Source organism: Delftia sp. 60 (assembly GCF_002754395.1).
Classification (GTDB): Bacteria; Pseudomonadota; Gammaproteobacteria; order Burkholderiales; family Burkholderiaceae_C; genus Comamonas; species Comamonas acidovorans.
The window spans coordinates 4,856,566-4,971,908 of the sequence record NZ_PEFD01000001.1 but is presented as its reverse complement, the minus strand read 5'-3'; the positions used below and the strand labels follow the sequence as shown (position 1 = coordinate 4,971,908).

The 115,343-nt window shown below is 67.9% G+C and carries 71 protein-coding genes, 11 tRNA genes and 2 pseudogenes (2 of these 84 only partly in view); 58 read left to right on the top strand and 26 right to left on the bottom strand.

Annotated features, from left to right (window positions below; genetic code table 11):
* The 3 genes from CLV01_RS22455 to CLV01_RS22445 form a co-directional block, all read left to right on the top strand.
* Nucleotides 1-924, top strand: the 3' portion of a protein-coding gene (locus CLV01_RS22455) for an ABC transporter permease (RefSeq protein ID WP_034395921.1). The gene continues 816 nt to the left of window position 1, outside the view; only the last 924 of its 1,740 coding nucleotides appear in the window; the start codon falls outside the window, past its left edge; it ends in the stop codon at nt 922-924.
* A gap of 6 nt (nt 925-930) precedes the next feature.
* Complete coding sequence (locus CLV01_RS22450) at nt 931-2,022, top strand: ABC transporter ATP-binding protein (protein WP_012206598.1); 1,092 nt, start codon at nt 931-933, stop codon at nt 2,020-2,022.
* An 83-nt stretch (nt 2,023-2,105) separates the two neighbouring features.
* A complete protein-coding gene (locus tag CLV01_RS22445; RefSeq protein ID WP_099733168.1) occupies nt 2,106-3,020 on the top strand; it encodes a LysR family transcriptional regulator in 915 nt (304 codons plus the stop codon).
* On the opposite strand, the gene CLV01_RS22440 is transcribed toward CLV01_RS22445, so the two are convergent.
* Nucleotides 2,990-3,640 (bottom strand): TetR/AcrR family transcriptional regulator, encoded by a 651-nt coding sequence (locus tag CLV01_RS22440; protein ID WP_099733169.1) that lies wholly within the window; start codon nt 3,638-3,640, stop codon nt 2,990-2,992. The two genes, CLV01_RS22445 and CLV01_RS22440, sit on opposite strands and share 31 nt — an antisense overlap.
* 320 nt (nt 3,641-3,960) lie before the next feature.
* On the opposite strand from CLV01_RS22440, the gene CLV01_RS22435 reads away from it, so the two are divergent.
* The 3 genes from CLV01_RS22435 (at nt 3,961) to CLV01_RS22425 (ending at nt 7,667) form a co-directional block, all read left to right on the top strand.
* Nucleotides 3,961-5,385, top strand: coding sequence for an amino acid permease (locus tag CLV01_RS22435; protein WP_099733170.1), 1,425 nt, complete (start codon nt 3,961-3,963; stop codon nt 5,383-5,385).
* A gap of 21 nt (nt 5,386-5,406) precedes the next feature.
* The gene (gene hppD, locus CLV01_RS22430; RefSeq protein ID WP_063325866.1) at nt 5,407-6,501 is read left to right on the top strand and encodes a 4-hydroxyphenylpyruvate dioxygenase; all 1,095 of its coding nucleotides are present in this window, start codon (nt 5,407-5,409) and stop codon (nt 6,499-6,501) included.
* A gap of 104 nt (nt 6,502-6,605) precedes the next feature.
* Nucleotides 6,606-7,667, top strand: coding sequence for an aldo/keto reductase (locus tag CLV01_RS22425; RefSeq protein ID WP_026062059.1), 1,062 nt, complete (start codon nt 6,606-6,608; stop codon nt 7,665-7,667).
* Between the two features lie 17 nt (nt 7,668-7,684).
* Here the strand turns inward: CLV01_RS22425 and CLV01_RS22420 are convergent, their stop codons facing one another.
* From CLV01_RS22420 to CLV01_RS22410, 3 genes are read right to left on the bottom strand one after another with little or no spacing between them, the layout of a single operon-like run.
* Nucleotides 7,685-8,338, bottom strand: coding sequence for a hypothetical protein (locus CLV01_RS22420; RefSeq protein WP_099733171.1), 654 nt, complete (start codon nt 8,336-8,338; stop codon nt 7,685-7,687).
* The gene (locus CLV01_RS22415) at nt 8,335-8,550 is read right to left on the bottom strand and encodes a helix-turn-helix domain-containing protein (protein ID WP_013801570.1); all 216 of its coding nucleotides are present in this window, start codon (nt 8,548-8,550) and stop codon (nt 8,335-8,337) included. The genes CLV01_RS22420 and CLV01_RS22415 overlap by 4 nt, the downstream gene beginning before the upstream one ends.
* Nucleotides 8,551-8,552: 2 nt before the next feature.
* A complete protein-coding gene (locus tag CLV01_RS22410) occupies nt 8,553-9,101 on the bottom strand; it encodes a DUF2975 domain-containing protein (protein ID WP_013801571.1) in 549 nt (182 codons plus the stop codon).
* 56 nt (nt 9,102-9,157) lie between these two features.
* Here CLV01_RS22410 and ybaK point away from each other — a divergent pair, with 56 nt between their 5' ends.
* The 7 genes from ybaK to CLV01_RS22375 all read left to right on the top strand — a co-directional run bounded on the left by ybaK (nt 9,158) and on the right by CLV01_RS22375 (nt 18,087).
* Nucleotides 9,158-9,652 carry a Cys-tRNA(Pro) deacylase gene (gene ybaK, locus CLV01_RS22405; RefSeq protein ID WP_012206589.1) on the top strand — a complete coding sequence of 165 codons (495 nt, stop codon included), beginning with the start codon at nt 9,158-9,160 and terminating at the stop codon, nt 9,650-9,652.
* A gap of 167 nt (nt 9,653-9,819) precedes the next feature.
* On the top strand, nt 9,820-10,500 hold the full coding sequence (plsY, locus tag CLV01_RS22400; protein WP_013801572.1) for a glycerol-3-phosphate 1-O-acyltransferase PlsY: 681 nt from the start codon (nt 9,820-9,822) through the stop codon (nt 10,498-10,500).
* 98 nt (nt 10,501-10,598) lie between these two features.
* A complete protein-coding gene (locus CLV01_RS22395) occupies nt 10,599-12,131 on the top strand; it encodes a DUF4178 domain-containing protein (protein WP_099733172.1) in 1,533 nt (510 codons plus the stop codon).
* Between the two features lie 18 nt (nt 12,132-12,149).
* Nucleotides 12,150-12,368, top strand: a complete 219-nt coding sequence (locus CLV01_RS22390) for a DUF350 domain-containing protein (protein WP_013801574.1) — start codon at nt 12,150-12,152, stop codon at nt 12,366-12,368.
* Between the two features lie 188 nt (nt 12,369-12,556).
* Nucleotides 12,557-14,710 (top strand): TonB-dependent receptor, encoded by a 2,154-nt coding sequence (locus CLV01_RS22385; protein ID WP_099733173.1) that lies wholly within the window; start codon nt 12,557-12,559, stop codon nt 14,708-14,710.
* Nucleotides 14,711-14,797: 87 nt separating this feature from the next.
* Nucleotides 14,798-16,342, top strand: coding sequence for a polyamine aminopropyltransferase (locus CLV01_RS22380; RefSeq protein WP_034395892.1), 1,545 nt, complete (start codon nt 14,798-14,800; stop codon nt 16,340-16,342).
* Nucleotides 16,321-18,087 (top strand): FAD-dependent oxidoreductase, encoded by a 1,767-nt coding sequence (locus CLV01_RS22375; RefSeq protein WP_099733174.1) that lies wholly within the window; start codon nt 16,321-16,323, stop codon nt 18,085-18,087. The genes CLV01_RS22380 and CLV01_RS22375 overlap by 22 nt, the downstream gene beginning before the upstream one ends.
* Nucleotides 18,088-18,124: 37 nt before the next feature.
* Here CLV01_RS22375 and CLV01_RS22370 read toward each other — a convergent pair whose 3' ends face one another.
* Genes CLV01_RS22370 through CLV01_RS22360 form a run of 3 tightly spaced genes read right to left on the bottom strand, consistent with a single transcriptional unit; the run spans nt 18,125 to nt 20,339 of the window.
* Entirely contained in the window at nt 18,125-19,114 is a 990-nt protein-coding gene (locus CLV01_RS22370) for an HD-GYP domain-containing protein (RefSeq protein ID WP_099733175.1), read from the bottom strand.
* Between the two features lie 40 nt (nt 19,115-19,154).
* A complete protein-coding gene (locus CLV01_RS22365; RefSeq protein ID WP_013801579.1) occupies nt 19,155-19,820 on the bottom strand; it encodes a retropepsin-like aspartic protease family protein in 666 nt (221 codons plus the stop codon).
* A 33-nt stretch (nt 19,821-19,853) separates the two neighbouring features.
* Entirely contained in the window at nt 19,854-20,339 is a 486-nt protein-coding gene (locus CLV01_RS22360; RefSeq protein ID WP_012206580.1) for a YajQ family cyclic di-GMP-binding protein, read from the bottom strand.
* 104 nt (nt 20,340-20,443) lie between these two features.
* Between CLV01_RS22360 and murB the strand changes: the two genes are divergently transcribed.
* A complete protein-coding gene (gene murB, locus CLV01_RS22355) occupies nt 20,444-21,544 on the top strand; it encodes a UDP-N-acetylmuramate dehydrogenase (RefSeq protein WP_099733176.1) in 1,101 nt (366 codons plus the stop codon).
* A gap of 96 nt (nt 21,545-21,640) precedes the next feature.
* Here the strand turns inward: murB and CLV01_RS22350 are convergent, their stop codons facing one another.
* Together CLV01_RS22350 and CLV01_RS22345 are read right to left on the bottom strand one after the other, a co-directional pair.
* Complete coding sequence (locus tag CLV01_RS22350) at nt 21,641-22,006, bottom strand: SPW repeat protein (RefSeq protein WP_034395872.1); 366 nt, start codon at nt 22,004-22,006, stop codon at nt 21,641-21,643.
* 98 nt (nt 22,007-22,104) lie between these two features.
* A complete protein-coding gene (locus tag CLV01_RS22345; RefSeq protein WP_099733177.1) occupies nt 22,105-22,974 on the bottom strand; it encodes an MBL fold metallo-hydrolase in 870 nt (289 codons plus the stop codon).
* A gap of 138 nt (nt 22,975-23,112) precedes the next feature.
* Between CLV01_RS22345 and CLV01_RS22340 the strand changes: the two genes are divergently transcribed.
* Entirely contained in the window at nt 23,113-24,012 is a 900-nt protein-coding gene (locus CLV01_RS22340) for a LysR family transcriptional regulator (RefSeq protein WP_012206576.1), read from the top strand.
* 201 nt (nt 24,013-24,213) lie between these two features.
* Here CLV01_RS22340 and argG read toward each other — a convergent pair whose 3' ends face one another.
* The 4 genes from argG to CLV01_RS22320 form a co-directional block, all read right to left on the bottom strand.
* A complete protein-coding gene (gene argG / locus CLV01_RS22335; RefSeq protein ID WP_013801583.1) occupies nt 24,214-25,548 on the bottom strand; it encodes an argininosuccinate synthase in 1,335 nt (444 codons plus the stop codon).
* 110 nt (nt 25,549-25,658) lie between these two features.
* Nucleotides 25,659-25,976: a pyrimidine/purine nucleoside phosphorylase gene (gene ppnP / locus CLV01_RS22330; protein ID WP_012206574.1), complete on the bottom strand. Its 318-nt coding sequence runs from the start codon at nt 25,974-25,976 to the stop codon at nt 25,659-25,661.
* Between the two features lie 127 nt (nt 25,977-26,103).
* Nucleotides 26,104-26,847: a glycine zipper 2TM domain-containing protein gene (locus CLV01_RS22325; protein WP_013801584.1), complete on the bottom strand. Its 744-nt coding sequence runs from the start codon at nt 26,845-26,847 to the stop codon at nt 26,104-26,106.
* A gap of 127 nt (nt 26,848-26,974) precedes the next feature.
* Nucleotides 26,975-27,352, bottom strand: a complete 378-nt coding sequence (locus CLV01_RS22320; protein WP_099733178.1) for an ArsC family reductase — start codon at nt 27,350-27,352, stop codon at nt 26,975-26,977.
* A gap of 79 nt (nt 27,353-27,431) precedes the next feature.
* Between CLV01_RS22320 and folC the strand changes: the two genes are divergently transcribed.
* The 35 genes and pseudogenes from folC to CLV01_RS29735 all read left to right on the top strand — a co-directional run bounded on the left by folC (nt 27,432) and on the right by CLV01_RS29735 (nt 91,899).
* Nucleotides 27,432-28,754, top strand: coding sequence for a bifunctional tetrahydrofolate synthase/dihydrofolate synthase (gene folC, locus CLV01_RS22315; RefSeq protein WP_013801586.1), 1,323 nt, complete (start codon nt 27,432-27,434; stop codon nt 28,752-28,754).
* 70 nt (nt 28,755-28,824) lie between these two features.
* Nucleotides 28,825-29,751: an SPOR domain-containing protein gene (locus tag CLV01_RS22310; RefSeq protein WP_099733179.1), complete on the top strand. Its 927-nt coding sequence runs from the start codon at nt 28,825-28,827 to the stop codon at nt 29,749-29,751.
* Nucleotides 29,752-29,800: 49 nt separating this feature from the next.
* Complete coding sequence (locus tag CLV01_RS22305; protein WP_099733180.1) at nt 29,801-30,292, top strand: CvpA family protein; 492 nt, start codon at nt 29,801-29,803, stop codon at nt 30,290-30,292.
* Between the two features lie 133 nt (nt 30,293-30,425).
* The gene (gene purF, locus CLV01_RS22300) at nt 30,426-31,934 is read left to right on the top strand and encodes an amidophosphoribosyltransferase (protein ID WP_012206568.1); all 1,509 of its coding nucleotides are present in this window, start codon (nt 30,426-30,428) and stop codon (nt 31,932-31,934) included.
* 213 nt (nt 31,935-32,147) lie between these two features.
* Nucleotides 32,148-33,362, top strand: a complete 1,215-nt coding sequence (locus CLV01_RS22295) for an O-succinylhomoserine sulfhydrylase (protein ID WP_099733181.1) — start codon at nt 32,148-32,150, stop codon at nt 33,360-33,362.
* Nucleotides 33,359-34,765: a glutamate--tRNA ligase gene (gltX, locus tag CLV01_RS22290; protein WP_099733182.1), complete on the top strand. Its 1,407-nt coding sequence runs from the start codon at nt 33,359-33,361 to the stop codon at nt 34,763-34,765. The genes CLV01_RS22295 and gltX overlap by 4 nt, the downstream gene beginning before the upstream one ends.
* A gap of 70 nt (nt 34,766-34,835) precedes the next feature.
* A tRNA-Ala gene (locus CLV01_RS22285) sits at nt 34,836-34,911 on the top strand.
* A gap of 38 nt (nt 34,912-34,949) precedes the next feature.
* Nucleotides 34,950-35,025 (top strand) — tRNA-Glu (locus CLV01_RS22280).
* A 44-nt stretch (nt 35,026-35,069) separates the two neighbouring features.
* Nucleotides 35,070-35,146: transfer RNA gene (locus tag CLV01_RS22275), tRNA-Asp, on the top strand.
* Nucleotides 35,147-35,217: 71 nt separating this feature from the next.
* Nucleotides 35,218-35,293: transfer RNA gene (locus tag CLV01_RS22270), tRNA-Glu, on the top strand.
* A 44-nt stretch (nt 35,294-35,337) separates the two neighbouring features.
* Nucleotides 35,338-35,414, top strand: a tRNA-Asp gene (locus tag CLV01_RS22265).
* Between the two features lie 13 nt (nt 35,415-35,427).
* Nucleotides 35,428-35,503 (top strand) — tRNA-Ala (locus CLV01_RS22260).
* Between the two features lie 37 nt (nt 35,504-35,540).
* A tRNA-Glu gene (locus tag CLV01_RS22255) sits at nt 35,541-35,616 on the top strand.
* A 44-nt stretch (nt 35,617-35,660) separates the two neighbouring features.
* Nucleotides 35,661-35,737: transfer RNA gene (locus tag CLV01_RS22250), tRNA-Asp, on the top strand.
* 284 nt (nt 35,738-36,021) lie between these two features.
* Nucleotides 36,022-36,390, top strand: a complete 369-nt coding sequence (locus CLV01_RS22245; protein WP_224986538.1) for a hypothetical protein — start codon at nt 36,022-36,024, stop codon at nt 36,388-36,390.
* A gap of 217 nt (nt 36,391-36,607) precedes the next feature.
* Nucleotides 36,608-38,038, top strand: coding sequence for a TolC family protein (locus CLV01_RS22240; protein WP_099735073.1), 1,431 nt, complete (start codon nt 36,608-36,610; stop codon nt 38,036-38,038).
* Nucleotides 38,039-38,079: 41 nt separating this feature from the next.
* Entirely contained in the window at nt 38,080-39,297 is a 1,218-nt protein-coding gene (locus tag CLV01_RS22235; RefSeq protein ID WP_097201767.1) for an efflux RND transporter periplasmic adaptor subunit, read from the top strand.
* A 4-nt stretch (nt 39,298-39,301) separates the two neighbouring features.
* Nucleotides 39,302-42,391 carry an efflux RND transporter permease subunit gene (locus CLV01_RS22230; RefSeq protein ID WP_013801592.1) on the top strand — a complete coding sequence of 1,030 codons (3,090 nt, stop codon included), beginning with the start codon at nt 39,302-39,304 and terminating at the stop codon, nt 42,389-42,391.
* Nucleotides 42,392-42,407: 16 nt separating this feature from the next.
* Nucleotides 42,408-42,743, top strand: coding sequence for a P-II family nitrogen regulator (locus tag CLV01_RS22225; protein ID WP_016450797.1), 336 nt, complete (start codon nt 42,408-42,410; stop codon nt 42,741-42,743).
* 126 nt (nt 42,744-42,869) lie between these two features.
* Nucleotides 42,870-42,945 (top strand) — tRNA-Ala (locus CLV01_RS22220).
* Between the two features lie 38 nt (nt 42,946-42,983).
* Nucleotides 42,984-43,059 (top strand) — tRNA-Glu (locus CLV01_RS22215).
* A gap of 44 nt (nt 43,060-43,103) precedes the next feature.
* Nucleotides 43,104-43,180, top strand: a tRNA-Asp gene (locus tag CLV01_RS22210).
* 706 nt (nt 43,181-43,886) lie between these two features.
* A complete protein-coding gene (locus tag CLV01_RS22205; protein WP_043824402.1) occupies nt 43,887-44,411 on the top strand; it encodes a sigma-70 family RNA polymerase sigma factor in 525 nt (174 codons plus the stop codon).
* A 151-nt stretch (nt 44,412-44,562) separates the two neighbouring features.
* On the top strand, nt 44,563-44,847 hold the full coding sequence (locus CLV01_RS22200) for an MbtH family protein (RefSeq protein WP_034395838.1): 285 nt from the start codon (nt 44,563-44,565) through the stop codon (nt 44,845-44,847).
* A 5-nt stretch (nt 44,848-44,852) separates the two neighbouring features.
* Nucleotides 44,853-45,596 (top strand): thioesterase II family protein, encoded by a 744-nt coding sequence (locus CLV01_RS22195; protein ID WP_099733183.1) that lies wholly within the window; start codon nt 44,853-44,855, stop codon nt 45,594-45,596.
* Entirely contained in the window at nt 45,574-46,263 is a 690-nt protein-coding gene (locus CLV01_RS22190) for a 4'-phosphopantetheinyl transferase family protein (RefSeq protein WP_088164190.1), read from the top strand. Before CLV01_RS22195 ends, CLV01_RS22190 begins: the two co-directional genes overlap by 23 nt.
* Nucleotides 46,260-47,249 carry a TauD/TfdA family dioxygenase gene (locus CLV01_RS22185; RefSeq protein ID WP_099733184.1) on the top strand — a complete coding sequence of 330 codons (990 nt, stop codon included), beginning with the start codon at nt 46,260-46,262 and terminating at the stop codon, nt 47,247-47,249. The genes CLV01_RS22190 and CLV01_RS22185 overlap by 4 nt, the downstream gene beginning before the upstream one ends.
* Before the next feature lie 20 nt (nt 47,250-47,269).
* Nucleotides 47,270-52,606, top strand: a complete 5,337-nt coding sequence (locus tag CLV01_RS22180; RefSeq protein ID WP_099733185.1) for a non-ribosomal peptide synthetase — start codon at nt 47,270-47,272, stop codon at nt 52,604-52,606.
* Nucleotides 52,606-57,276, top strand: coding sequence for a type I polyketide synthase (locus CLV01_RS22175; RefSeq protein WP_099733186.1), 4,671 nt, complete (start codon nt 52,606-52,608; stop codon nt 57,274-57,276). The genes CLV01_RS22180 and CLV01_RS22175 overlap by 1 nt, the downstream gene beginning before the upstream one ends.
* Before the next feature lie 8 nt (nt 57,277-57,284).
* The gene (locus tag CLV01_RS22170) at nt 57,285-65,150 is read left to right on the top strand and encodes a non-ribosomal peptide synthetase (RefSeq protein ID WP_099735074.1); all 7,866 of its coding nucleotides are present in this window, start codon (nt 57,285-57,287) and stop codon (nt 65,148-65,150) included.
* Nucleotides 65,147-69,559, top strand: coding sequence for a non-ribosomal peptide synthetase (locus CLV01_RS22165; protein WP_099735326.1), 4,413 nt, complete (start codon nt 65,147-65,149; stop codon nt 69,557-69,559). The genes CLV01_RS22170 and CLV01_RS22165 overlap by 4 nt, the downstream gene beginning before the upstream one ends.
* Nucleotides 69,560-69,654: 95 nt before the next feature.
* Nucleotides 69,655-72,090 (top strand): annotated as a pseudogene (locus CLV01_RS29260) (amino acid adenylation domain-containing protein); the annotation flags it as partial.
* A gap of 134 nt (nt 72,091-72,224) precedes the next feature.
* Entirely contained in the window at nt 72,225-78,095 is a 5,871-nt protein-coding gene (locus CLV01_RS22155) for a non-ribosomal peptide synthetase (RefSeq protein WP_257221455.1), read from the top strand.
* Nucleotides 78,092-79,225: pseudogene (locus tag CLV01_RS29740) on the top strand (condensation domain-containing protein); the annotation flags it as partial. The gene CLV01_RS22155 and the pseudogene CLV01_RS29740, both read left to right, overlap by 4 nt.
* Nucleotides 79,226-79,287: 62 nt before the next feature.
* Complete coding sequence (locus CLV01_RS29735; RefSeq protein ID WP_306563462.1) at nt 79,288-91,899, top strand: non-ribosomal peptide synthetase; 12,612 nt, start codon at nt 79,288-79,290, stop codon at nt 91,897-91,899.
* A gap of 401 nt (nt 91,900-92,300) precedes the next feature.
* Here the strand turns inward: CLV01_RS29735 and CLV01_RS22140 are convergent, their stop codons facing one another.
* The 6 genes from CLV01_RS22140 to CLV01_RS22115 all read right to left on the bottom strand — a co-directional run bounded on the left by CLV01_RS22140 (nt 92,301) and on the right by CLV01_RS22115 (nt 100,292).
* Nucleotides 92,301-94,709, bottom strand: a complete 2,409-nt coding sequence (locus CLV01_RS22140) for a TonB-dependent siderophore receptor (protein ID WP_099733190.1) — start codon at nt 94,707-94,709, stop codon at nt 92,301-92,303.
* A gap of 175 nt (nt 94,710-94,884) precedes the next feature.
* The gene (locus tag CLV01_RS22135; RefSeq protein WP_099733191.1) at nt 94,885-95,919 is read right to left on the bottom strand and encodes a FecR family protein; all 1,035 of its coding nucleotides are present in this window, start codon (nt 95,917-95,919) and stop codon (nt 94,885-94,887) included.
* A 12-nt stretch (nt 95,920-95,931) separates the two neighbouring features.
* On the bottom strand, nt 95,932-96,531 hold the full coding sequence (locus CLV01_RS22130; RefSeq protein ID WP_099733192.1) for an RNA polymerase sigma factor: 600 nt from the start codon (nt 96,529-96,531) through the stop codon (nt 95,932-95,934).
* A gap of 214 nt (nt 96,532-96,745) precedes the next feature.
* Entirely contained in the window at nt 96,746-98,044 is a 1,299-nt protein-coding gene (locus tag CLV01_RS22125; RefSeq protein WP_099733193.1) for a lysine N(6)-hydroxylase/L-ornithine N(5)-oxygenase family protein, read from the bottom strand.
* Nucleotides 98,045-98,055: 11 nt separating this feature from the next.
* Complete coding sequence (locus CLV01_RS22120; protein WP_099733194.1) at nt 98,056-99,168, bottom strand: GNAT family N-acetyltransferase; 1,113 nt, start codon at nt 99,166-99,168, stop codon at nt 98,056-98,058.
* 158 nt (nt 99,169-99,326) lie between these two features.
* On the bottom strand, nt 99,327-100,292 hold the full coding sequence (locus CLV01_RS22115) for an alpha/beta hydrolase (RefSeq protein WP_063325840.1): 966 nt from the start codon (nt 100,290-100,292) through the stop codon (nt 99,327-99,329).
* 245 nt (nt 100,293-100,537) lie between these two features.
* Between CLV01_RS22115 and CLV01_RS22110 the strand changes: the two genes are divergently transcribed.
* Both CLV01_RS22110 and CLV01_RS22105 read left to right on the top strand, forming a co-directional pair.
* A complete protein-coding gene (locus tag CLV01_RS22110) occupies nt 100,538-102,253 on the top strand; it encodes a cyclic peptide export ABC transporter (protein WP_099733195.1) in 1,716 nt (571 codons plus the stop codon).
* A gap of 21 nt (nt 102,254-102,274) precedes the next feature.
* Nucleotides 102,275-103,117, top strand: coding sequence for a N(5)-hydroxyornithine transformylase PvdF (locus CLV01_RS22105; RefSeq protein WP_099733196.1), 843 nt, complete (start codon nt 102,275-102,277; stop codon nt 103,115-103,117).
* Nucleotides 103,118-103,270: 153 nt separating this feature from the next.
* On the opposite strand, the gene CLV01_RS22100 is transcribed toward CLV01_RS22105, so the two are convergent.
* The 3 genes from CLV01_RS22100 to CLV01_RS22090 all read right to left on the bottom strand — a co-directional run bounded on the left by CLV01_RS22100 (nt 103,271) and on the right by CLV01_RS22090 (nt 106,057).
* Nucleotides 103,271-104,029, bottom strand: a complete 759-nt coding sequence (locus tag CLV01_RS22100; protein ID WP_099733197.1) for a 3-hydroxyacyl-CoA dehydrogenase — start codon at nt 104,027-104,029, stop codon at nt 103,271-103,273.
* Nucleotides 104,030-104,160: 131 nt separating this feature from the next.
* Nucleotides 104,161-105,207, bottom strand: a complete 1,047-nt coding sequence (locus CLV01_RS22095; RefSeq protein ID WP_012206542.1) for a Fe(3+) ABC transporter substrate-binding protein — start codon at nt 105,205-105,207, stop codon at nt 104,161-104,163.
* Nucleotides 105,208-105,508: 301 nt separating this feature from the next.
* Nucleotides 105,509-106,057 (bottom strand): phasin family protein, encoded by a 549-nt coding sequence (locus tag CLV01_RS22090; RefSeq protein WP_013801612.1) that lies wholly within the window; start codon nt 106,055-106,057, stop codon nt 105,509-105,511.
* A 323-nt stretch (nt 106,058-106,380) separates the two neighbouring features.
* On the opposite strand from CLV01_RS22090, the gene CLV01_RS22085 reads away from it, so the two are divergent.
* From CLV01_RS22085 to CLV01_RS22060, 6 genes are all read left to right on the top strand, one after another.
* Nucleotides 106,381-106,842, top strand: a complete 462-nt coding sequence (locus CLV01_RS22085; RefSeq protein ID WP_099733198.1) for an acyl-CoA thioesterase — start codon at nt 106,381-106,383, stop codon at nt 106,840-106,842.
* A gap of 115 nt (nt 106,843-106,957) precedes the next feature.
* Nucleotides 106,958-108,178 (top strand): nicotinate phosphoribosyltransferase, encoded by a 1,221-nt coding sequence (pncB, locus tag CLV01_RS22080; RefSeq protein ID WP_012206539.1) that lies wholly within the window; start codon nt 106,958-106,960, stop codon nt 108,176-108,178.
* Between the two features lie 61 nt (nt 108,179-108,239).
* A complete protein-coding gene (locus tag CLV01_RS22075) occupies nt 108,240-109,667 on the top strand; it encodes a sodium:proton antiporter (protein WP_013801615.1) in 1,428 nt (475 codons plus the stop codon).
* 37 nt (nt 109,668-109,704) lie between these two features.
* Entirely contained in the window at nt 109,705-110,712 is a 1,008-nt protein-coding gene (locus tag CLV01_RS22070) for a 2-hydroxyacid dehydrogenase (protein ID WP_099733199.1), read from the top strand.
* 110 nt (nt 110,713-110,822) lie between these two features.
* A complete protein-coding gene (rmuC, locus tag CLV01_RS22065; RefSeq protein WP_099735075.1) occupies nt 110,823-112,313 on the top strand; it encodes a DNA recombination protein RmuC in 1,491 nt (496 codons plus the stop codon).
* A gap of 1 nt (nt 112,314) precedes the next feature.
* Nucleotides 112,315-113,496, top strand: coding sequence for an MFS transporter (locus tag CLV01_RS22060; protein WP_013801618.1), 1,182 nt, complete (start codon nt 112,315-112,317; stop codon nt 113,494-113,496).
* A 69-nt stretch (nt 113,497-113,565) separates the two neighbouring features.
* On the opposite strand, the gene CLV01_RS22055 is transcribed toward CLV01_RS22060, so the two are convergent.
* The 4 genes from CLV01_RS22055 to CLV01_RS22040 all read right to left on the bottom strand — a co-directional run.
* Nucleotides 113,566-114,435 carry an LOG family protein gene (locus tag CLV01_RS22055; RefSeq protein WP_013801619.1) on the bottom strand — a complete coding sequence of 290 codons (870 nt, stop codon included), beginning with the start codon at nt 114,433-114,435 and terminating at the stop codon, nt 113,566-113,568.
* A gap of 242 nt (nt 114,436-114,677) precedes the next feature.
* A complete protein-coding gene (locus CLV01_RS22050) occupies nt 114,678-115,061 on the bottom strand; it encodes a monovalent cation/H(+) antiporter subunit G (RefSeq protein ID WP_012206533.1) in 384 nt (127 codons plus the stop codon).
* A complete protein-coding gene (locus CLV01_RS22045) occupies nt 115,058-115,336 on the bottom strand; it encodes a K+/H+ antiporter subunit F (RefSeq protein WP_012206532.1) in 279 nt (92 codons plus the stop codon). Before CLV01_RS22045 ends, CLV01_RS22050 begins: the two co-directional genes overlap by 4 nt.
* A protein-coding gene (locus CLV01_RS22040) for a Na+/H+ antiporter subunit E (RefSeq protein WP_013801620.1) crosses the window boundary here: on the bottom strand, nt 115,333-115,343 show its final stretch. The gene runs 481 nt beyond the window's last position; only the last 11 of its 492 coding nucleotides appear in the window; the start codon falls outside the window, past its right edge — the gene reads right to left on this strand; it ends in the stop codon at nt 115,333-115,335. The genes CLV01_RS22045 and CLV01_RS22040 overlap by 4 nt, the downstream gene beginning before the upstream one ends.

Below are 115,343 nucleotides of genomic sequence, written 5' to 3'. Positions count from 1 at the left end.
GCGTTCTCCATCGTCGCCCTGTGGCTGGCCGCGCGGGTGATGAAGGGCAAGGACTACGCCACCTTGCAAAAGGGCGGCAGCGCGCTGCAAAAGCGCCGGCTGTCGGCCTGGGAGGCGCTGCTGGCCTATGGCTGGATCGCCCTGGTGCTGCTGGTGGTGCTGGCGCCGCACATCGGCATCTTGCTGATGTCGTTCTCCAAGGTCTGGAGCTTCTCGGTGCTGCCCGACAGCTACACGCTGGAGCACTACGCCACGGTGTTCACCGACTCGGGCTACATGATCGGCAACACGCTGCTGTACTGCCTGATGGCGGCGGGCATCGACGTGGTGATCGGCACCGCCATCGCCTACCTGATCCTGCGCACCCGGTTGCCTGCCCGGCAGTGGCTGGACTACCTGGCCTCGGTGGCGCTGGCGATTCCGGGGCTGGTGCTGGCCATCGGCTACCTGCGGCTGTTCAAGGGCGTGAACCTGCCCTTCACCGATACGCCCATCGTCACGACCTGGGTGCTGATCATGCTGGCCTATGCGGTGCGGCGGCTGCCGTATGCGCTGCGCTCGTGCATGGCGGCGCTGCAGCAGGTGCACATCTCGCTGGAGGAGGCCGCGCAAAGCCTGGGCGCGGGTCGCACCAGCGTGATACGGCGCGTGATGGTGCCGCTGATGGCCGGCGGCATCCTGGCCGGCTTCGTCACCAGCTTCATCACGGCGGCGGTGGAGCTGTCGGCCACCATCATGCTGGCCTCGGCCCAGAGCCAGGCGCCCATGAGCTACGGCATCTACCTGTACATGCAAAGCATTTCGGGGCGCGGACCCGGTGCGGCATTGGGCGTGCTAGCCGTGGTCGTGGTCGGCCTGGGCACGTATTTCTCGCACCGCTTCGTGGAGCGCTCGCGCGCCACCGTGCAATCGACTTCGGAGTGAACCGCCATGCACCTGGACCCTGTCTCCCTCGAATGCAGGCACATCAGCCTGAGCTACGGCAGCAACGAAGTGCTGCGCGACGTCAACCTCAAGATCGAGCCCGGCGAGTTCTTCGCGCTGCTGGGGCCTTCGGGCTCGGGCAAGTCCACGCTGCTGCGGCTGATCGCGGGCTTCAACCGGCACCAGCGCGGCGAGCTGCTGGTGGGCGGGCAGGACATCACGGGCGTGCCGCCGCATGCGCGCAACATCGGCATGGTGTTCCAGAACTATGCGCTGTGGCCGCACATGACGGTGTACGACAACGTGGCCTTCGGCCTGGTCGAGCGCCGCGAAAGCCGCGACACCATCCGCCGCAAGGTGGGCGAGGTGCTGGAGCTGGTGGGCCTGTCGCAGTACGCGCAGCGCCGCCCGGGCCAGTTGTCGGGCGGGCAGCAGCAGCGCGTGGCGCTGGCGCGCACCGTGGTGATCGCGCCCAAGCTGCTGCTGCTGGACGAGCCGCTGTCCAACCTCGACAAGCAGCTGCGCGTGCAGATGCGCGAGGAACTGCGCAGCCTGCAGCGCAAGCTGGGCCTGACCACCATCTTCGTCACCCACGACCAGGAAGAGGCCATGACCACGGCCGACCGCATGGCCGTGCTGGACAAGGGAGTGCTGCAGCAGGTGGGCTCGGCGGCGGGGCTGTACGACTATCCGGCCAACCGCTTCGTGGCGGGCTTTGTCGGCACGGCCAATGTGCTGGAGGGCGAGGTGCTGCCGACGATAGGTGAGTCGCTGGTCTTCAAGGTGCCGGGCCTGGGCACGCTGACCCTGCCGCGCCCGGCCCAGCCGCCCGTGCCGGGGCGCGCAGCGCTGGCCTTCCGGCCGCACCAGGTGCAGATTGCGGTGCGCGACGATGCGGGCGATGCCTCGCGCGTCTGGGTGGAAGGGCAGATCGAAAGCGCCGAGTTCCTGGGCGAGTTCTCGCGCTACCGCGTGCGCGTGGGCGAGGTGGCCGTGGTCGCCGACCAGGCGCACTACGCGGGCATTGCCATGTTCCCCATGGGCATGCCGGTGCGCCTGGGCATCGAGCCCACGCAGCTGCGCTACCTCGATGAGTGAACGATGAGACGGCTAGGGATGTTCCCTGACACCCGGGCCTGCCCGGGCCGCAGGCCCTGGCGCCTGCGCTAGGCTGGCCGCCCATGGAGATGTATCAGCTGCGCGCCTACGTCACGGCGGCCACGTTGGGCAGCGTCACGCGCACGGCCGAGGCCCTGCACCTGACGCAGCCCGCCATCACGGCCCAGATCAAGGCGCTGGAAGAAGAGCTGGGCGTGGCGCTGTTCGACCGGCGCCCGGGCCGCATCAGCCTCACGCGGGCCGGCGAGGCCCTGATGGAGCCCGCCCGGCAGGTGCTGGATGCGGCAGGACGCCTGCAGGGCCAGGCCCGCGAGCTGCAGGGCGAGATCACCGGCCAGCTGCTGCTGGGCACGGTGGCCGACCCCGAGGCGCTGCGCCTGGGCTCGCTGCTGCACGGCCTGGTGGAGGCGCTGCCGCTGCTGGACATCAAGACACGCCAGGGCTGGGCCGAGGAGTTGCGCGCGCAGGTCGCGGCCGGCGGCCTGCAGGGCGCGTTCTACATCGGCGCCCACATGCCGCGCGACCTGGGCGCCCTGGTGCTGCAGACACTGCACTACCGCGTGGCGGCGCCGCCCGCGCTGCGCGAGCGCGTCCTGCAATCGGGCTGGAAGGACCTGGCGCAACTGCCCTGGATCGGCGCGCCCGCGCAGCACCATGAGCAGGCCCTGCTGCTGGCGCTGTTCGCTCGCCAGGGGCTGAGCCCCAATCAGATCGTGGAAAGCGATGCCGCCGCCGCGCCCGAGAGCCTGGTGCGCGCCGGCCTGGGCCTGGCGCTGCTGCGCGAAGACCGCGCCCTGGCCGCGGCCGAGCATGGCTCCGTGGCCATCTGGCCGCATGCGCGCGTGTCGGCGCAGCTGGGCTTCATCCACCCGCGCGAGGCCGAGCACGACCCGGCCCTGGTGGCCACGCTGTCGCAGCTGCGCAGGGTCTGGGGGCTGACCGAGGTTCAGGCGGCGGCGGCGCCGCCGCCGGCCTGAGGGGTGCCTGCCTGGACGATGGCCTCGACCAGCGCATCAAGGCTGCCCTGGCGTTCCTGCTCGCCCACCTCGAACAGCTCCAGCACGCCGGTGCCGCGCAGGATGGCGAAGGCCATGGCCGCAAAGCCCTGGGGGCGGGGATGGTGGGCCGCGATCTCGGGGAAGACGTCCAGGAAGCGGGTGTAGAACACGCTGTCCACATGTACCCGGCGCGCGTCCACGCGGTCGAACAGCGAGGGGGAGGCCTTGCAGCCGAAGAACATGCTCCAGGCCGCCTGGTAGTTGGCCGCGCCGAAGATGTTGTCCCAGGCCAGGGTGACGAAGGTCTGTGCACGCTCGCGCAGGGGCAGGGCCTTGTCGGGCCAGACCGTGCCCTGGTCGCTCAGCGGCTCCATGACCTCGATGACCAGCCGCTCCATCAGCGCGTCGCGGCTCTCGAAGTGGTGCTGCAGCGCGCCCAGCGACACATCGGCGCCGCGCGCGATGGCCTGCAGCGTGGCGCTCTTGAAGCCGCCCTCGCGCAGCAGCGCCAGGGCGGAGTCGATGATCTTGCGTTGCGTTGTCTCCACACGCTCGGTCTGCGGCGTGCGTGCGCGCCGCTGCGTGGCGGACGTCGTCATGTTCTGGGCTCCAGAGGGCAAAAAAATAATAGTAGATTGTTTTTGTTTGTTGCGGGCGTTCAACCGTTGCCGGAGTGCGGCATGGCGGGCGGCAATGTGTCGATCGCCTTCGCTACTCCTTCTTCTTGGGCTTGTCCATAGGGATAAATTACAAGAAATAATAATTTATTGTTTTTTATAGTTGATACCCATCAACAAGGGGCGCACAACGCCCCGCATTCCAACAGGCACCCCACGAGGAGACATTGCCGTGAAGACCACCGAAGTGTTCCAACCCCTGCGCCGCCGCGCGCCTTGCTGAGAGCCGGAGCACCCCCTTGATGCACAGTTCTTCTTCGCAGGGCCATCTGGAGCGCAGGCTCAAGAACCGCCATATCCAGCTCATCGCGCTGGGCGGCACCATCGGCACGGGCCTGTTCCTGGGCTCGGCCGGCATCATCGAGCTGGCCGGCCCGTCCGTGCTGCTCGGCTACGCCATTGGCGGGCTGATCATCTTTTTCATCATGCGTTTTCTGGGCGAGATGCTGGTCGAGGAGCCCAACGCGGGCTCGTTCAGCTATTTCGCCAACCGCTACCTGGGCCGCTTCGCGGGCTTTCTGGCGGGCTGGAACTGTGTGGCGCTGTATGTGCTCGTGGGCATGCTGGAGCTGACGGCCGCAGGCAAGTTCATCCAGTTCTGGTGGCCCGGCATACCCACCTGGGTGACGGCGGCGGTGTTCTTCGTGCTGATCAACGGCGTGAACTTCATCAACGTCAAGGCCTATGGCGAGTTCGAGTTCTGGTTCGCGCTGATCAAGATCGCGGCCGTGCTGGCCATGATCGCTGCGGGCGTGTATCTGCTGGCCAACGCCGACCGGCCCGAGCAGACCGTGCGCAACCTGTGGACGCACGGCGGCTTCTTCCCCAACGGCTTCTCAGGCCTGGTGATGGCCTTCGCCTTCATCATGTTCGCCTTCGGCGGCGTGGAGATGCTGGGCTTCGCGGCGGCCGAGACCGACCAGCCGCGCACTGTCATCCCCAAGGCCGTGAACCAGCTCATCTACCGCGTGCTGGTGTTCTACATCGGCTCCATGGCCGTGCTGATGTCGCTGATGCCCTGGACCGACCTGCTGGGCCAGCTCAAGGCCGGCGGCGACACCTACAGCAGCAGCCCCTTCGTGCTGGTGTTCTCGGGCCTGGGCGAGAACACGGCCGCCCATCTGCTGAACTTCGTGATCCTCACGGCCACGCTGTCGGTCTACAACAGCATGGTCTACAGCAACAGCCGCCTGCTGTACGGCATGGCCAGCGAAGGCAATGCGCCGCGCTCGCTGATGCAGGTCAACCGCCGCGGCGTGCCGGTGCGGGCCATCGTCTATCCGGCCATCTTCACGGCGCTGGCCATCGTGCTGAACTATGTGGCGCCGGCCGGCGTGCTCGAGTTGCTGATGTCGCTGATCGTGGCGGCCCTGGTGATCACCTGGACCATCATCATCGTGGCGCACTGGCGCTTTCGCCGGGCGCATGTGGCGCGCAAGACCGTGCTGGGCTTTCCCGCACCGGCTGCGCCGATGACCAACGCCATCTGCCTGGCCGCCATGGCCCTGGTGGTGGGCGTGATGCTGCTGACACCGTCGGTGCGGTCCTCCGCGCTGGCCATTCCGATCTGGGTCCTGGTGGTCTACGGGGCCTATCGCCTCGTGTTCCGCCAACGTCCCACGCCTGTGCTGGAATCCGTACTGGAACCCGCGCACATCCCCCGTTGAAACCTTCAAGGAGAACCAACCATGGCAGACCTGTTCGACAACCCGATGGGCCTGATGGGCTTCGAATTCGTGGAATTCGCGTCGCCCGCGCCCGGCGTGCTGGAGCCGCTGTTCGAGAAGCTGGGCTTCACCCTGGTGGCCAAGCACCGTTCCAAGAACGTGCTGCTGTACCGCCAGGGAGGCATCAACTTCATCATCAACAATGAGCCGGGGCAGGCCGCCTATTTCGCGGCCGAGCATGGCGCCTCGGCCTGCGGCCTGGCCTTCCGCGTCAAGGATGCGCACCAGGCCTACAAGCGTGCGCTGGAGCTGGGCGCGCAGCCGGTGGAGATCCCCACGGGTCCCATGGAGCTGCGCCTGCCGGCCATCAAGGGCATCGGCGGCGCGCCGCTGTACCTGATCGACCGCTTCGACGAAGGCAAGTCCATCTACGACATCGACTTCGAGTTCCTGCCCGGAGTGGACCGCAACCCCAAGGGCCACGGCTTCCATGTGGTGGACCATCTGACGCACAACGTCTACCGCGGCCGCATGACCTACTGGGCGGACTTCTACAGCAAGCTGTTCAATTTCCGCGAGATCCGCTACTTCGACATCTCGGGCGAGTACACCGGCCTGGCCTCCAAGGCCATGACCGCGCCCGACGGCCTGATCCGCATTCCGCTGAACGAGGAATCGCGCCAGGGCGGCGGCCAGATCGAGGAGTTCCTCATGCAGTTCAACGGCGAGGGAATCCAGCACATCGCGCTGCTGACGGACAACCTGCTGGACTCCATCGACCAGCTGCAGATGGCCGGCATTCCGCTGCTGACCGCGCCCAACGACATCTACTACCAGAACCTGGAAGGCCGCCTGCCCGGCCACGGCCAGCCCGTGGGCGAGCTGCAGGCACGCGGCATCCTGCTGGACGGCACAACCGAGGGCGGCCAGCCGCGCCTGCTGCTGCAGATCTTCTCCCAGCCCATGCTGGGCCCCGTGTTCTTCGAGTTCATCGAGCGCAAGGGCAACTACCGCGAGGGCTTCGGCGAAGGCAATTTCAAGGCCCTGTTCGAGTCCATGGAGCGCGACCAGATCAACCGCGGCGTGCTGCAGGCCGAGGCACCGCAGGGCGCCTGATCCCGACGGACGCAGCGCGCCCGCCCGGCCCTGGCCGGGTGGGCGCGCTGCCGTCAGGGTAAACACGGGCGGCCCTACACTCGGTGCCCATGAATTCCCCCTCCATGCAACCGGTGGCGCTCGGTCAAAGCGCATTGCAAGTCAGCCCCATCTGCCTGGGCACCATGACGTTCGGCGAGCAGGTCGGCGAGGCCGAGGCCTTTGCCATCATGGACCGCGCGCTGGAGCGCGGCGTGGACTTCTTCGACACGGCCGAGATGTATGCCGTGCCCGCACGCGCCGAAACCTGCGGCGCCACCGAGACCATCATCGGCCGCTGGTTCGCCCAGCGCCCCGGCGCGCGCGCCAAGGTCGTGCTGGCCACCAAGGTGGCCGGTCCTTCGCGGGGCATGCCCTGGGTGCGCGAGGGCAAGGGCATGACGGCGGCCGACATCGCTGCCTCCTGCGAAGGCAGCCTGCGCCGCCTGGGCACGGACGTGATCGACCTCTACCAGATCCACTGGCCCGAGCGCAATGTGCCGGCTTTCGGCCAGCTGTACTACGACCCGTCCAAGGAAAGCTCGCAGACCGGCATCCACGAGCAGCTCGAGGCGCTGGGCCGCCTGGTCCGTGAAGGCAAGGTGCGCCACATCGGCCTGTCCAACGAAACGCCCTGGGGCGTGCACGAATTCGTGCGCCTGGCCGAGCAGCACGGCCTGCCGCGCGTGGCCTCGGTGCAGAACGCCTATTGCCTGCTCAACCGCAGCTGGGAAAACGGCATGGACGAAAGCTGCCACCGCCTGGGTGTCTCGCTGCTGGCCTATTCGCCGCTGGCCTTCGGCCTGCTCACGGGCAAGTTCGACGTGCATGCGCCCACCGATCCCGCTGCGCCGCAGGCCGCACGCATTGCGCGCTACGAATCGGTGCGCAAGCAGCGCTGGGGCCGGCCCGAAGCCCTGGCCGCCGCGCGCCGCTACAACGCGCTGGCGCGCGAGCACGGCATGACGCCCACGCAGCTGGCGCTGGCGTTTTGCTACACCAAGTGGCAGGTGGCCAGCACCATCATCGGCGTGACCTCGGTGGCCCAGCTCGATGAGGACCTGAACGCCTGGGGCACGCAACTGTCGCCTGAACTGCTGTCGGCCATCGACGCCATCCGCTGGGAAGTGCGCGACCCTGCGCAATAGGCCTAGGCTCCGCGCCTTCAGCGGCTGCACTCGCCCTTGAGCGCAGCGGCCGCCAGCATGGGCAGGCTCAGCAGGCCCATGCCGCCGCCCTTGAACTCGCCCTTCATGCAATCGCCCTGGGCGGCCTCGCGCATGCCGCTGGCCAGCGGGTCCTCGCGCTGCGCATGGATCTGGGGCCTGACCAGGCCCTGCCGGGCCGCCGACTGCACGGCCTCGCGGCCTGCGGCCGAGTCCAGCAGGCGGCCCATGGCCCTGGCGCTGCGCGCGGTGTCCGGGACGGCCTCGGTGTCGACGGGCACAGGCGCTTGCGGCGCGGCGGCTGTTGCGGCCTGCTCCGTGGCCTTTGCAGCCCCTGCGCTTTGCCTTGAAGGCGGTGCGACGGCGGCGGTGTCCGGCCGCCGCGCAGGCTTGGGCCTGGGCGCGGGACTGGGCCTGGGCGCGGGACTGGGCGCGGGCGCCGGTCCGGGCCGGGCAGCCGCTGGAGCAGGAGCAGGAGAGGGGGCCGGCGTCGGCATCGGCGTCTCGACCCAGACCACCTGAAGGCGGTGCGCCTCGGCCTGCCCGGTGCCGGGCCGCGCATTGTCCGGGGCCAGACCCTGCCACAGCAGCGCCCCGTGCAGCAGCAGCGACAGCAGCAGGCCCGCGATCAGCCGCAGCCGTCCGCTGCTCAAGCCTCGGGCCCTGCCACCCATTCCAGCAGGTCACCGGGCTGGCACTGGAGCGCCTCGCAGATGCGCTCCAGCGTGTCGAATCGCACGCCGCGCACCTTGCCGCTCTTGAGCAGGGAAATATTCTGTTCGGTGATGCCGACCATCTCGGCCAGTTCGCGCGAACGCATCTTGCGGCGCGCCAGCATCACATCGAGGTGGACGATGATGGGCATGCTCAGACGAATCCCGCGTTCTCGTCGGCGATGCGCCGCGCCTGCAGCATCACATGGGCGATGGAGACCAGCACCACGCCGAGCAGAACCAGCAGGCCATCGTGCCAGTACAGGCCCAGCGTGACGAAGCGCTGCCCTGGCGGATTGCCCATGCTGGCCGCCACCGACATCAGCGCGCGCGTGAAGGGCAGGGCCAGCGCGCCCGCCAGCACCGTCCAGGCAAAGCGCATCAGGGCGTGCTGCGCCTGCTGGCCGAAGACACGGCCCTGCAGATACTCGCCGAACAGTGTCCACAACTGGCGCAGCGCATACAGGCCGCAGCCCACGGGCAGCAGGCTGACCAGTGCGGTGCGCCAGCGCGCAGCCATGTCCAGCGGCTGGCCGGGCGGCATGCCCAGCAGGCCTTCCGCCTGGCCCGAAAGATCTTGCGGCGACAGCAGGGCGGCTGCCGGCAGGGCCAGCAGCGCGACGGCACCGAGCGCAATCAGGATGCGCGCCGCCTGGGAGTGGCGCCTCAGGGCGTTGCCCGCGGCGTGGGGCGTATAGTTCATGGCACAGCCTTGTATTGATGAATCGATAAAAATTATTGTAAAACGATAAAAAATTCATGTCCAAGAAAAACTCTCATGTCAGCGAGACACCGGCCACGCAGCTGCTGCGCGCCCACAAGGTGGAGTTCACCGAGCACCCCTATGAGTACCTGGAACACGGCGGCACCGAGCACAGCGCGGCCAGCCTGGGCCTGGACGAGCACATGGTGGTCAAGACCCTGGTGATGCAGGACCAGGACGCCAGGCCGCTGATCGTGCTCATGCACGGCGACTGCAAGGTCTCCACCAAGAACCTGGCACGGCAGATCGGCGCCAAGAGCGTGGAGCCCTGCAAGCCCGAAGTCGCCAACCGCCACAGCGGCTACCTGGTCGGCGGCACCTCGCCCTTCGGCACGCGCCGCGACATGCCGGTCTATATCGAAGAGAGCATCCTGGCGCTGCCGCGCATCGCCATCAACGGCGGGCGCCGGGGCTTTCTGGTGCAGCTGGACCCGCAGGTCTGCGTGCAGCTGCTGGATGCACGGCCCGTGCACTGCGCGCTGGCAGAATAGATGCCCTGAAGAAATGAACATGACTTGCGCACACGGGAAGGCGGCCACCGCCTCCATCGGGTCGCGCAGGTCCTGATGAAAAACATGTGTCGGCGATCAGGGAGGGCGGGCCATCATGGCCGGCCGGATCGCGCGCCGGCGCTCCACAGACCGGCCAAGGACTTCAATTGAACGCGCTCTACCCCCTTCTCGCCACCGTGGCGGCCTACCTGATCGGCTCGCTGTCGTTCGCCGTCATCGTCAGCCGGGCCATGGGCCTGAATGATCCGCGCACCTATGGCAGCGGCAACCCCGGCGCCACCAATGTGCTGCGTTCCGGCAGCAAGGCGGCCGCAGCCGTGACCCTGCTGCTGGACGCCGCCAAGGGCTGGCTGCCCGTGGCCCTGGTGCAATGGTTCGGCAGCCGCTTCGGCCTGGGCGACGGCACGGTGGCCATGGTGGCGCTGGCCGCCTTCCTGGGCCACCTGTACCCGGTGTTCTTCCGCTTCAAGGGCGGCAAGGGCGTGGCCACGGCCCTGGGCGTGCTGCTGGGCATCAGCGTCTGGCTGGGCCTGGCGGTGGCGCTGACCTGGCTGATCATTGCCGTGTTCTTCCGCTATTCCTCGCTGGCGGCCCTGGTGGCCTCCGTGTTCGCCCCCGTCTACTACCTGCTGTGCAGTGGCGTGGTCTGGTATGCCGAGACGCCGATTGCCGCCGCCATCGTCGCCATGGCGGCCCTGCTGATCTGGCGCCACCGCGAGAACATCCAGCGCCTGATGGCCGGCAAGGAATCCAGGCTGGGCAGCAAGAAGGCCGACCCGGCAGCCGCCGCGGCCAAGCCCGGCACGGCCAAAGGCAAGCCGCATTGACCGCCGCCACCGCGCTGCGCTCCACGGGCGCAGCTTGCGTGAATGGCGTGGCCGGCCAGCCGCGCTCCAGGCCCTCTCACCACTGACGACCTTCCCACATGGCATCGAGTCCATCGCAGCGCGTCTATCGCGCACCTTGCCCCGGCTGCGGCGCGCCCGTGGAATTTTCCAGCGCCCAGGCCAGCTACGCCGTCTGCGAGTTCTGCCGCAGCACCGTGGTGCGCCAGGGCGATGTGCTGCAGCGCCGCGGCTCCATGGCCGAGGTCTTCGAGGACTACAGCCCCCTGCGCATCGGCGCCACGGGCCAGATGCTGCGCAACGGCAAGCCCGAGCACTTCACCCTGGTCGGGCGGCTGCAGCTCAAGAGCGAGGCGGGCGCCTGGAGCGAATGGGTGGCCGCGTTCAGCGATGGTGCGCTGGGCTTTCTGAGCGAGGACAACGGCCAGTTCGTCTGGTCCTGGCCCTGGGAGGCCGAGGCCCTGCGCAACGGGCCGTTCAAGGCCTCCGACTGGCTGCTGGGCTCGCACCGCGTGCTGGGCGGCAAGAGCTTCACGGTCAGCAGCGTGCAGAACGCGCGGCTGGTATCTGCCCAGGGCGAACTGGCGCAGCTGCCCGAGCCCGGCACGCCGTACCGGCTGGTGGAGCTGCGCAGCGAGCAGGGCCAGGTCCTGTCCGTGGACTTCTCGTCCCAGCCGCCTGCGCTGAGCCTGGGCGAACGCGTGGTGCTGGACGACCTCAGGCTGCAGGGCCTGCGCGACGGCGCCTCGCTCAAGGGCGAGCAGGGCAGGCACTTCAACTGCCCCAAGTGCGGCGCCGTGGTGCCTGTGCGCTTTTCCACCACCAAGAGCCTGAGCTGCCCCAGTTGCGGATCGCTGGTGGACCTGAGCCAGGGCATTGGCAAGGAACTGTCCTATGCCGAACAGAACGAGCCCGTGCGCCCCGCCATCCCCCTGGGCAGCAAGGGCGCATTGGAAGGCCTGCAGTGGCAGGTGGTGGGCTTTCAGCACCGCATGGGCGAGGAGGCCGGCGACGACGAGAGCTTTGGCTGGGAGGAATACCTGCTGTTCAGCCAGAAGGCCGGCTTCGCCTTCCTGGTCGATTCCTCCGATGGCTGGAGCATGGCCCGCGTGACCACGGGCGTGCCCAAGCTCTCCAAGAACCGCAGCACGGCCAAGTACATGGGCCGGCAGTACCAGCTTGAATCGCGCTACACGGCCGAGACCACCTATGCGCTGGGCGAGTTCTACTGGCCCGTGCAGCGCGGCCAGACCACGCGCAATGTGGACTATGTGAGCGCAGGCGCGCAGAACAAGGCCTTTCTGGCCAGCGAGACCGAGAACGGCGAGACCACCTGGTCGCATGGCAGCGCCGTCTCGGCCACCACGCTGGCCACGGCCTTCGGCCTCAAGCAGCTGCGGGACCGCTCGCAGGTCGGCGTGATGTCGGGCAGCCGCTTCGGCCTGTGGACCATCGTCATCGGCGTGGTCATCCTGTGGCTGGTGTTCGTCATGCTGCGCGGCTGCATGTCGCGCCCGAACTGCAACCCGAACACCGATCCCAACTGCAACAGCTACACCCGCAGCAGCGGCGGCTCCTGGGGTGGCTACACCTCGGGCGGCAGCCACAAGTAAACAACGGAGAAACTGATCATGAACTTCGACTGGTTCAACCCCGCCGCCTTCTTCGGCTCGATCCTCTATGCGCTGGTGGGCGTGGTGGTGTTCTGGCTGTGCTTCATCATCATCGACAAGATCACGCCCGTGGACATGTGGGCCGAGATCGTCGAGAAGCACAACAAGGCGCTGGCCATGGTGGTGGCCGCCATGTGCCTGGGCATCAGCATCATCGTCGCTGCCGCCATCCACTGAACGGGGCCGCCTGGCCCCCCGCACTCCCCATCTCCCGCCGACACGCAGCCCGCCTGAAAAGGTGCGGCTGCGCTGCGCATGGCGGCGTTGTTGCGTGGCAACAAATTCCTTGTTGATAGTGAGTTTGCAAATGATATTCGTTTGCATTCTAAATAGAATCGCCCCCTTCATTCGAAGAGAGGGTTTCCATGACAGACCATCAAGCCGCCCGCAGGGCAAGGCTTTCAGCGGGTGTGACCGCTGGCATCATCACCACCGCGCTGGCGGGCGCGGTCCATGCCCAGGAGGCCGCTCCAGCCGTTCCAACCGATCCGGCCCAGGCACAGACGCAGACGCGGCCTCAACAGGCCCACACCCTGCCCACGCTGCAGGTCAACGCCTCCCAGTACGACCCTGACGACGTGCGCCCTGAAGGCGTGACCACGGCGACCAAGACCTATCTGGCGCCCAAGGACATCCCGCAGACCATCGATACGCTGGAGGTCAACAAGTACAAGAGCTACGGCATCAACGACCTGGCCACCATGCTGGACGGCGTGCCGGGCGTGAACACCAGCTACGACATGCGTGGCGAGGGCGTGTACATCCGCGGCTTCAAGGCCGACGAGAGCGACATCTACCGCGACGGCGTGCGCGAAAGCGGCCAGGTGCGCCGCAGCACGGCCAATGTGGAGCGCATCGAGATCCTCAAGGGCCCGGCCTCGGTGCTCTACGGCCGCAGCGCGGGCGGCGGCGTGGTCAACATGGTGAGCAAGCAGGCGCGCTTCGACGCCAAGAGCAGCATCACGCTGCGCGGCGGCTCCTGGGACAACGTGGGCGGCACCATCGACATCAACCGCGTGCTCAACGAGAACGTGGCCGTGCGCCTGACGGCCGACCGCGAGCAGGCCCACAGCTTCCGCGAAGGCATACGCAACCGCAACGAGATGGTCTCGCCCAGCATCCTGGTGGACACCCGCACGGGATGGCGCTGGACCGGCCAGTACACCTATGACAACGTCTGGCGCGTGCCCGATCGCGGCCCGGTCTATGACCAGTTGCCAGCCGGCGTTTCCATCCGCAAGGGCTTCGCGGCGCCGGGCGACTACGTGGAAGATCGCCTGCGCGTGCTGCGCTCCGACCTGTCCTACGACTTCAACAACCGCTGGAGTCTGCGCTGGGTGGCCAGCAAGCGCGAGGCCAGCCAGGACTTCGACCACTATTTCGCCGGTACCTACCGCGCCGCGACCGGCAAGATCACGCCCAACTACGCTTGGCAGCAGACCCGCAACACCACGCTGTCCAACACGCTGGACCTGACGGGCAAGTTCAGCACGGGCAGCATCAAGCACGACCTGCTGGTGGGCCTGGAGGCCAGTGAGGAAGAGCGCGCGCCGCGCGTCGGCCAGCCCGGCAGCACCTTCTCCTACGATCCGTTCCAGCCCATCGTCTGGCCCAGCCGTCCGGTGCAGGGCAATCCGACCCAGGACAACTATCACAAGGGCAAGGGCCAGGCGCTGTACATGCAGGACCTGGTCAGCCTGACCGAGCAGTGGAAGTTGCTGCTGGGCCTGCGCTACGACAGCTACGACTTCCAGAGCACCAACAAGATCGCCAACCTCACGCGCAAGACCGACGGCAACGGCTTCAGCCCGCGCGTGGGCGTGGTGTGGCAGCCGGTGCGTGAGCACAGCTTCTATGCGTCCTGGAACAAGAGCTACTCGCCCTATGGCGGGCGCGGCATCCTGACCGTGGAAACCGCCGTGGGCGCGGTGCCGGACGACGAGCCCCAGTACTCGCGCCAGTCCGAGGTCGGCGTCAAGAGCGACTGGCTGGGCGGCGCGCTGTCCACCCAGGTCTCCGTCTACCAGCTGGAGAAGTACAACATCCGCTACCGCCCCGATCCCGAGAACGATCCCTACACCTGGGCCATCCGGGGCAAGGACCGTTCGCGCGGCATCGAGTTCAGCGCGGCCGGCCGCGTGGCCAGTTCCTGGTATGTGCGCGGCGGCGTGGCCTTCATGGAGGCCAAGGTGGCTGAAGACGCGCAAAACCCCGCCAACGTGGGCCTGTACCTGCGTGACACGGCCAAGCGCAACGGCAACCTGTTCCTGCGCTATGCGCCCAAGGGACCCTGGTACGGCGAAGTCGGCGTGACCTACACGGGCAGCCGCTTCACCAACGCCGCCAACACGGCCATCCTGCCCGGCTACTCGCGCTGGGATGCGCTGGTGGGCTGGCGCCAGGACGCCTGGACCGTGACCGTGGCGCTGTCCAACCTGTTCGACAAGCAGTACTGGCGCTCCAGCTCCATGCCAGGCGCACCGCGCAGCGTTCTGGTCAGCGCCAACTACCAGTTCTGACGGCGGCGCCCGAGGCGCTGCGCTCCTTCCCGCTTTGCACGGTGTCCGTTGCACGCGGGAAGGGGCGCATCGCGCACAATACCGGCCGTGCAAACCTCAGCCCCTCTTGCCGGCGCGCAGCCGGCGCGTCCCATCGACATCGCCCTGCTGGTCAGCGTCTTCGTGATCGCGGCCTGCGGCCTGCTTTACGAACTGGCTGCGGGTGCGCTGGCTTCCTATCTGCTGGGCGACTCGGTCCTGCAGTTCTCCACCATCATCGGCAGCTACCTGTTCGCCATGGGCATCGGCTCATGGCTGTCGCGCTATTTCGAGGACCATCTGCCCGCGCACTTTCTGCGCATCGAGCTGATGGTGGCCCTGGTCGGCGGCGCGCTGCCGGCCACGCTGTTCATTGCCAATGCCTACGCGCCCGGCGCGTTCCGGTTCCTGCTGTACGGCATGGTGCTGGTGGTGGGCACCCTGGTGGGGCTGGAGATTCCGCTGGTGATGCGCATCCTCAAGCGCAATGTGACGCTCAAGGACCTGGTGTCCCAGGTGCTGACCTTCGACTACCTGGGCGCGCTGGCCGTGTCGCTGGCATTTCCGCTGCTGCTGGTGCCCAAGCTGGGCCTGGTGCGCACGGGGCTGCTGTTCGGCTTCATGAATGCGGCGGTGGCGGTCTGGGCACTGCTGCTGTTTCGCCATGAACTGCGGCGACCGCGCGCCCATGCCCTGGCCTGCGCGGCCGTGCTGGCCCTGCTGGGCACGGGCATCTGGGGCGCCGACCATCTGACGCGCCTGGCCGACGACCATTTCTACCAGGACCGCATCGTGCTCTCCAGCAGCTCGCCCTACCAGCGCATCGTGGTGACGCAGGGGCGCCAGGGCGCGCGGCTGTACCTCAACGGCAACCTGCAGTTCGCCCAAAGCGACGAGTACCGCTACCACGAGGCCCTGGTCCACCCCGTGATGGCCGCGCATGGCGCGCCCAAGCGCGTGGCCGTGCTGGGCGGCGGCGACGGCATGGCCGTGCGCGAGGTGCTCAAGTACCCCTCGGTGGAGTCGGTCACCCTGGTGGAGCTGGACCCGGCCATGACCGACCTGTTCAAGGACAACGCCATGCTGCGCCGGCTCAACGGCGAAGCGCTCAGCGATGCGCGCGTGCACATCCTCAATACCGATGCCTTCCACTGGCTGCAGCAGGGCGGCGATACCTTCGACGTGGTCATCGTCGATTTCCCCGACCCGACCAATTTCGCCATCGGCAAGCTGTTCACCAACAGCTTCTATGCCTTGCTGGACAAGCGCCTGGCGGCCAGCGGCTACGCCGTGGTGCAGACCACCTCGCCCCTGATCGCACGCAAGAGCTACTGGACCGTGGTGCAGACCATCGAATCCATCGGCCTGCAGGCCACGCCCTACCACGCCCATGTGCCCAGCTTTGGCGAATGGGGCTTCGTCATCGCCAGCCACCGCCCTTGGCGCGAGCCCGATGCCCTGCCTGCGGGCCTGCGCTTTCTGAGCGCGCAGACCATGGCGCTGATGTTCGACTTCCCGCTGGACATGGCGCGTGTGCCGGCCGAGGTCAACCGCCTGTCCAACCAGGTGCTGGTCAACACCTACGAGCGCGAATGGGGCAGGGTGGAGCGTTGAGCACCGGCCTCTTGCCCCTGTGGAGCCGGCGCCAATGGCTGCAGGGCCTGGCCGGCGGTGCAGCCCTGGGCCTGGGCCTGTCCGGCTGCACGCCAACGCCACCGCGGCTTGAAGACCTGCCCGGCGGATTCAGCGGCGTGGCGCTGGAGCGCGGCCATGCCTTGCGCGCGTTCTGGCAGCGGCTGGCCCAGGGCCTGGCGCTGCCGGCGCCGGCCGTGGTGCACCGTGCCAAGGTGGTGATTGCCGGCGGCGGCATGGCAGGACTGGCCGCCGCGCGCGCACTGGAGCTGGCGGGTGTGCAGGGCGTGGCCCTGCTGGACACGCAGCAGGCCATGGGCGGCAACAGCCAGGGCGGCAGCATTGCGGGCCTGCCCTGTCCGCTGGGTGCCCACTATCTGCCCCTGCCCGGCGACGATGCGGCCGAGGTGCAGGACTGGCTGGAGGCCCTGGGCCTGCGCCAGCGCCGCGCAGGCCGCTGGCAGTACGACGAGCGCCATCTGTGCCACAGCCCGCAGGAGCGCCTGTTCTGGCAGGGCGCCTGGCATGAGGGCCTGCTGCCCGTCGATGGCGTGGCGCCGCGCACGCTGGAGCAGTACGAACTCTTTGCGCGTAGCGTGGCCCAGGAGATGGACAGGGCGGCCTTTGCCATGCCGTCCATCCGTGTCTGGCAGCGCGAGGGCCGGCTGCCCGCCGCCCATGCCGCGCTGGACGGCCAGACCATGCAGGCCTGGCTGACCAGCCAGGGCATCGATGATGCGCAGCTGATCTGGTATCTGGAGTACTGCTGCCGCGACGACTTTGGCGCGGGCCTGGCGCGCGTATCGGCCTGGGCAGGCATTCACTATTTCGCCAGCCGCCATGGCTTCTCGGCCCCGCGCCGCCAGGACGAGCGAACGGCAGAAGAGGCCGGCGACGCCGTGCTGACCTGGCCCCAGGGCAACGGCTGGCTGTCGCAGCAACTGGTGGCCGGGCTGGGCTCTACCGACCTGCAGACGGATTGCAGCGTGCTATCCATCGTCGAAGGTGCCGACGGTGTGGAGATCGACGTCTACCACCATGGCCGCCAGCAGCACGAGCGCTGGCTGGCCGCGCGCTGCGTCGTGGCCCTGCCCAGCTTCATCGCGGCACGCGTGGTGCGCGATGCGCCGGACTTCCTGCGCGCGGTGGCCGGCCGGCTGGACTGGGCGCCCTGGCTGGTGGCCAACATCCATCTGCAGCGGCCGCTGGCCGACCGGCCCGGCGCCGATCCGGCCTGGGACAACGTGCTGTTTGCCGATCCGAATGCGGGCGGTCTGGGCTACGTGGACGCGGGCCACCAGGGCCTGGACCGGCTCACGCCCCGGCCCACGGTGCTCAGTTACTACCAGGCGCTCGGCGACTGGCCTGAAGGGCGCGCGCAACTGCTGGGCCAGCCCTTCGGCTTCTGGCGAGACCGCATCGTCGGCAGCCTGCTCGTCCCCCATCCCGACCTGCTGCACAAGGCCACGCGCATGGAGATCACGCGCTACGGCCACGCCATGGCCATTCCCCGGCCTGGCGACCAGCAACTGCTCAGCCAGGTGGCGCTGCAGTCGCTCCACCGGGGCCGCAGCGCGCAGTGCGCCGGCGAGCGCGTGGCCCTGCTGCCCACGCCGGGCACGAGACGCCTGTGGTTCGCGCATTCCGACTGGGCCGGCTACTCGGTGCTGGAAGAGGCCTTCACGCGCGGCCACCATGCGGGCTTGTGGGCCGGCGCGCGGACCTGAGGCTGTTCGCGGTGGCCACATGCGCGTGGCAGGCGCTTCAGATGTTGCCCGGCACCTGCACCATGCGGTACAGCGACTGGCTGCCGCGTGCGGCCAGCACGCCCAGCTGCGCCAGCGTGCGCGGGTCCAGCTCCAGCGTGATGGCGGCGCGCGCCAGTGCCGAGCGGATGCGGGGGCCGTCCTCGCCTTCGTGGATGACGGGCGGGTAGAGGCTGGCGCCATCGGCGCCGATCACGCTGGCCACCAGCGGCGGCTGCGGCGGCTCGCCACGGCGCAGCACCACGGCGATGTCGCCGTTGTCCAGCCGCACATAGGTGCCGGGCGGGCACAGGCCCACGGCGCGCACCAGCGCAAAGCCCACCTCGTCGGAGTAGCGCTGCTGCTGGGTGAGTGCGCGCAGCGACTCGGCGGCGCTGCGGCCTTCGCGTGACTTGCGCGGGCTGATCAGGGCCGCGTAGCGGTCCACCGTGCCCAGGATGCGCACCAGGCGCTGCACCGGGGGCAGTGTGGTCAAGGGCTGCTGGGGTACGGCTTCATGGTGGCGGGCCACCAGTTCCAGCCACAGCGCGTCGTTGACGAACAGACGCGCCAGCAGGGCCTGGCTTTGCAGCGGATGGCGCTGCACGGCCTGCTGCTGGGCGGGGGTCAGCGGCTCGCGCTGCAGCGCCAGTTCATCCTGCAGCGCGTTCATGCCGATGTTCATGGTCAGCGCGCCGCGTACCAGGGTGCGGTGCTCGGTCTCGTTCAGGCGCAGCTCGCGCGCCAGCACATGGCACAGGCAGGCGCAGACCAGGGCATGGGAGGCGCTGTAGCCCACGGTGGAGGAGCAGGCGCGCTGGAACATCAGGTACAGCGCGGCATCGCTGTCGTGCGCGATCAACTCCTGCAGCCACAGGTCGATCTGCTGCAGCTTGACCAGGAAGCCCTGCACCTGCAGCGGCGCGGACAGCAGCACGGACAGCGCGGCCTCCAGGTCGGACCACAGGCCCAGCAGGTCTTCGTAGGAATCGTCGGGGCGTCGGCTCATCGGTGGCGGGGTGCGGAAAGCGGGGCGCGTGCAGGCCGCATCAGCGCCGCTCCAGCACCATCTCGCTGCCCTGGCGGGTCATCTGGACGTGGGCCAGAAAGCTGTTCCCCAGCAGCACATAGGGCATGGCAAGAGGGGCGACCACGGCGTCCACGCCAAAGACCTCGACATCGCCCACGCGCACCGAGTCCAGCCGCAGGCTCCAGCCCTGGGCGTCGCCGTTGGCGGTGCGCATCATCACGGGCTGGCCCTTGAGAAAGGGAAGGCCCATGCGTTCGGCGTCGGACCGGCCTATGGCGACCGAGCTGGCGCCCGTGTCCACCATGTAGACCATGGTCTTGCCATTGATCTGGCCGCGTTCGATGAAATGGCCCCGGTTGTCGGCCTTGAGCACCACGCGCCGGCCAAGCGCGGGATCGCCCGCTGCCGCGCCCCGGCCGCCCAGGCTGATGGGCGCTTCGCCCAGGCGCAATGTCTGGCGGCGGCCCTTGATTTCCACCTCGGCCGTGTCGCCCGATACCTGCAGCACGCGCACGTCCTGCAGGCTGTCGCCGGCCGCCAGAGCGCGTGGCGTGCCGCCGTCGATGACCAGCAGGGCCTTGCTGCCCAGCACGCCGCGAAGTGCCACGGACTGCGCTGTCGCCGGTGGCGGAGCCAGCACGGCCACGCCGGCCAGGCTCAGAAGTACGGCACGCAGGTGGCGCATGGGGCTTGTGGTGCAGGGGCGGATGCCGGGCGATCAGTCGCGGAAGTTGTTGAAGGACAGGGGATGGTCGGCCAGGTCCTTGCGGATCAGGGCCATGGCGGCCTGCAGGTCGTCGCGCTTGGCGCCGGTGACGCGCACGGCGTCGCCCTGGATGGCGGCCTGCACCTTGAGCTTGCTGTCCTTGATCAGCTTTTGCAGCTTCTTGCCCAGCTCGGCCTCGATGCCGTTCTTGACCTTGATGGTCTGCTTGAGCTTGTCGCCGCCGATCTTCTGGGCCTTCTGGATGTCCAGGAAGCGCACGTCCACGCTGCGCTTGGTCAGCTTGTTGCGCAGGATGTCCTCGACCTGCTGCAGCTGGAAGTCGGCATCGCCGAACAGCGTGATTTCCTTGTCCTTGAGTTCGATGGCGGCCGAGGTGCCCTTGAAGTCGAAGCGCGTGCCGATTTCCTTGGCGGTGTTCTCCACGGCGTTCTTCACTTCGACGAAGTCGGCTTCGCACACGGTGTCAAAAGAAGGCATGGCAAATATTTCCTGTAAATGTTCTGAAAAAGTATCGCAGCGCGGGACCGGGCGATGCGGGCGCGGTGCCGGAGGCGTGGGGACGCGGTGCGACAATCCGGCTGATGTTAGTCGAGAAAAATGTTCCGCTGCAGCATTGCAACAGCTTCGGCATCGCCGCCCGTGCCCACACCCTGGTGCGTGTGCGCAGCGATGAGGATATTCGCCATTTCCTGGCCGATCCGCTGTGGGGCCGCCAGCCCGTGTTCGTGCTGGGCGGCGGCAGCAACGTGGTGATCACGGGCGATGTCGATCCCGTGGTCCTCAAGATGGAGATAGCGGGCATGCGCCTGCTGCGCGAGACCGATCGCCACTGGATCGTCGAGGCCGGTGCCGGCGAGCGCTGGCACGACCTGGTGGCCTGGACCCTGTCGCAGGGCTATGGCGGCCTGGAGAACATGGCGCTGATTCCCGGCACCGTGGGCGCATCGCCGGTGCAGAACATCGGCGCCTACGGGCTGGAGCTGCAGGACCGCTTCGAGTCGCTGGATGCCATCGACCTGGCCACGGGTGAATCCTTCACGCTGGATGCCGCGCAATGCGCCTTCGGCTACCGCGACTCGGTGTTCAAGCACGCCCCGGCCGAGCCCACGCCCGTGGCGCGGGCGCGCATGAGCGGCGTGCCGCCGCGCGGCATGGGTCTCAAGGGCCGCGCCGTGATCACGCGCGTGCGCCTGGCCCTGCCCAAGGACTGGAAGCCCGGCCTGGGCTACCTGGACCTGCAGCGCCGCCAGGCCGAGGTCGGCGTGGCCGAGCCCACGGCCCGCCAGATCTTCGACTGGGTCTGCGAGATCCGCCGCGCCAAGCTGCCGGACCCGGATCAGATCGGCAACGCCGGCAGCTTCTTCAAGAACCCGACGGTGACGCCCGAGCAGTGCGCCGACATCATTGCGCGCGAGCCCAAGATCGTGCACTACCCCATGGACGACGGCTCCATCAAGCTGGCCGCCGGCTGGCTGATCGATGCCTGCGGCTGGAAGGGCAAATCCATGGGCCGCGCCGGGGTGTATGACAAGCAGGCCCTGGTGCTGGTCAATCGGGGCGACCGGCACAGCGTGGACCGCAGCGTCACCGGCGGCGAGGTCATGACGCTGGCCGGCGCGATACAGACCAGCGTCTACGAGCGATTCGGCATCCGCCTGGAGCCCGAGCCCGTCGTGGTCTGATCGATCGACGGCCTCAAGAAAACAGCGGCCCGCAGACCATGGAGGCCTGCGGGCCGCTTTGCTTGCTTTGTATCAGCGCTTCAGTGCTTCAGCGCATCAGTGGGCGGAGTGGCTGCTGCGCCAGCTCATGTAGTCCTTGTCGGTCATCAGCACCCACAGCGCCAGCACCATGACCACCACGCCAGACACCACGGCATTGCGCATGGCATCCATCTGGCCCGCATAGCCCAGCACCCAGGGCGAGATCACCATCCACAGTCCCAGCAGGCCTTCGGTCCATTCCTCCCACGCGCGGGGCATGAAGATGGCCCCCAGCGCAGCGGCAATCAGCGCCAGGCCGATGACCACGCCATTGGCCGTGGGCGCCATCTGGTCCTGGAACCCGAGCACCCAGGGCGAGACCGCCAACCAGGCTCCCAGCAGGACATTGATCGGGTCCTGCCAATGCTTCATGTATTTCATGGCTGCACCTCCTGCCGCCACGACGAATGAGGGCGGCAACTCGTTGGATCAAGGCCGCAGCATGCAGGTTCCATGAGGATTTTTGTGAAAGTGCCTGCTTACCAGGGCATCTCGCCCTTGTTCACCTTGGCACCAATGTCCAGCGACAGCGCCATGCCGGCCTGCGGGTAGGCCTGCTTCATGGCGCCGATCAGCTCGGCACTGTTTGCGGCCTTGGCTGCGGCGGCCTCGAAACGCTGGAGATAGTCGCGTGTATAGGCGATGGCGCTGGCGTCCATGGCGGTGCCGGCCTGCATGTGGCCGGGCACGACGACGGCGGGCTTGAGGGCCTGCATCTCGTCCAGCTGCGCCAGCCAGGCCTTGCGCTCGGCGCTCTTTTGCGTGTCCGCCGTCCAGACATGCAGGTTGCCGAACACGCCCACGTTGCCGACGACGGCCTGCAGCGCAGGCACCCAGACATAGGGGCGGTGGGCCAGCGGGCCGGTGGTGCCGCGCAGCTCCAGCGTCTGGCCGTCCACGGTCACCGTATTGCCCTGCAGGGCCTCGGGCAGCACGTGATGGCTGGGGGCGTTGGCGCCCATCTTGGGGCCCCAGAAGGCCAGCTTGCCCTGCAGCTTGGACTCGATCTTCTCGCGCACGGCGGGCGTGGCCACGACCTTGGCCTGCGGGAACAGGTTCTTGAGCACCTCGGCGCCGAAGTAGTAGTCGGGGTCGGCATTGCTGATGAGGATGGTGGTCAACTGCTTGCCGCTGTCGAGCACATTGGCGGCAATGCGCAGGCCGTCGGCGCGGGTGAAGCCGCTGTCCACGACCACGGCCTCCTTGGCGCCGGTGATCAGGGTGGAGGTCACGGCAAAGCTGTGTTCGTCGGCCTGGTAGACCTTCATCTGCAGCGGGGCGGGCGCCTGGGCATGGGACAGGCCGGCCGACAGGGCCAGGGTGAGCGAAAGCACGGTGGTGCGAAGCATGTCGATTTCCTTTGAAAAAAGCACAAGACAGAAAACGGGTGGCAGCGCCGTGCTGCCATGGGTGGTACTTTAGTTTTTGAAATCGAGCAGATAAACCGCAGAATATGCGCTTGTTTGTTGCAGAAATCGAGCAGATCCATGGACCGATTGCTGGCGATGCAGGTGTTTGCCACGGTGGCCGAATGCGGCAGCTTCACGGCGGCGGCCGAGCGGCTGGACCTGTCGCGTGCCATGGCCACGCGGCATGTGGAGTCGCTGGAGCAGTGGCTGGGCGCGCGCCTGCTGCACCGCACCACGCGCCGCGTCTCGCTCACCGATGCCGGTGCACAGTGCCTGCGCTACAGCCAGCAGATGCTGGCCCTGGCCGATGAGGTGCAAGGCGAGATGCGCGCCGGCGACAGCCAGTTGCGCGGCCTGCTGCGCGTGACCTGCAGCATGTCCTTCGGCCATGCGCAGATGGCGCCGGCCATTGCGCAGTTCATGCGGCTGCACCCGCACCTCAAGATCGACCTGCTGGTGGACGACGGCGCGCTGGACCTGGTGCAGCAGCGCATCGACCTGGCCATACGCATCAGCGCCGATCCGGGCGCCGCACTCATCGGCCGGCCGCTGGCCGTGTGCGAATCGGTGCTGGTGGCTTCGCCTGCCTACCTGGACGCGGCAGGGCGGCCGCAGACACCGGCCCAGTTGCAGGCCCACCGCTGCCTGGGCCATATGCGCGTGGGCCGCAATGTCTGGCAATTGGCGCGGCGTGACGACGAAAGCGATGAGCAGCAGATCGCCGTCACCACCTGGTTCAACGCCAACGAAGCCACCGTGCTGGCCGCCGCTGCCGTCGAGGGTGCGGGCATCGCCTTCCAGCCCACCTACCTGGTCCAGCCCATGCTGCAGGCCGGCCAGCTGGAGCTGGTGCTGCCGGACTGGCGCCCGCAGCCGCTGACCGTGCATGCGCTGTACAGCTCCCGCCGCCACCTGCCGGTGGCCGTGCGCGCGCTGCTGGATTTTCTCGTGCAGCGCTTCGAGGGCGCGCGCTGGTAGCAGGGGCGTAAAAAAGCCGCCTTGCGGCGGCTTGTGGGATGCAAGTGTGCGATTTTCTGGCCCATGGCGTCGCGTGCTTGGCGGGCGCGTCCCATGCCAGGGACGCCGAGCAAGGGCCGCCCCGCAGCGAGGGCGTCGTCCCCCTCCCTCGCGAAGCGAGTAGAGAGGGGGAAGCGGCGTCAGCCGCTCAGGGGGTGTAGGTCATTCCTTGCCGCCCAATTGGGGCAGGGCGGTGCTGGTGCCCAGCGACAGCAGGCCGGCCTTGGAGTAGATGGCCAGCTTGTCGCGCGTGTCCATCAGGTCCAGGTTGCGCATGGTCAGCTGGCCAATGCGGTCGGCGGGGCTGAAGGGCGCGTCCTCGACCTTTTCCATCGACAGGCGCTCGGGAGCGTAGGTCAGGTTGGGCGATTCGGTGTTCAGGATGGAGTAGTCGTTGCCGCGGCGCAGTTCCAGCGTCACGGTGCCGGTCACGGCGCGGGCCACCCAGCGCTGGGCGGTTTCGCGCAGCATGATGGCCTGCGGGTCGAACCAGCGGCCCTGGTACAGCAGGCGGCCCAGGCGCAGGCCGTTGATGCGGTACTGCTCGATGGTGTCCTCGTTGTGGATGCCGGTCACCAGGCGCTCGTAGGCGATGTGCAGCAGGGCCATGCCGGGGGCTTCGTAGATGCCGCGGCTCTTGGCTTCGATGATGCGGTTCTCGATCTGGTCGCTCATGCCCAGGCCGTGGCGGCCACCGATGCGGTTGGCTTCCAGGAACAGCTCCACGGGGTCGGCGATTTCCTTGCCGTTGATGGCCACGGGGCGGCCTTCGTCAAAGGTCACCGACACTTCCTCGGCCTTGACCTCGACTTCGGGCTTCCAGAACGCCACGCCCATGATGGGGTTGACGATGCGGATGCCGCTGTTCAGGAACTCCAGGTCCTTGGCCTCGTGCGTGGCGCCCAGCATGTTGCTGTCGGTCGAGTAGGCCTTCTCGGCGCTCATCTTGTAGCCGAAGCCTTCCTTGGTCATGAAGGCCGACATCTCGGCGCGACCGCCGAGCTCGTCGATGAAGGTCTGGTCCAGCCAGGGCTTGTAGATCTTCAGCGCGGGGTTGGTCAGCAGGCCGTAGCGGTAGAAGCGCTCGATGTCGTTGCCCTTGAAGGTCGAGCCGTCACCCCAGATGTTGACGTCGTCTTCCTTCATGGCGGCCACCAGCATGGTGCCGGTCACGGCACGGCCCAGGGGCGTGGTGTTGAAGTAGGTGATGCCGCCCGTGGAGATGTGGAAGGCGCCGGCCTGGATGGCGGCAATGCCTTCGCCGGCCAGCTGCGAGCGGCAGTCGATCAGGCGGGCCTGCTCGGCGCCGTACTCCATGGCCTTGCGGGGGATTTCGTCGTAGTCGGCCTCGTCGGGCTGGCCCAGGTTGGCCGTGTAGGCGTAGGGCAGGGCGCCCTTGTTCTTCATCCAGCGCAGGGCAGCGCTGGTGTCCAGGCCGCCCGAGAAGGCGATGCCGACCTTCTGGCCGACGGGAACGTTTTGCAGGATGGTTTCCATACGATGCTTCTCTCAATAACGATGGCGGCTGGCGTGCGGGACGCGGCTGCCGGAAAACACGGAAGGCGCCTGGGCGCCGTCAGGTCGAATGCGTCGGTCTGCTCAGGCGCTCAGGCGTAGTGGCAGATGTAGTGGTAGGCCTCGGTCACGCGGATGTCGAACTTGGAGTTCGCAGGCACCTGGAAGGACTCGCCGGCCTTGGAGGTCAGCCACTGGTCCGAACCGTCGAGCTTGTACTCGCAGGAGCCGGCCACGCATTCCATGATCTCGGCAGCGGCCGTACCGAAGGTCAGCTGGCTGGGCAGCACCACGCCGGCAGACTTCTTCGTGCCATCGGCCAGCGTGAAGCCGTGGCTGATGCATTTGCCGTCGAAATAGACATTGGCCTTGGTGGTCAGGGTGATGCCAGAGATGGTTTCGGTGGTCATGGAAGCTGGGCAGAGGGTGGACTAAACCGCCCATTTTAGGCCAGCACCCGGCCGCTGCCCGTACGTGCTGGCCGCCGCCATGCAAAAAGCCCCTTGTCGGGGCTTGCGGGGCGAGCGCATGGTGGCCTCAGCGGCGCCAGCCATGGCGGTAGCCGCCGCGCCAGCCGTGATAGCTGGGGCGCGAGGCGTAGTACACGCCGGCAGCAAGGGCTGCACCAATCACCACGGGCGCCACATAGTCACCGGCCGAATACACCGGTTGCACCGGCTGGGCCGGGTAGTAACCACCGTCGTAGTAATTGTTTTCATAGACCACGGGCGGCGGCACGGGCGTGGTGGAGTACGCGGCCTGGGGCGGCTGGTTGGTGCTGTAGTAGCCATTGCTGCCGTAGGCGCCGCTGTTGGCTGCGGGCTGCACGCTCAGTGCAATCCAGTCGCCAGGCGGGGTGGCGGTCCGCGTCGTGTAGTTGCGGCCCGCGTATTCATAGACCACGTCGTAGGCCACGGCGCGGTTCTGGTAGTAGGTCTGGGTGGTGCAGTTGCGCACCGTCTGGTATTGGGGCTGCTGTCCCGAGGCTTCAGCCTGGTTGCCCAGCATGGCGCCGCCAATCACGCCGGCTGCCGTGGCCGCAGCGCGTCCGCCGCCGTGGCCAATGGCGTTGCCCACCACGCCGCCCGCCAGCGCACCCAGCACGGCGCCCGCGCCCGAGGTGCTGCGCTGGCCCGAGTAGACGTTCTCATCGCGGCAGACCTGCTGGGGTACGGCCACCTGTTGCGTCACCGGGGTCACGGAAAGCACCCGGCCTTGCTCCTGGGCCAGGGCTACGGTGGCGGTCGTGGCCGCCAGCGTCAAAAGAACCAGGGATTTCATGATTGCACTCCTGTTGCGCTGGCGGTACTTCCTGCCAGGCTCCATGCAAGTGTATTCCTCGGGCCCGAAAAGCAGTTTGCGGCCGCGTAAATCCACGTAATAAGCTGTTCCAGGCCTGACGGCAGTGTTAGCGCTTGCCCTCGTGGGCCAACTCTGCCCAGGCGTCGGGCGCAAAACCCACGGTGACGCGTCCCTGCGGCCATTGGACGACCGGGCGCTTGATGACGCTGGGCTGCTGCTGCATGAGGGCTGCGGCACCGGCCGCATCCTGGGCTCCGGCCTGGGTGTCGGCATCGAGCTTGCGCCAGGTCGTGCCCTGGCGGTTGAGCAGCTTTTCCCAGCCCACGGCCTGCATCCAGGCTGGCAGTTGAGCGGCAGGGACGCCCTGTTTCTTGAAGTCGTGGAATTCGTAGGCGATGCCCTGGTCGGCAAGCCAGGCGCGGGCCTTCTTGACGGTGTCGCAGTTGGGAATGCCGTAGAGCGTCACAGTGTTTGAAGTGGTCATGATTGGTTGCAGTTGCCGCAGTCCGCGGATGGCGAGGACCCCATAAGGACACTGTCCCTGGGTAACAATAGCGCGCAGTATGCACACCTCATTTCCCACATTGGATGCATGGCTCGCATATTGCGAGCGCCTGCACCCCAAGAATATCGCGCTGGGCCTGGATCGCGTGCGCGAAGTCGCCCAGCGCCTGGACCTGCGTTTCGACTGCCCCGTGATCACGGTGGCAGGCACCAATGGCAAGGGCTCGACCTGCGCCATGCTGGAGGCCGTGGCGCTGCAGTCGGGCTTTCGTCCCGGCGTCTACACATCGCCGCATCTGGTGCACTTCGAGGAGCGCTGCCGCGTGGGCGGCGAGATCGTGAAGGCCGCCGAGCTGCTGCCGCAGTTCGAGGCCGTGGAGCAGGCGCGCGTGCAGGGCACGGAAGTGGCGCTCACCTATTTCGAATTCACCACGCTGGCCATCCTGCGGCTGATGAGCCAGTCCAGGCTGGATGTGGCGATTCTCGAAGTGGGGCTGGGCGGACGGCTGGATGCGACCAATGTGATCGACGCCGATTGCGCCGTCATCACCAGCATCGACATCGACCATGTGGAATTCCTGGGCCCGGACCGCGAGAGCATCGGCCGCGAGAAGGCCGGCATCATGCGCGCCGGTCGGCCGGTGGTGGTCAGCGATCCCATGCCGCCGCAAAGCGTGCTGGACCATGCACAGGCCATTGGCGCCGATCTCTGGCGCCTGGGCCAGGACTTCAACTTCTCGGGCGACAAGCAGCAGTGGGGCTGGGCCGGACGCGGGCGGCGCTATGCGGGCCTGGCCTATCCGGCGCTGCGCGGCGCCAACCAGCTGGTCAATGCATCGGGTGCGCTGGCCGCGCTCGAAGCCATTCGCAGCCGCCTTCCGGTCACGGCCCAGGCCGTGCGCACGGGGCTGGCCATGGTCGAGCTGCCGGGGCGTTTCCAGATCATTCCGGGCCAGCCCACGCTGGTGCTGGATGTTGCGCACAACCCGCATTCGGTGGCGGCGCTGACGGCCAACCTCGACGCCATGGGTTACTTCCCCTGCACGCATGCGGTGTTCGGCGCCATGCACGACAAGGACCTGGCGCCCATGCTGGGCAGAATCGCACCGCTGATCGACCGCTGGTACCTGACCGACCTGCCCACGCCGCGTGCCGAAAGCGCCGAAGTGCTGCGCCAGAAGATCGAAGCCCTGCCGCCCGCGCCCGGCGTGCCCCGCGAGCTGTCGGTGGCCACCTTCGCAAACCCGCAGCTGGCGCTGGATGCAGCGGTTCTGGCCGCAGGTCCCACTGATAGAATCGTGGTCTTTGGCTCGTTCTTCACGGTGGGCGGCGTGCTGCAGGACGGCCCGCCCCGGCTGAACGCCAAGCATCTGGGCACCTGAATCCAGTGATCCGCACCGCAGGCGGCCATCGTGGCCGCTGTGGTGGCCGATATGAACGAGTCCGCACTCCATGGCATTTTTCAATTTTCGTTGGCCCGGCAAAAAAGACGACGGTGATTCGTCGTCCGCATCGAGGCGGCCCACACGGCTGGGACAGGCGGAAAGCGTCGATGTCATGCGCCGTCGGGCGCGCCACCGCCTCATCGGCGCTGCCGTGCTGGTCCTGGCGGGCGTGGTGGGTTTCCCCCTGCTGTTCGACACCCAGCCGCGTCCGATTCCCGTAGACATCCCCATCGAGATTCCTGACCGCGACAAGGTTGCGCCCCTGGTCGTGCCCGGCGCCAATGCCGTGGACGCCCATTCGCATGGCGCGGCTGCGCCGACGGGCCGCGTGTCGGCCCAGGCCTCGCTGGGTGCCGATGAGGAAGAGGTTCCCATGGGCAGGCCTTCGGCGCCGTCCGTGCCTGTGGCCCCTCCCGTTTCCCAGGTGGCTCCGGTCAAGCCTGAAGCGAAGCCCGAGGCAAAGCCGGAGCCCAAACCCGCCGCCAAGCCTGAGACCAAACCCGAGCCCAAGCCGGAACCCAAGCCCAAGCCTGAGCCGGCCAAACCCGAGCACAAGCCGGAGCCCAAGCCCGAGCCGAAACCCGAGCCCAAGCCAAAGCCCGAACCCAAGCCCGAGCCGTCCAGGAGCGACGACGCCGCGCGTGCCCGTGCCCTGCTGGAAGGACGCAGCGCGCCCGCCGCTTCAACGGCGGCCGCAGCGACGGACGAACGCTTCATCGTGCAGGTCGGTGCCTTCTCCGACGCCGGCAAGGCCCAGGAAATCCGCGCCAAGCTGGAGCTGGCGGGCCTGAAGACTTTCACGCAGGTGGTGGACACCAAGGACGGCAAGCGCACGCGGGTGCGTGTGGGCCCGTTCAATGGCCGGGCCGAAGCCGACAAGGCGGCGGCGCGCGTCAAGGGCCAGGGCCTGCCTGCGTCGGTGATCAAGCTCTGACGCGGTGACGTACATCTTGCAAAGCAGCACGGGCGCACAGAAATAGCGTATGTCCACGGTGGACTGGGTTTTGCTGGCCTGCGTGCTGGCCTCGATGCTGCTTGGCGCCTGGCGTGGGCTGGTGTACGAGGTGCTGTCTCTGCTGGGCTGGCTGGTGGCCTTTGTCGTGGCCCGCATCTGGGCGGCCGACGTGGCGCTGTGGCTGCCCATGCAGGACTGGGACATGCAGCTGCGCTACGCCGCAGGCTTTGTGCTGTTGTTCGTGCTGGCGCTGTTCGGCTGGGGCCTGGTGTCCTGGCTGTCGCGCCGGCTGATCGAGGCGGTGGGGCTGAGGCCCGTGGACCGCACGCTGGGCGCGCTGTTCGGCGTGCTGCGCGGGGCGCTGCTGGCCCTGGTGGCAACGATGGTGATCAGCTACACGCCGCTGCACCAGGGGCAGTGGTGGCAGGATTCAGCCCTGGCGCCATGGCTGATGAAGGCGCTGGCTGTGGTTTTGCCACAGCTGCCGCAGGAATGGGGACGCTATCTGCCGGCTGCATGACAAGGCGCTGCAGCGCAGGAGTCGGCTGGCAGAAACAGTTTGGATAGAGAAATCGGGCGCAGGCGTGGCCAATGGGTGGCTGCTACGGCCCAGACAGCGAAGGGCGACCTTCGCAAACGGATGGAACGCAACTATGTGTGGAATCGTTGGTGTAGTCAGCACCGCGCCCGTGAATCAACTGATCTATGACGCCCTGCTGCTGCTGCAGCACCGTGGCCAGGATGCCGCAGGCATCGTGACCCAGCAGGAGCGCAAGTTCTTCATGCACAAGGCCAAGGGCATGGTGCGCGACGTGTTCCGCACCCGCAACATGCGTGCCCTGCCGGGCACGGTGGGCCTGGGTCAGGTGCGCTACCCGACGGCCGGCAACGCGACCAGCGAGGAAGAGGCCCAGCCCTTCTACGTGAACGCGCCCTTCGGCATCGTCATGGTGCACAACGGCAACCTCACCAATGCCAAGCAGCTGCGCGAGGAGCTGTCGGACACCGACCACCGCCACACCAACACCGAGAGCGACTCCGAAGTCCTGCTCAACGTGCTGGCCCACGAGCTGGCCCGCGCCAGCAGTGGCGCGCCGCTCAAGAGCGAAGACGTGTTCCAGGCCGTCAGCGCCGTGCACAAGCGCATCAAGGGCTCGTATGCGGTGATCGCGCTGATCGCCGGCTACGGCCTGCTGGCCTTCCGCGACCCGTTCGGCATCCGCCCCCTGTGCATGGGCCGCGGTGCCGACGGCTCGGTGATGCTGGCCAGCGAGTCCGTGGCCCTGGAAGGCACGCTGCACCAGCTCGAGCGCGATGTCGCCCCGGGCGAGGCGGTGTTCGTGCACAGCGACGGCCAGGTCGAAACCCGCCAGTGCTCTGAAAAGAGCGAGCTGCACCCCTGCGTGTTCGAGTACGTGTACCTGGCCCGCCCGGACTCCGTGCTGGATGGCATCTCCGTCTACCAGGCCCGCCTGAACATGGGCGAGACGCTGGCCAAGCGCGTGGTCTCCACCGTGCCCCCCAACGAGATCGACGCCATCATCCCGATTCCCGAATCCAGCCGCCCCAGCGCCATGCAGCTGGCCCAGCTGCTGGGCATTCCGTACCGCGAAGGCTTCGTCAAGAACCGCTACGTGGGCCGGACCTTCATCATGCCGGGCCAGTCCTCGCGCAAGAAATCGGTGCGCCAGAAGCTCAACGCCATCGGCAGCGAGTTCAAGGGCCGCAAGGTGCTGCTGGTGGATGACTCCATCGTGCGCGGCACCACCTCCAAGGAAATCGTGCAGATGGCGCGTGATGCCGGTGCCGTCAAGGTCTACCTGGCCTCGGCAGCGCCTCCGGTGCGCCATCCCAACGTCTACGGCATCGACATGCCCACGCGCGCCGAACTGGTGGCGCATGGCCGCACGGTCGAGGAAATCCGCCAGGTCATCGGTGCCGACGCGCTGATCTACCAGGACGTGGCCGCCATGAAGCAGACCGTGGGCAAGATCAACCCGCAGGTGCAGGGCTTCGAGGCTTCGTGCTTCGACGGCGTCTACATCACGGGCGACATCTCCGAGGACGAAGTCACGGCACTCAATGAAGGCCGCAACCGCGGCGGCGAGGAAGAGTCCAGCGACGCCTCGCGCCTGTCCCTGCCCAATGCCCAGGAAGCCTGAGCCCGAGCCTGAGTCAGAGCGATCGGGCTTCAGTGACAATACGGGGGCGGGCCTGAGGCCCGCCCTTTTTTGACAAATGAGCTAAAAGCGCTGGTGCTGGAGGACTGCAGGCTGCAACGCCCAGCAAGTCCCCAGGTGACAAGTGTTTCTAGCTCCTTTTTTCCGGGCACCGCCGCCATCGGCGGGCCGCGCCCGACCCCAAGGACCATCAACGTGACGAACAAGACACTTCCCGAAGGCCTGCATCCCGATACGCTGGCCCTGCGCGTGGCCGTGGAACGAAGCCAGTGGGGCGAGCATAGCGAAGCCCTGTACATGACCAGCAGCTTCGTGCAGCCTGACTGCGCAACGGCAGCGCGCCGCTTCGCCAACGAAGAGCCCGGCTACACCTACAGCCGCACCTCCAATCCCACGGTGACCAGCTTCGAGCAGCGCCTGGCCGCCATGGAAGGCACGGAATGCGCCGTGGCCACGTCCACCGGCATGTCGGCCATCTTGCTGGTGGCGCTGACCACGCTCAAGGCGGGCGACCATGTGATCTGCTCGCAGTCCATGTTCGGCTCCACCATCAAGCTGCTGGGCGGCGAGATGGCGCGCTTCGGCATCGAGACCAGCTTTGTCTCGCAGACCGATGTGCAGGCCTGGAAGGCCGCCATCCGTCCCAACACGCGATTGCTGTTCGCCGAGACGCCGACCAACCCGCTGACCGACCTGTGCGACATCGCCGCGCTGGCCGAACTGGCGCACGCCCATGGCGCGCTGCTGGCGGTGGACAACAGCTTTGCCTCGCCCGCGCTGCAGCGGCCCGCGCAGTTCGGTGCCGACCTGGTCGTGCACTCCGGCACCAAGCTGCTGGACGGCCAGGGCCGCGTCATGTCGGGCGCGGTCTGCGGCACGACGGCGCTGGTGGACAAGGTCATGGGCACCTTCCTGCGCAGCGGCGGCCTGAACCTGGCGCCGTTCAACGCCTGGGTGGTGCTCAAGGGCCTGGAGACGCTGTCCCTGCGCGTCAAGGCGCAAAGCGCCTCCGCGCTGGAGCTGGCCACCTGGCTGGAGGCCCATCCCAAGGTCGCCCGTGTCTACTACCCGGGCCTGGCCAGCCACCCGCAGCACGAGCTGGCCATGCGCCAGCAAAACGGCATGGGCGGCGGCGTGCTGTCCTTCGACGTGGTGGGCGAGGGCGCCGAGCAACTGCGCGCCAATGCCTTCCATGTGGCCGACAGCACCCTGGTGTGCTCGATCACGGCCAACCTGGGCGACGTCAAGACCACCATCACCCACCCGGCCAGCACCTCGCATGGCCGCCTGAGCGAAGAGCAGCGCCGCGTCGCCGGCATCGGCCAGGGCCTGCTGCGCATCTCCGTCGGACTGGAATATCTGGGCGACATCAAGAACGATCTGTCCCGCGGACTGGATACCCTGCAATGACACAAAAAGTACGAACCCGTTTTGCCCCGTCTCCCACGGGCTTCATCCACCTGGGCAACATCCGCTCGGCCCTGTATCCCTGGGCCTTCGCGCGCGCCACGGGTGGTGATTTCATCCTGCGCATCGAGGACACCGACGTGGAGCGTTCCACCCAGGCCTCGGTGGACGTGATCATCGAAGGCATGGCCTGGCTGCAGCTGGACCATGACGAAGGTCCGTTCTATCAAATGCAGCGCATGGACCGCTACAAGGAGGTGCTGGCCGGCCTGCAGGCTTCGGGCCATGTCTACCCCTGCTACATGAGCGTGGAAGAACTCGACGCCCTGCGCGAGCGCCAGATGGCCAACAAGGAAAAGCCGCGCTACGACGGCACCTGGCGCCCTGAAGAAGGCAAGGTGCTGCCGCCCGTGCCCGAAGGCGTGCGCCCCGTGCTGCGCTTCAAGACGCCGCAGGGCGGCGTCGTGGCCTGGGAAGACAAGTGCAAGGGCCGCATCGAGTTCCAGAACAGCGAACTCGATGACCTGGTGATCGCGCGCCCCGATGGCACGCCCACCTACAACTTCTGCGTCTGCGTGGACGATATGGACATGGCCATCACCCATGTCATCCGTGGCGACGACCACGTCAACAACACGCCGCGCCAGATCCACATCTTCGAGGCGCTGGGCGCCAGCGTGCCCGTGTTCGCCCACCTGCCCACCGTGCTCAACGAGCAGGGCGAGAAGATGAGCAAGCGCAACGGCGCCAAGGCCGTCACCCAGTACCGCGACGAAGGCTACCTGCCCGACGCCATGGTCAACTACCTGGCCCGCCTGGGCTGGAGCCACGGCGACGACGAAATCTTCAGCCGCGCCCAGTTCCTGGAGTGGTTCAACCTCGACCATCTGGGCCGCAGCGCAGGCCAGTTCGACGAGGCCAAGCTGCGCTGGGTCAACGCCCAGCACCTGAAGGCCCTGGACGACGCGGCCCTGGCAGAGCTGGTGCGCCCCTTCGTGCTCAAGACCGGCCTGGACCAGGCCCTGCTCGATGCCGACGGCCGCCTGCCGCGCATCTGCGCCCTGTTCAAGGACCGCTGCGAAACCCTGGTCGATCTGGCCGGCTGGGTGCGCCTGTTCTATGTGGACGCCTTCGACCGCAACGCCGAAGACCTGGCCAAGCATGTGACCGACGCCGTGGCGCCCGCCCTGAACGCCTTCGCCGAAGGCATCGCCTCGGTGGAGTGGAGCAAGGAAGCCATTGCCGCTTTGATCAAGGAAGTGCTCAAGGCCCAGGGCCTGAAGATGCCGCAACTGGCCATGCCGGTGCGCGTGCTGACGCTGGGCACGGCGCACACGCCTTCGGTGGACGCGGTGCTGGAGCTGCTGGGTCGTGAAAAAATTCTGGCCCGTTTGAAAAACCGCTAAAAACCTGTCTATAATTCGAGTCTCTGATGCAAACGCAGCAACTAACAAGAAGCAGCGATTGCAGCATGAAGGGGGTATAGCTCAGCTGGGAGAGCGCTTGCATGGCATGCAAGAGGTCATCGGTTCGATCCCGTTTACCTCCACCAAAAATTGAGACTTGAGTATTTACACAAGTTCTAGGATTGACCCTATCGTCTAGAGGCCTAGGACATCACCCTTTCACGGTGAGTACCGGGGTTCGAATCCCCGTAGGGTCGCCAAGTTTGCAGCACTTGGCTCGAAAGAGCGCAAAAGCTGTCTGCCAGGAGTGGTAGTTCAGTTGGTTAGAATACCGGCCTGTCACGCCGGGGGTCGCGGGTTCGAGTCCCGTCCACTCCGCCAAAATTTGCCGCTTGGTATGTAAGCGCCTTTGAAAAACGAAGGCGCTTTTTTATCGGCGGATCATAGGCTGTGACCCTATCGTCTAGAGGCCTAGGACATCACCCTTTCACGGTGAGTACCGGGGTTCGAATCCCCGTAGGGTCGCCAAGTTTGCAGCACTTGGCTCGCAAGAGCACAAAAGCAGCCTGCCAGGAGTGGTAGTTCAGTTGGTTAGAATACCGGCCTGTCACGCCGGGGGTCGCGGGTTCGAGTCCCGTCCACTCCGCCAGTATCGGATTTTTGGGGGTATAGCTCAGCTGGGAGAGCGCTTGCATGGCATGCAAGAGGTCATCGGTTCGATCCCGTTTACCTCCACCAAAATTGAGACTTGAGTATTTACGCAAGTTCTAGGATTGACCCTATCGTCTAGAGGCCTAGGACATCACCCTTTCACGGTGAGTACCGGGGTTCGAATCCCCGTAGGGTCGCCAAGTTTGCAGCACTTGGCTCGAAAGAGCGCAAAAGCTGTCTGCCAGGAGTGGTAGTTCAGTTGGTTAGAATACCGGCCTGTCACGCCGGGGGTCGCGGGTTCGAGTCCCGTCCACTCCGCCAGATTCCTTGTGCAAGCCTCTGGCCTGCGCAGACAAGAAGCCACCGCAAGGTGGCTTTTTTGTTTCTGCCGCGCGCAGCTCGCCTGCATGGCTGCCACCGCTTGGCGGCAGGCAAGCATGTGCGAAAAGCGGACTTTGCCACAGATTTTTTAAGGGCAAACCCGGAACTTTGCCTCAACATTCGTAACAATAGATGGTGTCCCGATCACGGGACATTCACTTTCACTGCTCCCGCCTTCGTCTCGCCCCATGCGCCTTGCGCCATCGTTCCTGTTTTCCTTGCTGATGCTGTTGTCCATCTTCTGTGGACAGGTGGCGGCGTCGGCATCGTCCGATGGACTGGAAAGCGATGGCTTGCTGGCGCACCACCCCATCGTGACCATCGATGAGGAATTCCTCGAAGAACTCGCGGAAGTCGAGGAAGACGACGAGACGGAGTTTGCCGAGCTGACGGCACACGGCGGCAATACCCGCCAACTGCTGGCCCTGCTGGCCTGTGGCGAGGACCGCTCCGCCGAGATGTACTGGCCGCCCGAGCCCATCGCCGTGCAGGTGGTGTCGCTGTGGGCCCCGCCTTCGACCTATTCCCAGGCGCACCTGTCGCCCGCTCCGGGCCAGCTGCTGCGCCCTCCAAGACCTTCCCTGCTCGGCTGACCGCATATTGCGGCGCAGGCATGCCCTGCGCCCCTTGTCGGCTGACGCATCCCACTGCCTGATCACTGCTCGTGCGCGCCTTGCTGGCGCGCATGCCATGCCGTCGTCCGCGCGCTGACTGCGCACGGCCCGGCCATGCCCGTTCCCGCGTTGTCCGCATGGGAGGGCCCATCTCTTACTCAACCCCTCGACTGTCGTTTCGCGGCAGATGCATGCCATGGTGAATCCAACGGTATTGGCGGGAATGGCCCCCGCTCGTTTTCCATCCTTTTCGCGCAAGGCCTTGCAAGGCGCGATCTGCAGCCTGCTGGTGGGCTGGAGTGCCGGTGCCTCGGCACAGGCATCCCAGCCTCCCATGACGCAGGCGGCACCCGCCGCGGCTGCAGCCGCCGAGGCCGCAGCGGCCCGCGCCCCGGTCACGCCTAAGGCCGCATCGACGGCTTCAACGGCTTCGGCGGCTTCGGCCGCCGCACAGCGCCTGCCCCAGCTGAGCCTGAACGAGGTCGTTCGCGCCGTGCTGGACCACAACCCCGATCTGCGCGCTGTCGAGCAGTCGCGGACCACGGCGCGCGCAGGCGTGGTCAGCGCCTCGGCGCTGCCCAATCCCAAGCTCGAATGGAACCAGGGCCGCAACAGCGCCCGCGTGCCCGGCGCGGCGGCCGGCACGGTGCAGGGCTGGGCCGTGGCGTTGCCCATCGAGAACCCCGCCGTGCGCGGTGCGCGCGTGGAGGCCGCCAGGGCAGGCGAGCAGGGCTCGGTGCACTTCGTGGCGACCACGCGCAATGCGCTGGTGGCCCAGGTGCGGCTGCGCGCCTACGAAATGGTGCTGCGCGAGGCGGAGGTCGAGGCCGCCAAGGAGGCGGTGCGCCTTCTGGAGCAGGCCCATGAGCGCGTGCGCGTCCGCGTGGACAGCGGCGAGGCGGCCCGCTACGAAATCATCAAGGCCGATGCCGAAATCATCCAGGCGCGCCAGCAGGAGCAGACCGCAAGGCTGCGCGCCGAGCAGGCGCAGCTGTCGCTGGGCCGCCTGGCCGCAGGCCAGCTGCCCGTGCGCTTTCGCCTGGATGTGTCGCTGGAGGATCCGCTGCGCATCGAGGACATGGGGGAGATCGATCCCATGGAGCATCCCGAACTGCGCCAGCTCAAGGCGGAGGTCGAGCGTGCCCAGGCGCGGCTTGACGGGGCCAAGGCCTCGCGCTGGCCGGGCGTGGAGCTGCGCTACGGCCAGACGCGCGAGCCCGACGTGCGCCTGAACACGGTGGGCGTGAGCATCCAGATCCCCTTGCTCGACCAGCACCGCGGCCCCATCGACGAGGCGGCCTCCGAGCTGGAGCGCGCGCGTCTGCAGCTGGAAGGCCGGCAGATAGAGCTGCGCCAGCAGACGCTGCAGGCCTGGAAGGAGCTGGAGATGGCACGACTGCGCACCCAGGCACTGAGCCAGGGTTCGGTGCGCGAGGCCGAGTCGGCCCTGCGCGTGGCCGAGGCCGCCTACCGCTTCGGCGAGCGCGGCATTCTCGATGTGCTCGATGCGCAGCGCGTGCTGCGCTCCATCCGTGCAGACCTACTCGATGCGCGCTACCAGCTGCAGGCAGCGCGCATACAGCTCGAATACCTCGCGGGCCGCTACGACGATCCGTCCGCGCTGTGAAGCGCGCCGTCCCTGCCTCACACCCGAAATCAGAAACGAACATGTCCTTGAATATGCATCCGAAACCCATCGCCGCCCGCGCAGGCAGCAGCACCTTGGTGAATTCCCTGGCCCTGGCCGGCCTGCTGGCCGCAACGCTGGCGCTGAGCGCCTGCGGCAAGAACGAAGAGGCCGAAGCCAAGGCGGCGCCCGCGGCGGCCGCTGCCCAGGAGCAGGACCCGATGGAGGTCCGTGTGACCGCCGAGATGGCTCCCAACTTCGCCGTCAAGCCCGTGGCGCAGGCGCAGATCGCGCTGCTGCAGGAGGTGTCCGGCCGCATCGAGGCCAATGAGCGCCAGGTCACCCGCATTGGCGCGGCCGCCACGGGGCGCGTGACCGAGGTGCTGGTCGAAGTGGGCGACCGCGTGCGCGCGGGACAGGTGCTGGCCCGCGTGGCCAGCCCCGAGCTGACCACCGCCCAGCTGGCCTATCTGCGTGCACACTCCGCCGCCACGCTGGCCGAGCGCGGCGTGGAGCGCGCACGCCAGCTGATCGCCGCTGACGTCATCGGCTCGGCCGAGCTGCAGCGCCGCGAGTCCGAGCTGTCGATTGCCCGCGCCGAGCAGCGCGCTGCCGGCGACCAGTTGCGCCTGATCGGCATTCCCGACAGCGCCATCGCCCAGCTGCGCGACAAGGGCACGCTGCAGTCGCATGCGGCCGTGCTGTCCACAGGGGCCGGCGTGGTGATCGAGCGCAAGGTCAGCTCCGGCCAGGTGACCCAGCCCGGTGATCCGCTGTTCACCGTGGCCGACCTGAGCAGCGTCTGGGTGGTGGGCGCGATTCCCGAGCAGATGGCCAGCGGCGTGCGTGCCGGCCAGGCCGTGGAGATCGCCGTGCCCGCCCTGGGCGAGCGCGTGCTGTCCGGCCAGATCGTGCATGTGGGCGACACCGTGACGCCCGAGACCCGCACCGTCACCATCCGCACCCAGGTGGACAACACCGAGCGCGACCTCAAGCCCCAGATGCTGGCCACCATGCGCATCCAGGGCGAGGTGCGCCAGCTGCTGGCCGTGCCGGCCGAGGCCGTGGTGCGCGAGAACGACCGCGACCATGTCTTCGTCAGGAAGGGCGAGAACCACTACCGCCTCACGCCCGTCGAGCTGGGCACCGCCAGCGGCGGCATGCGCCCCGTGAACAAGGGCGTGGCCGATGGCACGGTCATCGTCACCACGGGCGCCTTCCACCTGAACAACGAGCGCAAGCGCGCAGAGCTGGAGTAAGCCCATGATCGCTTCCATGATCCGGGCCGCTTTGAGCCAGCGACTCATCGTGATCGTGCTCTCGCTGGTGCTGTGCGGCTTTGGCCTGCGCGCCGCCATGAATCTGTCGGTGGATGCCTTTCCTGACGTGACCAACGTCCAGGTCCAGGTCGCTACCGAGGCGCCAGGCCGCTCGCCCGAGGAAATCGAGCGCTTCGTGACCGTGCCGCTGGAAATCGCCATGACCGGCATGCCGGGCCTGGTGGAGATGCGCTCGCTCAACAAGAGCGGCCTGTCCATCATCACCCTGGTCTTCACCGATACCACCGACGTGTACTTTGCGCGCCAGCTCGTCACCGAGCGGCTGATGGAGGTCACGCCGCGCATGCCCGAAGGCATCATCCCCGTGCTGGGGCCGGTGTCCACGGGCCTGGGCGAGGTCTACCAGTACACGCTGGACCATCCCGACGACGGCAAGCGGGCCCTCACGCCCGAGGAGCTGACCGAGCGCCGCACCATCCAGGACTGGGTGGCGCGCCCGCTGCTGCGCTCCATTCCCGGCGTGGCCGAAATCAATTCGCAGGGCGGCTACGTCAAGCAGTACCAGGTGGAGGTCGATCCCGGCCGGCTGCGCCACTACGGCCTGTCCGTGCGCCATGTGGTCCAGGCCATCGCCGACAACAACGCCAACGCCAGCGGCGGCATCCTGCCCCAGGTCACCGAGCAGTACCTGATCCGCGCCGTGGGCCTGATCCAGTCGCTGGAGGACATCGGCAACATCGTTCTCAAGCAGGATGGCGGCGTGCCGGTCTTCGTGCGCGATGTGGCTGAGGTCCAGCTGGGCCAGGAAGTGCGCCAGGGCGCCATCATCAAGGGCGGCTATACCGAAGGCGTCTCCGGCATCGTGCTGATGATGCGCGGCGGCAATGCCAAGGAAGTGGTCACCCGCGTGAAGGAGCGCGTGCAGGAGATCAACTCCAAGGGCATGCTCCCCGGCGGCCTGCAGATCGTTCCCTACTACGACCGTACCGACCTGGTCGACTCGGCGCTGTGGACCGTGGGCAAGGTGCTGATCGAGGGCATCCTGCTCGTGGTCGTGGTGCTCTTCGTCTTCCTGGGTGACGTGCGCTCCAGCCTGATCGTGGTGGCCACGCTGATCATCACGCCGCTGACCACCTTCATCATGATGAACCGCTGGGGCATCTCGGCCAACCTCATGTCGCTGGGAGGGCTGGCGATCGCCATCGGCCTCATGGTCGATGCCACCGTGGTGGTGGTGGAGAACGTGTTCCACAAGCTCGGCCAGGCCGGCGACAGCATGGGCGCACGCGTGCGCACCGTGCTCTCGGCCACCACCGAGGTGGCCACGCCCACCATCTTCGGCATCGCCATCATCATCCTGGTGTTCCTGCCGCTGATGACGCTGCAGGGCATCGAAGGCAAGATGTTCGGCCCGCTGGCGCTGACCATCGCGATCTCGCTGGCGGTCTCGCTGGCCGTGTCGCTGTTCCTGTCGCCCGTGCTGTGTTCGTACTTCCTCAAGGGCGGCGCAGACCATGACACGCGCCTGATCGCCTTCCTCAAGCGCCACTACCTGCGCCTGCTGGACCTGGCCACCGCGCGCAACCGCGCCACGCTGGCCGTGGCCGTGGCGCTGCTGCTGGGCTCGCTGGGACTGTTCCCGCTGCTGGGCAAGTCCTTCATGCCCACCATGAAGGAGGGCGCGCTGACGCCGCAGATCAACCGCGTGCCCAGCATCTCGCTGGACGAGTCCATCCGCATGGAAATGGCGGCGATGAAGGCCGTGGCCGAGGTGCCCGGCGTGCTCAGCGTGGTCTCCAAGCTCGGACGCGGTGAATCGCCGGCCGATCCCGCAGGCCCCAACGAGTCCGACCCCATCGTGCTGCTGGACCCCGAGTCCGACCGCACCCAGGACGAGATCGACGAAGACATCCGCCAGCGCCTGTCCTCGATCCCGGGCGTGCAGATCGTGCTGTCCCAGCCGATCTCCGAGCGCGTGGATGAAATGGTCACGGGCGTGCGCTCGCAACTGGCCATCAAGGTCTTCGGCGACGAGCTGGACGATCTGCGCGATGTCTCCGAACAGGTGGCCCGCATCCTCAAGAGCGTGCCTGGCAGCACCGACATCCGTGTCGAGCGGCTGTCGGGCCAGCAGGCGCTCACGGTGGATATCGACCGCAAGGCCATTGCCCGCCACGGCCTGAACGTCACGGACGTGCAGGGCGTGATCGAGTCGGCCATCGGCGGCAAGGACGTGACCACGGTCTACGAGGGCGAGCGCCGCTACAACGTGGTCGTGCGCTTCCCCGAGCCCTTCCGTGGCTCGCCCCAGGCTGTCGGCGCCACCTTGCTGACCACCAGCACCGGCGCGCAGGTTCCGCTCAACAGCGTGGCCCGCATCGAACTGGTGGACGGACCCGCGCAGATCAGCCGCGAAGGCGGCAAGCGCCGCGTGGTTGTGGGCGCCAACGTGGAAGGGCGCGACCTGGGCGGCTTCGTGACCGAAGTGCAGCAGCGCATCGACAAGGAAGTGCAACTGCCCGACGGCTACTACTTCAAGTACGGCGGCCAGTTCGAGAACATGGAGCGCGCCATGGGCACGCTGCAGGTGATCGTGCCGCTGACCATCGTGGCCATCTTCTTCCTGCTGTTCGTGCTGTTCAACTCGGTCAAGCTGGCCGGGCTGATCATCCTGGTGCTGCCCTTCGCCTCCATCGGGGGACTGATAGGCCTGTTCGTCACGGGCGAATACGTGAGCGTGCCGGCATCGGTGGGCTTCATTGCGCTGTGGGGCATTGCGGTGCTCAACGGCGTGGTGCTGGTCAGCTGCATCCGCAAGCTGCGCGAGGATGGAATGGACGTGGCCGAGGCCGTGCGCGAAGGCTGCGTGCAGCGCTTCCGCCCCGTGATGATGACGGCCACCGTCGCGCTGCTGGGCCTGGTGCCCTTCCTGTTCGCCACCGGCCCCGGCTCGGAGGTGCAACGCCCGCTGGCCATCGTCGTGATCGGTGGCCTGATCTCGTCCACCCTGCTTACGCTGGTGGTGTTGCCGACCCTGTACCGCTGGTTTGACGAAAAACCGCTGGAAGCCTGATGAAGGAGACACTGCAATGACCATGAAGGAAATCCGGGCCATCGTGCGCCCCAGCCGCCTGGAGCGCCTGCGCGACGCGCTGCGTGCCATTCCCAACTTCCCCGGCGTGACGCTGTTCCGTGCCGAGGGCTTCACGGCCCCGGCCGCCATCGACAAGCGCAGCGTGAAGGAGGAGTTGACCGACTTCTCCGACAAGATCATGGTCTGCGTGCTGGCCGAGGCCTCCATGGTCGAGCCCATCCGCGCGGCCATCACCTCGGCCTGTCACTCGGGCCAGGTCGGCGACGGCCTGGTCTGGGTGGTGGACATTGCCGAGATCCACCGCATACGCGATGGGCAAAGCCTGGCCTGACCCGGGCTTGAGCAGGGCGCCGGAATGCAGGGCGACATAAAAAAGTCATGCATTCCGGAATTGCCCCAAAAACGCTGTGCTACAATTTTTGAATCGCAGCAACGAAGCAGTGCAACGTTGCAGCAAGGGGGTATAGCTCAGCTGGGAGAGCGCTTGCATGGCATGCAAGAGGTCATCGGTTCGATCCCGTTTACCTCCACCAAAAATTGAGACTTGAGTATTTACGCAAGTTCTAGGATTGACCCTATCGTCTAGAGGCCTAGGACATCACCCTTTCACGGTGAGTACCGGGGTTCGAATCCCCGTAGGGTCGCCAAGTTTGCAGCACTTGGCTCGAAAGAGCGCAAAAGCTGTCTGCCAGGAGTGGTAGTTCAGTTGGTTAGAATACCGGCCTGTCACGCCGGGGGTCGCGGGTTCGAGTCCCGTCCACTCCGCCAGATTCCTTGTGCAAACCCAGCGTCTGCACAGACAAGAAGCCACCGCAAGGTGGCTTTTTTTCGTCTGCAGGTTGCAGCAGCAGGCCGCGCTCCGTTCGCTTTTCCTGCCTGCGCACCCAGCCCTTCTGTGCCCACGCGCTGCGCTTGGGGCATCACCAGTCCGTCATGAACCAGGCCCATCATCCATGGCGAGGGAAAGCCATGGGGACGGAAATCCATAGGCACCGGCTGCCGATTTTCCAATGCCGATAGCCGTGTCTTCGTTTGCCTTGGCGGGACGTCTTCCAGACAGGTACGAGATGCCGATCCAGACCCGGTTTTGTCGCCGGAGCTGTTAATGCTTCTCATTTCATGTTCTGGAAAACGTTAAAGGAGCACCACTGCATGCCTTGGTCCCGGTTCAAGTTTCAGCACGTCTGCAAGGCCGCACAGCCCTTGCCGATCCTGTTCCAGGACGCATGGGCCCGGCGAGGTCGGCCGCCGCCATGAAGCCGGTATGAGGCCGATCTAAGGCCCGACTCCCCAAGTCACGCCGATGCGCATCGGCGTGCACTGATGCCCTGCGGTCAGCGGTCGTGCCGCCGCTTTCCGCCTGTGCCGAGTCCCGTTCCCGTCTTTTTGCACGGGCGGCGCGCCGGCAGTCCATCGACCTGCGGTCGACATTTCCCCTTGACGTTCTTGCCTAGCTTGCGAGAGGAACTGCATCGTGTCCTTGAATCACACACATTCTTCGCTGGAAGAGGTTTTCATTGCTTCGCGTGGACAGTTGGTGAGGGTCGCGCGAAGAATTCTCAGGAATCCCGAACTGGCCGACGACGCCGTGCAGGACACCTATCTGCGCGTTGCCGAGATGCGCAGCGATGCCGAGATCGCCAAGCCCGCCGCCTACTGGACGCGCGCCGTCTGCAACATGGCGCTGGACTACCTGCGCCGCCAGGAGCGCGAGAACAGCTACCGCACCCACGGCGTGGATGTGGAGACGCTGGAGATACCGGACAGCCGCTCGCCCGAGCGCCTTTTGTTCGAGTCCCAGGCCATACGCCTGATCGACCAGGCCCTGGACGAGGTGCCGCCCAAGACCCGCGAGACCTTCGAGCTGTACCGCATCAAGGGCCTCACCCAGCGCCAGATCGCCGAGCACATGGAGTGCGCGCTGGGCCTGGTGAACGCCAGGATTGCCGATGCCTGCAAGGCCATCCATGTCCACCGCTCGCTGCTGGACCACCATTGAACGGTGCAGCCCGGCGCACGACCCGGAACCGGCGCGCACGCGGCGTGAACAGTTTCGGATTCGGAACGTCATGTTCAACAGAGGCGCAGTACCGGGTCGCCGCGATCCGGTACTGGCCTCACCGATGTTCAACCGCATAAAGGACGCCTGCATGTCTACAAGCTGCTTCGACCGCGAAGACGAAACCTTCATCGTTCTGGTCAACCACGAGGAACAGTATTCCATCTGGCCGCACTGGAAGGCCGTGCCCGGCGGCTGGACTGCCGTCGAGGGCGTGAAGGGCGACAAGAAAACCGTGCTCGACTACGTGGACGCCACCTGGACCGACATGCGGCCCAAGTCGCTGCGCGTGTGGATGCAGCAGCAGGAGCAGGCGGGTGCCGGCGCCGCGCTGCAAAGCGATACCGATACCGTGATCGAAACCGCAGCGGGCTGACGCGCATGCACGCGCCGCTGACCCTGCTGTGCCTGCCGTGCGCAGGCGCCAGCGCCACCATGTACCTGCGCTGGCGCAGGCTGCTGCCCCACTGGATCCGCATTGCGCCGGTGGAGCTGCCGGGGCGGGGCAGCCGGCTGGGCGAGCCTGCGGTCGAGGACTTCGGGCAACTGGTCTCGCTGCTGTGCGCAGAGCAGCGCCAGGCCATGCGCGGCCGCTTTGCGCTGCTGGGCCACAGCATGGGCGCGCTGCTGGCCTTCGGCATGGCGCGGCAGTTGCGCGAGGAGGGCAGGGAGCTGCCGCTGGCCCTGATTGCCTCGGGCAGCCCGGCACCGGCCTGCCGCGATCCCGAGCGCTTTGCGGGCAAGGGCGACGATGCGGCGCTGATTGCCGATCTGCGCAGGCAGGGCGGCACGCCCGAAGAGGTGTTTGGCAGCCCCGAGCTCATGCGCATCACGCTGGATGTGCTGGGGTCCGACTACCGCGTCTGCGAGAGCTTCGGCCATGTGCCCGCTGCGGGCCTGCCGCTGCCGGTGCACGTCTTTGCGGGGCGGCAGGACGACATCGAGGCGCCCCGCGTCCAGGCCTGGTCGCAGGAGGCCGCCGGGGCCTTCACGCTGGACTGGTTCGAGGGCGGGCATTTCTTCATCAAGCAGCGCGAAGGCGATGTGCTGGCCGTGCTGGCGCAACGCCTGGCCGGGTCCCAGTCACTCCAGGGGGAAATCCATGCAGCTCGTGTCCGTGCGTGAGGCCATGAGCCAGGGCATCGAGGTCTTCAGGCTGGACCTGGACCTGTCGGCCGAACTGAGCGACAGCCTGCCGCACCTGACCCCCGAGGAGCGCGGTCGCGCCGCGCGCTTCGTGCGGGCCGCCGACCGGCTGCGCTTCGCACAGACGCGCGCTGCCACGCGGCGCCTGCTGGGGCGCAGGCTGGGCTGCTGCCCGGCCGATGTGCCGCTGGCGGTCGGCGTCCACGGCAAGCCCTTTGTCGACGAGGACCCGCTGCGGGCACCGCTCTTCAATGTCTCGCATTCGGGCGGCCATGCGCTGATCGCGATGGCCGATCCCGGTGGCGTGCTGCACCTGGGCGTGGACATCGAGCAGCACAAGCCCGACCTCGATGCCGAGGTCATGCTCGACGCCGTCTGCACCGACCAGGAACGCGCCAGCGTGCGCCGTGCGCCTGATCGGCTGGCGGCCTTCTACCAGCGCTGGGTGGGCAAGGAAGCCGTGCTAAAGGCCATCGGCATTGGCGTGGCCGACCACCTGCGCTCCATAGGCATCAGCCCGGGAGGGGACGGACGGCTGGCCATCGCCTGCGCGGTCCCCGACTGGAATGGTTTTCAAGCGATGGCGCTGCCAGCGCCGCCGGGCTACGCGGCAGCTCTTGCGTGGCGCACCAAGGAATCGACATGAACGAAACCCTCCAGCGCTTCGAGCGCAAGGCCCCCGCGGGCTCGCTGCTTCCCCTGCTCATCACGCCCGCCCAGCCGGGCCAGGACCTGCTGGCCGCGCTGCCGCCGCTGCGCCGCGACATCGACGAGGCGCTGCTGACCACGGGCGGCGTGCTGCTGCGCGGCTTTGGCGTGCCCGATGTGGAGACCTTCCAGCGCTTTGCCTCGGCCTTCGGCCACCCGCTGCTCAAGTACGAATTCGCCTCCACGCCGCGCAGCGCGGTCGAGGCCTCCAGCGGCGCGGGCGTCTACACCTCCACCGAATACCCGGCCCACCAGAGCATTCCGCTGCACAACGAGCAGGCCTACACGCGCGAATGGCCCATGAAGATCTGGTTCCACTGCGTCACCGCATCGCCCGAGGGCGGCGAGACGCCGATTGCCGACAGCCGTGCGGTCTACCGCCGCATTCCGGCGCGCATCCGCGAGCTGTTCGAGCCCGGGATTCTGTACGTGCGCAACTTCGGCGAGATGGACGTGCCCTGGCAGAAGGTCTTCAACACCGAAAGCCGCGCCGAGGTCGAGGCCTTCTGCCGCCATGCGCGCATGGACTGGGAGTGGAAGGAAGACGACGGCCTGCGCACGCGCCAGCTCTGCCAGGCCATGGAAAGCCACCCCGTCACGGGCGAGATGGTCTGGTTCAACCAGGCCCACCTGTTCCACATCTCGGCGCGCGAGCCCGAGGAGCGCGAGGTGCTGGAGGAGGTCTACGGCATCGAGAACCTGCCGCGCAACACCTTCTTCGCCGACGGCTCCACCATCGGCGACGACATCTTCGCCGAGGTGCGCGCCGCGCTGGACGCCGAGACCGTCAGCTTCCCCTGGGAGCAGGGCGACGTGCTGATGCTGGACAACATGCTCGTGGCCCATGCCCGCTCGCCCTTCAAGGGGCCGCGCAAGGTCATCGTCGCCATGGCCGAGCCGCGCAGCAATCTGGACCGTTTCTGAGAACCCGGGAGGCAGCTGACATGCTGAGTGGACAAAGTGCAATCGCGGCAGCAGGCCAGGCGCCGGCCAGCCTGGTCGAGCATCTGAGGGGCCTGGCGCAGCAGCGGCCTGGCGACATCTGGCTCACCGTGGCCGCCGTGCAGGACGGCCGCGTGGTCGAGCGCAGCCACAGCTATGGCGGCTTCGAGCGGCGCGTGCGCGCGCTGGCCGCCCGGCTGCAGCAGCTGTGCCCCGTGGGCGCGCGCGCCCTGGTGATGATGGACAACGACGAGCACTACGCCGCCAGCATGCTGGCCTGCTTCTACGCGGGCGTGATCGCCGTGCCGGTGCCGCCGTTGGAATCGCTGCGCGTGCAGCACCTGGAGCGGCTGCTGGGCATCGTGGGCGACGCGGACGCGGCCTGCGTGATCAGCACGGCCGAAGTGATGCAGGCTTTGCCCGGCGCCGATGCGCGCTTTGCCGGCATTGCCGCCGTGGCCGCCGACCAGGTGGACCTGGCCGATGCCGACGCCTGGCGGCCCCATGCGCCGGCTGCCGACGACATCGCCTTCCTGCAATACACCTCGGGCTCCACCTCGGCGCCCAAGGGCGTGATGGTCAGCCACGGCAACCTCATCGCCAACGAGGCCGCCATCCAGCAGCGCATGGACATCGGCGCGGGCGACCGCTTCATGTCCTGGGCACCGCTGTACCACGACATGGGCCTGATCGGCGGACTGCTGCAGCCGCTGTACAGCGGGCTGCCGCTGGTGCTGACCTCGCCGCGCCTCTTTCTGGAAAGCCCCGTGCGCTGGCTGGAGCTGATATCGCGCCACCGCGCCACCATCAGCGGCGGCCCCGACTTCGCCTACCGCATGTGCCTGGAGCGCATCAAGCCGTCGCAGCTGGCGCAGCTGGACCTGTCGAGCTGGCGGCTGGCCTACACGGGCGCCGAACCCGTGCGTGCCGACACCGTCACGGCCTTCGCGCAGCGCTTTGCCGCCTGCGGCCTGCGGCCCGACGCGGCCTATGCCTGCTACGGCCTGGCCGAGGCCACCCTGTTCATCACCGGCGGCAGTTGCGGCGCGGGCGCCACGATCACGTCCTTCGATACCGAGGCCCTGGCGCAGGGCCGGGCCGAGGAAAGCTCCGGCGCCTCGCAGACCACCGCGCTGGTGGGCTGCGGCCCCGCCGTTCCCGGCCATGCCGTGGCCATCGTCGATCCGCAGAGCCTGCAGGTGCTGGAGCCCGGGCGCGTGGGCGAGATCTGGGCGCACGGCCCCAGCATCAGCCAGGGCTACTGGGGCAAGCCGCAGCAAACGCAGCAGGCCTTTGTCGAGCATGCAGGCCGGCGCTGGCTGCGCACGGGCGACCTGGGCTTCGTGCACGGCGGGCAGGTCCATGTGGCGGGCCGCATCAAGGACCTGATCATCGTGCGCGGGCACAACCTCTACCCGCAGGACATCGAGCGCGTGGTCGAGGCCGAGGTCGAAGCCGTGCGCAAGGGACGCGTGGCCGCGTTTGCGGTGGAAGGGCCGTCGGGCGAGGGCATAGGTGTGGCCGCCGAGATTTCGCGCGGTTTGCAAAAGCTGGTGCCGAGGGAGACGCTGGTCGACGCACTGGCTGCCGCCGTGGCCACGGTCTTTGGCGAGGCGCCTGCCGTCGTGATCCTGCTGGAGCCCGGCGCGCTGCCGCGCACATCGAGCGGCAAGCTCCAGCGCCAGGCCTGCAAGAAGGGCTGGGCGCAGCGCAGCCTGGATGCCTATGCGGTCTGGGAGCATGGTGCCTTCGTGGACGCAACGGAATCTGCAGCGAATGACGGTGCAGATCAGTCCGCCCCCCCGCCGCTCGATGCCACCGAGACTGCGCTGGCCATGCTCTGGTGCGAAGTGCTGCGCCGTGCCGAGCTGCCTGCGGGCGATCCGCAGTTCTTCCTGCTGGGCGGCAACTCCCTCTCGGCCGTGCAACTGGCTGCACGCGTGTCGCAGCAGTGGGGCGTGGACTTTGCGCCAGGCCTGCTCTTTGACCGGCCCCGGCTTTCGGCGTGCGCGGCTGCATTGCGCGAACTGCAGGCGGCAGGACCCGGAACTGGCATCCCTCGTCCTGGCCCTGTGGCGCGCGGCCCCGGTGCAAGCCAGCCCCTGTCCCACGCCCAGCAGCGGCAGTGGTTTCTCTGGCACCTGGATCCTGCGGGCACGGCCTACCACGTGGCGGTGGAGCTGCAGCTGGGCGGCACGCTGGATGCGCAACGGCTGCACACGGCCCTGGAGCGCCTGGTGGCACGCCACGATGCGCTGCGCACCGTGTTTCTGCCTGCCGCCGACGGGTCGGCCCGGCAGCATGTGCTGGATAGCGGCGGCCTGGAGTTCCAATGGCTGGACCTGGACCACGAGCCGCAGCGTGCCCCTGAAGAGGCACGCCGCCTGCACGCCAGGCCCTTCGACCTGGGCAAGGGCCCGCTGCTGCGTGCGCTGCTGATGCGGCTTGGGCCGGATGACCACCGTCTGGTGCTGGTCATGCACCACATCGTGTGCGACGGCGTATCCCTGCAGAACCTGCTGGACGAGCTTGCGCAGCAATACCTCCATCTGGGTGATGCGGCGGCGGCCGCCGAGCCCGCTGCCCCCGCATTGCAATACGCCGACTACGCAGCCTGGCATGCGGCCTGGCTGGATGGCGGCGTGCGCGAGCGGCAACTGGCCTACTGGCGCTGGCAACTGGGCAGCGAGCATCCCGTGCTGGCCTTGCCCAGCGACCGGCCGCGCGCAGCCGTGGCCCGCTACTCGGCTGCCCGGCATGGCTTCGCGCTGCCTGCGCCGCTGGTGGACGCGTTGCGCGCGCGTGCCGCCGAAGCCGGCGCCAGCCTGTTCATGGTGCTGCTGGCAGGCTGGCAGGCCGTGCTGCACCGCCATACGGGCCAGCAGGTGCTGCGCCTGGGCGTGCCCGTGGCGGGCCGCCAGCATGCGGGCACGCAGGGCCTGATCGGGTTCTTCGTCAACACCCTGGTGCTGCAGGCCGAGGTCGATGGCCGCACCCCGCTGGCCCAGGTGCTCAATGCGGCCAGGCGCGCCACGCTGCAGGCCCAGGAGCACCAGGACCTGCCTTTCGAGCAACTGGTGGAAGACCTGCAGCCCCAGCGCAGCCTGGCGCATCCACCGCTGTTCCAGCTGATGTTCAACCATGTGCATGAGGACTTGCGCGGCTTCGAGCGCATGACGGGCTGCATAGCCGAAGCGGCTTCAATGCCCGGAGGCACGGCGCAGTTCGAGCTGTCGCTGGAAGTGCGTGAACGCGCAGGCGGTGCCGTGCGCGTGGGCATGGACTATGCGGCCGAGCTTTTCCTGCCCGCCACCATGGAGCGCCTGGGCCAGCACTATCTGCGCATGCTCGAGGCCCTGGCCCATCACCCCGAGGCCACCGTGGGCGAGGTGGATCTGCTGTCCGATGAAGAGCGCGCACAGCTGGCGTCCTGGCAGACCGGCCAGGGCGGGCAGGGCGGCTATGCCGTGCCCGAGCTGGTCCATGCCGCATTCGAGCAGCAGGCGCGTCGCAACCCGCAGGCCACGGCCCTGGTCTTCGGGGAAGGCGCTTGGAGCTATGGGGAACTCAATGCGCGTGCCAACCGCCTGGCCCATCATCTGATCGCACTTGGTGTGCGGCCCGAAGTGCAGGTCGGCATTGCCATGGAGCGTTCGCTGGACATGGTGGTCGGCCTGCTGGCCATCATGAAGGCTGGTGGCGCCTATGTGCCCATGGACCCCGAGCACCCGGCCGAGCGCCTGCGCTATATGGCCGACGACAGCGGTATCGGCCTGCTGCTGACCCAGTCGGGCCTGGTCGCACGGCTGCCGCCAGCGCTGCAGCCGCTGTGCCTGGCGGTGGACGCCATCGATCTGTCCTCCCGTCCGGCCCATGACCCGGGCGTCGCGCTGCACGGCGAGAACCTGGTCTACGTCATCTACACCTCGGGCTCCACCGGCCGGCCCAAGGGCGCGGGCAATCGCCACCGCGCGCTGTGCAACCGCCTGGCCTGGGGCCAGCAGCACCAGCCGCTGGCCGCGCAGGACACCGTGCTGCAGAAGACGCCGTTCAGCTTCGATATCTCGTTCTGGGAGTTTTTCTGGCCGCTGTCCACAGGCGCCCGGCTGGCGCTGGCTGGGCCCGGGGAGCATCGCGATCCTGCGCGTATCGCGGCCTTGGTCGAGCGCCATGCCGTCACCTGCATCCACTTCGTGCCGTCCATGCTGCAGGCCTTTCTGTCCAGCGGCCATGCCCCGTCCTGCACAGGACTGAAGCACATCGTCTGCAGCGGCGAGGCCCTGCCGGCCGAGCTGCGCGACCGCGCACTGGCCCTGCTGCCGGGCGCGCGCCTGCTCAACCTCTACGGGCCGACCGAAGCCGCCATCGAGGTCACCTACCACGACTGCCGCGAGCCTGGCCCGCAGGCCGTGCCCATCGGGCGGCCGCTGGGCAACGTGCAGGTGCATATCGTCGACGCTGGCCTGCAGCCCGTGCCGCGCGGCGTGGCCGGCGAGCTGCTGCTGGGCGGCCTGGCGCTGGCGCGCGGCTACTGGGGCCGGCCCGCGCTCACGGCCGAGCGCTTTGTGGCCAGCCCCTCGGCGCAGGCCGGCGAGCGTGCCTACCGCACGGGCGACCTGGTGCGCTGGAACGAGCACGGCGAGATCGAGTACCTGGGCCGGCTGGACCACCAGGTCAAGATCCGTGGCTTCCGCGTGGAACTGGGCGAGATCGAAGCCGCCCTGCTGGCCGTGCCAGGCCTGCGCGAGGCGGTGGTGGTCGCAGACTCTGCCGAAGGCGGCAGCCGGCTGGTGGCCTACCTGGCCGGTGAAGGTGCCGCGCTGCAGGACCTGGCTGCACTCAAGGCGCAGCTGGGCCGCAGCCTGCCCGACTACATGGTGCCCTCCCTCTTTGTGCGCCTGGACGCGCTGCCGCTCAACAGCAACGGCAAGGTGGACCGCAAGGCGCTGCCGGCGCCCGCGCCCCTGCCTGCATCGGGCGATGGTGCGCAGCCGTTCGAGGCGCCCGAAGGCGGTGTGGCCGAGACCATTGCCACCATCTGGCGCGAGCTGCTGCAGCTCGAACGCATAGGCGCCAACGAAAGCTTCTTCGACCTGGGCGGGCATTCGCTGCTGCTGATACGCGCGCACCGGCGGATCGAGGATGCGCTGGGCAGCGGGCTTTCTGTGATCGACATGTTCCAGCACCCGACCGTGGCCACGCTGGCCCGCCGCATCGAGGCGCAGCGCGGCGCGGGGGCGGCCCAGGAAGGACTGCAGGACCAGCAGGCCGACGCACGCGCCCAGCGCCGCCGCGCCGCGCTGCTGGGCCGCCGTGGTCTGACCGAGGAGGTGAACTGATGCGTGCTCAGGATGCGGGCTACAGCGGCGTGGAGATCGCCATCATCGGCATGGGAGGGCGCTTCCCGGGCGCGGACAGCGTGGACGCGCTGTGGCGCAACATCCGCGAAGGCCGCGAATCCGTGACGGTCTTCAGCGACGAGGCCCTGCGAGCCCGGGGCACGGAACAGGCCCTGCTGGACGATGCCGCCTGCGTGAAGTCCGGCGTGGTGCTGGAAGGCCTGGACTGGTTCGATGCCGGCTTTTTCGGCTACACGCCGCGCGAGGCCGGCCAGATCGATCCCCAGCAGCGCGTCTTCCTCGAATGCGCCTGGCAGGCGCTGGAGCATGCGGGCTATGACGCCGAGCGGCTGGACGTGGCGGCCGGCGTGTTCGCGGGTGCGGGCGCCAATCTCTACCTCATGCGCCATCTGCTGGGACGGGCCCGGTGGAGCGGCGGCATCGCCGAGCTGATCGCCCTGCTCAACGGCAACGCGGCCGACGCCTTGTGCACGCGCGTGGCCTACAAGCTCAACCTGCGCGGCCCGGCCGTGACCGTGCAGACGGCCTGCTCCACCTCGCTGGTGGCCGTTCACATGGCCTGCCAGTCCTTGCTGGGCATGGAGTGCGACATGGCCCTGGCCGGCGGGGTGTGGCTCAACCTGCTGCAAGGCGCGGGCTACCTGCACCAGCCGGGCGCCATCCTGTCCTCGGACGGCCATTGCCGCGCCTTCGATGCGCGCGCCGACGGCACCATGCTGGGCAGCGGCGCGGGCGTAGTCGTGCTCAAGCGCCTGGACGAGGCACTGCGGGACGGCGACACCGTCCATGCCGTGATCCGGGGCAGCGCCGTGAACAACGATGGCGCGCGCAAGATCGGCTACAACGCGCCCAGCGTGGACGGCCAGGCCGAGGCCATACGCGCCGCCCAGGCCATGGCCGGCGTCGATCCCGCCTCAGTGGGATATGTCGAGGCCCATGGCACGGGCACCACGCTGGGCGATCCCATCGAGATCGCGGCGCTGACCCAGGCCTTTGGCGGGGCTGGGGGACTGACGGGGCGTGCGCCCGGTCACTGCGCCCTGGGATCGGTCAAGACCAATGTGGGCCACCTGGACGCCGCTGCCGGAGTGACCGGCCTGATCAAGGCCGTGATGGCGCTGCGCCACCGCACCCTGCCGCCCAGCCTGAACTTCTCCACGCCCAACCCGCGCGTGGACTTCGCTGGCAGCCCCTTCCGCGTCCAGACCACGGCGCAGGACTGGCCTGCCGGCCCGCTGCCCCGGCGTGCCGGCGTGAGCTCCTTCGGCATGGGCGGCACCAATGCGCACATGGTGCTGGAGGAGGCTCCGGCCACGCTCCCTGCCGATCCATCGGAAAGCGCAGGGCGGACGCCCCAATTGCTGCTGCTGTCGGCGCGCACGCCGCAGGCGCTGCAGGCCTCGGCCAGCCAGCTGGCCAGACATCTGGAGCAGCACCCGGGCCTGGCCCTGGCCGATGTGGCCCACACCCTGCGTGTGGGCCGCAAGCGCCATGCGCACCGGCTGGCCGTGCTGGCCCATGGAGTGACCCAGGCCATCGAGGCGCTGGACCATCCGGCGCCTCTGGTGCATTTCACGGGCAGCGTGCTCTCGCCCCAGCCCGGCCTGGCCTTTCTGTTCCCGGGGCAGGGCGCCCAGCACGCGGGCATGGCACGCAGCCTGCATGCGCAGGAGCCGGTGTTCCGCGACATCGTGGACCGCTGCTGCGAGACGGTGAGGTCCCAGACCGGCATGGATCTGCGGCCCTGGCTGCTGGCCCATGCCGACGATGCCCGGGCCGCGCAGGCTCTGGCGCGCACCGAGGCCACGCAGCCTGCGCTGTTCATCGTCGAGTACGCCATGGCACGGCTGTGGATGTCCTGGGGCCTGCAGCCCGAGGCCATGCTGGGCCACAGCATCGGCGAGTATGTGGCGGCCTGCATCGCCGGGGTCTTCTCGCTCGACGATGCGCTGGACCTGGTGGTCGCGCGCGGCCGCATCATGCAGGCCACCGAGCCCGGCGCCATGCTGGCCGTGGGCCTGCCTGAGGCCGCGCTGCAGGACTGGCTGTGCCGGGGCTGCGATCTGGCCGCCGTCAATGCGGCCGATCTGTGCGTGCTCTCGGGCCGGCCCGACGCCATTGCGGCCGCCGAGCAGGCCCTGGCCGGCACGGGCGTGCTGCTGCGCAGATTGCAGGTGTCGCACGCCTTTCATTCCGCGCTGCTCGATCCCGTGCTCGACGCCTTTGCGCACCAGCTGGCCAGCGTGCGGTTCAACCGGCCTGCCATGGCCTTCATCTCCAACCTCAGCGGCCGCTGGATCCGCGACGAAGAGGCCCAGGACCCCCGCTACTGGCTGCAGCATCTGCGCGGCACGGTGCGCTTTGCGCAGGGCCTGGACACGCTGCTGGACCAAAGCGACCGCATCCTGCTGGAAGTGGGCCCGGGCCAAGGCCTCAGCGGCCTGGCCCGGCGCCATCCCAAGGCTGGCGCACGCACCGTGCTGGCCTCGCAGGCAGCCGCCAACCGCGAAGAACTTCAGGCCGACCAGCCCGCGCGCTGCCTGGCCCAGCTTTGGGCGGCGGGCGTTGACGCGGCCAAGGCACCGCTGCTGAACAGCGCACAGGGCGCGCGCCGCGTGCCCTTGCCCGGCTATCCGTTCGAGCGCGAATCGCACTGGGTTGCCGCCACGGTGCCGGCCTCTGAGGCTGCTCCTGCTGCTCCCGGTGGTCTGCACGGCACCGATCCCCGGGGCTGGCTGTATGCCCCTGTCTGGCAACGCTCAGCGCCCGTTGTACGGGCCGCCGCGGTACCCGCCGGCGGCTGCATGCTGCTGCTGGCCGAGGCCGGATCGACACTGGCCGAATCCCTGGCGCAGGCCTGGTCCGACACCCAGCCCGCGCCCGTGGTCCGCATCGAACCCGGTCCGCTCCATGAACGCCTGGGGCCTGCCCGCCATGCGCTGCGCATGACCGAGCGCAGCGACTGGACGCGCGCTCTGGGGCAGATAACGGCCGAGATCGGCCCGGTGGCCTGCATCTGCGATCTGTGGAGCCTGGGCACGCTGGATGACGCACAGGCGGCTGAGCGCTGCCTGCTCGGCCCGCTGGCCCTGGCCCAGGCGCTGGAGGCCGTGCCTGCCGCATCCGCTGTGGGCGCTGCTGGCCGGCAGCAGATGCTGCTGGTCACGGATGGGCTGGAGGACGTGACAGGGACCGAATCCCTGCAGCCCGCCAAGGCCATGCTCCATGGCCCCTGCCTCGTGATTCCCCAGGAGCTGTCGGGCATGGCCTGCCGCATCGTCGATGTGCTGCCTGTGCAGAGCGGGCATGCCCAAGGGATGGCAGCGCTGGCGCAGCGCATCCTGGCCGAGTTCAGCGAGCCCGCACCGGCCTGCGTGGCCTTGCGCGGCCCGCACCGCTGGACCCGGCGCTACGAGCGCATTGCGGGGCAGACGGCACCCGCCGTCACGCCAGCTGCGCCAGCCACCGCGCCGCGCCTGCGCCGTGGCGGCTGCTATCTGATCACGGGCGGCCTGGGCGGCATGGGACTGGCGCTGGCCCGGCACCTGGCCGAGCACTGGCAGGCCCGGCTGGTGCTGCTGGGCCGCTCGGCGCTGCCTGAACGGGGTCAGTGGCAGGCACTGGCGCAGGATGCGCAGACGGAACCTGCGCTGCGTGCCCGGCTGCAGCAGTTGCTGGAGCTGGAACGGCTGGGCGCCCAGCTGTGCCTGGTGCAGGCCGATGTGGGCAGCGAAGCCCAGCTGCGCACCGCGTTGGAACAGGCGCAGCGCGCGTTCGGCGGAATGCATGGCGGCATCCACGGCGTCATCCACGCCGCCGGCCTGGCCGGCGACGGCTTGCTCGCGGACAAGCGGGCACACGAGGTGATGCAGGTGCTCGCGCCCAAGCTCCAGGGCACGCGGGCCTTGCTGGCCGCACTGGCCGGGCAGCCGCTGGACTTCATGCTGCTGTGCTCTTCCCTGGCCGCCGTGGCGGGCGGCCTGGGCCGCATCGACTATGCGGCCGCCAATGCCTGCCTGGATGCGCTGGCCGTGGCCCATGGCCGCACGGCCGGCTGGCCGCTGATTTCCGTGGGCTGGGACGGGTGGCGCGGCGTGGGCATGGCGGCAGGCACGTCCATGCCCGAAGGTGTGGGCATCGCACCGGAGCAGGGCGTGCATCTGTTCGAGCGCATTCTGGCCGGCCCTTTGCAGCCCCTTGTCTGCGTGTCCACCACCGATCTGGAAACGCGTCGCCATGCGGACCTCGCCGAGTTGCTGGACCAGGCCCTGCCTGCAGCAGCGACAACGGCAGCGACGGCGGGGCCTGCGCCCACCCAGGTGCGGCCCGGTGGCATGGCCGGCTTCGTGGCGCCCGAGGGCGACCTGGAGACCGGTCTGGCCGCGCTCTGGAGCGGCTTCCTGGGCGTGGCTCCCGTGGGCGCCGAGGACAACCTTTTCGAACTCGGCGGCGACTCGCTCATGGCCATACAGCTGCTGGCGCGCGTGCGCCAGGCCTATGGCGTCGAAATCCATCCTGCGGCCTTGCTGCGCACGCCCACGGTGCGGCGCCTGGCCGAACTCGTTGAAACCCGGTTGATCGAGGAAATCCAGGCGCTGGACGCCGAAGCCGAGCCCGCCCCGACCACCGCATCGCCGATTTATTCGTGAAGATCGCCATGACAGCACCGCAAGATATTCAGTCCCTGCGCGCCCGGCTCAGCCCCGAGCAGCGTGCCCAGCTCGAGGCCCGCCTGCGCGGCGGCGGCAGCCCGGCCGTGCGCGCTGGCCAGGACATTCCACGCCGCGATCCGGCCAGCCCGGCCCTGCTGTCCCATGCCCAGCGCAGCCTCTGGCTGACCTGGCAGCTGGCGCCCGACAGCCCGGCCTACAACCTGGCCGGCAGCCTGGACATGGAAGGCCCGCTGGACGCGGGGGCGATGGCTGCGGCGCTGGACGATCTGGTGGCGCGGCACGACATCCTGCGCACGCGGATCACGGCCGGCGACGATGGCCAGGCGCTGCAGGCGGTGCAGCCGATGCAACCGGACGGGGCCACGTCGCTGCAAATGCCTGTGGTCGATATGCCAACGCAGGCTGCGCTGGAAGACGCATTGGCCGGCTTCGCGCAGACGCCTTTCGCCCTTGACCGCCAAGCGCCGCTGCGCGCCTGCCTGTACCGCCTGGACGCGCAGCGCCATGTGCTGGCGCTGTCGCTGCACCATATCGCGGCGGACGGCTGGTCGCTGCGCATCCTGGTCGACGAGCTGCTGCACTGCTACGAGGCCCGCTTGCGCGCGCAGCCCCCCGCACTGGCACCCATGCCCATCCAGTTCGCCGACTACGCGGCCTGGGAACGCCAGCGCCTGGACGGTGGCGAGCGCGAGCGCCAACTGCGCTACTGGCGCGAACGTCTGGGTCAGGAACACGCGCCGCTGGAGCTGCCCCTGAGCCATGCGCGCGGCGCCGTGACCGGCGCGGCCGAGGGCCGGCACCGCTTTGTCTGGCCCGCCGAGCTGTCCGATGCGGTGCGCGCGCTGGCGCGGGCGCGCGGCGCCTCGCTGTTCATGACCATGACGGCCTTGCTGGACCTGTTGCTGTACCGCCTGAGCGGCCAGCGCCGCATCCGCGTGGGCACGCCCATTGCCAACCGGGGCAAGGCCGAGACGCATGGGCTGATCGGCTATCTGCTCAACCTGCAGGTGCTGCAGGTCGATGCCGCACCGCAGATGGGCTTTGGCGAACTGCTCGAACAGGTGCGCCAGGCCGTGCTGGATGCGCAGCAGCATGCCGACCTGCCGTTCGACATGCTGGTCGAGGCGCTGGCGCCCGAGCGCCTGCCGGGCGTGCATCCGCTGTTCCAGGTCAAGTGCACGCAGCAGGACGCCATGGAGCGCGAGCGCAGTGCCGCCGGCGTGCGCGTGCGCATGCAGACACTGACGGCAGGCCAGGCGCATTTCGACCTGAGCCTGGACTTCACCGACCGGGCCGAGGGCATCGAATGCGTGTTCATCCACGACACGGGCCTGTTCGATGCGCAGCGCATCGCCGTCTTCGCGGACAGCCTGACCCGCTGCGCCCGGCAGGTGGTGGCCGCGCCCGATGCCGCGCTGGCGGCCATTGCGCTGGCCGACCCGGTTGACGTGGCTGACGGCGGCGAGGCTCCCCAGGCCGCAACCGTGCTTGCGCTGTGGAATGCTGCTGTTGAACGCCAGGGCCTGGGCATGGCGCTGCGCGCCGAAGCGCGCACCGCATCCTTCGTGCAGCTGGACCGCGCGGCCAACCGCCTGGCCGCGCAGCTGCGCGCGCAGGGCCTGGGACAGGAAACCCGCATCGGCGTGCTGGCGCCACGTTCGCCCGAGCTGGTGCTGGGCATGCTGGCCGTGCTCAAGGCCGGCTGCGTCCATGTGCCGCTGGACCCCGAGCTGCCGGCCGAGCGCCTGGCCTACCAGCTGCACGACTGCGGCGCACGCCTGCTGCTGGCGGCGCAGCCCGTGGCGTGGCAGCCGGCGATTCCTGTCTGGCCGCTGGCACTTTCCGACGACATGGAGCCTGAAGCCACCACGCAGGAGCCAGTCACGCTCCACCGCGATCAGGCCGCCTACCTCATCTACACCTCGGGCTCCACGGGCCAGCCCAAGGGCGTGGTGATCAGCCACGGCGCGCTGGCCAACTATGTGCAGGGCGTGCTGGCCCGGCTGGACCTGCCGGCCAGCGCCTCCAGCATGGCCATGGTGTCCACCGTGGCCGCCGACCTGGGGCATACGGTGCTGTTCGGCGCGCTGTGCTCTGGGCGCCTGCTGCACCTGATGGCCCCTGAGCGCGCCTTCGATCCCGATGCCTTTGCGGACTACATGCACACGCACCAGGTCGATGTGCTCAAGATCGTGCCCAGCCATCTGCAGGCCCTGCTGAACGCTGCCCGGCCCGCGCAGGTTCTGCCACGCCATTGCCTGGTGCTGGGGGGCGAGGCGACGGGCTGGGCGCTGCTGGAGCGCATCACCGCGCTGCAGCCCGCTTGCCGCGTGCTCAACCACTACGGCCCCACCGAGACCACGGTGGGCACGCTGACCCAGTCCGCAGACCAGGCCGACCGTGCAGCCGCCAGCCTGCCCATGGGCGTGCCGCTGGGCGGCACCGTGGCCCATGTGCTGGATGCGGCGCTGCAGGCCGTGCCTGCGGGCCTGCCGGGCGAGTTGTTCATTGGCGGAGCGGGTCTGGCGCGCGGCTACCAGGGCCGGCCTGCGCTCAGCGCGGAACGCTTTGTGGCCAGCCCCTTCGAGCCCGGCCTGCGCCTGTACCGCACGGGCGACCAGGTGCGTCAGCGTGCCGACGGCAGCCTCGAATTCCTGGGCCGTCTCGACGGCCAGGTCAAGATCCGTGGCTTCCGTGTGGAGCCCGGCGAAGTTGCCCAGGCGCTGCGCGAGCAGCCTTCCGTGCGCGAGGCCGAGGTGCTGGCTCTGGCCAGCGAAGACGGCCAGCTGCGGCTGTGCGCCTATCTGGTGCGCGAACCGGACCAGCCGGGCGACCATGACGGCCTGCGTGCAGCGCTGGGCGCACGGCTGGCCGACTACATGCTGCCAGCGCACTTTGTCGATCTGCCTGCCATGCCGTTGACGGCCAACGGCAAGCTTGACCGCCGCGCGCTGCCAGCTCCTGTGCCGCAGGCGGCAACGGCTGCCACCGACGGGGGCCAAGCGCCCCAGGGAGCCACCGAGCAGCTGCTGGCCGAGATCTGGGCGCAGGTGCTGCGCACCGAGGCGCCCAGCCGCCATGACAACTTCTTCAGCCTGGGGGGCGACTCCATCCTGGCGCTGCAGATCGTGGCGCGCGCACGCAAGCGCGGCCTCAAGCTCACGCCCAGGCAGCTCATGGAGCAGCAGACCATTGCCGCGCTGGCCGCAGCCACGGGCGGTGCCGTGGCGGCCGCACCAGCTGCGCCCACCGCCCCGGCAGCCCCGGCCGCTGAAGCCGGTGCAGCATTTGGCCTGACGCCTGTGCAGCACTGGTTCTTCGAACAGGCCTTTGCGCAGCCCCACCACTGGAACCAGTCTGTGCTGCTGACTTTGGGCGAGGTGCCGGACCTGGCGCGCCTGCGCACGGCGGTCGATGCCGTGGTCACCCAGCATGAGGCGCTGCGCCTGTGCTTCGCCTGCAAGAACGGGCGCTGGACGCAGTGCGTGGGTGCCGCCCCCGCGCAGGCGCCGTTCGAAACCCAGGACCTGTCGGCCGAGCGTGACGCGGGAGCGGCCATTGCGCGCACCGCCGCAGCGCTGCAGACGACGCTGAGCCTGGAGCGGCCATTCAAGGCCGTGTGGCTGGATCTGGGCGGCACGCGCTCGGGCCGGCTGCTGCTGATCGCCCACCATCTGGTGGTGGATGCCGTCTCCTGGCGCATCCTGGTCGAGGACCTGCAGACCGCCTATGCGCAGCTGGGCAAGGCCCAGGCTGTCGATCTCGGCCCGCGCACCAGCGCCTTGCGGGAATGGGCGCAAGCGCTGCAGTCGCGCGCCGCACAGTCCGCAACGCAGGCCGAACTGGCCCATTGGACCGAGACGCTGGCGCAGGCCGGCGCGCCGCTGCCCGGCCACGCCGCAGGCAGCAACACCGTCGCGGACACGGTCACGGTGGAGTGCAGGCTGGGCGAGGACCTGACCGAACAATTGCTCAGCGAAGTGCCGCCGGCCTACCGCACCCAGATCAACGACGTGCTGCTGACGGCTCTGGCACGCACGCTGTGCGCCTGGGACGGGCGCGACAGCGTGCTGGTCGAACTCGAAGGCCATGGGCGCGAGCCCTGGAGCGAGGATATGGACCTGGCCCGCAGCGTGGGCTGGTTCACCACGCTGTACCCGGTCTGCCTGCGACCGGGTGCCGACGCCGAGCCGGGCGCGGGCCTCAAGGCCATCAAGGAGCAACTGCGCGCCGTTCCCGGCAAGGGCCTGGGCTACGGGCTGCTGCGCCATCTGGCCCCCCAAGGAACGCAGCTGCCGAAGCTGCAGCCGCAGCTCACCTTCAACTACCTGGGCCAGCTGGACCAGGCGCTGGACGGTGGCCTGGGCTGGCGGCTGGCGCGTGAGCCGGTGACCGGCCAGCGCGCACCGCAGTCGTCGCGGCGCGCCTGGCTGGAAGTGGTGGCCTGCATACAGCGCGGCGAGCTGGTGCTGCAGTGGCACTACAGCGCAGCCGTGCACGATGGGGCGACGGTGCAGGGGCTGGCCGATAGCTTCCTGGGCGAGCTGCAGGCGCTGATCGCGCACTGCGTGGACGGCGGGCGCGGCGTGACGCCCAGCGATTTCCCGCTGGCCGGGGTCTCGCAGCAGCGGCTGGATGCGCTGGCTTTGCCGCTGGACAGCCTGGAGGATCTTTATCCGCTGACACCCACCCAGGCCGGCCTGATGTTCCACAGCCTGTCCGATACGCAGGAGACGGTCTATGTAAACCAGCTGCAGATGGACATGGACCGGGTAGACCCTGCGCGCCTGCGCGAGGCCTGGCAGTCGGCCAGCGACCGGCACGAAATACTGCGCACCGGCTTTCTCGACGGGCAAGGCCTGCTGCAGTGGGTGGCACGCCGAGCAGACCTGCCCTGGACCGAACATGACTGCAGCGGCCAATCCGATGCCGCGCAGGCCGCCGCGGCGCTTGCTTCGAGCGAGCGCGAGCGCGGCTTCGACCTCGCGCAGCCGCCGCTGATGCGTCTCGCGCTCGTGCGACTGTCCGCTCAGAGGCACAGGCTGATCTGGACCCGCCACCATCTTCTGCTCGACGGTTGGAGCAGCTCGCAACTGCTGTCCGAAGTTCTGCAGCATTACGCGGGCGACCGGCCCGCAGCTCCTGCGCGGCGCTACCGCGACTTCATTGCCTGGCTGGGTAGACGCGATCCGCAGGCGGGTCAGGCCTGGTGGCGTGAACAGCTTGCGGCGCTACCGGCTCCCACGCGCCTGGCGCCGGCCATGGGAGCTCACGACAGGCGGGGAGCATCGATCGCAACGGGCCATGCCACGCTGGACGTGGCGCTGGACCGGCCGGCCACGCAGGCGCTGATGCGCTTTGCGCGCGAAGAGCGCGTGACGCTGTCCACGCTGGTGCAGGCGGCATGGAGCCTGCTGCTGTCGGCCTGCACGGGCCAGCCAGCCGTGGTTTTCGGCTCGACGGTGGCGGGCCGGCCTGCCGAACTCGATGGCGCCGAGCGGACGCTGGGGCTGTTCATCAACACCTTGCCAACGGTGGTCTGTGTTGATGCGGGCCGCGAGGTGGGCGACTGGCTGCGTGCCCTGCAGGCCAACGGTGTGGCCGCGCGCGAGCATGAGCACACGCCGCTGTACGAGATACAGCAATGGGCAGGCGCTGGTGCCGAAGGCTTGTTCGACAGCATCGTCGTCTTCGAAAACTATCCGCTGGGCGAGGCGCTGTCACAGGCTGGTGGCGCAGGCGTCGTGCTGGAAAGCGTGCGCAGCAGCGAGCAGACCCACTACGCCATGACCGTGGTCGTGCACCAAAGTGACAGCCTGCGCCTGGGGCTGGACTATGCGTGCGCGCAGTTCAGCGAAGCGCAGGTCCGGCAGTTGTGGGACCGCCTGCTGTATCTGCTGCTGCAACTGGCCGCGTCCTCTGGCCGCCGCGTGGGTCAAGTGGTGCCCGCCGAGCCGGCCGAAACCGCAACGCTGGCCCAACGCGGCAGGCCGCAGCCATGCCTGGCTCCGGCCCAACCGCTGCACCAGCGCTTCGCGGCCCAGGCCCATCTTCACCTCGCAAGGCCGGCACTGGCTTTTGGCCCGTACTCCCTGAGCTACGCTGAACTCAACGCCCGGGCCAACCGCCTGGCCCACTGCCTCATCGCCCTGGGCGTGCGCCCGGAGACGCGCGTGGGCATTGCCATGCAGCGCTCGGTGGAGATGGTGGTCGGCCTGCTGGCCATCCTCAAGGCCGGTGGCGCCTATGTGCCGCTGGACCCGGACTACCCTGCCGATCGTCTGGCGCACATGGTCGAGGACAGTGGCATTGCCCTGGTGCTGACGCAGGCTGCGGTGCGCGAGCGCATTCCCGGCGCTGTCGCCTTGCAGGTGCTGGAGATCGACACGCTGGACCTGTCGGGAGAACCTGGTACCGATCCGCAGGTTGAAGTGAACCCGGACAGCCTGGCCTATGTGATCTACACCTCGGGCTCCACGGGCCGCCCCAAAGGCGCGCAACTGAGCCACCGCAACGTGGCACGGTTGCTGGACGCCACCGATGCCTGGTTCGGCTTTGGGCCTGACGATGTCTGGACCCTGTTCCATTCCTACGCCTTCGACTTCTCGGTCTGGGAGATCTTTGGCGCGCTGTGCACGGGCGGCCGGTTGGTGGTGGTGCCGTACTGGGTCAGCCGCTCGCCCCAGGACTTCCTGGCTTTGCTGCGTGCGGAGCGCGTAACGGTTCTCAATCAAACACCTTCGGCCTTTGGGCAACTGATGTATGCGGTTGAACAGGAAGATGTGAACGAGCAGGGCGGCGCTGGCCTGGCGCTGCGCCATGTGGTCTTCGGCGGCGAGGCGCTGGAGCCCGAGAGCCTGCGGCCCTGGTTCGACCGCTTCGGTGACCAGAGCCCCCAACTCGTCAACATGTACGGCATCACCGAGACCACGGTGCATGTGACGTACCGGGAGATCACCCGGAAGGATCTGGAGGGCGGACGCAGCCCCGTGGGCGTGGCGATTCCGGACCTGGGCCTGTACGTGCTCGACGGCAGCCTGAACCTGCTGCCTCAGGGTGTGGCCGGGGAGCTGTACGTGGCGGGCGAGGGCTTGGCACGCGGCTATCTCAACAGGCAAGGACTGACGGCAGAGCGCTTCATTGCCAACCCCTTCGCGGAGTCCGGCGAGCGCCTGTACCGCACGGGCGACCTGGTGCGCTGGAACGCTCAGGGCGAACTCGAATACCTGGGCCGTGCCGACCAGCAGGTGAAGATCCGGGGCTTCCGCATCGAGCTGGGCGAGGTGCAGTCGCAACTGCTGGCCCAGCCTGAAGTGCGTGAGGCGTTGGTGCTGGCCAAGCAAAGCGCAGGCGGGGCGCGATTGGTGGCCTATGTCTCGCTGAATTCGCCAGCCGAAGACGGTTTGCTCAAGGACCGGCTGGGCCATGCGCTGCCCGACTACATGGTGCCCTCGGCCATCGTTGTGCTCGATGCCCTGCCGTTGACGGCCAATGGCAAGGTGGACCGCAAGGCCTTGCCCGGGCCCGAGCTGGCGGGTGCGCAGGTCTACGAAGCGCCGCAGGGCGAGGTGGAGCAGATGCTGGCGCGCATCTGGGCCGAAGTGCTGGGCGTGGAGCGCGTGGGACGCCATGACAGTTTCTTCGAGCTGGGCGGGCATTCGCTGCTGCTGGTGCAGATGCTGGCGCGTGTGCGCACCGAGATGGGCACGGACCTGGGCCTGGCCTACGCGCTGCGCCATCCGGTGCTGTCCCAGATGGCCCAAGGCCTGAGGGAGCAGCAGGTCCGGTCCGAAAGCCTGCCGCTGGCAGCGCTGGAATCCTTCATAGACGGTTTGGAAATCGCACCATGACACAGAACCAGTTCGACAGCATTGCGCGCAAATTCGCCCTGCTGCCGCCCGAGCAGCAGCGCCTGGTCTATCGCAAGATGCGAGAAAGCGGCGTGGACATGCGGCAATTGCCGATTCCGCCGCGTACCCAGGCATCGGCGCAGGACGGCCTTCCCCTGTCCTATGCGCAACTGGGCCAGTGGCTGCTCTGGCGCATGGAGCCGGCCAGTTCGGCCTACCACATCGGCACGGCGCTGAAGCTGTGCGGTGCGCTCGACGCCGCTGCGCTGCGCGAGAGTTTCCAGGCACTGATCGGCGCGCACGAGTCGCTGCGCACGGTGTTCGACGTGGACGGGCAGGGCCTTCCCTACCAGCGCGTGCTGGCACAGGCCGAGCCGGACTTCGTGCAGGAGAACCTTGGCGAGGCGGCACCCGCCCGCCAGCAGGCCTTGCTGGAGGCGCGCTGCGCGCAGCTGGCCCGCCAGCCCTTCGATCTCGGCACCGGGCCGCTGCTGCGCGTGCGCCTGTTCAGGCTGGCCGACGATGTGCATGTGCTGGCCATCGTCATGCACCACATCGTCTCCGATGCCTGGTCGTTGCAATTGATCGTCAATGCCCTGGTGGACCAGTACCGGGCCCGTGCCACAGGCGCCGTGCAGGCGCTGGAGAGCGCCGCCCTTCAGTATGCGGACCATGCGCTGTGGCAGAAGTCCTGGCTGGACGCTGGAGAGTCGGAGCGCCAACTGGCCTATTGGCGTGACACGCTGGGGAACGATTCACCCCTGGTCGAACTGCCTGCGGACCATCCCCGGCAGGCCCGGCCATCCTATGAGGCGGCCCGCCATCTTGCTTGCGTGCCCGATAACCTGGCCCGGGGCCTGCGCGAAAGGGCCTGCGAGGAGGGGTGCACCGTCTTCACACTCCTGCTGGCCGCCTTCCAGGCGCTGCTGTACCGCCATACGGGGCTGCAACACATACGGGTGGGCGTGCCCATGGCCGGGCGCGACCATGCGCAGACCCAAGCAATGGTGGGCATGTTCGTCAACACCGTGGTCATCGGCACGCAGGTGGGCGGTGGCAGCAGCCTGCGCCATCTGGTGGAACAGGTGCGCTCGGCCGTGACGGGCGCGCAGTCGCACCAGGACCTGCCTTACGAGCAACTTGTCCAGGCGCTGCGTCCCGGGCAGGGTACGTTGTTCCAGGTGATGTTCAACCATGTGCACCATGACGATGCGGCGCTGGCCCGGCTGCCCGGACTGAGCGTCACCCCCATGGAGTGGGGCGGCCAGTCGGCCCAAGTCGAACTGGCGCTGGACATTCTGGAAGGTGCCGATGGCCGGCTGCAAATGCGTTTCAGCTACGCCAGAGAGCTGTTCGAACCGGATTCGGTGGCGCGCTGGCAGGCGCACTATCTGTCCTTGCTCCAGGCCCTACTGCATTCGCCCGACCAGGCGCTGGGCAATCTGTGTTTGGTCGACGCCGAGCCTCTGAGCCGTCTGCAGGGGTGGGCAAGGGGAGAGGGCTCCCGGTTGGCCGACGGCCTGGTCCACGAACTGATCGCCCGGCAGGCGCAGGCCCATCCCGATGCGCCTGCGGTGATTGATGGTGGCGCAACGCTCAGCCATGGTCAGCTGCAGCACCGTGTCGATCGCGCCGCGCGCCTGCTGGTGGCGCATGGCATCGGCCCCGATTGCCGGGTGGGACTGGCTCTGCCGCCCTCGGCCGACATGATCGTGGGCCTGCTGGCCATCATGAAGGCCGGCGCCGCCTTCGTGCCGCTGGACCTGCGGCATCCGCCGCAGCGCCTGGCCCATATGCTCATGGACAGCGGCGCGACCTGTCTTCTCACCCAGCCCGGACAGTCGCCGGAGCTGGATACCGTGTCCCTGGTGCTGACATTGGACGCACCGATGCCTGCAGGCGCCCGGCCTGCGCAGCCGCTGCCGGCCGTGCATGCGGACAGCCTGGCCTATGTGATCTATACCTCGGGCTCGTCGGGGCGTCCCAAGGGGGTGGCCGTGTCCCATGGAGCCCTGGCCATGCATATCCAGGCCATGCGCGAATTCCATGGCATGCAGCGCCAGGACTGCGGCCTGCTGTTCGCCTCCGTGGGCTTTGACGCCGCCTGCGAGCAATGCATGGTGCCGCTGGTCAGCGGGGCGGCCGTGCTGACGGGGGATGCGCGGGCGTGGACGGCGCGCGAATTCGTGGCAAGAACGGCCGAGGCTGGCGTCAGCGCGCTGGACCTTCCGCTGGGCTATCTGCGGCTGCTTGCCGACGAGCTGGGCTGTCCTCTGGAATTGCCCCGGCTGGAGCGTTGCATCATCGGCGGCGAGGCCCTGCCGACCCAAGGGCTGTCGCTGGCCCGGAGGATGTTCCCCGGCGCCCGTATCTTCAATGCCTATGGCCCGACCGAGGCCGTGGTCACGCCGTCCATCTCGGATGTCAGCGAGGTCACTGACGTGGGCGCCCATGCGCCCATAGGCCGGCCCGTGGGCGAACGCGAGGCCTGGGTGCTGGATGCCGACATGCAGCCCGTGGCGCCCGGCATGGCCGGAGAGCTGTACCTGGGCGGCCAGGGGCTTGCGCGCGGCTATCTCGGCATGCCCGCGCTCAGCGCGGAGCGCTTCGTCGCCCACCCGCTGGGCGAGCCGGGCAGCCGCCTCTATCGCAGCGGCGACCTGGCGCGCTGGCGCGCCGATGGCCAGCTCGAATTCCTGGGACGCGTGGACCAGCAGATCAAGCTGCGCGGCCTGCGCATCGAACCCGGCGAGATCGAGGCGGTGCTGCTGGCGCAGCCTGGCGTGCGCGAGGCCGTTGTCATGGCTGACGCCGTTGGCGCGCGGCTCGTGGCCTACGTGTCGGCGCTTGCAGGGCAGACCGTGCAGGCAGAATCTCTGCGCGCGCAGCTGGTGCATGTGCTGCCCGACTACATGGTGCCCGGCGCTGTGGTGGTGCTGGACAGGCTGCCCCTGACGGTCAATGGAAAGATCGACCAGAAGGCCCTGCCGGCCCCCGTCCAGGCATCGGTGACCTGGGAGGCTCCCCAGGGGGCGCAGGAGGAGATGCTCGCCGGCATCTGGGCTGGCCTGCTGGAGGCCGGGCGCATCGGCCGCCAGGACCATTTCTTCGAACTGGGCGGGCATTCGCTGCTGGCCATCCAGGTGGTCGAGCGCCTGCAGCGCGCCGGCTGGCAGGCCGAGGCGCGCGACCTGTTCCGGCAGCCGAGACTGCAGGATTTCGCTCTGACGCTGCGGCCTGCGCAAAAGGCACAGGAAGACGGCGCCGCGGCGGCTTCAGGGGTGCCCGAGGGGTGCGAGCGGCTGGAGCCCTACATGCTGCCGCTGGTGGCTCTGCAGCCCGGTCATCTGCGCGCCATGGAGGCCGCCATCCCGGGCGGCGCGGCCAATATCCAGGATGCCTATCCGCTGACGCCCTTGCAGGAAGGCATTCTGTTCCATCACCTGGTGCAGTCGCATGGCGACAGCTATGTGACCCACTGCCTGCTGGGCTTTGATTCGAAGGCCCGGCTGTTGGCTTTCGTGGAGGGGCTGAACCAGTGCATCGCGCGCCACGACATCCTGCGCACGGCGGTGCTCTGGGAGGGGCTGCCGCAGCCGGTGCAGGTGGTCTGTCGGCAGGCTCCGCTGCGCCTGGAATGGCTGCCCGAAGGCGATGGACCCGTCACCGCTGAACAGCGGCTTGCCGCGCTTGTGGACCCGGCTGAGTTCCGCCTCGATGTGCGGCAGGCTCCCATGGTTCGGGCCATTGCCGCCTTCGATCCCGCGCATCAGCGCTGGCTGCTGCAACTGCCCAGCCACCACCTGGTAATGGACCATACGGCGCTGGAGCTGCTGGTGGGCGAGGTGGGGCTGATCCATCAGGGCCGGACCGATCTGCTGCCCGCGCCCGTTCCCTTTCGCCGGTTCGTGCAGCTGGCGCGCGACGAGGCCGCGCTCCAGGGCCATCAGGCCTTCTTCTCGGAACTGCTGGGCGATGTGGACCAGCCCACGGCGCCCTTCGGCCTGCTGACGCTGCAGGAGCCGGTGGCCGAGCACCGGCTGGCACTGGATGCCGGGCTGGCGCGCGCGCTGCACGGCTGCGCCCGAGGTCGGCAGGTCAATCCGGCCACGCTGTTCCATCTGGCGTGGGCCCTGGTGTTGGCCCGGGTCAGCGGCACGCAGGACGTGGTGTTCGGCACCGTACTGTTCGGCCGCATGCAGGCCGCGCAGGACATGGGCCGCGCTGTCGGCATGTTCATCAACACGCTGCCGGTGCGCCTGCGGCTCGGTGGCGCAGGCCTTGACGGATTGCTGCGCCAGACCCGCGACTGCCTGGCCGGACTGCTGGCGCATGAGCATGCCCCCTGTCGCTGGCCCTCAAATGCAGCGGCCTGCCCGGCACCACGCCGCTGTTCAGCAGCCTGCTGAACTACCGGTACGGCCAGGGCGGGGATGGGGCGCCGGCCGGCTGGGAAGGCATCAGCGTGCTTTCGGCCCGCGAGCGCACGACCTATCCCGTGGCCATGTCGGTGAACGACCAGGGTGGAGGCTTCACGCTGGCCGCGCAGGCCGCCGACGCCGACCATGCGCGGCGGCTGTGCCTGTACCTGGAGCAGGCGCTGCAGGCCATGGTGCAGGCCCTGGCCGAAGGAGGGCGCACCCGCGCCTGCGGCCTGGACCTGCTGCCGCCGCAGGAGCTGCTGCAGCTGCAGCGGTGGAGCACCAACACACGGCGCTTCGACGAGGGACCGCCGGTCCACCGCATGTTCGAGGCCAGGGCCGCCCAGGCGCCCGAGGCCATCGCCCTGGTCTGCGCGGACCAGGTCCTGTGCTACGGCGAACTCAACCACCGGGCCAACCGGCTGGCCCACGCACTCATGGCCCGGGGTGTAGGACCCGAGTCGCGCGTGGGCATTGCCATGGAGCGCTCCATCGGCATGGTGGTGGCACTGCTGGCCGTTCTCAAGGCCGGTGCTGCCTATGTGCCTCTGGACCCCGACTACCCCGCCGAGCGCCTGCGCTACATGGTGGACGACAGCGGCATCGCCTTGCTGCTCACCCACGGCCACCTGGGCGCGCGCATGCCGCAATGGCCTGAAGCCGTGCAGGTGATGGAGCTGGATGAGCCGGCGCCCGAAGAGGCTGGAAGTGCCAACCCCGATCCAGCGCTCAGCGCGGAGAACCTGGTCTATGTGATCTACACCTCCGGCTCCACCGGGCGGCCCAAGGGCGCGGCCAACCGCCATGGCTCGCTGCGCAACCGGCTGCTGTGGATGCAGCAGGCCTATGGGCTGCAGCCATCTGACGTGGTGCTGCAAAAGACACCCTTCGGCTTCGATGTCTCGGTGTGGGAGTTCTTCTGGCCCCTGATGCATGGCGCCAGGCTGGTGCTGGCCGGTCCCGGGGAGCACCGCGACCCCGAGCGGCTTGCCGAGCTGATCGAGCGACACGGGGTAACCACGCTGCACTTTGTGCCGTCCATGCTGCAGGCCTTTTTGCAGCATGCGGATCTGGCGCGCTGCGCCAGCCTGCAGCGCATTTTCTGCAGTGGAGAGGCCTTGCCCGCCGAAGCGCAGGCCGGGGTGTTCGCGGGCTTGCCGCAGGCGGGCCTGTTCAACCTCTACGGGCCCACCGAAGCGGCCATCGACGTGACGCACTGGAGCTGCCGCGACGACGGGCGCAGCCAGGTGCCCATAGGCCGTCCCATCAGCCAGACCGGCGCCCATGTGCTGGACGCAGATCTGGGCCCGGCGCCCGTGGGCGTGGCCGGCGAGCTGTACCTGTCGGGTGCGAACCTGGCGCGCGGCTATCTGCACAGGCCGGCTCTCAGCGCAGAGCGCTTCGTGGCCAGTCCGTTCGGCGACGGCGAGCGCCTGTACCGGACGGGCGATCTGGTTCGCTGGCGGGTCGACGGGGAACTGGAATACCTGGGCCGCATCGACCTGCAGGTGAAGATACGCGGCCTGCGCATCGAACTGGGCGAAGTCGAGGCGCAACTGCTGGCCCAGCCGCAGGTGCAGGAGGCTGTGGCGGTGGCGCGCCAGGGGCCCGGCGGCATGCGGCTGGTCGGCTATGTCAGTGCGCGGCCCGGGCAGGCCATCGATGTCCAGGCACTGCGCGCGGCGCTGGCGCGCACCCTGCCCGAGTACATGGTGCCTGCCTTGATCGTGCAACTGGACGCGATGCCGCTCAATGCCAACGGCAAGCTCGACCGCAAGGCGCTGCCCGAGCCGGACGCACAGGCCGATGCCGGCCACGAGGCGCCGCAGGGCCCCGTGGAGCAGACCCTGGCCCGGGTCTGGGCGCAGGTGCTGGGCATCGAGCGCGTGGGGCGCCAGGACAATTTCTTCGCGCTGGGCGGGGACTCCATCCTCAGCCTGCGCGTGGCCGCGCTGGCGCGCCAGCGCGGCTTGCAGGTGTCGCCCGCCCAGATCTTCGAGAACCAGAGCCTGGCGGCGGTTGCGCAGGCCCTGGGCGATGGGCGGCTGCCGTCGCTGGAAGGCATCGCACGCCATGCCGCGCAGCCGGTGCGGGCACCCTCATCGGCTGAAGCGCGGCAATGGTTCCTCTGGCGCCTGGAGCCCGACAGCTCGGCCTACCACATCGCGGCCACCTGGACGCTGCGCGGCGCGCTGGACCGGGAGGCCCTTCGCCGCAGCTTCGCGGCGCTTGCCCTGCGCCATGAGGCGCTGCGGACCGTGTTCCCGCAGGGACCGTCAGGACAGCCGCAGGCCGTGGTGCTGGAGGGAGCCCAACCGGACTTGCGCGTGATCGACCTGACCGTCGTCCCGCAACCGCAGCGCCGGGCCGATGCGGCCGCTGAACTCCAGCGGCTGGCCGGGACGACATTTGACCTGGCCGCAGATCCGCCCTGGCGCGTGAGCCTGCTGGCCCTGGGGCCGGATGAGCACCGGCTTGCCGTGGTCATGCACCACATCATTTCCGATGGGCAGTCCATGCAGATTCTGGTCCAGGAGCTGCTTGCGCTGTACCTGGCGGGCGTGCAGGCGGCCCCGCCTGCCGAGGGCGCTGGAGCCCCGCCCCTGGCCCCCCTCTTTGCTACGCAGACTATGCCGCGTGGCAGCGCGGGTGGATGGGCAGTGCCGAGCATGCGCGGCAGCTGCGCTACTGGCAGGACCAGCTGGGCGGCGAACACCCCCTGCTGCAACTGCCCGTGGACCATCCGCGGCGCGCCGACGGCCGCTACGAGGCCGGGGAGTGGCAATTCGAGCTGCCCGACACCCTCGCGCGGCAGCTGCATGCCGTCGCGCGTGCCCAAGGCACGACCCTGTTCACGGTGCTGCTCACGGGCCTGCAGATCCTGCTGTATCGCTACAGCGGACAGCAGGACATCCGCGTGGGCGTGCCGATCGCCAACCGCCATCGGCCCGGTGCGGAGGGCATCGTCGGCCTGCTGGTCAACACTCAGGTGCTGCGCGGCCAGGTGCATGACGGCCTGACGCTGGACGAGGCGCTGGCCCGGGCCGGCGAGACCGTCCGCGGGGCGCTGGCCAACCAGGACCTGCCTTTCGAGCAACTGGTGGAGGTGCTTCAGCCGCAGCGGCAATTGGGCACGCATGCGCTGTTCCAGGTCGTGCACAACCATCAGCGTGCGCAGGCGATGGAGGAGGCCCGCTCTCTGCCCGGCCTGGTGGTGGAGGGCGCCGCAAGCGGTACGCGGGCGGCGCAGTTCGAACTGGCACTGGACAGCACGGAGCTGGTGGACGGCAGCATCCACCTGAGCCTGGTCCATGCGGTGGAGTTGTTCGACCGCGCCAGCATGGAGCGCATGGCGGGGCACTATGTGCGGGTGCTGCAAGCCCTGGCGGACGATGGCGCCCAAGAGGTGGGCAGCTTGCCCTTGCTGGGCGAGGACGAGCGCCAGGCGCTGCTGCGACAGGCTCCCGCAGCCATTGCGCTCCGCGCAGCCGGTTGCCTGCACGGGCGCGTGGAATCGCAGGCCCGATGCCAGCCCCAGGCGCCGGCCCTTCGCAGCGAAGGCCACACGCTGTCCTATGCACAGCTCAATGCTGAGGCCAACCGCCTGGCCCATCGCCTGATCGCCCTGGGCGTACGGCCCGAGTCGCGTGTGGGCATTGCCATGCAGCGCTCGGTGGAGATGGTCGTGGGCCTGCTGGCCATCCTCAAGGCCGGCGGCGCCTATGTGCCGCTGGACCCGGACTATCCTGTCGGCCGTCTGTCGCATATGGTCACCGACAGCGGCATCGGCCTGGTGCTGACGCAGGCGGCTGTCCGTGATCGCATCCCCGGCACCGAGTCCCTGCAACTGCTGGAGATCGACACGCTGGACCTGTCGGCCGAATCGGATGCCGATCCGCAGGTGCAGGTCTCGGCCGACAGCCTGGCCTACGTGATCTACACCTCGGGCTCCACGGGCCGCCCCAAGGGCGCGCAGCTGAGCCACCGCAACGTGGCGCGGCTGCTGGACGCCACCGAGGCCTGGTTCGGCTTCGGCCCCGACGATGTCTGGACGCTGTTCCATTCCTACGCCTTCGACTTCTCGGTCTGGGAGATCTTTGGCGCGCTGTGCACGGGTGGCCGGCTCGTGGTGGTGCCGTACTGGGTCAGCCGCTCGCCCCAGGACTTCCTGGCCTTGCTGCGTGCCGAGCGCGTCACGGTGCTCAACCAGACGCCTTCGGCGTTTGGCCAACTGGTCCATGCGGTGGAGCAGGATGAGGAGGGCGGCTCCGGCTTGGCGCTGCGCAATGTGATCTTCGGCGGCGAGGCGCTGGAGCCCGAGAGCCTGAGGCCGTGGTTCGATCGCTTCGGGGACGAAAGCCCCCGACTCATCAACATGTACGGCATCACCGAGACCACGGTGCATGTGACGTACCGGGAGATCACCAAGACTGACCTTCAAGGAGGACGCAGCCCCGTCGGAGTGGCGATTCCCGACCTGGGCCTGTACGTGCTGGACGGCAGTCTGAACCTGCTGCCGCAAGGCGTGGCGGGCGAGCTGTTCGTGGCGGGCGAAGGGCTGGCACGCGGCTACCTGAACCGTGCCGGGCTGAGCGCCGAGCGCTTCATCGCCAATCCCTTCACGGAGTACGGCGAGCGCCTGTACCGCACGGGCGACCTGGTGCGCTGGAACGCGCAGGGCGAGCTCGAATACCTGGGCCGGGCCGACCAGCAGGTCAAGATCCGGGGTTTCCGCATCGAGCTGGGCGAAGTGCAGGCCCAGCTGCTGGCCCAGCCGGGAGTACGTGAAGCCGTCGTGCTGGCCAAGGAGGGGCCGGGCGGGGCGCGGCTGGTGGCCTATGTCTCGCTGAACGAGGAAGTCGAAGACGGGCTGCTCAAGGACCGGCTGGGTCAGGGGCTGCCTGATTACATGGTGCCTTCGGCCATCGTGGTGCTCGATGCCCTGCCGTTGACGGCCAATGGCAAGGTGGACCGCAAGGCGCTGCCTGAATCGGAAATGGCAAGTACCCAGCAATACGAGGCGCCGCAGGGCGAACTGGAAGAGGCGCTGGCGCGCATCTGGGCCGAGGTGCTGGGCGTGCAGCGCGTGGGTAGGCACGACGGCTTCTTCGAGCTGGGCGGGCATTCGCTGCTGGCGCTGGGGTTGCTGGAGCGGGTGCGCGCCCTGGGCCTGGGCGTGCAGGTGCGCACGCTGTTCCAGCACCCGAGGCTGGCGGACTTCGCCCAGGCGCTGGGCCGTGAGCAGGGCCAGTTGCAGGGCCAGGTGCAGATCGAGGTGCCCGCCAACCTGATCCCCGAGGATTGCACGGCCATCACGCCGCAGATGCTGACGCTGGTGGACATCGACGCCGCGGAGATCGCCGGCATCGAGGCCGCGGTGCCGGGCGGCGCCGCGAACATCCAGGACATCTATCCGCTCGCGCCGCTGCAGGAAGGCATCCTGTTCCACCACATGCTGAATGCGGACAGCGATGCCTATGTCACCTCGCATGTGCTGGCCTTCGACAGCCGGCAGCGCCTGGAGCGCTTTGTGGCGAGCTTCAACGAGGTGATTGCACGCCACGACATCCTGCGCACGGCTGTGCTGTGGGAGGGCCTGGGCGAGCCCGTGCAGGTGGTGTACCGCCACGCGCAGCTACAGCCCGAATGGTCGGCGGCCGATGCGCAGCAGCCCCATCCGCGCATCGATGTGCGGCAGGCACCCATGGCGCGCGCGCTGGCCGGGTCGCGCGCGCAGGACGGGCGCTGGCTGCTGCGCCTGCTGTGCCATCACCTGGTGATAGACCACCAGACGCTGGAGCTGCTGGTCCACGAGATCGCGCTGATCCAGCAGGGGCGCCGGGAGCTTCTGTCCGCGCCCCTGCCATTCCGGCGCTTTGTGGCACATGCGCGCAGGGGCGTGGGCGAGGCTGAGCACAGGGCGTTCTTCACGGCGCTGCTGGGCGATGTCACCGAACCCACGGCACCCTACGGCCTGCTCGATGTGCAAGGCGACGGCGGTGCCGTTCAGGAGGCGCGCCTGCGCCTGGATGACGGCCTGGCCGGGCGCATACGGCAACAGGCCCGCCGCAGCGGCGTGAGTTCCGCGGCGCTGTTCCACCTGGCCTGGGCGCTGGTGCTGGGCCGGGCCACGGGGCGTGACGACGTGGTGTTCGGCACCGTGCTGTTCGGGCGCATGCAGGGCGGGCGCGGCGCGGAACGCGCGGTCGGCCTGTTCATCAACACGCTGCCCGTACGGCTGCAGCTGGGCGCGCGCAGCGTGCGCCAATGCCTGGATGACACGCATGCGCTACTGGCCCAGCTGCTGCACCACGAACATGCCAGCCTTTCGCTGATCCAGCGCTGCAGCGGCCTGGCGGGCGGACTGCCCCTGTTCAGCGCCCTGTTCAACTACCGCTACGGCGCTCAGGGCAGCCAGGACACGGCGCCGGCCTGGGAAGGCATGGACATGTTGGAGAGCCGGGAGCGCAGCAACTATCCGTTCGGCATGTCGGTGGACGAACAGGGAAGCGCATTTACGCTGGCCGCGCAGGTGGCGCAGCCCGCCGACGCCCTGCGCGTCTGCGAGGACCTGCGCGATGCGCTGGAACAACTGGTGCAGGCGCTGCAGCAGGCGCCGCAGACGCCGGTCTGCGAACTGGCGCTGGGTCGCGAGGCCGAGCACCGCCGACTGCTGGACTGGGGCGACAACCGGGCAGGCGAGGTCCATGACGCGACGGTCCATGGTCTGTTCGAGGCGCAGGCGCGCCGCCAGCCCGATGCACTGGCGCTGGCTGGCGACGGGCGGCCATGGACCTACGGCGAACTCAACCGGCATGCCAACCGCCTGGCCCATCGGCTGATGGCTTTGGGGGTCGGCCCCGAGGTCCGTGTGGGCATCCTGTTCGAGCGCTGCGCCGACATGGTCGTGGCCCTGCTGGCCGTGCTCAAGGCCGGTGGTGCCTATGTGCCGCTGGACCCCCAATGGCCGGATGGGCGCACCGGTGCCATGTGCGAGGACGCGCGGCTGCGGCTGGTGCTGACCCACGAATGCTGGCTGGAGCGGCCCGTGGGAGATGCCGGATTGCGATGGCTTGCGCTGGATGCACCGGACCCCTGCGTGTGGCCCGATCACGACCCGGCCCGGGCGCTGCACGGGCAGGGCCTGGCCTACCTGATGTACACCTCGGGCTCCACGGGGCGTCCCAAGGGCACGGAGATAGCCCACCAGAGCATCTGCCGCCTGGTGCGTGACGCGGACTGCGCGCGGCTGGGGACCGGGCTGCGCATGCTGCAGTTCGCGCCGCTGGCCTTCGATGCCTCGACCTTCGAGATCTGGGGGGCGCTGTGCAATGGCGGCACCCTGGTGCAGGCGCCGCCGGGCAGGGTGTCCTTCCAGGACCTGGCGGCATTCATGGAGCGCCATGACGTGCGCTGCGCCTGGCTCACGGCGGCGCTCTTCAACCGGATGCTGGAGTCACACCCCGAAGCCCTGGCGCGACTGGACCAGCTGCTCAGCGGGGGCGAGGCCATGTCGGTGCACCATGCGCGCCAGGCGCTGGAGATCCTGGGCACAACGGCTCTGATCAATGGCTACGGCCCCACCGAGTGCACGACCTTCGCGGTCTGCGGCCGCGTGGAGGTCGGCGATGTGCAGGGCGCTTGCGTCCCGCTGGGCCGGCCGGTGCGGCAAACCCTGGTCCGGGTGCTGGATGCCGCCATGCAGCCCGTGCCGGCCGGCGTGGTCGGTGAACTCTATCTGGGGGGCGCGGGACTGGCGCGCGGATACCTGGGCTGTGCGGGCCTGACGGCCGAGCGCTTCGTGGCAGATCCGCTGTCGAAGGAGGGCCGCAGGCTGTACCGCACCGGCGACCTGGCGCGCTGGCGTGCCGACGGCCGCATCGAGTACCTGGGCCGCGCGGACCTCCAGATGAAGGTGCGGGGCTACCGCATCGAGGCCGGCGAGATCGAGGCCGGCCTGCTGGCCCAGCCCGGCGTGCGAGAGGCCGCCGTGGTGTCCCGGCCCGGGGCCGGCGGCACACGGCTGCTGGCCTACGTGGTTGCCCAGGCCGGCCACGTGGCCGATCCCGAGGGACTGCGACTGCAGCTGTCCGCGCTGCTGCCCGACTACATGGTGCCCAACGCCATCGTCGGGCTGGACGCCTTGCCTCTCAACGCCAACGGCAAGCTGGACCGCCGGGCCCTGCCCGAGCCGGACCTGGGCGGCGGACCCAGCCATGACGTGCCCCGCGGCGAGACCGAGCGGCGCCTGGCAGCGATCTGGTCGGCCGTGCTGGGCGTGGCGCAGGTGGGGCGTGGCGACAACTTCTTCGAGCTTGGCGGCCACTCCATGGCCGTGCTCGATGTGCAGGCCCGGGTGGGCAGGCAGTTCTCGGTGCAACTGCCCCTGAGGGCCTGCTTCGAGAGCCGCTGCCTGGCCGACATGGCCCTGCTGGTGGAACAGACCTTGGGCGCCGCCGATGCCGGCAAGGCCGCCGATCTTCAAAAAATGGCATCCCTTCTGGAAGAGTTGGACCTGGAATGAAAAACACGGAATTCGACATCGCACAGCGCTTCAATCGCCTCGCTCCGGGCAAGCGGCGCCTGTTTCTCGAAGCACTGGCGGCCCAGGGCATCAACTTTTCCAGTCTGCCCATCGTCGCGGGGCAGGATGACGGGACGGCCGTGCCTGCGTCCTATGCGCAGGCACGGATGTGGTTTCTCTGGAAGCTGGAGCCCGACAGCGCGGCCTACCATATCAGCGCAGTCTGGCGCCTGCAGGGTGCGCTGGACGCACAGGCCCTGAGGGCGGGTTTTGCGGATCTGGTCGCCCGGCATGCCGCGCTGCGCACCGTGTTCAGGGCCGGCCCCGACGGCCAGCCCCTGCAGCAGGTGTGCGATTCCCAGCAGGTCGACATTCCCCTATGGGATGGTGAAGCGGCCGGCGATGCGCAGGCCCGGGCATGGGTGCGGCAGGTCTGCGAGCAGCCGTTCGACCTGGAGGCGGGGCCGCTGGTGCGCGTGGCCCTGGTGCGCGAGGGGCAGGACCGGCATCTGCTGGTGGTCGCCATGCACCACATCGTGTCCGACGGGCGCTCCATGCAGATTCTGATCGAGGAATTCGCCGCCCTGTACGGTGCCCATCTGCAGTCCCGGGCCCCCGGACTGCGCCTCCTGCCCGTGCAGTACAGCGACTATGCGGCCTGGCAGCGCAATTGGATGGAGGCGGGCGAGCGCGAGCGCCAACTGCGCTACTGGATGCAGCAACTGGGCGGTGAGCAGCCCGTGCTGCAACTGCAGGCCGACCATGCACGGCGCGCCGACGCCGTCCACCGCGCGGCCGAGCACAGGCTGCAGCTGCCTGCGGCGCTGGCGCATTCACTGCAGGCCCGTGCCCGTGCCGAGGGCGCGACCCTTTTCATGGCGCTGCTGGCGGGATGGCAGGCGTTGCTGGCCCGCTACAGCGGGCAACAGGACATCCGTGTGGGCGTGCCCATCGCCAACCGGCACCGCGCCGAGACCGAAGGGCTGGTCGGCCTCTTCGTCAATACCCAGGTGCTGCGCAACCGCATGGACGCTCGCCGCCCCGTCGTCGAGGTGCTGCGCCAGGCCCGCGAGGCTGCGCTGGCCGCGCAGGCGCATCAGGACCTGCCCTTCGACCAGCTCGTCGAGGCCTTGCAGCCAGAGCGCAATCTCGGCGTCCATGCCCTGTTCCAGGTGATGCACAACCACCAGCGATCAGCCCTCGGCGGGGAGGACGGCTGGGCGGCCTCACGCTGGAGCCCTGTGCCCAGGAGGGGCGCAGCGCGCAATTCGAACTCACGCTCAACAGCACGGAAGATGCCGACGGCGGCGTGCTGCTGGAGATCAGCTACGCTGCGGGCCTGTTCGAGGCGGCGACCATTGCGCGCATGGCCGGGCATTTGCAGGCCATTTTGCAGGCCCTGGCCGATCATCCCGACCAGGTGTTGGGCGATATCGTCCTGCCGGGCGAGCCGGAGCGCCGGGAACTTGAAGCCTGGGGGCGCGATGCCGAGGTGGCCGGGGACGGACAGCCCGTGCACCGCCGTTTCGAGGCCTGCGCTCGGCGCCGGCCTGAGGCGCCGGCCCTGGCTTTCGGCGATGAGGTTTTGGGCTATGCCGAACTCAACCGGCGTGCCAACCGTCTCGCCCACCGCCTGATCGCGCTGGGCGTGCACCCCGAGACCCGTGTCGCCATCGCGGCCGAACGCTCGGTGGCCATGATCGTGGCCCTGCTGGCCGTGCTCAAGGCCGGCGGCACCTATGTGCCCCTGGATACCGACTATCCGCGAGACCGGCTGGCCTACATGCTTGCCGACAGCGGCGCACGCCTGGTGCTCTGCCAGGGGCCGGGGCGCGGGCTGCTGCCCGAGGATGCGGGCCTGCAACTGCTGGACATCGAGCCCGAGACGGCCGCAGCCGGGCCCGAGCACGATCCCCAGGTGCCGGTCGATGGCGAAAACCTGGCTTACTTGATCTACACCTCGGGCTCGACGGGGCGGCCCAAGGGTGCCGCGAACCGGCATGCCGCACTGAGCAATTGCATGGCCTGGATGCAGCAGCGCTATGCGATAGGCGCCGGGGATGCCGTGCTGCACAAGGCGCCGTTCGGCTTCGATGTCTCGGTCTGGGAAATCTTCTGGCCCCTGACCGTAGGCGTGAAGCTGGTGCTGGCAGGACCCGGCGACCAGCGCGAGCCTGCACGCATCATCGCGCTGATCCGCCGTCACCAGATCACGACGCTGAACTTCGTGCCCTCGATGCTGCAGGCCTTTCTGGCATACGAGGGCATAGAGGAGCAGACACGGCTGCGCTACGTCATCTGCGGTGGCGAGGCCATGCCCGCGGCCACCCAGAGCGAGGCCTTGCGGCGCCTGCGCGGCGTGAGCCTGCAAAACCTCTATGGGCCCACGGAGGCCGCCATCCACGTGACGCAGTGGACCTGCCGTGACGACGGCCTCAGCCTGGTGCCCATTGGCCGGCCCATCAGCGCCACCGAAGCCTGGGTGCTGGATGCCGACATGGCGCCCGTGCCCCAGGGCGTGGCGGGCGAACTGTACCTGGGTGGCATGGCGCTCGCGCGCGGCTACCTGAACCGGCCGGGGCTGACGGCCGAGCGCTTCGTGGCCCATCCCTTCGATGGCAGCGGCAAGGGTCGGCTGTACCGCACGGGGGATCTGGTGCGCTGGAATGCGCAGGGCCAGATCGAATACCTGGGCCGGCTGGACCACCAGATCAAGGTGCGCGGCCTGCGCATCGAGCTGGGCGAAGTCGAGGCCCAACTGCTGGCCCGGCCCGGAGTGCGCGAGGCCGTCGTGGTCGCCGCCCAGGGCGCGGGCGGCACGCGGCTGCTGGCCTACGTGGCCGCGCCGCAGGCTGGGGAAGGCCTGGCGGCCGAGCTGCGCCAGGCTCTGGCCGCCGTGCTGCCCGACTACATGCTGCCTTCCGCCATCGTGGTGCTGGATGCGTTTCCGCTGACACCCAACGGCAAGGTGGACCGCAAGGCCTTGCCTGAACCGGAAATGGCAAGTACCCAGCAATACGAGGCGCCGCAAGGTGAGCTGGAAGAGATGCTGGCCTGCATCTGGGCCGAGGTGCTGGGCGTGGAGCGCGTGGGACGCCATGACAGTTTCTTCGAGCTGGGTGGTCATTCGTTGCTGGCCCTGAAGCTGCTCGAACGCATGCGCGCCAGGGGGCTGGCGGCCCAGGTGCGCAGCCTGTTCCTTCAGCCCAGGCTGGCCGACTTTGCGCAGGCCCTTGGTGGCGAACAGGCCGATGCTCGACCCGAGGTGCAGGTGCCGCCCAACGGCATTCCCGAAGACTGCACGGCCATCACCCCGGCCATGCTGACCCTGGTGGCGCTGGACGCCCAGGAGATTGCACGGATCGCCGCAGCCGTGCCCGGTGGTGCAGCCAACATCCAGGACATCTACCCGCTGGCACCGCTGCAGGAAGGCATTCTTTTCCACCACATGCTGCACCAGCAGGGCGATGCCTATGCCACGCCCAACCTGCTGAGCTTCGATACGCGCGAGCGGCTGCAAGGCTTCGTGGACAGCCTCAACCAGGTGATCGCAAGGCACGACATCCTGCGCACGGCCGTGCTGTGGGAGGGATTGGCCGAGCCTGTGCAGGTGGTCTGGCGCCATGCGCAGGTCCAGACCGAATGGGTGGATGTGGTGGCTGGCGCCGATGCAGCGGCGCAGTTGCACGAGCGGCTGGACCCGCGCGTGCAGCGCATCGAAGTGCGCAAGGCACCGATGATCCGCGCCGTGGCGGCGCAGGATGCGCCGCAGGGCCGCTGGCTGTTGCAGCTGCTGACCCACCATCTGGTGCTGGACCACACGACGCTGGAGCGCATCGTCGAGGAGATTGGTCTGATCCGCCAGGGGCGCGCGCACGCGCTGCCCCGGCCGCTGCCGTTCAGGCGCTTCGTGGCGCAGGCACGGCTGGGGGTGAGCGCCAGGGAGCACGAAGAGTTCTTTCGCGCCATGCTGGGCGATGTGGATGAGCCCACGGCGCCTTTCGGCCTGCTGGACGTGCAGGGTGACGGCAGCGGGGTGCAGGAGGCGCGCCATGTGCTGGATGCGGGGCTGGCACGCGCCGTGCGCCTTGCAGCGCAGCGCCAGGGCGTGAGCGCGGCCAGCCTGTTCCATCTGGCCTGGTCGCTGGTGCTGGGCCGGACCACGGGCAGGGACGACGTGGTGTTCGGCACGGTGCTGTTCGGGCGCATGCAGGGCGGTGAAGGGGTGGAGCGTGCGCTGGGCATGTTCATCAACACCTTGCCGCTGCGCGTACGGCTGGGAGAGCGCAGCGTGCAGGAGTGCCTGCGCCAGACGCATGAGGGTTTGTCGGGGCTGATGCACCATGAGCACGCGACGCTGTCGCTGGCGCAGCGCTGCAGTGCGCTGGAGGGAGGCACGCCGCTGTTCTCCACCCTGCTCAACTATCGCTACAGCGCGGCGCAGGACGTGGACACTGCCGCCAGAACCTGGGAAGGCCTCACGGTCCTGGGTGGTGAGGAACGCACCAACTACCCGGTAACAGTATCGATCGATGATCTGGGCGAGGGCTTCGGTATCGTGATGCAGGCCAGCGAGTCCATTGGTGCCCAGCGGCTGTGCGGCTATATGGGCGCGGCCATCGAAAGCATCGTTGGGGCGCTGGAGCAGAATGCGCAGGCCGTTCTGGGCCGGCTGGACGTACTGGGCGTCGCGCAAACGCAGCAGTTGCTGGGCAGCGGCCAGGCATCAGGGCATTTCCCCGCCAGCCATCCCCTGCACTGCCGCATCGAGCAGCATGCGCGCCGGCAGGCCCATGCGCCCGCTCTGGGTTGCGGAGCACAAAGCCTCAGCTATGGCGAACTCAACGCCCAGGCCAACCGCCTGGCCCACCGTCTGATCACCCTGGGCGTACTGCCCGAGTCGCGCGTGGGCATTGCCATGTCGCGCTCGGTGGAGATGGTGGTCGGCCTGCTGGCCATCCTCAAGGCCGGCGGCGCCTATGTGCCGCTGGACCCGGACTACCCGGCCGACCGTCTGGCGCACATGGTGGAGGACAGCGGCATTGCCCTGGTGCTGACGCAGGCTGCAGTGCGTACGCGCATTCCGAGCGCAGACCGCTTGCAGATTCTGGAGGTCGACACGCTGGACCTGTCGGCCGAATCGGATGCCGATCCGCAGGTGCAGGTGTCGGTCGACAGCCTGGCCTACGTGATCTACACCTCGGGCTCCACGGGCCGCCCCAAGGGCGCGCAGCTGAGCCACCGCAACGTGGCGCGGCTGCTGGACGCCACCGAGGCCTGGTTCGGCTTCGGCCCGGACGATGTCTGGACGCTGTTCCATTCCTACGCCTTCGACTTCTCGGTCTGGGAGATCTTTGGCGCGCTGTGCACGGGTGGCCGGCTCGTGGTGGTGCCGTACTGGGTCAGCCGCTCGCCCCAGGACTTCCTGGCCTTGCTGCGTGCCGAGCGCGTCACGGTGCTCAACCAGACGCCTTCGGCGTTTGGCCAACTGGTCCATGCGGTGGAGCAGGATGAGGAGGGCGGCTCCGGCTTGGCGCTGCGCAATGTGATCTTCGGCGGCGAGGCGCTGGAGCCCGAAAGCCTGAGGCCGTGGTTCGATCGCTTCGGGGACGAAAGCCCCCGACTCATCAACATGTACGGCATCACCGAGACCACGGTGCATGTGACGTACCGGGAGATCACCAAGACTGACCTTCAAGGAGGACGCAGCCCCGTCGGAGTGGCGATTCCGGACCTGGGCCTGTATGTGCTCGATGGCAGCCTGAACCTGCTGCCGCAGGGCGTGGCCGGGGAGCTGTTCGTGGCGGGTGAGGGGCTGGCGCGCGGTTATCTGAACCGTGCAGGCCTGAGCGCCGAGCGCTTCATCGCCAATCCCTTCACGGAGTACGGCGAGCGCCTGTACCGCACAGGCGACCTGGTGCGCTGGAATGTGCAGGGCGAGCTGGAATACCTGGGCCGGGTCGATCAGCAGGTCAAGATCCGGGGTTTCCGCATCGAGCTGGGCGAAGTGCAGGCCCAGCTGCTGGCGCAGCCGGAGGTGCGTGAGGCCGTCGTGCTGGCCAGCCAGGGGCCGGGCGGGGCGCGGCTGGTGGCCTATGTCTCGTTGAACGAGGAAGTCGAAGACGGGCTGCTCAAGGAGCGGCTGGGTCAGGGGCTGCCTGATTACATGGTGCCTTCGGCCATCGTGGTGCTCGATGCCCTGCCGTTGACGGCCAATGGCAAGGTGGACCGCAAGGCCTTGCCCGAGCCCGAGCTGGCAGGGGCACAGGAATACGAGGCGCCGCAGGGCGAACTGGAAGAGGCGCTGGCGCGCATCTGGGCCGAGGTGCTGGGCGTGGAGCGCGTGGGACGCCATGACAGTTTCTTCGAGCTGGGTGGTCATTCGTTGCTGGCCCTGAAGCTGCTCGAACGCATGCGCGCCAGGGGGCTGGCGGCCCAGGTGCGCAGCCTGTTCCTTCAGCCCAGGCTGGCCGACTTTGCGCAGGCCCTTGGTGGCGAACAGGCCGATGCTCGACCCGAGGTGCAGGTGCCGCCCAACGGCATTCCCGAAGACTGCACGGCCATCACCCCGGCCATGCTGACCCTGGTGGCGCTGGACGCCCAGGAGATTGCACGGATCGCCGCAGCCGTGCCCGGTGGTGCAGCCAACATCCAGGACATCTACCCGCTGGCACCGCTGCAGGAAGGCATTCTTTTCCACCACATGCTGCACCAGCAGGGCGATGCCTACGCCACGCCCAACCTGCTGAGCTTCGATACGCGCGAGCGGCTGCAAGGCTTTGTGGACAGCCTCAACCAGGTGATCGCAAGGCACGACATCCTGCGCACGGCCGTGCTGTGGGAAGGGCTGGCCGAGCCTGTGCAGGTGGTCTGGCGCAAGGCGCAGGTGGTTGCTGAATGGGTGGAGGTGCAGGCTGGCGCCGATGCAGCGGCGCAGTTGCACGAGCGGCTGGACCCGCGCGTGCAGCGCATCGAAGTGCGCAAGGCACCGATGATCCGCGCCGTGGCGGCGCAGGATGCGCCGCAGGGCCGCTGGCTGCTGCAGCTGCTGACCCACCATCTGGTGCTGGACCACACGACGCTGGAGCGCATCGTCGAGGAGATTGGTCTGATCCGCCAGGGGCGCGCGCATGCGCTGCCCCAGCCGCTGCCGTTCAGGCGCTTCGTGGCGCAGGCACGGCTGGGGGTGAGCGCCAGGGAGCACGAAGAGTTCTTTCGCGCCATGCTGGGCGATGTGGATGAGCCCACGGCGCCTTTCGGCCTGCTGGACGTGCAGGGCGACGGCAGCGGGGTGCAGGAGGCGCGCCATGTGCTGGATGCGGGGCTGGCACGCGCCGTGCGCCTTGCAGCGCAGCGCCAGGGCGTGAGCGCGGCCAGCCTGTTCCATCTGGCCTGGTCGCTGGTGCTGGGCCGGACCACGGGCAGGGACGATGTGGTGTTCGGCACGGTGCTGTTCGGGCGCATGCAGGGGGGCGAGGGGGTGGAGCGTGCGCTGGGCATGTTCATCAACACCTTGCCGCTGCGCGTACGGCTGGGAGAGAGCAGTGTGCAGGAGTGCCTGCGCCAGACGCATGAGGGTTTGTCGGGGCTGATGCACCATGAGCACGCGACGCTGTCGCTGGCGCAGCGCTGCAGTGCGCTGGAGGGTGGTACGCCGCTGTTCTCCACCCTGCTCAACTATCGCTACAGCGCGGCGCAGGACGTGGACACTGCCGCCAGAACCTGGGAAGGCCTCACGGTCCTGGGTGGTGAGGAACGCACCAACTACCCGGTAACGGTATCGATCGATGATCTGGGCGAGGGCTTCGGCATCGTGATGCAGGCCAGCGAGTCCATTGGTGCCCAGCGGCTGTGCAGCTACATGGGGGCCGCCATACAGGCGGTCGTCGGGGCGCTGGAGCGGGCTCCACACAGCAATGCAGGGGCGCTGCAGATTCTGGGTGAGACGGAGCGGACGGCGCTTGAGCGCTGCGGCAGCAGGCAGCCATGCCTTGCGCATGCCGTGCCGCTGCAGCACGCGATCGAAGAACAGGCGCGTCTGCGGCCTGGGGCGAAGGCCCTGGTATTCGAAGCACAAAGCCTCAGCTATGGCGAACTCAACGCCCAGGCCAACCGCCTGGCCCACCGCCTGATCGCCCTGGGCGTACGGCCCGAGTCGCGTGTGGGCATTGCCATGCAGCGCTCGGTGGAGATGGTCGTGGGCCTGCTGGCCATCCTCAAGGCCGGTGGCGCCTATGTGCCGCTGGACCCGGACTACCCGGCCGACCGTCTGGCGCACATGGTGGAGGACAGCGGCATTGCCCTGGTGCTGACGCAGGCTGCTGTGCGTACGCGCATTCCGAGCGCAGACCGCTTGCAGATTCTGGAGGTCGACACGCTGGACCTGTCGGCCGAATCGGATGCCGATCCGCAGGTGCAGGTGTCGGTCGACAGCCTGGCCTATGTGATCTACACCTCGGGCTCCACGGGCCGCCCCAAGGGCGCGCAACTGAGCCACCGCAACGTGGCACGGTTGCTGGACGCCACCGATGCCTGGTTCGGCTTTGGGCCTGACGATGTCTGGACGCTGTTCCACTCCTACGCCTTCGACTTCTCGGTCTGGGAGATCTTTGGCGCGCTGTGCACGGGCGGGCGCCTGGTGGTGGTGCCGTACTGGGTCAGCCGCTCGCCCCAGGACTTCCTGGCGCTGTTGCGTGCCGAGCGCGTCACGGTGCTCAACCAGACGCCTTCGGCGTTTGGCCAACTGGTCCATGCGGTGGAGCAGGATGAGGAGGGCGGCTCCGGCTTGGCGCTGCGCAAGGTGATCTTCGGCGGCGAGGCGCTGGAGCCCGAGAGCCTGAGGCCGTGGTTCGATCGCTTCGGGGACGAAAGCCCCCGACTCATCAACATGTACGGCATCACCGAGACCACGGTGCATGTGACGTACCGGGAGATCACCAAGACTGACCTTCAAGGAGGACGCAGCCCCGTCGGAGTGGCGATTCCCGACCTGGGCCTGTATGTGCTCGATGGCGGCCTGGACCTGCTGCCGCAGGGCGTGGCCGGAGAGCTGTTCGTGGCGGGCGAAGGGCTGGCACGCGGCTACCTGAACCGTGCCGGGCTGAGCGCGGAGCGCTTCATCGCCAACCCCTTCACGGACGATGGCAGCAGGCTGTACCGCACAGGTGACCTGGTGCGCTGGAACTCGCAGGGCGAGCTCGAATACCTGGGCCGGGCCGACCAGCAGGTCAAGATCCGAGGCTTCCGCATCGAGCTGGGCGAAGTGCAGGCCCAGCTGCTGGCGCAGCCGGAGGTGCGTGAGGCCGTCGTGCTGGCCAGCCAGGGGCCGGGCGGGGCGCGGCTGGTGGCCTATGTTTCGCTGAATTCGCCAGCCGAAGACGGTTGGCTCAAGGACCGGCTGGGCCAGGCGCTGCCCGACTACATGGTGCCTTCGGCCATCGTCGTGCTCGAAGCCCTGCCGTTGACGGCCAATGGCAAGGTGGACCGCAAGACCTTGCCCGAGCCCGAGCTGGCGGGTGCGCAGGCCTACGAGGCGCCGCAGGGCGATGTGGAGGCGATGCTGGCAGGCATCTGGGAAGAGGTGCTGGAGCTGGATCGTGTGGGGCGCAGCGACAACTTCTTCATGCTGGGTGGCGATTCCATCCTGAGCCTGCAGATCGTGAGTCGGACGTACCGTGCCGGCTGGCGCATCACGCCCCGGCAATTGTTCGAGCGGCAGACGGTGGCCGAACTCGCGGCGGTGGCAGAACCTGCGGACCAGCGCGCGGCGGTGGCGGGGACCCCGTCGGACGGGCAGCGTGGCCGCCTGGTGGACTTTTTCGATGCCCAGGCCCTGGCGGGCCTGCCGTTCGCCCAGGAAGACGTGGAGGATGTGTATCCGCTCACTCCGACGCAGGAAGGCATGTTCTTCCATGCCATGGAGGCGCCGGGAACCGGTCTGTATGTCAATCAGCTCGGGGTGGACCTGTCCGGGGTCGATGCCGAGCGCCTGGCCCGCGCCTGGTCGGCCATGGTGCAGCGCCACGCCATGCTGCGCACGGCCTTTGTCTGGCAGGCTGGCATGCAGCGACCGCTGCAGGTGGTGCTGCGCCAGGCAACGGCAAAGTTCGTGCAGCATGACTGGCGTGGGCTTGATGATGCGGTCGAGCGCGCGGACCGCCTGGGCAGGGAGGAGTTGCGCAGGGAGACCGACTGGATGGCTCCGCCGCTGGTCCGCATCCACCTGATCCGCATCTCGGACACGGGCTTCCGGCTGCTGTGGACACAGCACCACATCCTCACGGACGGCTGGAGCGATTCCCGGCTCTGGGGGGAATGGCTGCAGAGCTATGCGGGCGAGCAACTGCCCGCCCAGCCTCCCGCCTACGGGGACTTCCTGCGCTGGCTGCAGCGGCAGGATGCCGAGGCTGCCAAGGCCTTCTGGCAAGGGGAGCTGGCCGGGCTTGAGGGGCCGGTTCTGCTGGCCGACCCCCAGCAGCGCACCGGCACCGACGGCTATGCCAAGCTTTTCACGCGGCTGGATGCGCAGCGGACAGCCGCCCTCGTTGGCCTGGCCCAGCGCGAGCGCGTGACCATGAACACCCTGGTGCAGGCCGTCTGGTCGCTGGTGTTGCAGCGGCAGGCCGGCAGCCGGCAGGTCGTCTTCGGCGCCACGGTGGCCGGCAGGCCTGCAAGCCTGGAGGGCGCCGAGCAGATGCTGGGCCTGTTCATCAACACCATTCCGATCGCCGTATCGGTGCGCGCTGGGCTGTCCATCGGCGAGTACCTGCGCGCGGTGCAGTCCGGCAATCTCAGGGCGCGGGAATTCGAGCACTCGGCATTGGCCGACATACAGCGCTGGGCAGGATCTGCGGGCAGGCCCCTGTTCGACAGCATCATCGTTTTCGAGAATCATCCGATGGACCAGACCATGAAGCGCCTGGACCAGTTCGGGCTGGAATTCGGTGCCGTGGCCGGCAGCGGCCTGACCGGCTACGCCATGGATTTGCAGGTCACCGTGGGTGAGGTGCTGGAAATCGAGTACTGCTACGCGCGCCAGTCCTTCGACGAGGCCCGTGTGGCGGACATGCGGCAGCTGGTCGAGCATTTGCTGCACCAATTGTTGGTTCTGGATGCGGACCAGCCCCTGGGGCAGCTGGGGTGGCTGGGCGCTTCGCAGCAGGCCGGCATGCTGGCATTGGGCCGCTCCGAGTCGCAGGCTCCCCCGGGGCCGCGCAGCACGGTGCATGCGCTGATCGCGCAGCAGGCGAGCGCGCGGCCCGAGGCCATCGCCTTGAGGATGGGCGATGCGCACATGAGCTATGCACAGCTCGACGCCCAGGCCAATCGCCTGGCACGCCATCTGGTGGAGCTGGGGGTGGGGCCCGACAAGGTGGTCGGGGTGGCGCTGGAGCGCTCCATGGACATGGTGGTTGCCTTGCTGGCCGTGCTCAAGGCCGGTGGTGCCTATGTGCCGCTCGATATCGCCTATCCCTCCGACCGGCTGGCCTTCATGCTCCAGGACAGTGAGGCCATGCTTCTGATCAGCCAGAGCAGCGTGCTGCCCCGGCTGGCCGCGCTACAAGTTCCGACGCTGCGCATGGAAGACGTGCCCTACGGCCGGCTGGAGGCGGGCGGCCTCGCGCCGCGCTGTGGCGCCGACCATCTTGCCTATGTGATCTATACGTCGGGCTCCACCGGGCTTCCCAAGGGCGTGGCGGTATCCCACGGCCCGCTGGCCATGCACTGCCTGGCCACGGCGCAAATCTATGGAATGACGCCTGCATCCTGCGAGCTGCACTTCATGTCCTTCTCGTTCGACGGTGCCCATGAGCGCTGGCTGACGCCCCTGTGCGTGGGAGCCAGCCTGGTGCTGAGGGACGGCGAACTCTGGACGGCCGAGCAGTCCTATCAGGCGCTGCAACGCCATGGCGTGACCACGGCGGCCTTCCCGCCTGCCTACCTTGGCGAGATCGCCGATTGGGCCGCGCCGCGCGACGATGTTCCCGAGGTAGAACTCTATGTCTTTGGCGGAGAGGCCATGCCCAAGGCAGCCTACGACAAGGTGTCCACCCATCTGCGGCCGCGCTGGCTGATCAACGGCTATGGACCTACGGAAACGGTGGTGACGCCGTTGATCTGGCGCACTGGCGGCGATCAACGCTTCGAGTGCGCCTATGCACCCATAGGCAGGCCCGTGGGCGAACGTTCCGTCTACGTGCTGGACGAGGACATGCAGTTGTTGCCGGCCGGCAGGGTGGGCGAGCTGTATATCGGAGGCTACGGTCTGGCGCGCGGCTATCTCGGGCGCAGTGCACTGACCGCCGAGCGGTTCATCGCCAATCCGTTCGATGCGCAGGGCGGGCGCCTGTACCGGACCGGCGACCTGGTGCGCTGGATGGATGACGGCAATATCGAGTACATAGGCCGTGCCGACCATCAGGTCAAGATCCGGGGCTTCCGCATCGAACTCGGCGAGGTGGAGAAGGCCGTGCGCGCGCTGGCCGGCGTTGCCGATGCCGCCGTGGTTGTGCAGGAGGCTGCCTCGGGCCGTCAACTGGTGGCCTATCTGGTGCTGGACGGCCTGGCAGCGGACAACCGTGCAGGTCAGCGCATACGCCAGCAGCTTTCCGAGCGCCTGCCGGACTACATGGTGCCGGCGCATTGCGTGCCGCTGCCCGCCCTGCCTCGTCTTGTCAGCGGCAAGCTGGACCGCCATGCGCTGCCCTTGCCCGCGGCCGATGGTGCGAGAGCTTTCGTGCCGCCCTCGACGGACGAGGCCCGTGCGTTGGCCAAGGTATGGCAGGAGGTGCTGGGCGTGGACCGGGTGGGCGAGACCGACAACTTCTTCGAACTGGGCGGTGATTCGCTGCTCAGCCTGAAGATGCACGCCAAGGTGCGCAAGCTCGGCAACCGGCGGCTGGATTTCAAGCTGCGCGATCTGTTGCAACGGCCCACGATCGCCGGCCTGCTGGATCTGGGCACCGACCGGAAGACACGCGCTGCAGGCCTGATCGCTCTCAATGCCGTATGCGAGGGGGTGCCACCGCTTTTCTGCATCCATGCGGGCTTTGGAACCATCTTCGACTACCAGCCGCTGGCCAGGGCGCTCAACGGCGTGCGGACCGTGTATGCGATCGCCTGCCGCAGTCTGTCTGCGCCAGACCACCTGGACCATTCGCTGGAACAGATGGCCGATGACTACTGCCGCATGGTCCGCGCCGTTCAGCCCAGCGGGCCCTACCACCTGCTGGGATGGTCATTGGGCGGCAGCCTTGTGGCCTTGATGGCATCCCGGCTGGAGGCCCAGGCCCAGACGCTGGGACTGCTGGGACTGGTCGATCCCTTCGTTCCCGAGGCCGGGCAGACCTCGTCCGATGACTGGTGGCCGGATTTCCTGGCCTTTGTGGGCCATCTGCTTCCCCATGCAGATATCGATGATGTGGCCGAGGTCCACACCATCTCCCAGCCCAGCGCCGACCTTCTGGCGGGTCCTCTGGGACGCGCTGCGGCCCGAGCAGGCGCACAGCTGGCCGAAGGCAGCGTACCCATGGAGGGGGCCGATCTGGCCCAGACCTTCATGACGGCGCTACATCTGAAGCGCCTGTCATTGCAGACCGAGAGGCTCAGGCCGGTGGCTGGCGCGGCGCAGCTGTGGTGGAGCGAGGGCCGCAATGCCAGCGACCGCACCAGGTTGCAGCAGCAACTGCGGCAGGACGATGTCCCGGGCACGGAGATCGAGGCAGACCATTTCTCCATGCTGCGGGATGCCGGCCTGCTTGCGCAGTTGCTCGAACTGCTGGCCTGCGAGTTCGAGCCCGGATGATCCGGCGCAGCCCCTTGGCGTGGGTCGCTGCGCCAAGGGGCTGCTGCGGGGCCGCCGGGCTCGCTGTGGCCTCCCCTGGCTGCCGCTCAATCGTCCGGGCAGAGCGTTGGCCAGGTCTTTGAATCCCCGTGGCGCCTGGCCTTGAATCCGACCAATCTGGCGGACAAGACCTATGCTTGCGGCTGCACGCACGACTGCTTCTGCGGCGAGCCGCGCAGGGTCATGGGTACGGCCACCTCCCGGTGGCAGTCCGCCACCAGGCATGGGCCACGGCCGCAGCGATCCGGCCGTGGTCTTTTGGTTTTTGCAGGCGCCGAAGGCGCCGTTCAGGGAGTCTGCAGCTGCACGGCACCGCCGGCCTGCGGGCGCATCCTGCAGGGCCGGCCTCGCGGCAGTCCGTTCTACCAGCGATAGGTTGCCGTACCGATGACCCTGCGCGGTTCGCCGTAGAAGCAGCCGTAGGTGCAGTTGCCTATGTAGGTCTTGTCGGTGAGGTTGTTGACGTTCAGCGCAAGCCTCCAGGGGCCCGTGGTGTAGCTGACCATGGCGTCGAACAGCGTGAAGGCGGGCACGGGGTTGTTGGTCTGGCTGCGCGTGCTGCCCACGTAGCGCATGCCTGCGCCTATCTTCAGGCCCGGCAGGCCGAGGCTGCCGAAGTTGTAGTCGCCCCAGATCGAAAGCTGGTTGTAGGGCACGCCCGGGGAGCGCAGGCCTTCCTGTTCGGGCTGCAGGGGACTTGCCTTGATGGTGGCTGCCTCCGTGTAGGCATAGGCCAGGATGAGGTTGGCATTGCGGCCCACGGCGGTGCGGGCCTCCAGCTCGAAGCCGCGCGAGCGGACCTCTCCCTGCTGGATGCTGTAGGTCAGGGTGGGATCTTGCGGATCGGCGACGAGCACGTTCTGGCGCGTCAGCTGGTAGACGGCGGCCGAGATCATCGTATTGGAGCCCTTGGGCTGGTAGCGCACGCCGGCCTCATACTGCTGGCCCGTGGTCGGCTTGAAGCGCGAGCCCAGGCGGTCCCGGCCCGAGGTCGGTTCGAAGGATTCGCTATAGCTCAGGAAAGGAGCCCAGCCGTTATCGGCCAGGTAGACCAGGCCGGCACGGCCCGTGAAGGCGTGGTCCTTCTCGTTGTCCACGGATTTCGCGCCGGTGAAGAAGCTGCTCTCGTCGTAGCGGACGGAGTCATAGCGTCCGCCCACTAGGACCACCCACTTGTCGTTGATCTTCATCTGATCCTGGGCATAGAGGCCCATGCGTTTGGCCGTGCTCTTCCAGGAATACGGGTTCTGTGTGATCTCGGTGCCCATGGGGCTTCCATAGACAGGGTTGTAGAGATCGATGTTGTCGATGGTGCGCGTGTAGCGCTCGCTTTCGTGGCGGGGTGCCGAATAATCGAAGCCCACCAGCATGGTGTGCCGCACGCTGCCAGTCTCGGCCTGGTATTCGAGCGAGGTATCGGAGACCACGGCGGAGGAGCGGTCCCACCGCGGTGCCACCCCCCTGTATGCCGTGGTGCGCTGGTCGGCTGCCAGGCCGGAGATCCAGATGGACGCGTATTCGTTGTCTGCCTTCATGTAGCGCAGGCTGTTCCTCAGCTTGACTCTGTCGTTGAAGGCGTGCTCGAACAGATAGCCGATGGAGAAGCGGTTCAGTTCGAACTTGTCGTAGCCTGGCTCTCCAACGAACAGGTTACGGGGTAACCGCCCGTTGATGTTGGGCAGGATGGTCCCTTCCTCGGGCAGGCCGTAAACATAGGCCGAACTGTCCTTCTGGTAATCGGCCAGGATGGTCAGCGAGGTCGCTGCATTGGGCTGCCACTTGAGCGCCGGCGCGATGAAGAGCCGGTCGTCGGGCGTGTAGTCCACGAAGGAATTGCTGTCGCGCTTGAGGAAGGTCAGCCGATAGGACCATTCACCGTCCTTGTCCAGCGGGCCGCCGAAGTCGCCGGAAACCTGCTTGCGGCTGAAGCTGCCGACTTCGACATTGAGCTCGTGCAGGGGGGTGGACGTCGGGCGCTTGCTCACCGTGTTGATGATGCCGCCGGGCGCGGCAGAACCGTAGAGCACCGATGCGGCGCCCTTGAGCAGCTCGATGCGCTCCAGGCCGTAGGGCTCCTGCTGGCCGTTGAAGATGTTGACGGTGTACTTGGTGCCGTCGCGGTACTGGTTGCCGTTGCCGTCGAGCTGGAAGCCCCGCACGATCAGCGTGTCCGAAGTCCTGTCCAGGCCTTCGGAGCGGCTGACGCCGGCCACGTAACCGAGCGCGTCCTGCAGGTTCTGCGACTTGAGCACCTCGATTTCCTCGGCGCCGACGATGGAGATGGACTGCGGCGTTTCGATCAGGGGCGTATCCGTCTTGGTGCCCGTGGCGCTGCGTTTGGCCACATAGCCTTGCAAGGGGCCCGTCGGGCTTTCGCCCTCGTGCGCAGCCAGCACATTGACCACAGGCAGCGTGGTGCTGCCGCTCACCAAGCGCCGGATGGCGAAGCCTCCATTGGCCGTCCTGGATGCTTCCAGGGATGAGCCTGCCAGCATGTCCCTCAAGGCCTGCTCCACGCTGAGCTTGCCGGAAACGGCGCGGGAATTCAGCCCGGACACCAGGTTCCCGGCTGCAAACACCTGGGTCTGGGTCTGCCGGGAAAGCTCGTTGAGTGCCGTTGCCAGCGGCTGTGCGGGCACATGGATGTCGAAGGCCTGTGAAGGAGCCTGGGCGGCGGGTTGCGCGGCAGCGGGAAGAGCGCAGAGGGTGGTGGTGCCGAAGGCCGCGGCGAGCGCGGCGCTCAGCAGATGCTGTCTGGGCAGAGAACGCATGGTTGATGGTGTTCCGGGTGCATTGAATGAGAGCTATTCCTGAAGAGGCGCGGGCTCCCGTTCTTTCCCGGTTGCCACATGCCGCACTGCGAAGACGTATGGGCCGCCGAAACGAAGACAGTCTGTTGCAATTTTTTTGCACTGGCAGGCGCCCGAATGCCTGCCTGGAATGCTTTCAGAGCGCCTGCAGCTGCACGCCGCCACCGGCCTGCGGGCGCACCCTCAGCGGCAGGATGGATGGCAGCACGGCCAGCAGGCCGGCCGAGTCATTGGCGCGAAAGCGCCCGGTCAGGCGCAGCGCGGCCACGCGCGCATCGGCGGCTTCGATGGGCTGGGTGCGGTAGGCGTTGACCGTGGCCAGGGCCTCTGCCAGTGGGGTGTTCTCGAAGACCAGCCAGCCCTCGCGCCAGGCGGACAGCGTGGCGGCATCGGCCTGGCGCACGGCCTCGGCCTGACCGTTGCGGATGTCCACGATCTGGCCGGGCAGCAGGTCCAGCGTTGCCGCCGCCGGGCCCGTCGCATCCTGCGCATCCCTGCCCAGCACCCGGACCCTGACATGGCCATGCTCCACGCCCACGGTGACGGGGCCGCCGCGGTCGCGCACGGTGAAGACCGTGCCCACGACCTCGATGCGCGCCTCGCGCGTGATGACCTCGAAGGGCCGGTCGGGATCGGGGGCCACGTCGAATCGCACTTCGCCCCGGGCCATGGACACGCTGCGGCGCTGGCGGTAGAGCGTCACGGCAATGGCGCTTTGGGGCGCCAGTTCCACCAGGCTGGCCTGCAGCGGCAGCTTGCCGTCGGCCAGAGTGATCTTGAGGATTTGCGAGTTGCGCGTGGCGTAGGCCGAGGTGTGTATGGGCTGCTGCCAGTACCAGTAGGCGCCCCGGCCCGCCAGCGCGCCTGTGCCCAGCAGCCCGGCGAAGGACAGCAGCAGCTTGCGGCGCCGGACGGTCTGGGTGGAGCGCGAGGCCCGGTCGGCCAGCAGGGCGGTTTCCTGGAACTGCTCGCGCAGGCCGCCGGACATGCCGCCCAGCAGGTTCCAGCGCAGGTGCGCCTCGCGTGCGGCGGCATCGTGCCGGGCTGATTTCCCGCGCCATTCGCCCAGGGTCAGGCGGGCCTGGTCGGCCACCGGGTCGGGAGCGATTTCGCTTTGAACGATCAGCGTCAGCGCATGCTCGACCATGCGCTCGCTAGGTGCACTTGCCATGGAAAGGGGGAGTCAGGATGCGTCGTCGGTCAGTGTACTGTTGTCGAAATCCATGGCGCTGCCCAGCGCATGGTCCTCGATCAGTTCGGAGCGCAGCTGGGCCAGCACGCGCGAGCAGTCCAGCGTGGCGCGCACCATGTGCTTGGCGACGGCCATTTCGGTGATGTTGAGCTGCTCGGAGATTTCTGCACGCGTGTAGCCGTGGGCGCGAAAGAGGATGAAGACTTCGCGCCGGCGAGGCGGCAGGCCTTCCAGCGCCTGGACGACGCGGTTCAGGATCTGGCGCTGGGCGGCCAGGGTTTCGCTGGAGGGCGCACTGTGCTGCACCACCAGTTGCTGGCGCGTCCATTCCTGGGCGGTCTTGCGCTTGCGCGCATCGTCGATGCACAGATTGCGTGCCACGCGAAACAGCAGGGCGCGTGGGGATTCGATGCCGGCGTCAGGCAGGGTTTCGGCCTTCTTGCCGCTGCGCAGGCCCAGGGCGTGCACATAGACCCGCTCGAAGCTCGATTGCGCGATGTCGGCCGCATAGTGCGGATCTCGGAGATCGCGCGTGAGCTGGCGGCGCAGATCGCCATAGTGAGCCACGAGTTCCTGGATCAGGTCACGCATCCGGATACCTGCCTTTCCGCAAGGGCGATGGGTTGGAACCCCTGGGTCCGTACAGAGAAGGGCCTACCAGATGCTGCAACCCCGGCCAGGGCCGGGGCGGTGCAGCAGCGGGTATGGGATTCAGCGGCGCAGGTGATTCGAATTCAAATGCAAATGGTTTGCATTCAAATTATGGCATGGGAGATCCCTGCGCCATCATGCCCTGTGCGATCTTTCAATCCTGCAGCGCCAGCTGTTCTGTGCGCGCAACATCGGGTCTTTGGGCTTGCGCTGCCAGCAGGGCTTCACCGATTTCGCCGGTGCGCACCGAAGTGACGGACAGCAGGGTGTCGCTGAGGCCGTGGGAGCCCTCGCAGGCGCCCTGCAGGAAGATGGCGGGGCGAAAGTCCGGCGTGGTGTGCACCTGGTAGTCGCGGCTCACGGAGAAGTCGCCCAGGTAGGGGGCCAGCGGGTCCAGCAGGGTCTTGTGGTGCTCGCGCGCATAGCCGGTGGCCAGCACCACCACGTCGTAGCGCGATGCATGGTCGATGCCGCTGTTGAGATCGCGCAGGCCCAGGTGGATGCCGTCGCCGGCCGCCCGCACGTCCTGCACCTCGTGGCGGCGCAGGAAGCGGTGGCGCGTGTCGCCGACGACCTTCTGTTCATAGAACACCTTGAAGATGCTCTCGATCAGTTCCAGGTCGGGACAGGCGTAGTTGGTGTGCCAGAACTCGCGCAGCAGGGCGCCGCGCTCGTCGTGCGGGCGGCTGTAGACATGGTCCACGAAGTCGGCGTTGAAGATTTCGTTGACGAAGGGGCTGTCGTCCGAGGGGCGGATGGAGCGGGCGCGCATGACCAGGTCGATCTCGGCCGTGGCGTAGCGGCCGTGCAGGTCCATGAAGATTTCGGCGGCGCTTTGGCCCGCACCGACCACGGCGATGCGCAGCGGCCTGGCATGCTCGGCAATGCTGCGCAGGTAGGCGCTGGAGTGGAAGACGCGCGCATCGCCGCGCAGGGGCTTGAACTGCTCGGGAATGCTGGGCGTGCCGCCGATGCTCATGACCAGGTTCTGGCCCAGGCGCTCATGCACGTTGCCGGCCGCATCGCGCGAGCGCACGCGCAGCAGTTCCACCTTGCCGTCGCGTTTTTCAGGCAGCACCTCGATGACTTCCTGGCCGTAGACGCAGCGGTCCTCGAACTTGGAGGCGGCCCAGGCCAGGTAGTCGTTGAACTCGTGGCGGCTGGGAAAGAAGGTCTTGAGGTTGATGAAGTCCTGCAGCCGGCCCTTCTCGTGCAGGTAGTTGATGAAGGTGAAGCGGCTGGTGGGGTTGCGCAGCGTGGCCAGGTCCTTGAGGAAGGACACCTGCATGTGGGCCTGCTCCAGCAGCATGTCCTTATGCCAGGCGAAGCGCGGCTGCTTTTCGATGAAGACGGGGTGCATGGCCCGCGCGGCGGTTTCGCGCTCCTTGAGGGCGATGGCCAGGGCAATGTTGGAGGGGCCGAAGCCGATGCCGATCAGCGGGTGGGTTTGCATGGAAGGTCCTTTCATTGGGTCGATGCGTCCAGTGCGTCCGGCGCGGCTGCGTCGGTCTGCGGTATCCACAAGGCGTCTGCGAAAAAGCGTTCCCTGAGCAGGACTCCCAGCACGGCGCGCTTGTGCGGGAAGTCGAATTCCTTGACCAGCGCATAGCCGCAGCGCGGCAGGCTTTTGCGCATCTTGCGGTTGTTGGCGCGCGGCTCCACGACGATGCGCTGCGTGCGGCAGTCGTCCAGAAAGAGGTAGTGCGACAGCGAGGGCAGCCAGGCCGTCAGGTAGGGCTGGCCGCGAAACCGCGCCTCACCCACCAGCGCATGCCAGCCCCGGTCATGGTCGCCCGCGTCATAGAAGGGGGCGATGCGGTCTTCCTTGGCCCAGTAGGCCTCGAAGTAGCCGAAGGGCTCGCCGTCGAAGCAGCCGATGAGGCCAAGCGCATGCGGGTCGCCGGCCATGCGCTGCAGGTAGGCGCGGTGGTGGGCGAGGTCGCCGCTTTCCTCCCAGAAATGCGCGACGACCGGGTCGTTCATCCAGCGGTGGATGAGGGGCAGGTCGGCCTCGGGCTCCACAGTGCGAAAGCTCAGCGTGCGGCCCAGCCAGGGGATGAAGCGGCGGTAGACCTCGCCGCGCGGCTTGTGCAGGCGCACGGGGTGGCGCCGGCCTTCGCTGATCGTGTAGTGCAGCGCATAGGGTGGGCGCGGGCGGGGCAGCCACAGGGGCTGCTGCCACAGCACGCTTCTTGCCACGCACGGGGCCTGGCCCGGCTGCACTGTGGCAATGCTGTCGCGCAGGCCGGGCGGCAGCCGGGGCAGGGACAGCTCGATGGCTTGCGCATCGGGATGCAGGCCAAAGCCAGCCTGCAGCGCGGCCAGCAGTTCATCCGCTTCGGGCATGCCCGAGCAGGGGCCCAGCCATTGCAGCTGCATCAGGCCTGGCGCGGCCGTGGGCGACAGGTTCCAGAGACTGTGCTTGCCGGGCCTGCCGGCATCCACGGACCCCGAACGCTCCAGGCGCAGCCGCTGTCCATCGCCGAAGACGCTGATCGTCTCGGCGCCTGCATGGGCAAGGTAGCTGGCGCCGGAGGCGTCTGGTGACGGTGTAGCGGTGGCTTCGACTGGACGCACGTGGACTCTTTCAGATGGAGTGCCCCGCGTGCGGGACACGGGTCGGGGCTCGGGCAAAGGCACAAGGGGCGCAAGGGACACAAGGGACACAAGGGACACAAGGCAGCCTCATGACCGGGATGACGCGCAGGCGCGGCAAATGTTCATGCCAGGGCCGTTCATGCCAGGGCCGGGCTGCGGGCCGCCTGGAAGGCATGGGCCAGTGCCTTGCAGAGCCGGTCGCGCAGCACCTCGGTCTCTTCGGTGAGGGCGCCCAGCCGCGCAAAGTCATGGACCATGCCGGCGTAGATCTGCAGGTCCACGGCCACGCCAGCGGCCTGCAGCCGCTCGGCATAGCGCTTTCCTTCGTCGATCAGCGGGTCGTACTCGGCCAGCACCATCAGCGTGGGGGCCAGCCGGCCCAGGTCGGATGCCTGCAGGGGGGCAAAGCGCCAGTCCTGCCGGTCCGCATCGCTGCGCAGGTATTGGCCGAACATCCAGGCCAGGGTGTCACCTTCCAGCAGATGGCCGGTGGCCAGACGCGCATGCGAGTCACTGTCCTGCTGCGCTGCCGTGCAGGGGTAGAGCAGCAGCTGCAGCAAGGGCTGGGGCATGCCCGCGTCGCGCGCGGCGATGCACAGGGCCGTGGCCAGCGTGCCCCCGACGCTGTCGCCGCCAATGGCCAGGCGCTGCGCGTCCAGGCCATGGCGGCCGCCGTGCGCCAGCAGCCAGGCCAGGGCGTCCTGTGCGTCGAGGAAGGCGGTGGGAAAGCGGTGCTCTGGCGCCAGCCGGTAGTCGATGGCCAGCACATTGCAGGGCGTGCCCAGCGCCAGGCTGCGGCACAGGCTGTCATGCGACTCGAGCCCGCCCAGCACATAGCCGCCGCCGTGAAAGAACAGCAGGCAGGGCGCGGCTGTGTGTTCAGGGGCTGCGCGGTAGAGCCGGGCACGGATGCGCGCGCCGTCGCGCGTGGGCAGATCCAGGTCCTCGGTGGGCAGATCGTCGCCCGGCAGGTCCAGCGCCAGCGTGGCGTTGTCGTAGGCGGCGCGCGCCTGCGCTGCCGTCATCTGGCTCATGCGCGGGCGGCTGGATGCCTGGGCGTTGGCGAGTTCAAGAAATGCTTGCAGGTCGGGGTGGAGAGCCATGGCGTCCTTCGGGTGTGCGGGAGACAAGGCAAAGCGGGCCGGTGCAGGGCAGGGCGCCCGCGCTGCCCCTTCTTCGTGATGACGCAGGGCGGCGGAATTTGTTCATCGCCTGGGCGGTGAACATTTTTGGCGCACGCACGTCTTGCAGGGAGTAGGGAGTGCTCGCCGTGCGCCGCGCTCCAGGAAACGCCGGGCCGCGCCGGCATTGCAAGGTCATGCGCCCACGGGCGCCAGAGGAATCCCTTATGGAAAACGCCAGCCGACCGCCCTCCGAGGTACTGCGCCTGCTCAGGCCTTTCCTGCCGTGGATGGCGCTGTCCGTGGTCACGGGCATTTGCGCGGGTGGGGCCACGGTGGCGCTGCTGGCGACCATCAACCAGGTGCTCAACCGCCCCGGGGGATTGGCGGGCGGGCTGCTGCTGACCTTCATCGCCCTGTGTGCCACCGTGCTGGTGTGCCGGGCCACGTCCGACATGTCGGGCAATTTCGTGGGGCAGCGCCTGGTGGCGCAGCTGCGCAAGGAACTGGCCAGCAAGATCCTGGCCGCGCCCATCGATGCGCTGGAGCGCTACCGCACGCACCGCCTCATGCCCGTGCTCACGCAGGACGTGGACATGATCAGCGACGTGGCCTTTGTGCTGGCCTCCAACGTGATCGCCCTGGCCATTGCGCTGGGCTGCCTGGCCTACCTGGCCCTGCTGTCGCCGCCGCTGTTTGCCATGCTGGTGGTGGCGCTGGTGCTGGGCGTGAGCCTGCAGGCGCTGGCGCAGTCACGCGGCGTGGCGGGGTTCTGGAAGGCGCGCGATCACGAGGAAGTGCTGCACAAGGCCTACCGCGCCATCAGCGAAGGCGCCAAGGAGCTGCGCATGCACCGCGCGCGCCGGGGCCGCATCTTCGACGGGCAGATTGGCTCTACCGTGGATGCCATCCGCCGCATCAACAGCCGCGCCATCAACACCTATGTACTGGCCTCGGCCTTCGGTTCGGCGCTGTTCTTTCTGTTGATCGCCCTCATCCTGGGCTGGGCCGCGCTGCGCACCACCGAGCCCGTGGTGCTCAGCGGCTTCGTGCTGGTGCTGCTGTTCCTCAAGGGCCCCATGGACCAGATCGCGGGCGCGCTGCCCAACCTGGGCCGTGCCAAGGTGGCGCTGCAGCGCATTGCCGACCTGTCGGCGCGCTTTGCCAGCCCCGAGCCGCACCTGCACCTGGACAGCCCGCCCGACGAGGTCCGCCTGGACCACGGCCTGGAGCTGCGGGGCGTGCGCTATGCCTTCGATGCGCCCGAAGGCGGGAAGGCCTTCGAGATCGGCCCCATCGACCTGAAGCTGGGCAAGGGCGAACTGGTGTTTGTGGTGGGTGACAACGGCTCGGGCAAGACCACGCTGATCAAGCTGCTGCTGGGCCTGTACGCGCCCCAGCAGGGCGAGATCTTGCATGACGGCCAGCCGGTCACGGCCCTGGCGCGCGACGACTACCGCCAACTGTTCACCACGGTGTTCTCGGACTTCTACCTGTTCGAGGACCTGGTGGCCGGCGGCGAAGAGGGCCAGGCCGCCGCGCTGCCCGAGACCGCGCTGCCCTACCTGCAGCGGCTGGAGATCGCACACAAGGTCAGCGTGCGCAACGGCAGCTTCAGCACCATCGACCTGTCCACCGGCCAGCGCAAGCGCCTGGCCCTGGTCCACGCCTATCTGGAGGGCCGGCCCGTGCTGGTCTTCGACGAATGGGCGGCCGACCAGGACCCGAGCTTCCGCCACCTGTTCTACACCGAGCTGCTGCCCGAGCTGCGCGCCAGGGGCCACCTGCTGGTGGTCATCTCCCATGACGATCGCTACTTCCACCTGGCCGACCGCATCGTGCGCATGGAGGCCGGCCGCATGGTCCAGCCGCACGACGAGGCGCAGCCGGTGGCGGCTGCATCGGCCAGTCCCGCCAGTCAAGGCGCGCTGGCCGGCATCTGAATTCCTGCTGAATCCACGAACATGGCAAAGACAAAACTCGTCTACATCTGGTCCCTGAGAAACGCCGCCGCCGACCAGGCCGGCCAGCACATCGCCTACAAGGGCGCAACGCGCTACATGAAATCGCCGCTCGAATACCTGGGCGAGTTGCTGGACACCAGCCCGCTGGGCGATATCTACAGCCTGGAGGCCGTGATCCACGACGACGACGAGGCCTCGCCGCGCGACCGCGAAAAAATCGGCGACTATGGCTTCAGCTACCAGCCGGGCGGTCGCTGGTTCTATCCGCCGGACCTGCGCATCCAGGGGCGCAGGGTCAATGACCTGCTCATGGCCGTGCCGTCTTCCTACCGGCGCCTGCCGCTGAACGATCCGCAGCGCGCCGCGGGCAAACAGATGTTCGAGGCGCAACTGCAGGACAGGCTGGTGCAGCTGGGTGCCGAGCGGGTGGTGCTGGACGGCCTGCTCGTCATCCTGGACCAGCTTGTGCGGCCCGGGGCCCTGTTCCACCGCAGGATTGCCAACATCCATCCCGGCATCACGCGGCTGGAGTCACCCTATGAACGCCGGGGCGCCTGCGCCACGCTGGACGCGCTGCATGGCGCGCAGGGCTACAAGATCGTGGACTGGAAGACCATGGAACAGCGCCCGGTCCCGCCCCTGTTCAAGACCGGCGCATCCTTTCACTACGTGGACAACGGCATCGACTCCGGCGAAGTCATCGCCGACGTGCTGGGCACCGACATCGACCCCCAAGACACGATTCTTGAGCTGCGCTGGAACAACTTCCAGCACAGCCTGTTCCCTGCATTGCGCAAGGGGCTGGAGATGATGGCCAAAGAGCCTGCACGCACCATGGCCTGACAACGCGCGTATCTCCAAGAACGGCGCGGCCCAACGCGAGGGACACCGAGCAAGGGCCTATGCCGGCCGCGCTGCCCCGCCGCTAGGGTGTCGTCCCCCTCCCGCGCGAAGCGCGTAGAGAGGGGGAAGCGGCGCAGCCGCTCAGGGGGTGCTTCACCTCGGCGCCAGACGAATGGCCCCATCCAGCCGGATCACCTCGCCATTGAGCATGTCGTTTTCCAGGATGTGGCGCACCAGCTTGGCATAGTCCTGGGGCGTGCCCAGGCGGCTGGGGAAGGGCACGCCGGCGGCCAGCGCGTCCTGCACTTCCTGCGGCATGCCGAACAGCATGGGCGTGCCGAAGATGCCGGGGGCAATCGTCATGTTGCGGATGCCATTGCGCGCCAGGTCGCGCGCAATGGGCAGCGTCATGCCGACCACGCCGCCCTTGGACGCCGCATAGGCCGCCTGGCCGATCTGGCCGTCGTAGGCCGCCACGCTGGCCGTGGAGATCAGCACGCCGCGCTCGCCCGTGCTCTCGGGCTCGTTGGCCGACATGGCGGTGGCGGCCAGGCGGATCATGTTGAAGCTGCCGATCAGGTTGACCGTGATGGTCTTGGAAAACAGCGCCAGGTTGTGTGCGCCGTTCTTGCCCACGGTCTTCTCGGCCGGCGCAATGCCTGCGCAGTTGACCAGGCCTGCCAGCTTGCCCAGGCTCACGGCCTTGTCCACCACGGCCTGGCCATCGGCTTCCTGGCTCACGTCACATTTGACGAAGACGCCGCCGATCTCGCGCGCCACGGCCTCGCCCTTGTCCGCCTGCATGTCGGCAATCACCACCTTGCCGCCCTCGGCCGCCAGCATGCGCGCCGTGCCTTCGCCCAGTCCGGAGGCGCCGCCCGTGACGATGAATACCCGGTCCTTGATCTGCATGGAATGTCTCCTTGGTTATCTGACGTTGACGTAAACGTAACTCTCAAATTATGCATGCAGCCCCGACCGTAGCCATGCCGTGCCCAAGAAAAAGCCCGGCAGTGCCGGGCTGGTGATGGGCGCGATGGGGGTTACTGGAACCCGGCACGGTCCAGCATTTGCTGGACCTTGGTCATGTTCTTGCCCACGGCCGTGATCGGGATGGTCTCGCTCTTGAAGGGCTTGCCGCCGGTCATTTCCTTGAGTGCGGGGTTGTCCAGTTCCACGCCCTTGGCTGCGGGCCACTCGTTGTTGCCGTTGGCAAAGTAGTTCTGGGCGGCGGGGCTGGCCAAGTACTCCAGGAATTTGACGGCGTTGTCCTTGTTCTTGGCATGGCGTGCCACGGCGCCGCCCGCGATGTTCAGGTGCGTGCCCCAGCTGGACTGGTTGGGGAAGACCACGCCGATCTTGCCGACCACGGCCTGGTCCTCAGGCTTGCCCGAGCGCATCATGCGCGCCAGGTAGTAGCTGTTGGTCACGCCGATGGTGCATTCGCCCGAGGCCACGGCCTTGATCTGGTCGGTGTCGCCACCCTTGGGCGGGCGGGCCAGGTTGGCCTTCATGCCCTGGATCCAGCCTTCGGCCTTCTGGTCGCCCATGTGCTCGACCACGGTGCCGAACAGGCTCAGGTTGTAGGGATGCGAGCCCGAGCGGATGCACAGCTGGCCCTTGAACTTGGGGTCGGCCAGCGATTCGTAGTTCTGCACGTCGGCGGGCTGGACCTTGGCCTTGTTGTAGACGATGACGCGGGCGCGTGTGGACAGGCCGAACCAGCTGATGCCATCGGCCGTGGGCTGGGCGCGCAGGTTGGAGGGGATGGCGTCTTCCAGCAGCTTGGAGTGGATGGGCTGGAACAGGCCATCGACCTCGCCGCGGTACAGGCGTGCGGCATCGACCAGCAGGATCACGTCGGCCGGCGAGGCCTGACCCTCGGCCTTCAGGCGCGCAATGATGCCGGCGTCGTCGCCGTCCACGCGATTGATCTTGATGCCGGTGGCCTTGGTGAAGCCGTTGTACAGCTCCTCGTCCGTGGAGTAGTGGCGCGCGGAGTAGAGGTTGACGACCTGGGAGTCGGCAATGGCTGTGCCGGCAGCCACCAGGGCGCAAGCGGCAAACAGGGCTTTCAGGGATTTCGACATGAAGACAGGCCTCTCTTTGTTGGCAAAGCGCGATGATAGGTCAAACGCGAATTGTTCTTAATAAAGGGAGGGGCCCGTCTAAGGGCTTGTGCGCGGTGGTCCCTGGTGGGCCGCGAGCCATGGCGCGCGAAAAAGCGCACGAAAAAAAACCCAGTCCAAAGACTGGGTTTGAAAGGATCCAGAAACGGGGGTTTCAAGAGGATCCAAGGAGACAACTGGTCAGGTCTTTCGACCCGGGATGCGTGCAATTATGCGGGTAATCACTGATTCTTGCACGCAGCCCTGTTGTAAGACAGCGTGATCAACGCTTGCGGGTCTGGGCCGACTGGACGGCTTCGTTGGCGGTGTTGGTCACGGCCGTGAAGTTGGCTTCCGCCAGGTCCGAAGCCTGCTTGACGGCCTTTTGCACCGACTCGAAGGCATTGTTGGCAGCCGACACGGCGCTCTTCATCACGGCAACGGCGGTTTCGGAACCGGCGGGTGCGTTCTTGGCCGTGGTGTCCACCAGGGCGCTGAAGTTCTTTTGCAGGTCGGAAGCCTGGCTTTCGAAGGTCTTGGCCAGTTCGGCGCCGGTGCCGCTGGCGATGTCGTACAGGTGACGGCTGTAGGCAGCGGTCTTTTCAGCCAGGGGCTGGAACAGGTTGGCCTGCAGCGACAGCAGTTCCTGTGCGTCCTTGACGCTCAGGACAGCCTGGGTGTGCTGGGCAGCTTCGGTCAGTGCGGCGCGCGAGGCGGTCACATTCAGTTCCACCAGCTTTTCAACGCCTTCGAAGGCCTTGCTCGTCAGGCCGAACAGGGTTTCCAGGTTGGCCTTTTGGGCGCTCAGGATTTGGTCAGGGGTCAAGCTCATGTCAGTCTCCAGAAAAACGGACCACGGGGGTCTCGGGTTACGGGGAATTGCCTGCGCTGACCTGACCGAGTGTCATGTTGCAGTGCAGCATGGGTCTTATTGTAGGGATTGCAAAAAAGGAATCAAGTACCTGATGCTGCGGTGCAGCAAAAAAATTCGGAAAGCTGTGGGTTTTTTGTAAGTCTTTGATTTTGAATTGGTTTTATGTCGGTTTGACGACATTTTTCAGTTGGCATGCTTACTCGCTTGGCGAGTGATCGGCAGCAGTGCGCGTCGTGATGGCGACAGTGGCCGGGGACAGGGCGCATTCGGCCGGCGGCACAATGGCCGCCATGAATGAATCGCCCCCGAGCCGCCCCGCGCCGCAGCCCCGTTCGGCCTATGCGGCATTCCGACGCATCAGCACGCGCTGGTCGGACAACGATGTCTACGGGCACGTCAACAACGTCGTCTATTACAGCTGGTTCGATACGGCGGTGAATGCCCATCTGATAGAGCAGGGCGCGCTGGACATTCATGCGGGCGAGACGATAGGACTGGTCATAGAGACCCAATGCAACTACTTCGCCCCGCTGGCCTTTCCGCAGGAGGTGGAGGCCGGCATCCGCGTGGCACGCATCGGCGGCTCCAGCGTGCGCTACGAGGTGGGGCTGTTTGCGCAGGGTGAGCCGCTGTCGGCCGCAGCCGGGCATTTCGTCCATGTCTATGTGGACCGGCAGACGCGCCGGCCTGCCCAGATTCCGCAGACGCTGCGCCGGGTGCTGGAGCCGTTGCTGCGCGGTTGATGGCGTTCGGGGCGCATGCAAGGCGCCCGCTCGCAGCGCGGCGGCGTGTGGATGGCCTACACTCGAAAGCTGTCTGCCATCTGACCGCTTGGGCGCTTACCGCCCGGCTCTGTCCATGATCATCACCAGCCTGCTCGATACCGACCTGTACAAATTCACGATGATGCAGGTGGTGCTGCACCAGTTCCCCGGGGCACAGGTCGAGTACCGTTTCAAGTGCCGCAATCCCGGCGTGCAGCTTGCGCCCTATGTGAACGAGATCCGGGCCGAGATCCGCTCGCTGTGCAGCCTGCGGTTCCAGGATGCGGAGCTGGCCTACCTGAGCTCGCTGCGCTTCATCAAGAGCGATTTCGTCGATTTCCTGAGCCTGTTCCACCTCAACGAGAAGTGCGTCACGGTGCAGGCGCTGCCCAATGGCGAGATCGACATCACCATCCGCGGGCCCTGGCTGCACACCATCTTGTTCGAGATTCCCGTGCTGGCCATCGTCAACGAGGTGTACTTCCGCAACACCCAGCCGGTGCCCGATTTTCCCGAGGGCCGGCGCCGGCTGGATGCCAAGATCGCGCTGCTGCAGCAGCCGGGCCTGGAGCAGCTCAAGATTGCCGACTACGGCACGCGCCGCCGCTTTTCGCGGGCCTGGCATGAAGAGGTGCTGCGCGTGCTGTGCGCACGCCTGGGCCGGCCCGGCGCATCCGCGGAGTCCGAGGGGCAGTTCGCGGGCACCAGCAACGTGCTGTATGCCATGAAGCTGGGCGTGCGGCCCCTGGGCACGCTGGCCCATGAATACCTGCAGGCCTGCCAGTCCCTGGGCCCGCGCCTGCGCGACAGCCAGATCTTCGGCTTCGAGTCCTGGGCGCGGGAGTACCGGGGCGACCTCGGCATTGCGCTGTCGGACGTCTACGGCATGTCGGCCTTCCTGCGCGATTTCGACCTGTACTTTTGCAAGCTCTTCGATGGCGCGCGCCATGACAGCGGGGATCCGTTCGAGTGGGGTGAGCGGCTGCTGGCCCACTACCGCGCCAACCGCATCGATCCGCTGACCAAGACGCTGATCTTCAGCGACGGCCTGACGGTGCCGCGCACCATCGAGCTGTTCCAGCGCTTCCACGGGCGCTGCCAGCTGGCCTTTGGCATCGGCACCAACCTGACCAATGACCTGGGCGACGCGCCCGACCATGTGCCGCTGCAGATCGTCATCAAGATGACGCGCTGCAACGGCCAGCCCGTGGCCAAGCTCTCGGACACGCCGGGCAAGAGCATGTGCGACGACGAGAAATACCTGGCCTACCTGCGCCAGGTGTTCGAGATCGCGGCGCCCGCGGCACAGACTTGATCGCTGCGCGGCCCGCTGCCAGGAGGGGACAGTGAATACAGAACAAAGAGGAGACGGGACCATGAAGGCCTTGCGTGGATTGTTGGTGCTGCTTGTCGCCTGCGTGCCCTCCTGGGCCCTGGCGGCCGAGATCGATGGCGGCCAGCTGTCGGTGCTCTGGGGCGTGCCCTTTGCGGGCATGCTGCTGTCGATTGCCCTGGTGCCGCTGGCGGCGCCCCATTTCTGGCACCGGCATTTCGGCAAGTTGACGGCGGCCTGGGCGCTGGCCTTCCTGCTGCCCTTTGCAGCGGTGTTCGGTGCGGGTGCGGCACTGGCCAACCTGGTGCATGCGCTGCTGGCCGAGTACCTGCCCTTCGTGATCCTGCTGACGGCGCTGTACACGGTGTCTGGCGGCATCTATGTGCGCGGCAATCTCAAGGGCTCGCCGGGGCTGAACACGGCCATCCTGGCCATCGGCGCCGTGCTGGCCAGTTTCATGGGAACCACGGGCGCATCGATGCTGCTGATCCGGCCGCTGCTGCGCGCCAACGACAACCGCAGGCACCAGGTGCATGTGGTGGTGTTCTTCATCTTCATCGTCTCCAATGCCGGAGGCTCGCTGACGCCGCTGGGCGACCCGCCGCTGTTCCTGGGCTTTCTCAAGGGCGTGGACTTCTTCTGGACGGTGCGCCACATCTTCACCGAGACCCTGTTCCTGGTCGGCGTGCTGCTGGCGCTGTTCTACGCGATCGACACCTGGCTGCTGCGCAAGGCCGGCGAGGCGGACCTGCCCGATCCCACGCCCAGCATCGACGCCTCGGGCCGCGCCAGCCGCCTGGGCTTCGATGGCAGCGTGAACTTCGCGCTGCTGCTGGCCGTGGTGGCCCTGGTGCTGATGAGCGGCCTGTGGCGCACCGATGCAGGGCTGGTGCTGGCCGGCACGCATGTGGGCCTGCCGGGGCTGGTGCGCGATGCGGGCCTGATCGTGGTGGCGCTGCTGTCCCTGCGGCTCACGCCGCGCAGCGTGCACCAGGCCAACGAATTCGGCTGGGGGCCGATGCAGGAAGTGGCCAAGCTGTTCGCGGGCATCTTCCTGACCATCATCCCCGTGATCGCCATGCTCAAGGCGGGCACGGGCGGGCCGTTCGGCGCCATCGTGGGCGCCGTCACGCGCGCCGACGGCACGCCCGATCCGCTGATGTACTTCTGGGCCACGGGCCTGCTGTCCTCCTTCCTCGACAACGCGCCGACCTACCTGGTGTTCTTCAACACCGCAGGGGGCGACGCCGCGCAGCTGATGACCACGATGGCCTCCACGCTGGCGGCCATCTCCGCGGGCGCGGTGTTCATGGGTGCCAACACCTATATCGGCAACGCGCCCAACCTGATGGTCAAGGCCATTGCCGAGGAGCGCGGCGTGAAGATGCCCAGCTTCTTCGGCTACATGGCCTGGTCGCTGGGCATTCTGGTGCCGCTGTTCGTATTGATGAGCTTCATCTGGTTCCGCTGAAGAACCGCCTCCCGCCAAGACAAGGAAAGAGACAGACATGGCAAGCAAACCCCGCATCCTGATCGCCCGCGCCATCCCGCCCGAGGTGGTGCGCAAGCTGGAGCAGCACTTCGAGGTCGAGTCCAACCAGGACGACGTGGTCTGGAGTCCGCAGGAGCTGGCCGCGCATCTGCAGGACAAGGACGGCGTGCTGACCACAGGCTCGCAGACCATCGATGCGGCACTGCTGGCGGCCTGCCCGCGGCTGAAGGTCGTGGCCAACATGGCCGTGGGCTACAACAACTTCGATGTGCCTGCGATGACGGCTGCGGGCGTGCAGGGCACGAACGCGCCCGACGTGCTGACCGAGACCACGGCCGACTTCGGCTTTGCCCTGCTCATGGCCACGGCCCGCCGCGTGACCGAGAGCGAGCACTACCTGCGCGCCGGAAAGTGGAACTCCTGGCGCTACGACCTGTTCGCCGGCTCGGAAGTGCACGGCAGCACGCTGGGCATCATCGGCATGGGCCGCATCGGCCAGGGCATCGCCAAACGCGGGGCGCATGGCTTCGGCATGAAGGTGGTCTATCACAACCGCTCGCGACTGTCGCCCGAGCTGGAAGCCGAATGCAAGGCCGGCTACGTGGGCAAGGACGAACTGCTGGCCATGGCCGACCATGTGGTGCTGGTGCTGCCCTACACCAAGGAAAACCACCACACCATAGGCGCGGCCGAGATCGCCAGGATGAAGCCCACGGCCACGCTGATCAACATCGCCCGTGGCGGCATCGTCGATGACGCGGCGCTGGCCAGGGCGCTGCGCGACAGGACCATTGCCGCCGCCGGCCTGGACGTGTTCGAGGGCGAGCCCTCGGTCCATCCCGACCTGCTGACCGTGCCCAATGTCGTGCTGACCCCGCACATCGCCAGCGCCACCATGGGCACGCGCAGCGCCATGGCCGAGCTGGCAGCCGACAACCTGATCGACTTTCTGAGTGGCAAGGGCCCGCGCACGCCCGTCAACCAGCCCGAGGCGGTGGCCGCAGGCGCGCGCGCCAAGGCCTGAGTGCCGTATTCCGACAATCGCGGGAAGGCAGGCCCTGGCCGCTTCCCGCTGCATGGAGCTGAAGCAAGATCTTGACCCAGATATCCGGAGTGTGGTGGGCGGCATGGGCCGTGCTGCTGTTGGGGCAGGCGGCCGTGATCTGGCTGCTGTGCAGGCGCTCGGCGCAGCGCGATGGCGGGGTGGCGCCGCAGCAGTTGCTGCAGGCGCTGCAGATGCTGGATGTGCGGCTGCAGCAGCTCGAGCGCGACGCCCAGGCCACGCAGATGGCCGTGGCCAAGAGCGACGGCGGGCTGGACCGCGTGTCGCAGCAGCTGCAGGCCCATCTGGCCCAGGCCCAGCTCGATGCACAGGCGGCGCGGCGCGAGCAGGGCGAGGCGCTGGCAGCCTTTCGCATGGAACTGGGCCGGCTCACTGTGCGCCTGGCCGCCGACAGCGCCCAGGCCCGCGAGGTCCAGGGCGAAAGCACGCAGCGCTTCAACGCCCATGTGCAGGAGCGTTTCGAGGCGCTGGCGCAGACCACGCGCAGCACGCTTGACTCCCTCAAGAACGACATCCAGCAGCAGCTGGGCGGGCTGGCGCAGTCCAGCCAGGTCCATGCCGAACAGCTGCGCGGCACGCTCAACGAGCGCCTGGCCACCATCCAGTCGGACAACGCGGCGCGGCTGGAGGAGATGCGGCGCACGGTGGACGAGAAGCTGCATGCCACGCTGGAGCAGCGCCTGGGCGAATCGTTCAAGCTGGTCAGCGACCGGCTGGAGCAGGTGCACAAGGGCCTGGGGGAGATGCAGACGCTGGCCGGCAGTGTGGGCGACCTCAAGCGCGTGATGACCAATGTGAAGACGCGCGGCACCTGGGGCGAGCTGCAGTTGGGCGCCATCATCGAGAACGTGCTCACACCCGAGCAGTACGCGCGCAACGTCAAGACCGTACCCGGCAGTGACGACATGGTGGAGTTCGCCATCCGCCTGCCCGGGCGCAGCGACGAGACGCCGGTCTGGCTGCCCATCGATGCCAAGTACCCGGTCGAGCAATACCAGCGCCTGCTGGATGCCCAGGATGCGGCGGACAAGGCCGCCATTGCCTCGGCCGGCAATGCCTTCGAGGCATCGATCAAGTTCGAGGCCCGCAAGATCCATGGCAAGTATGTGAGCCCGCCCCACACCACGGACTTTGCCGTGCTCTACCTGCCCACGGAAGGCCTGTTTGCCGAGGTCATGCGCCGCCCCGGCCTGGTCGAGGCCGTACAGAACGGCTGCCGCGTGATGGTCACCGGCCCGGCCAACCTGGCTGCCATGCTCAGCAGCCTGCAGATGGGCTTCAAGACGCTGGCCATCGAAAAGCGATCGTCCGAGGTCTGGGCCGTGCTGGGCCAGGTCAAGACCGAGTTCGCCAAGTTCGGCGAGGTGGTGGATGCCACGCGCAAATCCATCGATGCCGCCGCCAAGCGCTTCGAGCAGGTGGGTGTTCGCACGCGCGCCATCCAGCGGCAATTGCGCGATGTGCAGGAGCTGCCCGCGCCGGCCTCGAGCGCAGGGCTGCCCGGTCTGCCGGACGACAAGGACACGGCGGCAGGCATGGAGCCAGGGTCGGAGCAGGACTGAGATGAATCTGGCGCTGTTCAAAGTCATCATGGCCCAGGTCAGCGTGCACGCCACCATGGCCGGCATGCGGCTGGCCGCGCCTTTGCTGGCGCTGCAGCAGGGCTACAGCGCGGCGGCCGTGGGGATCTTGCTGGCGCTGTTTGCGCTGACCCAGGTGTTCCTGGCGCTGCCGGCCGGGCGCTTTGCGGACAAGCATGGTTTTCGCAAGCCGTTTTTCTTGTCCATGCTGGCGGCCAGCGGCGGCTGTGCGCTGGCGCTGGCGTTTCCGGTCTATCCCGTGCTGTGCCTGGTGGCGCTGCTGACGGGCGGTGCCAGCGGCGCGGTGGTGATTGCCGTGCAGCGCCATGCGGGGCGGGTCACCCACGATGCGTTGGCGCTCAAGAAGGTGTTCAGCTGGCTGGCCATAGGGCCGGCCATCTCCAACTTCATCGGGCCTTTCAGCACCGGGCTGCTGATCGATCACGCGAATTTTGGAGGCGAGGGCAGCACCATGGGCTACCGCGTCGCCTTCGGCCTGCTGGCCCTGGTGCCCGTGCTGGCCTGGAGCTGGGTGCGCCACACGCAGGAGCTGCCGCCCGTGCGTGCGCCCATCGGCGGCCCCAAGCAGCATGCCTGGGACCTGCTGCGCGACCGCAACTTCCGCAACCTGCTGCTGGTCAACTGGCTGCAGTCGGCGTGCTGGGATGTGCACACCTTCGTGCTGCCGCTGCTGGGCCATGAGAAGGGGTTGAGCGCCTCGGTCATCGGCACGCTGCTGGGCATTTTTGCCGTGGCGGCCGCCGCCATCCGCCTGGCCATGCCGCTGGTGGCCGAGCGCCTGCGCGAAGGCGCCGTGATCTCCGGCGCCATGGCCATCACCGCCTTCGTCTTTGCGCTGTACCCCTTCATGGACTCGGCACTGACCATGGGCGTGTGCTCGGTGCTGCTGGGCTTTTCACTGGGCTCGGTGCAGCCCATGGTCATGAGCATGCTGCACCAGATCACGCCCGAGCACCGCCATGGCGAGGCGCTGGGCCTGCGGCTCATGGCCATCAATGCCTCCAGCGTGGCCATGCCCGTGCTGTTCGGCTCGGCGGGGGCGCTGATCGGCGTGTCTGCGCTGTTCTGGGTGGTGGGCGCGGCCGTGGCCTCGGGCATCCGCACGGCCTGGTTCATGGGGCTGCCGCCGCGCAAGCCGGAATGAAAAAGGCGACCTGCGCCTTGGTGCGCAGATCGCCTTGCGATGCGGTGGCGGCCTGCCGGCCGCTGCGGCTTACCAGCCGCCAGCGTGGAACTGCTTGATCAGCGCCCAGGCCTCCACCGGATCATCGGTATAGCGGAACAGCTGCAGGTCCTTGGGCGAGATCGTGCCTTCCTCGATCATCAGGTCGATGTTGAGCAGCCGCTTCCAGAACTCGGTGCCGAACAGGATCACGGGCACGGAATGCGTCTTGCCGGTCTGCATCAGGGTCAGCACCTCGAACAGCTCGTCCAGTGTGCCGAAGCCGCCGGGGAAGGCCACCAGGGCCTTGGCGCGCATCATGAAATGCATCTTGCGCAAGGCGAAGTAGTGGAACTTGAAGCTCAGGTCCGGCGAGATGAAGCGGTTGCCGTTTTGCTCGTGCGGCAGCTCGATGTTCAGGCCGATGCTGGGTGCGCCCACATCATGGGCGCCACGGTTGGCCGCCTCCATGATGCCGGGGCCGCCGCCGGTACAGATATAGAGGCGCTCCTCGGGCGGCTGGTTCAGGCTGTCGGCGGCCACGATGCGCGTGAAGGCGCGGGCCTGCTCGTAGCGGTGGGCGTTGCGCACGGCGCGCTCGGCCACTGCAATGCGCTGTGCATCGCCGCTGGCCTGCGCGTCGGCCAGTTGCTGCTCGGCCTGCTCCAGGTCCACGAAGCGCGCGCTGCCATAGACCACGACGGTGTTTTCTATGCCGCGTTCGATCTGCGCCAGGTCGGGCTTGAGCAGCTCCAGCTGCATGCGGATGCCGCGGGTCTCGCGGCGGAACATGAATTCCGGGTCCGCGAAGGCGAGGCGATTGGAATTCTGCTGCAATGCCATGCCGTTGTGCGCCTGGTTGTGAAGGGCCGACCAGCCGTTGGCCAGATCGGTATCGGTCAGGGGGGAAGAGATTTGCATGAACCCTCGTACACAGAAAAACCCAGGGCGGCCACGCCTGTGGCCGTTCCATCAAATGCGTTGCCAGCGCAGATGATGACTGCACTATACGCTCACAAACTCATAGCCGCGGGGCTCGCGTATCCGTTGCTTTGCGCATTGACGGGGCCGGTGGCAGATTCGTATGCTGAGCAGTTGGGCAGGGCTTTGGCCTGGGCCCGCCACCAGCAATGGGCGGGCATTTTCAGGCGCCGCAAGCGATTTCAGACGTCCGGGTGCTCGGCCGGTTCGTTGCGCACGACGGTGCTCAGCGGCGGCGGCACGTCCTGGCCCGCACGGCGTGCGCGGAACAGGGCTGCGCGCATCAGGAAGATGGTGGTGATGGGCACGGTCACGGAAATGAAGACCGCAATCAGCAGCGCATGCACGGCCAGGCTCTGGCCGCTGACGGAAAAGTAGATCCAGGTGGCATGCATGATCAGCCAGCAGCCCATGGTGGCGATGATGGAGGGCGCATGCACGCGCTCGAAATAGCTGCCCAGCCGCCACAGTCCCATGGAGCCCAGGAAGGCGATGATGGCGCCGCCCAGCGCCAGCGCGGCAACCAGGATCTGGCACCACAGCGGCAGTGTGGTCTCCGGCGTCATTCGATCACCTCGCCGCGCAGCAGGAACTTGGCCATGGCGGTGGAGCCCACGCAGCCGAACAGTGCGACCAGCAAGGCCGCCTCGAAGTAGCTTGTGCTGTCGTAGATGATGCCCATGAGCAGCATGGCCAGCATGCCGTTGAGGTACATGCAGTCCAGCGCCAGCACGCGGTCCTGGGCATGCGGGCCCTTGAGCAGGCGCAGCACGGCGCAGCCCATGGCAGCGACCAGCAGGCCCAGCGCGAACATCAAAGTCCAGTGGAACCAGGGCATCATTCGAAAA

Bases quoted from the DNA above. Each gene is read 5' to 3' on its own strand.
- CLV01_RS22450 (WP_012206598.1), top strand. From the start codon at position 931: ATGCACCTGGACCCTGTCTCCCTCGAATGCAGGCACATCAGCCTGAGC.
- CLV01_RS22445 (WP_099733168.1), top strand. From the start codon at position 2,106: ATGGAGATGTATCAGCTGCGCGCCTACGTCACGGCGGCCACGTTGGGC.
- CLV01_RS22440 (WP_099733169.1), bottom strand. From the start codon at position 3,640: ATGACGACGTCCGCCACGCAGCGGCGCGCACGCACGCCGCAGACCGAG.
- CLV01_RS22435 (WP_099733170.1), top strand. From the start codon at position 3,961: ATGCACAGTTCTTCTTCGCAGGGCCATCTGGAGCGCAGGCTCAAGAAC.
- hppD (WP_063325866.1), top strand. From the start codon at position 5,407: ATGGCAGACCTGTTCGACAACCCGATGGGCCTGATGGGCTTCGAATTC.
- CLV01_RS22425 (WP_026062059.1), top strand. From the start codon at position 6,606: ATGCAACCGGTGGCGCTCGGTCAAAGCGCATTGCAAGTCAGCCCCATC.
- CLV01_RS22415 (WP_013801570.1), bottom strand. From the start codon at position 8,550: ATGCCCATCATCGTCCACCTCGATGTGATGCTGGCGCGCCGCAAGATG.
- CLV01_RS22410 (WP_013801571.1), bottom strand. From the start codon at position 9,101: ATGAACTATACGCCCCACGCCGCGGGCAACGCCCTGAGGCGCCACTCC.
- ybaK (WP_012206589.1), top strand. From the start codon at position 9,158: ATGTCCAAGAAAAACTCTCATGTCAGCGAGACACCGGCCACGCAGCTG.
- CLV01_RS22395 (WP_099733172.1), top strand. From the start codon at position 10,599: ATGGCATCGAGTCCATCGCAGCGCGTCTATCGCGCACCTTGCCCCGGC.
- CLV01_RS22390 (WP_013801574.1), top strand. From the start codon at position 12,150: ATGAACTTCGACTGGTTCAACCCCGCCGCCTTCTTCGGCTCGATCCTC.
- CLV01_RS22385 (WP_099733173.1), top strand. From the start codon at position 12,557: ATGACAGACCATCAAGCCGCCCGCAGGGCAAGGCTTTCAGCGGGTGTG.
- CLV01_RS22375 (WP_099733174.1), top strand. From the start codon at position 16,321: ATGGGGCAGGGTGGAGCGTTGAGCACCGGCCTCTTGCCCCTGTGGAGC.
- CLV01_RS22370 (WP_099733175.1), bottom strand. From the start codon at position 19,114: ATGAGCCGACGCCCCGACGATTCCTACGAAGACCTGCTGGGCCTGTGG.
- CLV01_RS22365 (WP_013801579.1), bottom strand. From the start codon at position 19,820: ATGCGCCACCTGCGTGCCGTACTTCTGAGCCTGGCCGGCGTGGCCGTG.
- CLV01_RS22360 (WP_012206580.1), bottom strand. From the start codon at position 20,339: ATGCCTTCTTTTGACACCGTGTGCGAAGCCGACTTCGTCGAAGTGAAG.
- murB (WP_099733176.1), top strand. From the start codon at position 20,444: ATGTTAGTCGAGAAAAATGTTCCGCTGCAGCATTGCAACAGCTTCGGC.
- CLV01_RS22350 (WP_034395872.1), bottom strand. From the start codon at position 22,006: ATGAAATACATGAAGCATTGGCAGGACCCGATCAATGTCCTGCTGGGA.
- CLV01_RS22345 (WP_099733177.1), bottom strand. From the start codon at position 22,974: ATGCTTCGCACCACCGTGCTTTCGCTCACCCTGGCCCTGTCGGCCGGC.
- CLV01_RS22340 (WP_012206576.1), top strand. From the start codon at position 23,113: ATGGACCGATTGCTGGCGATGCAGGTGTTTGCCACGGTGGCCGAATGC.
- argG (WP_013801583.1), bottom strand. From the start codon at position 25,548: ATGGAAACCATCCTGCAAAACGTTCCCGTCGGCCAGAAGGTCGGCATC.
- ppnP (WP_012206574.1), bottom strand. From the start codon at position 25,976: ATGACCACCGAAACCATCTCTGGCATCACCCTGACCACCAAGGCCAAT.
- CLV01_RS22325 (WP_013801584.1), bottom strand. From the start codon at position 26,847: ATGAAATCCCTGGTTCTTTTGACGCTGGCGGCCACGACCGCCACCGTA.
- CLV01_RS22320 (WP_099733178.1), bottom strand. From the start codon at position 27,352: ATGACCACTTCAAACACTGTGACGCTCTACGGCATTCCCAACTGCGAC.
- folC (WP_013801586.1), top strand. From the start codon at position 27,432: ATGCACACCTCATTTCCCACATTGGATGCATGGCTCGCATATTGCGAG.
- CLV01_RS22310 (WP_099733179.1), top strand. From the start codon at position 28,825: ATGGCATTTTTCAATTTTCGTTGGCCCGGCAAAAAAGACGACGGTGAT.
- CLV01_RS22305 (WP_099733180.1), top strand. From the start codon at position 29,801: ATGTCCACGGTGGACTGGGTTTTGCTGGCCTGCGTGCTGGCCTCGATG.
- purF (WP_012206568.1), top strand. From the start codon at position 30,426: ATGTGTGGAATCGTTGGTGTAGTCAGCACCGCGCCCGTGAATCAACTG.
- gltX (WP_099733182.1), top strand. From the start codon at position 33,359: ATGACACAAAAAGTACGAACCCGTTTTGCCCCGTCTCCCACGGGCTTC.
- CLV01_RS22245 (WP_224986538.1), top strand. From the start codon at position 36,022: ATGCTGTTGTCCATCTTCTGTGGACAGGTGGCGGCGTCGGCATCGTCC.
- CLV01_RS22240 (WP_099735073.1), top strand. From the start codon at position 36,608: ATGGTGAATCCAACGGTATTGGCGGGAATGGCCCCCGCTCGTTTTCCA.
- CLV01_RS22235 (WP_097201767.1), top strand. From the start codon at position 38,080: ATGTCCTTGAATATGCATCCGAAACCCATCGCCGCCCGCGCAGGCAGC.
- CLV01_RS22230 (WP_013801592.1), top strand. From the start codon at position 39,302: ATGATCGCTTCCATGATCCGGGCCGCTTTGAGCCAGCGACTCATCGTG.
- CLV01_RS22225 (WP_016450797.1), top strand. From the start codon at position 42,408: ATGACCATGAAGGAAATCCGGGCCATCGTGCGCCCCAGCCGCCTGGAG.
- CLV01_RS22200 (WP_034395838.1), top strand. From the start codon at position 44,563: ATGTCTACAAGCTGCTTCGACCGCGAAGACGAAACCTTCATCGTTCTG.
- CLV01_RS22195 (WP_099733183.1), top strand. From the start codon at position 44,853: ATGCACGCGCCGCTGACCCTGCTGTGCCTGCCGTGCGCAGGCGCCAGC.
- CLV01_RS22190 (WP_088164190.1), top strand. From the start codon at position 45,574: ATGCAGCTCGTGTCCGTGCGTGAGGCCATGAGCCAGGGCATCGAGGTC.
- CLV01_RS22185 (WP_099733184.1), top strand. From the start codon at position 46,260: ATGAACGAAACCCTCCAGCGCTTCGAGCGCAAGGCCCCCGCGGGCTCG.
- CLV01_RS22180 (WP_099733185.1), top strand. From the start codon at position 47,270: ATGCTGAGTGGACAAAGTGCAATCGCGGCAGCAGGCCAGGCGCCGGCC.
- CLV01_RS22175 (WP_099733186.1), top strand. From the start codon at position 52,606: ATGCGTGCTCAGGATGCGGGCTACAGCGGCGTGGAGATCGCCATCATC.
- CLV01_RS22170 (WP_099735074.1), top strand. From the start codon at position 57,285: ATGACAGCACCGCAAGATATTCAGTCCCTGCGCGCCCGGCTCAGCCCC.
- CLV01_RS22165 (WP_099735326.1), top strand. From the start codon at position 65,147: ATGACACAGAACCAGTTCGACAGCATTGCGCGCAAATTCGCCCTGCTG.
- CLV01_RS22155 (WP_257221455.1), top strand. From the start codon at position 72,225: ATGGGCAGTGCCGAGCATGCGCGGCAGCTGCGCTACTGGCAGGACCAG.
- CLV01_RS22140 (WP_099733190.1), bottom strand. From the start codon at position 94,709: ATGCGTTCTCTGCCCAGACAGCATCTGCTGAGCGCCGCGCTCGCCGCG.
- CLV01_RS22135 (WP_099733191.1), bottom strand. From the start codon at position 95,919: ATGGCAAGTGCACCTAGCGAGCGCATGGTCGAGCATGCGCTGACGCTG.
- CLV01_RS22130 (WP_099733192.1), bottom strand. From the start codon at position 96,531: ATGCGTGACCTGATCCAGGAACTCGTGGCTCACTATGGCGATCTGCGC.
- CLV01_RS22125 (WP_099733193.1), bottom strand. From the start codon at position 98,044: ATGCAAACCCACCCGCTGATCGGCATCGGCTTCGGCCCCTCCAACATT.
- CLV01_RS22115 (WP_063325840.1), bottom strand. From the start codon at position 100,292: ATGGCTCTCCACCCCGACCTGCAAGCATTTCTTGAACTCGCCAACGCC.
- CLV01_RS22110 (WP_099733195.1), top strand. From the start codon at position 100,538: ATGGAAAACGCCAGCCGACCGCCCTCCGAGGTACTGCGCCTGCTCAGG.
- CLV01_RS22105 (WP_099733196.1), top strand. From the start codon at position 102,275: ATGGCAAAGACAAAACTCGTCTACATCTGGTCCCTGAGAAACGCCGCC.
- CLV01_RS22100 (WP_099733197.1), bottom strand. From the start codon at position 104,029: ATGCAGATCAAGGACCGGGTATTCATCGTCACGGGCGGCGCCTCCGGA.
- CLV01_RS22095 (WP_012206542.1), bottom strand. From the start codon at position 105,207: ATGTCGAAATCCCTGAAAGCCCTGTTTGCCGCTTGCGCCCTGGTGGCT.
- CLV01_RS22090 (WP_013801612.1), bottom strand. From the start codon at position 106,057: ATGAGCTTGACCCCTGACCAAATCCTGAGCGCCCAAAAGGCCAACCTG.
- CLV01_RS22085 (WP_099733198.1), top strand. From the start codon at position 106,381: ATGGCCGCCATGAATGAATCGCCCCCGAGCCGCCCCGCGCCGCAGCCC.
- pncB (WP_012206539.1), top strand. From the start codon at position 106,958: ATGATCATCACCAGCCTGCTCGATACCGACCTGTACAAATTCACGATG.
- CLV01_RS22075 (WP_013801615.1), top strand. From the start codon at position 108,240: ATGAAGGCCTTGCGTGGATTGTTGGTGCTGCTTGTCGCCTGCGTGCCC.
- CLV01_RS22070 (WP_099733199.1), top strand. From the start codon at position 109,705: ATGGCAAGCAAACCCCGCATCCTGATCGCCCGCGCCATCCCGCCCGAG.
- CLV01_RS22060 (WP_013801618.1), top strand. From the start codon at position 112,315: ATGAATCTGGCGCTGTTCAAAGTCATCATGGCCCAGGTCAGCGTGCAC.
- CLV01_RS22055 (WP_013801619.1), bottom strand. From the start codon at position 114,435: ATGCAAATCTCTTCCCCCCTGACCGATACCGATCTGGCCAACGGCTGG.
- CLV01_RS22050 (WP_012206533.1), bottom strand. From the start codon at position 115,061: ATGACGCCGGAGACCACACTGCCGCTGTGGTGCCAGATCCTGGTTGCC.
- CLV01_RS22045 (WP_012206532.1), bottom strand. From the start codon at position 115,336: ATGATGCCCTGGTTCCACTGGACTTTGATGTTCGCGCTGGGCCTGCTG.